Source organism: Acidovorax sp. Root219, from assembly GCF_001428665.1.
Classification (GTDB): Bacteria; Pseudomonadota; Gammaproteobacteria; order Burkholderiales; family Burkholderiaceae_C; genus Acidovorax.
Genome location: NZ_LMIJ01000047.1, coordinates 1,450 through 114,395, shown reverse-complemented (window position 1 = coordinate 114,395; position 112,946 = coordinate 1,450). Strand labels below are relative to the sequence as shown.

Below are 112,946 nucleotides of genomic sequence, written 5' to 3'. Positions count from 1 at the left end.
CGCGAGCTGTCGCCCGGTGGCGGCATGAAGGGCTACTTCTGGATCGAGCCCAATGGCTACGCCACGCGCACGCAGTGGAGCTTCTGGATCGACACGGCCCTGGCATACAACCCCCAGGCCAAGGCCACGCCGCCGCGCAAGTCGGCCGCTGCCAAGGCCAGCCCGGCCACAAAAAAGCCAGGCACCGCCACCAAAAAGAAGCCAGCGACCAAGCGCCACAGCATCTTCGAGGCCGACGACTGACGCGCCACCCAGGAAGCCACCACCATGCCACTTCGCATCGTCCGCCTCGGCACCCCGCGTGCCCCCGGTGAAGGCACCCGCATCGGCACCGTGCGCCGGCCGCCACGCGGCGTGCCCAAAGCCGAGTTCGGCAGCCAGAACTGGTACGACGTGTGGTACCCCCTGCTCTCGCCCAGCGCCGAACTCATGGCCCAGGGCCAGCAGGCGCAGAGCGACAAATAGTGGCAGGCCTTCGCCAAACACTTCCGCAAGGAACTGGCCCAGCCCGAGACCAGCCGCACGCTGGACCTGCTGGCCACCCTTTCGCACCATGGTGCCATGTCGGTCGGCTGCTACTGCGAGAGCGAGGCGCGCTGCCACCGCTCCGTGCTGCGTGAGGAACTCGCTGGCCGGGGCGCAGACATCGTCACGGATTGACCCCCTTTCCACATCACAACGACACCAAGGAGATACGAACATGAAAATCGCATTCATCGGTCTGGGCAACATGGGCGGCCCCATGGCCGCGAACCTGCACAAGGCGGGCCACGAAGTCCGGGCCTTCGACCTCTCGCAGCCCGCGCGCGACAAGCTGGCGGCCGATGGCGTGGCCATTGCAGCCGATGCATCGGCCGCCGTGCAGGGCGCAGAAGTGGTCATCAGCATGCTGCCCGCCAGCCAGCATGTGGACAGCCTGTTCCTGGGCACCGGCGAGCTGCTGGCCCAGCTGCCGGCCGGCACGCTGGTGATCGACTGCTCCACCATCGCCGCCGCGACCTCGCGCAAGGTGGCCGAGGCCGCCAAGGCCAAGGGCGTGGCCTTCATCGACGCGCCGGTATCGGGCGGCACTGGGGGCGCCATTGCCGGCACGCTGACCTTCATGGTCGGCGGCGACGAGGCCGACCTGGAGCGTGCGCGCCCCGTGCTCGAAAAGATGGGCGCCAATATCTTCCACGCCGGTGGCGTGGGTGCGGGCCAGACGGCCAAGATCTGCAACAACATGCTGCTGGGCATTTTGATGGCCGGCACCAGCGAAGCGATTGCCCTGGGTGTGGCCAATGGCCTGGACCCCAAGGTGCTGTCGGAGATCATGCGCCGCAGCTCGGGCGGCAACTGGGCGCTCGAAAAATACAACCCCATGCCCGGCGTGATGGAGACCGCGCCCGCCAGCAAGGGCTACGCCGGCGGCTTCGGCACCGACCTGATGCTCAAGGACCTGGGCCTGGCGCAGGAGAATGCCGCCGCCGTGAAGGCCGCCACGCCCCTGGGCGGCCTGGCGCGCAACCTGTATGCGGCGCACAGCCTGGCGGGCCATGGCGCGCTGGATTTCTCCAGCATCATCAAGTCCGTGCAGAAGAAGGGCTGAGGCCCGGCACCGGCGTGCCGGTGCCTTTTTTCAACTGCCGCGCGGGTTGAGCACCATGGAGTCGCGCTTGATCTCCACGTCGAACTGGCGCAGAAAGTTCTGGCCCAGCAGGGCGTCGTCTTCGCTCTCGCCGGTGTAGCCCGTGCCCACGCGCAGGCCCGAGACCGCAAGGTTGCGCGCGGTGATGGAGTCGGAAACCGAGACCTTGCCCTCGCGGTTGCCATTGGCCGTGCGGAAGGTGGTGGGCACGCCGCCCGTGAGGCCGGCCTTTTTCGCCACCGCATCGGTCACCGCGATCAGGCTCGCGCCTGTGTCCACCATGAAGTTCACCGGCACCCCGTTGACGGTACCCGCCACGCGGAAATGGCCGTCGTTGTGGCGCGGTATCACCAGCGAGCCGGTGGAGGTGACGGTGGCACCGCGCGGCGCCATGAATTGCTTCATGCCGAAGTAAAGAAGCCCCATGACCACCAGCCAGAAGGCCAGGATGGCCAGGGTGTTGGTGCGCAGTGCGCGGCGCGTCTGGTCGTCCGCTGGGGATGGTCGCTGGTAGTCGTGTTCTTCGCCCATGGGCCTGGCATTCAAATGCAGAGCCCCAAATCATAGGGCAGCTGCGAACCGCCGCCGGGCAGCAATGTCCTCATCAACTGGCGGGCTGCGCGCCGCGCAGGAACTGCTGCTCGAACACATCGGCCGGCACGGGCCGGCTGTAGAGAAAGCCCTGGATCTCGTCGCAGCCCAGCAGCGCCAGCAGGCGAGACTGCTCCTCGGTCTCCACCCCTTCGGCCACGACCTTGAGCCCCAGCGAATGCCCCAGGTTGATGATGGTGGACACCAGCGCGCTGCCCTTGGGGCCGGCGGCGATGTGCAGGATGAACGAGCGGTCGATCTTGAGCGTGTCGAGCGGCAGCCGGGCCAGGTAGCTCAGCGAGGAAAAGCCGGTGCCGAAATCGTCCATGGCCACGGTGATGCCCATCTCGCGGATGGCGTGCAGGCTCTGGGTGCTGTGCTGCACGTCGTCCATCACCATGCTCTCGGTGATCTCCAGCTCCAGCCCGGCAGCAGCCTCTGGGCCGTGCGCCACAGCCGCGCGCACCTGTTCGATGAAACCCCGGTGGCGCAGCTGCAGGAAGGAGACATTCACCGCCACCCGTATTGGCGCCAGGCCTGCGGCGCGCCAGCGCAGGTTGTCGGCCAGCGCCTGGCCCAGGGCCCAGCGGCCCACGTCGTAGATCAGGCCGGTCTCTTCGAGGATGGGGATGAACTGCCCCGGCGGCACCAGGCCGCGCCGCGGGTCGTTCCAGCGGATCAGGGCCTCGGCGCCGGTCACCTCGCCGCTGGCCAGGTGCAGCTTGGGCTGGTAGTGCAGCACGAACTCGCCGCGCTCCAGCGCTTCGCGCAGGTGGTTCTCCAGGCTCAGCGCTTCGGCCACGCGCAGATTCATCTCCGAGGTGTAGAACATCAGCGCGTCGGCCGAGGCCTTGGCCTTCTTGAGCGCGGCCTCGGCATTGCGCAGCAGCGCCTCGGCATCGCCGCCATCCATGGGGAACAGGGCCACGCCCGCCTTCGCAGTGATGCGCAGCTCCTGCGTGCCCAGCTGGAAGGGCTCGTCGAAGCAGGCGCGCACCAGGTGGTCCACGGCCATGGCCACCGCACTCGCATCGCGCGCCTCGCACACGGCCACGCCAAAGCTGTTGACGCCAATGCGCGCCAGCATGTCCATCGCACTGGCATGCAACTGCAGGCGCTGCGCCACCAGCTTGAGCAGCTCGTCGCCCAGCGAGCGCCCCAGCGTGTCGTTGACGATGCGAAAGCGGTTCACGTCGATCAGCGCCACCCCCAGGAAGGGCGCACCCTGCGGCCGGTGGCCCTCGCGCGCACGCATGTGCTGGTTCACGCGGTCCAGAAACAGCGTGCGGTTGGGCAAGGTGGTGATGTCATCGTAGTAGGCCAGGTAGTTCAGGCGGTCGGATTTTTCGAGGTGGTCAAGCGCAAAGCTGATGTCGCCGGCCAGCTCGCCCAGGAGCTTCATCTCGGTGGCATCGAAGAAGCTGGCCTCGTCGGAAAACAGCGCCATTACGCCCACCACCTCGTGTGCCACCAACAGGGGCAGCACGGCCAGGGAGGCCACCGAACGGGCCTGCAGCCTGGCCGGCAGCAGCACCCGGGGATCGCCTTCGACCTGGTCGCAGACCACGGCGCGCTTTTCTCGCACCACCGTGGCCGTGAGGCTGTAGACGCCCGAGGGCTCGTCCGCATACGACAGGCGGCCGGCAAGGTCGTCGAAGAAGTCCGGGTCGGTGCCGGCGATGGCCATGGGAATCACCTGCTGCGCCGCGCGGTCGACCCGGCCGATCCAGGCCATGCGGAACTTCCCGTGCCGCACCGCGATGTCGCAGGACTGGGCAAACAGCTCCTGGCGGCTGCGCATGCGCACCAGCAGCGTGCTGATGCCGCTGAGCACGGCATAGACGCGGTTGAGGCGCTTGATCTTGAGCTCGGCCTCGCGCCGCTCGGTGATGTCCTCGCCCAGGCAGGCGATGCCCATGGCCTCGCCATCGACGGAGCGCAGCACCGTGTTGTTCCAGTACACCAGCCGGCGCCCGCCGGACCGCGTAAGGATCTCCTGCTCGAAATGCCAGGCGGCCGGCCGGTCGGCCAGCATGTCCTCGAACCCCCGCTGCATGCCGTCCATGCCCGGCGGCAGGAACAGCTCGAACCAGTTGCGTCCGAAGATCTCGCCGCGCTCCCAGCCCGTCAGGCGCAGCAGGCAGTCGTTGCAGTAGGTGATGCAGCCGTTGCGGTCCAGCATCAGCGAGGCCATCTCGACCTTGTCGAGCAGTTCGTTGAAGCGCCGGTCGCTCTCGCGCAGCGCTTCTTCGGCCCGCTTTTGCGCCGTGACATCCTGGATGGTGTTGAACCAGCGCAAGCCTTCGGGGGCAGCGCCTTCGCCGGGCAGCGGCTCCATCACCTGGCGCAGGTGCAAGAGCGCCCCATCGGCACGCCACAGGCGGTAGGTGAAGTCCATGCGCACGCCTTCGCGCACCGCCTGCAAGGCCATGCTGCGCACCAGTGCACGGTCGTCGGCGTACACCATGCCGATCCATTCCCGGGCAGACGCCGGCATGGTGTTCGGGTCGCGCCGCAGCATCTGCGCCAGCGTGGCGGGCCAGCTCTCGAACTGCCCGCCCGGTCCGCTGATGATGTGGGTGATCTTGGCCAGCACCTGCGCCCGGTGCAATCTGGCCTCGCTGGCACGCAGCTCCTCCAGGGCCCGCCGGCGCTCGATCACCTCGATGTGCAGTTGCTCGGCATGGCGCTGCACCTCCAGGTAGAGGCTGCCGTTTTCATAGATGCGCCCCACCTGGGCCGCCAGGATGGACAGGATGCGTTCGTCCTCGGCGCTGAAGTGGTCGGCCCCCTCCTTGTTGGCCAGGCAGATCCAGCCATAGGACGAAGCCAGCGAGGTGACCGGCGCCTCCAGCGCGCAGTACAGCGGCGGGTAGCCCTGCGGCAGACCCGCCATGGTGGGGTCGCCGCCGGGGTTGAGCAGCCGCTGCGAGCGGCGCTCCGTCTGCAGCCGCCCCAGCAGGCCTGACGAGGCATCGGGCGCAGGCAGCGAGCGCGCCAGCACCGGGTCGATGCCACTGGTGCACACCAGCGACGCATCGCCCGGCTTGCGCACGGCGCACAGCACGGCGTACTGGGCGCCTATGAGTTCGCGTGCTCCCGTGCAGACCTTGTTGAGCAGCATGGCCGGGTCGCGCTCGGAGGCCAGCTGCAGATTGAGCTCGGTGAGCGCCGCCAGCCGGCGGTTGGTGGCCTCCAGCTCCACCACGTTGCCCCGCAGCTTGTCGGTCACCAGGCGCAGGTGCTGGGAGCGGAAGGCTGGCTCCACGACCGGGGGTGCGCCCTCGAAGCCGCGAGCCGCCTGCGCCAGCGTGCGTTCGATGGCGCGCAGGATGTCCTGCGGCTCGCAGGGCTTGACCAGCACCTCCGAGACGCCTCCGGCCAGCGCCAGGCTGCGCGCCTGCTCCCCCTGGTAGTGGGCACTGTAGAAGATGACCCGGGTGGCCGCCAGCGCGGGATCGGAGCGCAGCTGGCGCACGAACTCGTAGCCGTCCATGGTGGGCATGAGGATGTCCGAGATCACCAGCGCCGGCCGCTCGGCGCGCACCAGAGCCAGCGCCTGCGCACCGTCCACGGCCTCCAGGGCCTCATGGCCGCCATGCCGCACCAGCGTGACGACCAGGGCCCGGTTGGGGGCCTGGTCGTCCACGACGAGGATCTTTGCCATGGCTGCCGCCCTCCTTGCTTGTGGATCACCGCGGCGGGCGTACCGCCCGCGATGACGGCGAGAGATAGGCCTCGACCTGGCGCACGAAGCGCTCCGGGTCGATGGGCTTGGAGATGTGGTCCTGGAAGCCCACCTCCAGCGCCTTCTCCCTGTCTCCGGGCATGGAAAAAGCCGTCACGGCGACCAGCGGAGCCCGGCGCCAGCCGGGGTCGGCATGCAGCAGCCTGGCCACCTCGTAACCGTCCATGACCGGCATCTGCAGGTCCGACAGGATGAGATCGGGCCCATGCTCCAGCGCGGCGCGCACGCCATCGCGCCCGTTGGACGCGCTGTAGACCTGGTAGCCATCGGCCTCCAGCAGGTAAGTCACCAGCATGCGGCTGGCTTCGTCGTCTTCGATGACCAGGATGCGGGCGGTCATCCCTGGGCTCCCGGCAAATCAAGAATGAAGGTACTGCCCTCGCCTGGCCGGCTGTGCAGCGTGATGTCGCCGCCCAGCGCCTGGGCGAGCTTGCGGCTCAGGTGCAGGCCCAGGCCCGAACCCTCCTGGTGCCGCTCGGCACCCTCCACCCGGGAGAACGGCTCGAACAGCCGCGACTGGTCCGCCAGGGGGATGCCGGGCCCGGTGTCCTGCACGCGCAGGCTCAGCCGCGGGCTGGCCGGGTCCGGCGCATCGAGCTGCACCAGCACCTGACCCTGGCCCGTGAACTTGATGGCATTGCCCACCAGGTTGATGGCCACCTGGGCGAGGGCGCGCCGGTCGGTGCGGACAAGGACTGCATGCTCGGGCATGCTCACCACGAAGGCCAGGCCTTTGCGCTGCGCATCAGGGCCCAAGGTCGCAGCCACCTCCTCCACCACTGCGCAGCAATCCACCATCTCCCACTGAAGCACGTGCTTGCCATCGCGCAGCTTGGCCACGTCCAGCAGGTCATTGATCAGCGACAGCAGGTGGCGCGCGCCCGTCTGCACGATGCGCAGCTGCTTTTCCTGCTCGGCGTTGAGGGGCCCCGGCAAGCGCATGAGCAGGGTGCCGGTGAAGCCGATGACGGCATTGAGCGGCGTGCGCAGCTCGTGCGACATGCTGGCCAGGAAGCGGTCCTTGACCAGCGCGGCGTTCTCCAGCTCCAGGTTCTTGTCGCGCAGCGCCTGCTCGAAGCGCTTGCGCTCGGTCACGTCGCGGATGGCACTGGAGACGAACAGCCCCTCTTCGGTCTCCAGCGGGCTCAGGCTGATCTCGACCGGAAACTCGGAGCCATCCTTGCGCAGGCCGTACAGGTCCAGACCTGCCCCCATGGAGCGGGTGCGCGGCTCGGTGAAGAACCCCCCTCGGTGCCGCGGGTGCTGGCCGCGGTGGCGCGTGGGCACCAGCAGCTCGATCGGCTGGCCCAGCAGCTCCTCGCGCGCCCAGCCGAACAATTTGACGGCCTGGGAGTTGACCAGCACGATGTTCCCATCCCGGTCCACGATCACCATGGCATCGGGCGCCGATTCGAGCAGGTCGCGGAACTTCTGGTCGGCCTTCTTGCGCGCCGTGATGTCGCGGATGGCGCTCATCACCATGGTGCCCTCTTCCGTTTCCAGCGGACTCAGGCTGATTTCCACCGGAAACTCGCTGCCGTCGCTGCGCACACCATACAGCTCCAGACCCGCCCCCATGGTGCGCGTGCGCGGCTGGACGAAAAAGCCGCTGCGGTGCCCCAGGTGGGCGTTGCGGTAGCGCTGGGGCAGCAGCACCTCGACCGCCTGCCCCAGCAACTGGGCCCGGGGGTAGCCGAATACCCGCTCGGCCTGCGAGTTCACGAGCACGATGCGCCCGGTGGCGTTGACCATCACGATGGCATCGGGCGTGGATTCGAGCAGGTCGCGAAAGCGCGCCTCGACCAGCTTGGCATCGCGCAGCACCTTGAGCTGGGTGACGTCCTTCTTGCTCGACAGAAAGTAGGCCAGTTGACCGCCCTCGCCAAAGACAGCCCGGGTGGACACGTTCACATGGACCAGCGAGCCATCCTTGCGCCGGCGCACCGACTCGTGCACGGACACGCCGGACTGCAGGGCTTCGGCGCAGATCGACTCCTCGTCGTGTACCTGGTCCGGCGGCACAATCAGCTGTGCCAGGCTGCGGCCCCGGGCCTCGGCCTCGGTGTAGCCGAAGGTGGCTTCCGCTGCCGGGTTCCAGTGCAGGACAGCACCGTCCGGCGCGATGACCAGCAGCGCGTCAGGATTGTGCTCCCAGTAGGCCCCGGAGAAATCAGATGCCATACAGCCCTTTTCGTGAAGGGGCCTGGCCGTCGCTCACCCCCCTGCCCCCCGTTGGAAACATCTTAGGCATGCCTTGCGCAAAACGCCAAGCCAAATATTCCCCAGGCGGGTTGCAGGCAGGCCCCGCCCTGTGCAGGACGACCGCAGGCACGGGGTTCGCCGCAGGCACCGCAGGTATCTGCAGGCGGTACCGCAGCAGGGAGGATCGCCGAGTGCGCGGATCCTGCAGGATACTTGGGCACCCCCACACCCGCCGCAAAGGACCCCATGGGCATGTTCACCCGCAACCTGCAGGCAGCACCCTTCGGTGCCCTGTCCGCCGAAGGCCAGTCCAAGGTCTGGGAAGGAACGGTCGGCATTGCCCACCTGGGCGACGGATTTGCCCTGCGCGTGCATGGCGCCAAACAGGGGCCGACGGCAGCGCAGGCCCAGGCTTTCTCGCGCTTGCTCGCCAATGCCCGGCAGATCCGCGACGACGCCACCCCGGCGCTCGTTGCCTTTCTGCTCGAATGCGAGGTGGTGCCACCGGGGGTTGCATTGAATGAAGGCACGCTCTGGGGCTTTCTGACGCCCTGCTTCATCGAAGTGCATCCCGACCACGGCCCGGGGGCCACGCAAAGTGCCTGCTCGGTGGGCTACGAGATTCCCTGGGAGCCAAGCCAGCTCGTCCACATCAACACCGCCAACGGTGCCTTCACCGACGTGCATTCGGAGTGACCATGGTGGCGCCATTCGACCGCCTGCGCCCGCTGCTCGCCCCCTGGGGCCACCTGCAACCCCAGCCCGCCAGCGACTGGCAAGGGCCCTTCCCTCTGCCCGCCATCGTGGAGGCCTTCTACCGCGAGGTGGGGCCCTGGGGCGAGACTTGGCATGCGTCGGTAGGCCCGGTGGGCCTCGCCATCAACGCGGGGGGCAACCCGGTGGACGTGCCGCCGCTGCACAAGCTCTGGGCACGGCAGGACGGCTATGCCTGGTCACGCAACCCCGACAACCCGATCAAGGGCTGGCCTGCACACTGGCTGGTGATCGCGCAGGAAGGCGCCAACCCATTCATCCTGGACCGCAACGACGGTAGCGTCTGGTTCGACATGGCGGGACGAGGAAACTTCAACGACCCGAACCGTTTTGCCGATGACCTGCCCACCGCGCTGGGCGCCATCGCCACGGTGGCCAACGCCCTGGCGGCCCTGGGCGACGATGCGCTCGACGACACCTATGAGCTCAAGGCCAGCAGCCGCGCGCAGGTGGCGCACGTGCTCGCGGCATTCACCGGCAGCGAAGCCACCGCGCAAGGCATGCTGCAGGCGTGGCGGTGGTACCTGTGAGCCTGGCGCAGCCGCTTGGTGCGCCGACCGCAGGCATGCAGGGAAAGGCCTTGGCTCAGCTCAGTCGGCGCGCGTTCTCGGCGTAGATGGCCAGGTAGATCGAGTCGGAGCCCACGTAGGGTGCCTTGCTGCCAAAGCCGACATTGAAGTCGCCGAACGAGAGCGAGCGGATACCCGCCAGGCCATTGCGCAGCTTGTCGCGGGTCAGGTCCTTGCCCGCGTTCTTCAGGCCTTCGATCATGATCTGGGCATTGACCCAGCCTTCCAGGGAGCTGCCGCTGTTGATGAAGGCGGCATTGGCACCCGTGGCCTTCATGGTGCTCTGGAACTTGCGCACCACCACCGACTTTTGCGAATTCGCGTCCGGGAACACCTGCACCAGGGCCATGCCGCGCGTGGCGGCGGCCAGCTTGGGCAGCTCCGACGAGATCACCGTGACCGACAGGCCGGCCAGCGGCACGCCGGCCGCCTTGGCACGGAATGGCAGCACGAAAGCCGTGTTGGCCGTGCCGGTGGTGGCCAGCAGCACGGCGCCCGGGCGCTCTGCGGCCACCTTCTCGGCCAGCTCGGCACCATTCTTGCCGTCCACCGCCAGGGCGAATTCGCCGGCGCGCTCGACCTTGATCTCATCGAGCGCGCGCGACATGTCCTTGAGCACTTCCTTGCCAAAGGGGTTGTCCAGGTAGACCACGGAAATGCGCTTGAGGCCCATCTCCACCACCTGCTTGACCAGGCGCTGGGTTTCGTCGCGGTAGCTCGGGCGCACGAAGAACACGTTGCGCTGCTCGGCCGAGCGCAGCGAGGGCGCACCCGTGATGGGGCCCACGGTGGGGATGCCCTTGCCTTCGATCAGCGGCAGGATGGCGGCCGTGTTGGCCGTTCCCAGGGGCGAGATCAGCGCGAAGATGGACTGCGCCTCCAGCATCTGCGTCACGTTCTGCAGGGTGCGGCTGGCGACGTAGGCATCGTCCTTGGCGTCCATGCGGATCTCGCGGCCGTGCACGCCGCCGGCCTGGTTCAGCTCGGCAAACGCGGCCTTCATGCCCGCCACCTGCTCGATGCCGGCCTGGCCCAGCGGCCCGGTCAGGGCAATGGAGCAGCCCAGGTTGATGTGCCTGGCCGACATCGGTTCTTCGGCAGCGCTCGCCGTGGAAGCCCACACAGGCAGGCTGGTGGCCGCAGCCATCTGGGTGGCGCGCAGGAGAAAGTGACGACGGCTCATGGTGTGAAGGTGCCCGGAGAATTGTGCAAAGGTGGCGCAGGCTACAGGCACGGCCCGTGACAACTTGTCCGGTCTGCGACAGTCTGTCGCACAAAGCGCACAATTTTGGGGCATGCCCCCTGAACCAGGCGTAGCCCGATCAGGCTTGCAGCAACTGCGGCAGCAGGGTTGCCGACGTACCGCGCAGCACGGCATCTGCGGCATCGTCGAGTTCGCTGGGGGCGGGGTTGACCACGACCACACGGGCACCGACCGCACGCGCCTGGCGCGCCAGGCCTGCAGCCGGGTACACGGCGCCTGCCGTGCCGGCGACCAGCATGAGGTCGCAATCCTGCGCCGCCCGCTCAGCGGCCTCGAACACGGCCAGCGGCAGCATTTCACCAAACCACACCACGCCGGGGCGCAGCCGGTTGCCACAGCGGTCGCAATGCGGCGGGCTGCCGGCCACTGCATCGTCGATGTGGCAGCAGTTGCGCGGCGTGTCGAGCCAGCGGTTGGCGAACAGATCGCCATGCAGGCACAGCACGCCCGTGCTGCCCGCGCGCTGGTGCAGGCCATCCACGTTCTGGGTGATCAGCGTGAGCCGCCCCGGGTGGGCCGCTTGGAAGGCCGCCAGCGCCAGGTGCCCGGCGTTGGGCGCCACGCCCTCCATCAACTGGCGCCGGTGCTGGTACCAGTTCCAGACCCGCTCGGGATGGGCGCGAAAGCCCTCCTCGGTGGCCATGTCCTCGGCGCGGAACTGGGCCCAGTAGCCCGTCTGCGCATCGCGAAAGGTGGGCACGCCCGATTCGGCGCTCACGCCCGCGCCGGTGAGCACGGCGATGTGCCGGGCCTCCTGCACCCAGGCGCGCACGGTGTCCAGGCGATCCTCCTGCATACGGTCAAGTCCTCTGGCGCAGCGCCTCGTAGAGGCAGACGCCGCTGGCGACAGACACATTGAGGCTTTCCACCGCGCCCTTCATGGGGATGCTGACCAGCTCGTCGCAGGTCTTGCGCGTGAGCTGGCGCATGCCGTCGCCCTCGGCGCCCAGCACCAGGGCCACGGGGCCCTTCAAGTCCACCTGGTAGACGGTCTTGGGCGCATCGTCGCTGGTGCCTATGCACCAGATGTTGCGCTCCTTGAGCTCGCCCAGGGTGCGCGCCAGGTTGGTGACCATGAAGTAGGGCATGGTTTCGGCCGCTCCGCTGGCGACCTTGGCCACCGTGGCATTGATGCCCACGGCGTGGTCCTTGGGGGCGATGACGGCATGGGCACCGGCACCATCGGCCACGCGCAGGCAGGCGCCCAGGTTGTGCGGGTCGGTCACGCCGTCGAGCACCAGCAGCAGCGGGTTCTCGACGCCAGCGGCTTCGAGGTTCTCCAGCAGCTCGTCGAGCGAGGTGATCTGGGCCACGGGCTCCACCCGCGCCGCCACGCCCTGGTGGCCATGGCTGCCGGCCAGCTTGGCGATGCGCTCGCTGTCAGCTTCGATCAGGCGGGCACCGGCCTCGCGGGCCCGGTCGAGGAACTGGCGCATGCGCGCATCGCGCCGCGTGACCTCGTAGTAGATCTCGATGACGGATTTGGGCGCGGTCTTCAGACGCACGCCCACGGCGTGGAAGCCGAAAAGAACTTTGGGGGAAGACATGCCCTGATTATCGACTGGACGAAGCTGATTCCCTATCAGCTGTCGATGGCGCTGTAGGCCCATGCAACTGGCGCGTCAAGGCCAGTGCCACCGTGGAACTGGCTTTGCCAGGCCACCGGTGGCGTCCCCCTTCCAGGGGGAAGGCGCGAAGCGCCTCAGGGGGTAGCCTAGTTCTCAGCAACCTGCCCGGCATCAATGGTGATGCGCCGCTCACAGCGCGCGGCGATGCCGCGGTCGTGCGTGACCAGTACCAGCGTGGTGCCCTGCTCGCGGTTGAGCTCGAACATGAGCTGCATGATGGTCTCGCCCGTCGCAAAGTCCAGGCTGCCCGTGGGCTCGTCGGCCAGCAGCACGGCCGGGTGCACCACGAAGGCTCGCGCCAGCGCCACGCGCTGCTGCTCGCCGCCCGAGAGCACCTTGGGATAGTGCGAAAGGCGCTGGCCCAGGCCCACGCGGGCCAGCATGTCGGCAGCGGCCTTGCGCGCGTCGCGCCGGTTGGCCAGCTCCAGCGGCAGCATCACGTTCTCCAGCGCGGTGAGGTTGCCCATGAGCTGGAAGCTCTGGAACACGAAGCCCACCTTCTGCGCGCGCAGCGCGGCGCGCTCGTCCTCGTCGATGGCGAAGAGGTCATGGCCGTCCAGGCGCACCGTGCCGCGCGTGGGCGTATCGAGCCCGGCGATGATGGACAGGAGCGTGCTCTTGCCAGAGCCCGAAGCCCCCACGATGGCCGCAGTTTCCCTTGGCGCCAGGCGGAAATCGATATCCCGCAGAATGTCCAGCGTACCGGTCGAATCCGTGACCGACTTGAAGACATGCTCGACGGCAATAATGGGGGTCACGGGCGATGGGGAAGATTCGGACATGAAAGGTTCTTTGCTTTGATTCGACATCTGCAGTATCGGCGCCACTTTATCCTCTCGGCAGGCATCCTGGGTTTGGCAGGGGTTTGCGCCCCCGCAGCCTGGGCACAGGCGCCTGCATCTTCCGCGCCAGGCGCGCCGGCCATTCTGGTGCTGGGCGATTCGCTGAGCGCCGAGTACGGCCTGGCGCGCGGCGCCGGCTGGGTGGCCCTCCTGGAAAAGCGGCTGCAGGAGGAAAAGATCGAGCGCCGCGTGGTCAATGCCAGCGTGAGCGGCGAGACCACCTCGGGCGGGCGCTCACGCCTGGCCGCCCTGCTGACCCAGCACAAGCCTGCCGTGGTGGTGATCGAGCTCGGCGGCAATGACGCGCTGCGCGGCCTGCCGCTCAAGAACACCGAAGAGAATCTGAGCGCCATGACCGATGCGGCGCAAAAGGCCGGGGCCAAGGTCTTGCTGGTGGGGATGCAGGTGCCGCCGAACTATGGCACCGACTACGCGAACCGGTTTGCCGGCCTGTTCACCACCGTGGCCCAGGCCAAAAAAGTGGCCGTGGTGCCGTTTTTTCTCAAGGGCGTGGCCGATGGCCCGGACCCTACCCGCCTGTTCCAGGCAGACCGCATTCACCCGCGTGCAGAGGCGCACCCGCAGATGCTGGCCAACGTGTGGCCAGAGCTGAAAAAGCTGCTGCGCTGAGCGCCGTGCTGCCGGACCCGCCTGCGGCCGTTGCGGCGCGGCAGGGTGCCGGACACGGCGGTCAAAGGCTCAGCCGCCTGGTGCGCCCGTGGGCTGGTTGCCGCCCGGTGCGCCATCGCCATTGCCACCGGCTGGCTGGTCACCCTGTGGGTCATCCGGCCTGCGCTGGGTTTTGGAGCGCAGCTTCTCTTCTTTTTTTTGCTTTTTTGCGAGCTCGCGCTGGCGCTTTTCGTATCCGTAGTTGGGTGTTGCCAAGGTGTTTGCTTCCTGAAGTAGAGGCCCACTGTAACAGCTAGGCCTGTGTTTGCCGACATACCCCCGCGCCCGTCAAGCGGGGGCAAAGGCCCGCTGCAGGGACTGCTGCAGGTCCTGGCGCAGGTCCTCCACCGCCTCCAGGCCGATGGAAAACCGCACCAGCGTCCCGGGCTTCAGGTGCGCCGTGGGCCGGCCGCGCATGCGCGCCAGCTCATAAGGAACCACAAGGCTCATGGGCCCACCCCAGCTGTAGCCCAGCTTGAACAGGCGCAGGCCGTCGCAGAAGGCGTCGACCTGGTCCTGGCCGAAGCGCGCATCGATCACCACGCTGAACAGGCCGGCCGCCGCGCCCGCACCGCCATAGGCTGCGCCGCACAGCGCCTTCCAGTGGTCATGGCCCGGCGCACCGGCCAATGCCGGGTGCAGCACCTGGGCGATGGCGGGCTGGCCCTGCATCCAGGACGCCAGGGAGCGCGCCGCCTCGTCGTGAGCGCGGTAGCGCAGGCCGATGCTGGGCAGCGAGCGCAACACCGCCTCGGCATCGTTGCCACCGACGCCCAGGCCCAGGCGCATGTGGGTGAGCTTGAGCTGCATGTGCAGCGCCTCGTCGCGCGTGACGATGCTGCCCATGAGCACGTCACCGCCGCCGCTGGGGTACTTGGTGAGGGCGTGGGCCGAGATGTCCACGCCCAGGCTGCCGTCGCCCAGCAGGTCGAACGGCGCGAACGCCAGGCCCGCACCCCAGGTGTTGTCCAGCGCCGTCGTGACGCCGCGCGCGCGGCAAATGCGCACCTGCTCGCACAGGTCGGGGAATTCCATGGTGACCGAGCCGGCCGCTTCAAGCCAGACCAGGCGGGTGGCAGGCGTGATGCGCGCGGCCAGATCGGCCGGATCGAGCGGGTCGTAGACCGCATGCGTGATGCCGAAGCGGCGCAGCTCGCCGTGGATCAGGTCCTTGCTCGGGCCATAGACATTGTCGGGAATCAGCAGTTCATCGCCGGGCTTGAGCAGCGCCAGTGCCACATTGGCAATCGCTGCGAGGCCGCTCGGGACCAACAGGCACTGCAGGCCGCCCTCCAGGGCGCACAGGCGCTCTTCGAGGATGAAGGTGGTGGGGGTGCCATGCAGGCCGTAGGTGTAGCCGCTCTTGTCCTTCCACTCGCGGCTGCGCATGGCGGCCACGTTGGGGAAGATCACGGTCGAGGCCTTGTAGACGGCAGTCTGGGGGGCCTGAAAGCCCGCAGGCGGAAGGTAATCGTGGTGGACGAGGCGGGAGGCGATGTCGGTGGCATGGTCTTGCATGCAGCCAATGGTAGCGCGCCGCACAAGGATCACCTTGTGCGGCGCGGCTCTTTTGCCATGGCCCCTGTTCGGGGGCAGGCAAAGGCCAGGGCATGGCCGATGGCTTGAATTGCACGCATTACTTGCATGGGCGGTCTTCGAATGCCAGTCCTCGCAATGAAGATGAAGGAGGCAGCCTGCTCGCTGCCCGACTGGCGGGTCGCAAGTCCATCCCTGCCCGGTGCGCGTGGGGTCCGGTATCTTTACAGTCCCGGGGCCCGGTGCAAGCCGTCAGGTACGGCTGTGCCTTAGCTCGGTGTGACGGTCAACTGGTTGTTGACCGAGGTAACGCCCTTCACGGCGGTGGCAATCGTCTCGGCACGCTCCTTGGCGGCAGGCGTGGTGGCGGGGCCGTTGAGCGTCACGGAGCCATTGACAGTATCCACATTGATCTTGATGGCGCTCAGGTCAGGATCCTTGGCCAGGCCTGCAGAGACCTGGGCTGTGATGGTGGCGTCGTCGATCTTTTCCATCGCGGTCTGCGAGCCTTGCTCCATCTTGTTGCCGGCACTTTGCATGGCGCTCTCGGCCTTGATGCGGGCTTCGGTGGCAGCCTGCTCGGTGCGGTCAACGGCCGAGTCCAGGCGCTGGCCCACGGTGGCGTCTTCGGTCTTGCTGCAAGCAGCCAGACCCAGCGCCAGAGCGCTGACGGCCAGCACGCTGGCGATGCGGTGAAGGGGGCGCTGAGCGGTAGTTGCGGTGTTCATGGGAAAGCTCCTTGCGGGTTGAAACATGCTTCGTACTTTAGGCAAACCGACGCGCGCACAGGGTCGGATAGCTCCGAAGTGGCTGTAGGACGCCAGGCAGCCCGCACAAGCGCGCGACAATCGGGGCCATGCCTTCCTTGCCCTCCCTGTCCCGCTGGTTTCCGTTTCTCGCCTGGCCCCGCCCCGACCGCCGCCTGCTCAAAGGAGAGTTTTCTGCCGGCATGACCGTGGGGCTGATGCTGGTGCCACAGGGCGTGGCCTATGCGGCCCTGGCCGGCATGCCGCTGGTGACCGGCATCTACGCCTCGCTGATCCCGGCCCTGGTGGCCGTGCTGTTCAGCTCCTCCACCCGGCTGGGCGTGGGGCCCACGGCCCTCACCAGCCTGCTGATCGGCGCCTCCCTGACCGGGCTGGCCGAGCCCGGCAGCGCGCAGTGGGTGGCCCTGGCGGCGTGGATGGCCCTGCTCTCGGGCCTGCTGCAGCTGGTGATGGGCATGGCACGCTTTGGCTGGCTGCTGAACCTGGTGACCTCGCCCGTGCTCAGCGGCTTCACGCAGGCGGCCGCGCTGCTGATCCTGGCCTCCCAGTTGCGCGCCTTCACCGGCCTGCGCTCGGACCTCGGCGCCCTGTGGTCCACCCCGTCGCTGGGCCATTTCGACCTGGTGGCTGCCGCCTTCGGCCTGGGCAGCCTGGCGCTGCTGGTGCTGGCCCGGCGCTGGCGCCCGAACTTTCCGGCCGCCATCGTGGTCGTGGGTGCTGCCGGGGCGCTGAGCTGGGCGCTGGGCTATGCCGACAGTGGCGGCTCGGTGGTCGGCACGCTGCCCGAGGGGCTGCCGTCCCTGTACTGGCCGGGCCTGCTGTCCTGGTCGCAGTTTTCCGCACTGGTGATGCCGGTGCTGGTGGTCACGCTGGTGAGCTTTCTCGAAACCGCCTCCAGCGCCAAGGTGGAGAGCCAGCGCTCGGGCGAGCGCTGGAACGAGAACCAGGACCTGATCGGCCAGGGCCTGGCCAAGATCAGCAGCGGCCTGTGCGGCAGCTTTGCCACCAGCGCCTCGTTCTCGCGCTCGGCCATCAACCTGTATGCCGGTGCCTGCACCGGCTGGGCCACGGTGTTCGCCATCGCCCTGGTGCTGGTGGTGCTGCTGTGGCTCACGCCGGCGCTCTACCACGTGCCGCAGTCGGTGCTGGCGGCCGTGGTGGTCACGGCGGTAACCAGCCTCATCAAGCCCGCCACCCTGCTGCGCCTGTGGCGCATCTCGCGTGTCGAGGCTGTGATGGCCGGCGTGACCTTTGCGCTGACGCTGGCCACCGCACCGCGCATGTACTGGGGCGTGCTGGTGGGGCTGGTGATGAACCTGAGCCACTTTCTGTACCAGCGCCTGCACCCGCGCATTATCGAGGTCGGCCTGCACCCCGATGGCAGCCTGCGCGACCGCCACCTGTGGCACCTGCCGCCCCTGGCCCCCCAGTTGCTGGCATTGCGCATGGATGCGGAGCTCGATTTCGGCTCGGCCAGCGCGCTGGAGCGGCATGTGATCGACCACCTGGCCGCCGACCCCGCCATCGTCCACCTGTGCCTCATGGCCCAGCCCATCAACCGCATCGACATCACCGGCGTGGAGACCTTTGCCGCGCTGCGCGCCCTGATGCAGGCGCGTGGCGGCATACTGCACGTGAGCGGCATGAAACTGCCGGTGGACCAGGTGCTGCGCCGCGCCGGCTTGCTAGAACCCGGCCCGGGGCTGCAGATGTACCGCACCGACGCCGAGGCCCTGCAGGCGCTGCAGCAGATACCACCGCCCGACCCTGAGGGTGCAGCCACCTGAGTCGTATCACCCCACGGCCCGCCCAGAAGCTGCATTTTTGCGCCGTCCCGCTGCTACACTGAACGAACTCTGCCTTATCCATTTGTGTCTGACTCTGCGGCCTCTCATCTCGTAGACCTGCGCGATCTGCGTCTGGACATTGCACACGCCCTCGTGGCGCAGGCGGCCGGCAGCGAAGCCTCCCTGCAACGCGAGGCACCGTCGCGCTACCTCCAGGGCCTGATCGACGGTCTGTGCGAACTCTCCCTCAAGGACCCCCTCACCGGGCTGGCCAACCGTCGGCATTTTCGCGCCGTGCTCGAGCGCGAGATCGACCGCGTGACGCGCTCGGGCGAGGCGGCCCTGCTGCTGATGCTGGACATCGACCACTTCAAGGCGGTCAACGACACCCATGGCCACCTGGCTGGTGACGTGGTGCTGCAGTCGGTGGCGCGCACCCTGAGCGCCTGCGTGCGCCCCATGGACACCCTGGCACGCTACGGCGGCGAGGAGTTCGCGGTGGTGCTGCCCGCCTGCCAGGCCGCGTTTGGCAAGGTGGTTGCAGAACGCATCCGCCGTGCCGTGGCCAACACACCTGTCAGAATCTCGCCCTCCGTGGAACTGAATGTCACGGTGAGCGTTGGCGGGGCCTTCGCCCTGCAATGGATCCGTTCGACCACCCTGCTGTGGACCGACCGGGCCGACCACCAGCTCTACCAGGCCAAATCGTCGGGCCGCAACCGGGTGAGCATCGAAGAGCAGCCCGACAGCACCGTCAGTGCCGAAGAGAAGAGCCTGTTGTTCGGCCCCTTGTACACCCCCTCGGGCTGGGGCGATCTGCCCCCGCTGGACCCAACAGGCAGCGCCAACTGAAAGTTAGAAGATGAGCGACGCGCTGTCCCCCCCACCCACATCCTCCGACGCCCCCCCCTCGCCCGGACGCCCTCCCGGCGCGGCGGCCACTGGTGCGCGCATCATTGCCATCACCAGCGGCAAGGGCGGCGTGGGCAAGACCTTCGTGTCGGCCAACCTCGCGGCGGCGCTCACGCGGCGCGGCCAGCGTGTGCTGGTGCTCGACGCCGACCTGGGCCTGGCCAACCTGGACGTGGTGCTCAATCTGCACCCCAAGATCACCCTGCACGACGTGTTCACCGGCAAGGCCTTGCTGGAAGACGCCGTGATCCAGGCGCCCGGCGGCTTCTCGGTGCTGCTGGCCGGCTCGGGCATGGTGGAGTATTCGCGCCTCACGCCCGAGGTGCGCAACCAGTTCCTGAATGTGATCCAGGCACTGGCGCCCAATTACGACGTGATCCTGCTGGACACCGGCGCCGGCATCTCGGACGTGGTGCTGTTCTCGATTTCGCTGGCCTCCGAGGTGCTGATCGTGGCCACGCCCGAGCCCACCTCGCTGACCGACGCCTACGCCGCCATCAAGGTGCTGGCCATGCAGCAAAAGCGCCAGCATGTGCGCATGGTGATCAACCAGGCCGCCCGCCCGGGCGATGGCCGGGCCATCACCAGCCAGCTGCAGCAGGTGCTGGACCGCTTCGTCAGCACCGAGACCGGCCGCGGCGTGCGGCTGATCCACATGGGCGACATCCCGGCCGACCCGTCGGTGCGCGACGCCGTGATGCGCCGCCAGCTGCTGCTGCTCAACACGCCGGGCTGCCCGGCGTCGCTGGCCATCGCCCAGCTGGCCAACAAGATCGAGACCACGCTGCTGGTACCCGCCCCCTGAGGGAACCTGGCGGGCAACCCGCCAGGCTACAGGCCAGGGGCCGGCAGCAGCGCGACAATCAGGCCGTAACCGCGCCCGTCCGGAGAGTCGCCCCCGGCAGAACACTCCTTTCCCAGAACCCGTGTAAACAGGCCATCGCCGTGAACGACGTCCTCAACATCTCCTGCTACCAATTCGTGCCGCTGCCCGATGCGCATGCGTTGCGCGACCTGCTGCACGAGCGCGCCACTGCGGCGCAGCTCAAGGGCACCATCTTGCTGGCCGAGGAAGGCATCAACTTCTTCCTGGCGGGCCCGGCCCAAGCGGTGCGCGGTTTCGTGGATGCGCTGCGCACCGACGCCCGTTTTGCCGACCTGGCGCCCAAGGAGAGCTGGTCGGACACGGTGCCCTTTCGCAAAATGCTGGTCAAGGTCAAGCGCGAGATCATCCGCATGGACCACCCCACCATCCAGCCCTCCACAGGCCGCGCCCCGGCGGTGACGCCGGCCACGCTGCACCGCTGGCTGGCGCAGGGCCACGACGACGAAGGCCGCGAGGTGGTGACGCTAGACACCCGCAACGCCTTCGAGGTCGACCACGGCACATTTGACAACGCCATCGACTGGCGCATCGACAAGTTCACCGAGTTCCCCCCGGCCCTGCGTGCCCACAAGGAGGAACTCGCCGACAAGACGGTGGTGAGCTTTTGCACGGGCGGCATCCGCTGCGAGAAGGCCGCCATCCTCATGCGCGAGGAAGGCCTGCCGCATGTCTACCAACTCGAAGGCGGCATCCTCAAGTATTTCGAGGAAACCGATGGCGCCCACTACCACGGCGGCTGCTTCGTCTTCGACGAGCGCCGGGTGCTGGCGGCCGACCTGTCCACCGACAAGCCTGAAGGGGCCTGACTGGTCCACTGAAACCGAGAAATCGGCGCCGATTTCTCGGTTTCAGTGGACCCTTGCTCAATCCGCGCGGAAACGGTGCTCCGGCAGCGGGATGAATTCCGTTTCGCCTGGCACCACCTTCATGCGGCCTGCTTCCCAGTCCCCGGCGGCCTGCACGATGCGCTCCTTGCGGCTGGAGACGAAGTTCCACCACATGTGGCGCGGCCCGTCGAGCGCGTCGCCACCGATGACCATCAGGCGCACGGCGCTGTCGCCGGCCTGCAGCCGCACGGGCGCCGCCGCAGCACCTGCGGGCAGTACCGCCAGGGTGTGGTCGGGCAAGGGCTCGCCGTCGAGCAGCAGCTCGGCATCCACGGGGTAGAGGGCCATTTCCTGCGCCAGGGCCGCCGGCAATTCCAGCACGCCGCCCGCAGGCAGTTGCACGTCCAGGTACAGCGTGGGCGCATAGGTCGCCACGGGCGAGGTCTGGCCAAAGGCGGTTCCGATCAGCACACGCACCACCGCATCACCGACCTGCACCTCGGGAATGGCAGCGGCCGGCGTGTGCACGAAGGAGGCATCGACCTCCTCGGCAGCCACCGGCAGCGCGGCCCACAGCTGGATGCCGTGGTTCACATAGGTCATGTCGGCCAAGCTCTCGGGCCGGCGCTCGGAGTGCACGATGCCGTTGCCGGCCGTCATCCAGTTGATGGCGCCGGGCTCGATCTGCTGCACGTAGCCCAGGTTGTCGCGGTGCATGATGGCGCCGGAGAACAGGTAGGTCACCGTGGCCAGGCCGATGTGCGGATGGGGCCGCACATCGTGCGCCGCGCCGGGCACCACCGACACCGGGCCGAAATGGTCGAAGAAGATGAACGGCCCTACCGAGCGGCACTGCACGGCAGGCAGCAGGCGCCGCACGGTGAAGCCGCCGCCCAGGTCCTTGGCATGGCCGGACAGGCGCAATGCGCCGCTCATGAGCGTGCTCCAGCGCACGGGGCGCGAAGACGATGGCATGGTTGCATGGGAGGCTCCTGTAGTCGTGGGGTTGGAATCAGTTCTTCATTGCGCTATGCGCCAGCTGCGACGCATGAAATTGGCACGGCCAAGGCCAGTGCCCCCGCGCAAGGGCCGCCCCGCCGCGCTGGGGGCGTCCCCCTCCCGGCTCGCGCAGCGAGACGAGAGAGGGGGAAGGCGCGAAGCGACACAGGGGGTGCTTCACTTAAAGCGTGCAGCCAGCTCGGCCACACGCTGTCCCAGGAAACGGGCTGTGTCCAAGTCGCCCGGCGCCATCTCGCCGGCCGAAGCGTCGGAAGGTGATTGCGCCATGGCACCACTGTAAGCGCCCAGCCAGTTCACGTCGTTGCGCGTGGCGGCCTTGGAGTTCGATGGCAGCACGCCCGCCCCCACCCACAGGCCGCCATGCTGCATGGCCAGGTGGAACAGGTAGTCGAGCGTGATCTGCTTGTCGCCATTGGTGGCGGCGCTGTTGGTGAAGCCGGCGAACAGCTTGTTCTTCCAGGCCTGGCTGAACCAGGGCTTGGACGATGCGTCGGCAAAGCGCTTGAATTGCCAGCTGGGCCCAGCCATGTAGGTCGGTGAGCCGAAGATGATGGCGCTGGCGGCGGCCAGGGTTTCCCAGCCGCCTTCGGGCAGGCTGCCGTCCGCATCGATGGCGATCAGCTGCGCACCCGCGCCATCGGCCACGGCCTGGGCCATGCGCTGGGTATGGCCGTAGCCCGAGTGGTAGACGACAGCGATCTGCAGCATGCGGCGGTTCCTTGCAACGTTAAAACGCCATCATGCCGCAGGATGGCGACGTCAGTTGGAAGAACGGCGTGCGTCCACGCTCCAGCCACCGGCGCCGAAGGCCGCCAGGGCCAGCAGGCCGCCGGTCACGCCCACGTTCTTGAAGAACATCAGCTGCTGCATCATCTGCTTGTCGGCCGGCAGTGCCCAGTAGGCATGGAAGAAGAAGCTGGCGACCAGCGTGAAGAACGCCAGGGCCAGTGCGGCAAACCGGGTACCGAAGCCGAAGACCAGCGCCAGGCCGCCCAGCACTTCCACGGCGGCGGCCAGGCCTGCCGCTACGGTGGGCATGGGCAGGCCCACGGAGGCGATGTAGCCCACGGTGCCGGCAAAGCCGGTGAGCTTGCCGATGCCGGCAGGCAGGAACAGGGCAGCCAGCAGCAGGCGCGAAGCCAGGGCCAGGGGGTTTTGCAGGGAATTGAACATGGTGGACTCCTTCAGGTAACAGGTAAAGAACAGGGGGCGGACAAAAAATTAGGTCAAGGGGCCAGATCGAACACCAGCACTTCGGCATCGCGGCCTTCGGTCAGTGCCAGGGCCGTTTCCTTCTCGATCAGCGCGGCATCACCGGCCGACAGCGCCTGCCCGTTGACCTGCAGCGCGCCACGCACCAGGTGCACATAGGTCTTGCGGGCCGGGTCGAGCGCCAGGGTGGCCGACTCACCGCCGTCGAACAGGCCGGCGTAGATCGTGGCGTCGGCGTGCACGGTCACGGAGCCGTCGGCCCCGTCGGGCGAGGCCACCCGGCGGAGCGTGCCGCGCTTTTCGGCATCGGTAAAGGCCTTTTGCTCATAGCCGGGTGCAATGCCCTGCACGTCGGGCAGCAGCCAGATCTGCAGAAAATGCGTGGTCTGACCCTCTGCATGGTTGAACTCGCTGTGCTGCACACCCGTGCCCGCGCTCATGCGCTGCACGTCGCCGGGCGGGATGCCCTTGATGTTGCCCATGCTGTCCTTGTGGGCCAACTCCCCCGACAGCACGTAGCTGATGATCTCCATGTCGCGGTGGCCATGGGTGCCAAAGCCCATGCCTGCGGCGATGCGGTCTTCGTTGATCACGCGCAGGTTGCCAAAACCCATGTGCTCGGGATCGTGGTAGCCAGCAAACGAGAAGCTGTGGTGCGACTGCAGCCAGCCATGGTCGGCGTAGCCGCGGTCTTGGGATTTGCGAACAGTCAGCATGGTGTGTAGCCCTTTCAAGACGCAACTTTAGGCCTGTGCTCCCTGTTCCGGGCGCTGGCACATTGATGGCATGATTCAAAAAAATTGAATTACCATGGCACCACCATGCAAAACCCACGCGATGTGCTGACCCCCGACAGCCTGGCCATGCTGCAGGTGATCGCCGAGGCCGGCAGCTTTGCGGCCGCAGCGCGCCAGTTGGGCCTGGTGCCAAGCGCGCTGACCTACCGCGTGCGCCAGATCGAGGATGCGCTGGACGTGCTGCTCTTTGACCGCAGCGCGCGCCAGGCCCGCCCCACAGAGGCCGGCGTGGAGCTGCTGCGCGAGGGCGCGCGGCTGCTGCAGGACATCGACGCCGTGGCCCACCGCGTGCGACGCGTGGCCACGGGCTGGGAGCCGCAGCTCACGATCTCGGTCGATGGCGCCATTTCCCCGCACACCATGATGGAGCTGGTGGATGCCTTCTACGCCATGGCGCCCCCCACCCGCCTGAAGCTGCGCGACGGCATCATGACCGGCACGCTGGAGGCCCTGACCTCGGGCCGGGCGGACCTGGCCATCGGCGTCACCATTGCCGGATCCAGCGTGGCGGGCCTGCAGCAGGCCACGCTGGGCGACCTGCTGTTCATCTACGTCGTGGCGCCGCACCATGCACTGGCATCGGTGCCCGAGCCCATCACCGACGCCACCCTGCTGCAGCACCGTGCCGTGGCGGTGGCCGACTCGGCGCTGCGCGGCGGCGCCACCATGGGCCTGCTGGGCGGGCAGGACGTGCTCACGGTGGACACCATGCAGGCCAAGGTGCGCGCCCAGTTGCGCGGGCTGGGCGGCGGCTTTTTGCCCGAGCCCATGGTGCGCCCCTACCTCGAAGCCGGGCGGCTGGTGACACGCAAGGTGGCGCGGCCCGAACGCCGCGTGCCCATCCACTACGCCTGGGGCGGCCCGGGCTTCACCGCGCCCGGCCGCGCGCTGCAGTGGTGGCTCAACCAGCTGCAAAGCCCCGCCACACGCCGCGCACTGCTGGAAAACCACCATCATTTCTGATGCGCAGCCCTGCGTGGGGCGTGTAGAGTGGTCGGTGTCGGAGTTTTCCTGCCAACCGTTCCCGAAAGGCCTCCCATGAGCAAACCTGTTTCTCGCCCTGCCAAACGGCCCCGACGCCCTGCACCCAGCCCTGCTGCTGCGGCGGCGACCACGACGACAACCCCCTCCACCCGCAAAACCGCCGGCAGTGCCAAGCCACCCCGGCATTTCGCCATCATCGGCGCCGGCATGGCCGGCATTGCCTGCGCCCGCACCCTGGTGCAGGCGGGCCACCAGGTCACCGTCTTCGAAAAATCCTCCGCCGCCGGCGGACGCACGACCACCGTCGACTCACCCTTTGGCGGCTTCGACGCCGGCGTGCAGTACTTCACCGTGCGCGATGCGCGTTTTGCGCGCGCCATCGACACCGTGCCCGGCGTGTGCAAGCGCTGGAGCGCCAATTCCGTGCGCGTGCTGGATGCTGCCGGCCGCGTGACCGCCGCCGGCCTGCCCACGCGCGAAGCGCACTGGGTCGCCAGCCCCGGCATGCAGTCGCTGGTGGCCACCTGGGCCGAACCGCTGGCCCAGGCCGGCCGGCTGATCACCGACACCTGCGTCACGCGCATCGAGCATGACGCCTTGAACGCCCCTGGCTGGCAACTGCGCACCGAAGGGCCCGACGGCGGCCACCACGTGTACGCCGGCTTCGACGCCGTGCTGCTGGCCCAGCCGGCCACGCCCGCGCAGGCCCTGCTGTCCACCTCGGCCATCGACAGCAGCCTGTCAGCGGCCCTGTCCAGCGTCGCCATCGCCCCCTGCTGGACATTGATGTTGGCCTACCCGCAGGCCGTGCGCCCGGGCCTGACCACCCTGGGCCCGCAGTGGAATGCCGCACGCAGCACGCACCACCGCATTGCCTGGCTGGCGCGCGAATCCTCCAAGCCCGGCCGCCCCAGCGTGGAGCGCTGGACCGTGCAGGCCAGCCCTGCCTGGTCGGCCGAACACCTCGAAGACGACGCCGAGCGCGTGCAGGCCAAGCTGATCAAGGCCTTTGCCGAGGTGACCGGCATCCGTGCACAACCCGCGCACGCCCAGACCCAGCGCTGGCGCTATGCCCAGACCACCCACCCCCTGGGCCGCAGCCACCTGTGGGACGCCCAGCTGGGCCTGGGTGCCTGCGGCGACTGGTGCCTGGGCCACCGCCTGGAAGATGCCTTCGTGTCCGGACTGGAGCTGGCACTCGCCGTGGCATGAAAGAAGGCGAGGACCCTGTGCAGGGCCCCGGGTCCGGCTACATCGGCCGTTTTGCGCCGTCGCCGACAGGGCCCCTGCATGCAGGCTCTCTGGTGGCCGCCCTGGCCAGTTGGCTCGACGCCCGCGCCTTCAACGGAGGGCGTGGCGGTCGCTGGCTGGTGCGCATCGAGGACGTGGACACCCCGCGCTGCATCCCGGGTGCAGGCGAAATCATCCTGCAGCAGTTGGCCGCCTGCGGCCTGGTGCCCGACGAGCCGCCGCTGTGGCAGTCCGCGCGCGGTGCCTTCTACCAGCAGGCACTGGATCGCCTGGTGGCCGAAGGCGCGGCCTACCCCTGCGCCTGCTCGCGCAAGGACATCGAGGAGGCGCAGCTCGCCCTCGGCCATGCGCGCGAGCGGCATGCAGCCCTGCCCTATCCTGGCACCTGCCGCCATGGCCTGAATGGGCGGGGCGGCCGGTCCTGGCGGTTTCGGGTGCCCGACGGCCTCTTGCCCACGCGCTGGAGCGACAGGCGCCTGGGTGAACAGCAGCAAGAGGTGGCGGCCGAGATCGGCGACTTCGTGCTGCGCCGCGCCGACGGCCTGTGGGCCTATCAATTGGCCGTGGTGGTGGATGACGCGGCCCAGGGCATTACCCACATCGTTCGAGGGGAGGATCTGGCCGACAACACCCCGCGCCAGATCCTGCTGCAGCGCGCCCTCGGCGCGCCCACGCCACAGTACCTGCATACCCCCCTGGTCCGTGGCGACAACGGGGAGAAACTCTCCAAGCAGAACGGTGCCCAGGCCCTGGACCTGCACGATCCCCTGCAGGCGCTGGCCCAGGCGGCACAGGCCCTGGGGCTGCCCGCGCTGGCACATCCACACAACACTTGCACGGGGGATGCGCTGGCGCAATGGGCCAATGCGTGGTTCAGAAACTACAATGGCCCATCGTGACCGAACTGCCAATCCTTTCCCCCGCCCCCGACAGTGCGGCACCCGCCGCCAGGGCCCCCCAAGCCGGCAACACCGCGCCCGCTGGCGTTGCCCACCCCAAGACCATCAAGAGCTTTGTGCGCCGCGCCGGGCGCACCACCACGGGCCAGGCCAAGGCCTTCGAAGACCTGGGCCCACGCTTCGTGCTGCCCTACACCGCCGCCCCGCTCGACGCCCCCGCCGCCTTCGGCCGCACGGCCCCGCTGATCCTGGAGATCGGCTTCGGCATGGGTGAAGCCACAGCCCATATTGCGCGCGTGCGCCCCGATGACAACTTTCTGTGCTGCGAGGTGCACGAGCCCGGCGTGGGTGCCCTGCTCAAGCGCATCGGCGAGCAGGAGATCGGCAACATCCGCATCCTGCAGCACGATGCCGTCGAGGTCATCGACCACATGCTGGCCCCGGCCAGCCTCGATGGCGTGCACATCTTCTTTCCCGATCCCTGGCACAAGACCAAGCACAACAAGCGCCGGCTGATCCAGTCGCCGCTGGTCGCCAAGCTGGCCGCCCGGCTCAAGCCTGGCGGCTATCTGCACTGCGCCACCGACTGGCAACCCTACGCCGAACAGATGCTGCAGGTGCTGGGTGCCGAGCCCCTGCTGGCCAACACCGCCGACGGCTTTGCGCCGCAGCCGGACTACCGCCCACTGACCAAGTTCGAGAACCGCGGCCTGCGCCTCGGGCATGGCGTGTGGGATATTGTGTTTGTGCGGCGCAATTAGCGCCCCCTCCACCGGACGACCGCCATCACCGCGCCTATGAAGCCCATCCTGCAACACCTGGTTGAAATGACCGGCCACCGCGACCACCTGCGGCTGGAGGTGTCGGTGCTCTCCACCCTGCAAAAACTCAGCGGCATCAAGGCGGTCCGGGCGCTGGAGCTGTTCACAGACAAGGGCGTGGCCCATGTGCGCCCACGCACCTGGGTGGAGGACGGGCAACTGGTCTCCACCGACTCCGAGGCTGCCGCCGACCCCCGGCGCGAACTGCTGGAGCAGTACCCCGAGCTGTGCGAATGCGTGAAGAGCCAGGGCAACAGCGCGCTTTCGCACCGCCCCGGGCGCCATACGCTGTGGCTGCCGGTATGGATGCACGAGAAGGTCAGCACCTGCCTGGAGATCACGCAGTCGCGCCCGTTCTCGGCCCACAAGCTCGAAGTCATCAAGGGCGTGTTCCTGGTCTACCAGAACTACCAGAACCTGCTGGACTACAGCGAACGCGACGCGCTGACCGGCCTGTTCAACCGCAAGACCTTCGACGAGCAGTTCTCCCGCACCGCCAGCGGCCTGAGCAGCAACCGCCCGCAAAGCGCCGAAGCGCTGGTCACCGAAGAAGTGGCCTCCGAAAGCGAGCCCGCGCAGAACTGGCTGGCCGTGGTGGACATCGACCACTTCAAACTGGTCAACGACCGCTTCGGCCACCTCTACGGCGATGAGGTGCTGATCCTGATCGCCAACATCCTGCGCACCTCGTTCCGCTCTCACGACCGCATTTTCCGCTTTGGTGGCGAGGAGTTCGTGGTGCTGCTGCGCAACATCACGCTGGCACGGGCGCACAAGGTGTTCAACCGCTTCCGCGAGACCGTGCAGGAGTACGACTTTCCGCAGGTGGGCCGCGTGACGGTGAGCCTGGGTTTCGTCGGCACCTCGCGTGGCTCCCCGGTCGAAATCCTGGGCCAGGCCGATCAGGCGCTCTACTACGCCAAGGAGCACGGCCGCAACCAGGTCTGCTTCTACGAAGACCTGATTGCCGGCGGGCACCTCACGGCCAAGGTCTCCAACGACGATGTAGAGCTGTTCTGACCCGCCGAGGGCCTACCGCAGGCCTTCTGCAGGTCAGCGGTTGAACGCCTTGCCCAGGGCGGCCAGCAACTCCTTGCGCGACTGCTCGCGCGCCACCGGGTGGCCACCCACATGCACGCCCTGCCCCGGGTACACGCCGTTGGGCACGTCGGTGCGCAGGCGCAAGGGCACGGTGCCATCGAAGCCATGGTAGGCGCCCTCGTAGGCCACCACCCGCACCTCGCGGCTGCCCGGGATGTCGTCGCGTGGTGTGCCGCGCGGCGCCGCCAGGGCCTGGCAGGGTGCGGCAGGGGTCCAGTCGTCCGCCTTGCCGACGAGCATCAGCGTGTCGGCGGACGGCCTATAGCCGCCGCGCAGGTCGGAGCCACAGCCGGGGTAGAACGCCACGGCAAGGCGGGGCAGCACCTTCGCCGCCGCCACGTCAGCATGGCGCAGGTTGCTGGCGGCCAGCACGGCACTGCCGCCGTGCGACCAGCCCAGCAGCGCCAGCCGCTGGCCGTCCACGCCCGGCTGGGCGGCCAGCCACTGCAGGGCGGCCAGCGCATCGCGGCGGCGGTCGTTCTGGTTGATCTTGCGCGTGCCCACGCGCTGGGTGCACAGCTCCTTTTCGCCGCGCGGTGTCAGCGAATCCACGGCCAGGGCATGCCAGCCCTGCTGGTTGAGCAGGTCCGAATACTCGCGCATGCGCTCTGCCGGCTGGCCGCGCCGGTTGAGCATGCCGCCACAGCCGTGCAGCATGACCACGGCAGGCAGGGGCCTGGTGTCCTTGCCGGTGGCCGGGGCCAATGCGGCGGGCGGACGGTACCACCAGGCCTGCAGGGTCACCGTGCCACCCGACTCACCGGCAGGCGCCTGGAACTGCACGCGCTCCACAGCATCCGACGGGGCGCCTGCGGCACAGGCCATCCATAGCCCCAAAGCCATGGCGAGCAGGCAGCGGCCCGGTTTGGGGATCAGTCCAGGCAGGTCCATCGGGTGTACCTGCCGTGGCAAATCAGGCGCGCTCGCGCACCCAGGCCTCGACGCTGGCCAGCGCAGCAGGCAGGCCCGCCGCATTGGTGCCACCGGCCATGGCCATGTCGGGCTTGCCGCCGCCCTTGCCGCCGACCTGCTGGGCAACGAAGTTGACCAGCTCGCCGGCCTTGACCTTGCCGATGCTGTCGGCCGTCACGCCTGCAGCGATCTGCACCTTGTCGCCATCGATGGCGGCCAGCACGATGGCGGCGGTCTTGAGCTTGTCCTTGAGCTTGTCCATGGTGTCGCGCAGGGTCTTGGCGTCGGCGCCGGGCAGGGCCGCAGCCAGCACCTTGATGCCGTTCACGTCCACCGCCTGGCCCACCAGCTCGTCGCCCTGGCTCGATGCCAGCTTGCCCTTGAGTGCTGCGATTTCCTTTTCCAGGGCCTTGACGCTGTCCAGGGTCTGGCCGATGCGGTGGTTGAGCTCGGCCACCGGGGTCTTGAAGGTGCCGGCCGCCTGGTTCACCGTGTCTTCGAGCTGCTGCAGGTAGGCCAGCGCGTTGGTGCCGGTCACCGCCTCGATGCGGCGCACGCCTGCGGCCACGCCGCCTTCGGCCACCACCTTGAACAGGCCGATGTCGCCCGTGCGCTGCACATGCGTGCCGCCGCACAGCTCGCGGCTGGTGCCGATGTCGAGCACGCGCACGGTCTCTCCGTATTTCTCGCCAAAGAGCATCATGGCGCCGGTCTTCTGGGCCGATTCGATGTCCATCACGCGCGCCTGCGTGGGCACGTTGGCCAGCACCTCCTCGTTCACCAGGCGCTCGATCTCGCGCACCTGGGCATCGGTCACGGGGGCGTTGTGGGCAAAGTCGAAGCGCGTGCGCTCGGCGTTCACCAGGCTGCCCTTTTGCTGCACATGCGTGCCCAGCACTTCGCGCAGGGCCTTGTGCATCAGGTGGGTGGCCGAGTGGTTGCGCACCGTGGCGGCGCGCACGGCTGTGTTGACCTCGGCCTGCACGGTGTCGCCCACGTTCAGCGTGCCCTCTTCGAGCGTGCCGTGGTGGCCGTACACGTCGGCCTTGACCTTGAGCGTGTCACCCACCGCAAAGCGGGCAGAGCCGCTGGTGATGGTGCCTTCGTCACCCACCTGGCCGCCGCTTTCGGCGTAGAAGGGGGTGGTGTCGAGCACCACCACGCCGTTCTGGCCGGCCTTGAGGGCTGCACTGCTGGTGCCGTCCACGTAAATGGCGGTGATCTTGGCCGTCTCGGCCAGTTGCTCGTAGCCCGTGAAGCGGTTCACATCGCCGGTGTACTCCAGCGCCTTGTCCATCTTGAACTTGCCGGCGGCGCGGGCCTTGCGCTTTTGCTCTTCCATGGCGACCTTGAAGCCGGCCTCGTCCACCTCGACATCGCGCTCGCGGCAGACGTCGTTGGTCAGGTCCAGCGGAAAGCCATAGGTGTCGTGCAGCTTGAAGGCCACGTCGCCAGGCAGCACCTTGGCATCGCCTGCCAGGGCCGTGTCCAGGATTTCCATGCCGTTGGCCAGGGTCTCGAAGAAGCGCTCTTCCTCGGCCTTGAGCACTTCGGTGATGCGCTGCTCCTGCTCGCGCAGCTTGGGGTAGGCGTCGCCCATCACGCGCACCAGTTCGGCCACCAGCTTGTGGAAGAACGGAGTCTTCTTGCCCAGCTTGTAGCCGTGGCGGATGGCGCGGCGCACGATGCGGCGCTGCACGTAGCCGCGGCCTTCGTTGCTGGGGATCACACCGTCGCTCACCAGGAAGGCGGTGGCGCGGATGTGGTCGGCGATCACGCGCAGGCTCTTGTTGTTCAGGTCGGCCACGCCGGTCTCACGGCCGGCGGCCTTGATCAGCGCGTCGAAGAGGTCGATCTCGTAGTTGCTGTGTACATGCTGCAGGATGGCGGCCAGGCGCTCCAGGCCCATGCCGGTGTCCACGCAGGGCGCGGGCAGCGGGCTGACCGAGCCGTCTTCGGCCATGTCGAACTGCATGAACACGTTGTTCCAGATCTCGATGAAGCGGTCGCCGTCTTCATCGGGGCTGCCGGGGGGGCCGCCGGGGATGTGGTCGCCGTGGTCGTAGAAGATCTCGCTGCAGGGGCCGCAGGGGCCGGTGTCGGCCATCATCCAGAAGTTGTCGGACTTGTAGCGGCCGCCCTTGTTGTCGCCGATGCGGATCACGCGCTCGGGCGGCAGGCCGATCTCCTTGGTCCAGATGTCGTAGGCCTCGTCGTCCTCCTGGTACACGGTGGCCAGCAGGCGCTCGGGGGGCAGCTTGTACACGGTGGTCAGCAGCTCCCAGGCCCAATGCAGCGACTCGCGCTTGAAGTAGTCGCCAAAGCTCCAGTTGCCCAGCATCTCGAAGAAGGTGTGGTGGCGCGCGGTGTAGCCCACATTCTCCAGGTCGTTGTGCTTGCCGCCGGCGCGCAGGCAGGCCTGCACCGATACCGCGCGGTTGTAGGGGCGCTTGTCCGTGCCCAGGAACACGTCCTTGAACTGCACCATGCCGGAGTTGGTGAACATCAGCGTCGGGTCGTTGCCCGGCACCAGCGAGCTCGAGGGCACGATAGTGTGGCCCTTGGAGGCGAAAAAGTCCAGGAAGGACTTGCGGATGTCTGCAACCGAGATCGAAGGCGTGGTGTTGTTGGTCATGGGCGAAAAGGGGCAACGGGCCTGGAACGAATGGTGGGCCGCTCGCGCAGGGCGCGGCAACCCCATTTTTGGAGATAACCACAGATTCTATCGAGGCAGCAAGCTGAAACGGCTTGCGGCCTCTAGAGACACTGCACTTGACTGTCCCGAACGCGGCTGGCAAGGGCCTCGAAGCAGCATCGCAAGGGCGTTGCGGGTCTGGGATCCCTTCGCATCCGCCCCGCACCAAAGTCATGCCCCGTTGCGGTGCCCAGCGCCCAACAACGATGCACGAAGGCCCCCTGGCAGGCTTCTTCAGCCCCCGAACGCCCGGATGCAGCCCATCCAAGCGCAAATTCGGCTGGCACGCAAGCTGCTAAATACCCTCACAAGATATTTCAAATATTTTCTTAATATATTTACCAACGACACCGATTCATCCCAGCCACTGCTTTCCTTCACCCCCTTCGTTCCTTCTTTCTTCCCCAGGAGTTCACCCCATGAGCAATCCCCGCTGGCAAGGCATCTTCCCCGCCATCACCACCAAGTTCCACGCCGACGAGAGCATCGATGCCGAAGGCACGGCGCGCCACATCGACTTCCAGATCCGCAACGGCATCCACGGCCTGGTGACCTGCGGCTCGCTGGGCGAGGCCAGCACCCTCACGCTGGAAGAAAAGCTGCAGGTCGCCAAGATCGCGCTCGACGCCGCCGATGGCCGCGTGCCCGTGCTGGCCAACGTCTCGGAGACCAGCACCCGCGAGGCGCTGCGCTACATCGATGGCGGCAACAAGCTGGGCGTGGCCGGCTACATGGTGATGCCCTCGGTGATCTACGTGGCCGATGCGCGCGAAGCCATGGCCAATGTGCGCGCCATGGCCAAGGTGGCACAGAAGCCGCTCATGGTCTACAACAACCCCGTGGCCTACCGCGTGGACCTGAAGCCCGAGCACATGCTGGAACTGGCCGACTGCGAGTGGATCGCCGCCATCAAGGAGAGCACGGACAACATCCGCCGCATCACCGACCTGCGCAACACCGTGGGCGATCGCTACCAGCTCTTCCTGGGGGTGGACGACCTGGCCTACGAAGGTCTGGCCCTGGGCTGCGACGGCCTGCTGGCCGGCGTGGGATGCGCCTTCCCGCGCGAGACCGTGGCGCTGTACGACCTGATGAAGGCCGGCCGCTTTGCCGAAGCGCTCAAGCTGTACCAGTGGATGACGCCGATGCTGCACCTCGATGTATCGACCAAGCTGGTGCAGAACCTCAAGCTCATCGACGTGCTGGTGGGCGTGGGCACCGAGCACATGCGCCGCCCGCGCCTGCCGCTGATCGGCGAGGAGCGCGCCTTCATCGAGCGCGTCGTGAAGAAGGCGCTGGACACGCGCCCCACCGAGTACCAGTCGGTCGCCTGAGCGCCCGCGCCCTCCCCCACTCCCTTCTTCCACCCAAAGGTCTCCCATGGCATCCAGATTCATGACCCCCACGGCGCTGGCAGCCCTGCTGCTGCTGGCGGCACCGGCATTCGCGCAGGAGCAGGTCGTCAAGATCGGCCACAGCGGCCCGCTGTCGGGCCCGAATGCGTTCGCGGGCAAGGACAACGAGAACGGCGTGCGCCTGGCCGTCGAGGAGCTCAATGCGAAGAAGATCGTGGTGGGGGGCAAGACCCTGAAGTTCGAACTGGTGTCCGAGGACGACCAGTGCGACGCCCGCACCGGCGTGAGCGTGGCGCAAAAGCTCGTGGACAGCGGCGTGAAGTTCGTCATGGGGCCTTACTGCTCGGGCGTGGCCATCCCGGCCTCGCGCGTCTACAGCGAGAGCGGTGCCATGGTCTCCACCGTGGGCACCAACCCCAAAGTCACCGAGAACGGCTACAAGAACCTGTTTCGCATCATCGCCAGCGACACCCAGATCGGGTCGAACATGGCCGTCTATGCCGCCCAGGTGCTCAAGGTCAAGCAGGTCGCCGTGATCGACGACCGCACCGCCTTCGGCCAGGGCGTGGCCGACCAGTTCACCAAGGAGGCGAAGAAACAGGGCCTCACCGTGGTGGGCCAGGAGTTCACGACCGACAAGTCCACCGATTTCCTGTCCATCCTCACCAGCCTCAAGGGCAAGCAACCGCAGGCCATCTTCTTTGGCGGCTATGCCCCGCAGGCGGCGCCCATGGCGCGCCAGATGAAGCAACTGGGCCTCACGGCCAAGCTCTTGGGCGGCGACACGCTGTGCAGCCCCGAGGTCGGCAAGCTCGGCGGCGAGGCCGTGAACGACACGGTGTTTTGCGCCCAGGGCGGCACCATGCTCGACAAGGCCGCGAGCGGCCCGGCCTTCAAGGCCAAGTACAAGGCGCGCTTCAAGCTCGATGCCGATGCCTACGCAGCGTCCTACTACGACCAGGTGATGTTCATGGCCGATGCCATGCAGAAAGCCCAGTCCGTGGAGCCTGCCAAGGTCGGAGCGCAGATGTACCTGGCAAGCCACCAGGGCGTGGCGGGCACCTATGCCTACGACGACAAGGGCAACCTCAAGCAGGCGCCGATCACGGTGCTGACCTTCAGGAACGCCGCCCCCGTCCCCCTCGCCAGCTACTGAAACTGCCGGGGTCGCGGCGGGGCTCCCGCTACGATCCTCACACCCCAACCCACGCGACCCACCATGACCCACGACAGTGCCATGCAACGCATACAGATCCTCGACTCCCACACCGGCGGCGAGCCCACGCGCCTGGTGGTGGGCGGCTTTCCCGAGCTGGGCACGGGCAGCATGGCCGAGCGCCGCGCCCTGCTGGCCAGCCAGCACGATGCCTGGCGCGCGGCCACGGTGCTCGAGCCGCGCGGCAACGACGTGATCGTGGGCGCGCTGCTGTGCGCGCCGCAGGACCCGGCCAACGCGGCGGGCGTGATCTTCTTCAACAACACCGGCTACCTGGGCATGTGCGGCCACGGCACCATCGGCCTGGTGGCCTCGCTGGCCTACCTGGGTCGCATACAGCCGGGCGAGCACGGCATCGAGACGCCCGTGGGCACGGTGATGACCACGCTGCACGGGGATGGCTCGGTCAGCGTGCGCAACGTGCCCGCCTACCGGCTGCACCAGGGCCTGTCCCTTGAAGTGCCGGGCATCGGCACCGTCACGGGCGACGTGGCCTGGGGCGGCAACTGGTTCTTTCTGATGAGCGAGCACGGCCAGCGCGTGGCCAGCGACAACCTGCCAGCGCTGACCGCCTACACCAGCGCCGTGCAGCAGGCGCTCAAGCACCAGGGCATCTGCGGGGACAACGGCGGCGATATCGACCACATCGAACTCTTTGCCGACGATGATGTGGCCGACAGCCGCAACTTCGTGCTCTGCCCCGGCGGCGCCTACGACCGCTCGCCCTGCGGCACCGGCACCAGCGCCAAGCTGGCCTGTCTGGCGACCGATGGCAAGCTGCAGCCCGGCCAGGTGTGGCGCCAGGCCAGCATCATCGGCAGCAGCTTCGAGGCCCGCTACGAGCAGGACGCCACCCCAGGCAGGATCATCCCCACGCTGCGCGGCACGGCCCACATGAGCGCCGAAGCCACCTTGCTCATCGAGCCGAACGACCCCTTCGGCTGGGGCATCCGCCTCTAAGCCAGCCACCCCATGCAAGCTGCGGACGTGATCGTCATCGGTGCCGGCATGGTGGGTGCCGCCTGTGCCCACCTGCTGGCCAACGCCGGGCTGTCGGTCCTGGTGCTTGATGCCCGCCGGGGCGGTGCCACGCAGGCCGGCATGGGCCACCTGGTGGTAATGGACGACAACGCGGCCGAACTGGCGCTGAGCCAGGCCTCGCTGGACCAATGGCACGCCTGGGGCCCGCGCATGAATGCCGACCTGCCCGGCTGCGCGTATGCCAACTGCGGCACGCTCTGGATCGCGGCCAATGCCGAAGAAATGGCCGGCGCCGAAGCCAAGGCCGACGGCCTGCGCGCGCACGGAATCGCCTGCGAGCTGCTGGACGCCCCCACGCTGGCCCGGCTGGAGCCCGCGCTGCGCCCCGGCCTGCACGGCGCCTTGAAGGTCGGTGGCGATAGCGTGGTCTACGCCCCCAACGCCGCGCAGTGGCTGCTGGCGCATGCGGCGCGGCCCTTTCCGGTCGAGCATGCCCAGGTGGCGCGCATCGATGGCCGGCGCGTGCACCTGGCCGATGGCAGCGTGCGCGAGGGCGGTGCGGTGCTGCTGGCCGCCGGCATCCATGCCACGGCACTGTGCCCCGGCCTGCCGATACGCCCCAAGAAGGGGCACCTGGCCATCACCGACCGCTACCCCGGCACGGTGCGCCACCAACTGGTGGAGCTGGGCTACATCACCAACGCCCACCAGAGCGACGGCACCTCGGTGGCCTTCAACCTGCAGCCGCGGCCCACGGGGCAGTTGCTGATCGGCTCGTCGCGCCAGTTCGACACCACCGACCCGGACATCGACAACGCCGTGCTGGCACGCATGCTGCGCCGTGCGCTCGACTACGTGCCGGGCTTGGCCGATCTCAACGCCATCCGCACCTGGACGGGTTTTCGCGCGGCCACGCCCGATGGCCTGCCGATCATCGGCCGCCACCCGCACCAACCGGATCTGTGGCTGGCCGTGGGCCATGAAGGGCTGGGCGTGACCACGGCGCCGGCCACGGCCCAGCTGCTGGCTGCGCAGATCACGGGCGCCACGCTGCCGCTTGATCCCACCCCCTACTCGCCCGAGCGCTTTGCCGGGAGCCTGATCGCATGACTGCCCCCACGGTACGGATCCACGCCGATGGCACGCCCCTGCAGGTCGCCCCCGGCACGAGCGTGGCTGCAGCTCTGGCCCAGGTGCCGCCGGGCCGCACGCGCACCTCCACCACCGGCCAGCCGCGCGCGCCGCTGTGCGGCATGGGCGTGTGCCACGAGTGCCGGGTACGCATCGACGGCCGCACGCGCCTGGCCTGCCAGACCGTGTGCACCGAAGGCATGCAGGTCCACACCGATACCGGCAGGCCATGCCCATGACCTCTTCCAGCCCCTCGCCGACGCATGAGCGCTGCGACATCCTCATCATCGGTGCCGGCCCCGCAGGCATGGCCGCAGCGCTGGCCGCAGCGCCCAGCGGCGCTGCCATCACCATCGTGGACGACAACCCCGCAGCCGGCGGCCAGATCTGGCGCGACGGCCCCGGTGCCACGCTGCCGCCCCTGGCCCGCCAGCACCGCGAGGCCCTGGCGCGGCACGCCAACATCCGGCTGCTGTGCGGCACGCGCGTGGTGGGCCTGGGCGAGCGGCAACGGGCCGACCATGCCCCTGCCCTGCTTCTCGAAGACGCCGACCGGGGCTGGACCCAGCACAGCCACCGCATCGTGCTGTGCAATGGTGCGCGCGAGCTGCTGCTGCCCTTTCCGGGCTGGACGCTGCCTTGTGTGACCGGTGCGGGCGCCTTGCAGGCCCTCATTAAGGCCGGGCTGCCCGTGCGGGGCCAGCGCATCGTGATCGCGGGCACAGGCCCGCTGCTGCTGGCCGCCGCTGCCACCGCCACCCAGGCCGGCGCCCAGGTGGTGCGGGTGGCCGAGCAGGCCGGCTGGCGCGCGCTCGCAGGTTTTGCCGCGCAGCTGCCGCGCTGGCCCGCCAAGGCCGTGCAGGCATTCACGCTGCTGCACCCGCAACTTCGTGCAGGCAGCCATGTGCTCAAAGCCGTCGGTGAAGGCCAGGTGCAGTCCGTGCGCCTGCGCACGGGGCGTGGTGAAGAAACCATTGCCTGCGAGCGCCTGGCGTGCGGCTTCGGCCTGGTGCCCAACACGCACCTGGGACAGCTGCTGGGCTGCGCGCTGGGCGGACCCTTGAGTGGCGGCCTGGGCCTGCAGGTCGATGCACAGATGCGCACCAGCGTGGCCGGGGTCTATGCCGCTGGCGAGTGCACCGGCTTTGGCGGCAGCGAGCGTGCACTGGCCCAGGGCGCCATCGCCGGCCATGCCGCTGCAGGCAACACCACCCCGGTGCACGCGCTGCAGGCCACACTGCGCCGCTGGGAAGGCTTTGCCCAGGCACTGCAGCAGTCCTTCGCACTGAACGAATCACTCAAGACCCTGGCCCGGCCAGACACCCTGGTGTGCCGCTGCGAGGACGTGCCGCACGCCGAACTGGCAGGCCGCACCGGCTGGATCGACGCCAAGCTGCACACGCGCTGCGGCATGGGTGCCTGCCAGGGGCGCATCTGCAGCGCCGCCACGCAGCACCTGTTCGGCTGGACGCCGGCGCCGCCGCGCCACCTGCTGGCACCGGCACGCATCGCCACCCTGGCGGCGGCTGGCGACGACGCCCCCTCCGGCTGAGCCCCCGCTGCAGGAAGCACCCGATCAGGGCATTCGCACCCTCCGCTACGGGCACTCATCTTGCTTCTACATATATTAAGAAGATATTTATTTTGTTGCCACTGATCCCTCCTCCATAACCACTCCAACAGAGCCACCCCCATGCCCTCCGCTTCCACCTCTGCCACCCCTCCCGTGGCGCCACCACGCGCCCCCATCCGCTGGTTGCTGGATTGCTCCAGTTGGCTGCTGCGCATGGAGCGCCACCTGCTCACCGCCCTCATGACCCTGCTGGTGGCGCTGATCCTGCTCAACGTGGTGACGCGCTACAGCGGCGTGCCCATCTACTGGATCGACGAGGCGGCGGTGTACACGGTGGTGTGGCTGACCTTCGTGGGCGCCTCGGTCATGACGCGGCTGCGCATGGACTTTGCCGTGACCATGCTCACGGACCAGTTGGGTGCACGCGCCGCGAAGGCCATCAAGGGCGTGGCCACAGCATGTGTGCTGCTGTTCGGCGCGGCCATGCTGTGGATGTGCTGGCAGTGGATGGACCCGATCGGCATCGCGCGCTATGGCTTCGACGCCAGGGAGTACGCGGCCGAGAGCTTCAACTTTCTCTATACCGAGCGCACGCAGACGCTCAACTGGCCCACCTGGGTGCTGCAGTTGATCCTGCCGATCTTCTCGGCCACCTTCAGCGTGCATGCGCTGGCCAACCTGCTCGAAGACCTGGGCGCGGCCGAGCGGCGCATGCACCCGGGCTTCGACGTGGTCAACGCCGACGCCGTGAACTGAAGACTCCCGAAGGCCCCTCCATGATCACCTCCCTCTTCTTCCTTGTTGCGCTGCTGGTGGGTGTGCCCATCGGCGTGTGCCTGTGCCTGTCGGGCATCGTCTACATCTTCGCCACCGGCGGCACGGTGCTGTTCCAGTCGTTTCCCATGCAGATGTTCGCGGGGGTGGACAGCTACGGGCTCATCGCCATCCCGCTGTTCATCCTGATCGGCGAGATCATGAACAGCGGCGGCATCACGCGCCGGCTGGTGGACCTGTCGATGGCCTTCATCGGCTCGGTCAAGGGGGGCCTGGCCTACGTCAACATCCTGGCCAACATGCTGGTCTCGTCCATCATCGGTTCGGCCACGGCGCAGGTGGCCATCATGTCGCAGGTGATGGTGCCCGAGATGGAAAAGCAGGGCTATGACAAGACCTTTGCCGCCGGCCTCACGGTATACGGCGGCATGCTCGGGCCCATCATCCCGCCCTCGGTGATGTTCGTGGTGTTCAGCGTGCTGGCCCAGGTGGCCGTGGGCGACATGCTGATCGCCGGCATCATCCCCGGCGTGCTGCTCACGCTGCTGTTCTTCGTCGTGATCGCGCTGATGGGTTTTTTCGTCTACGACTACCCGCGCAGTGAAAGGCGCACGCTGGCCCAGCGCGCGCGCACCATCGTGCATGCCAGCCCCACGCTGCTGATCCCCCTGGTGATCGTCGGCTCCATCCTGAGTGGCCTGGCCAACCCCACCGAGGCCGCAGCCGTGGGCGCGCTGGCATCGGCCCTGGTGGGCCGCTACGTGACCAAGGAATTTCGCTTCAACGCCATGCCGGCCATCCTGCTGCGCTCGGCCATCTACTCGGCCGTGGTGCTGTTCCTGGTGGCCGCCGCCGCCGTGTTCTCGTGGCTGCTGATCTACGGCAAGGTGCCGCAGATGGTGGCCGCCTGGATACAGACCGTGGCACACGACCCGGTCACCTTCCTGCTGCTGGCCAACGTGATCCTGCTGGTCATCGGCACGGTGATCGACGGCATCCCGGGGCTCATCATGACCGTGCCCATCCTGCTGCCGATCGCCACCGAGGTCTACCACATCGACCCGCGCCACTTCGGCGTGGTGGTGGTCATCAACCTGGTGCTGGGCCTGATGACGCCGCCCGTGGGCCTGAGCTTCTTTGTCGCATCGGCGGTGACCGGGGCCAAGCCCGGAAAGATGTTCATCGTCACCCTGCCGTTCTTCATCATCAGCTGCGTGGCGCTGGTGCTGCTGTCCCTGTTCCCCAGCCTGTCGCTGGCCTTGCTCAAGTAGCCGGCAGCGTCCTTTTCAGCCCTCTCACGTCCCATCCCTTCCAACACGGAGTTCACCATGACCACCACGTCCGTCTCCCGCCGCCATTTCATCCAGCGCCATGCCATGGCTGCCGCCGCTGCCACCGTGGGCGTACCGCTCGCAATGCCGGCATTCGCGCAGGGTGCGGGCGCCAAGGAATTCCGCCTGGGCCTGATCACCCCTGCCGGCCACTCGTGGAACCGCGCCGCGCTGCAGTTCGGCGAGGCGCTCAAGAAGGAGACTGATGGCCGTTTGAGCCTGACCGTGTTCCACTCGGGCCAGCTCGGCAACGAGGCGGCGATGATGCAGCAGCTGCAGTCCGGCGCTCTCGACATGGGCTGGATCCAGGCGGCCGAACTGGGCTCGCGCGTGGCCAGCATCGCCGCCATCAATGCACCCTACCTGGTGCGCTCCACGCCCAGCGTGGCCAAGCTGGTCAAGCACCCTGCGGCCACCAAACTGCTGGATGTGCTGCCGCGCGAGACCGGCACCATCGGCCTGGGCTGGGGCATCACCGGCATGCGCGCGGTGTTCTCCACCAAGGACATCTCCGTGCCCACCGACCTCAAGGGCATGAAGCTGCGCATCAACCCCACGCCGGTGTACCGCGACTTCTACCAGATGCTGGGCGCCGCGCCCACGCCCATTCCGACACCCCAGGTGTTCGACGCCATGAGCAACGGCCAGGTGGATGGACTGGAGGCGGACATCGAGTTCTCGTGGAACCAGCGCTTCGACAAGGTCGCAAAGACCCTGCTGCAGATGAACGCGCTGTTCATGCCGTTCGCACCGCTCGTCTCGGGCCGCATCTGGCAGGGGCTGGATGCCAAGGACAAGGACCTCATCCGCAAGCTGACCGCCCAGTCGCTGGACGCGCAGATCAACGACATCGTGACCACCGAGGCCGGCCTGATCGAGAAGTTCAAGGGCACCTCCATCGCCTTCAAGACTGCGTCGTCCTTCAACCCCGAGGCCACCATCCAGGAGTTCGACAAGCTGTGGCTGCCCAAGGCTCCGCAGATCGCGGAACTGCGCAAGGCCGGTGCCAGCCTGTGATTTAAGATGGTGCAGACCCCATGGTCCCCAGCCCGGGGGCCATGCCCTACCAGGCCCCTTCCACTCGATGACACCCAGCAGCAGCACACCCCTCCGCAAAGACACCGGCCCCAAGCGGCGCGCGGCGGACGTGGCCTATGACGCCATCGAGGCCATGATCTCCACCCTGCAGCTGCAGCCCGGCAGCCCCGTGGTGGAGGCCGAGATCGCCGAGAGCACCGGCCTGGGCCGCACGCCCGTGCGCGAGGCCCTGCTGCGCATGGTCTCCATCGGGCTCATCGTGCAGCAGCCGCGCCGCGGGCTGCAGGTCTCCAACATCGACCTGGCAGACCACCTGGACGTGATCCAGACGCGCCGCGTGCTGGAGCGGCTGATCGCGTCGTGCGCGGCCCGCCGCGCCACCGCGCCGCAGCGCCAGGCCATCGTGCGCTGCGCCGAAGAGATGGTGCGCGCTGCGGAGCGCGGCGAGCTCGATGGCTACATGCTGGCCGACCATGGGCTCGACCAGATCGTGCACCTGGCTTGCCAGAACCAGTCGGCCGTGAAGTCCGTGGCGCCGCTGATCGTGCAGTGCCGCCGCTTCTGGTACGCCTACCAGCACGAGGGCGACGTGACCGAGGGCGCGCGCGCCCACATGCACCTGGCGCAGGGCATCGCCAGCGGCGACGAGGCGCATGCCGTGGCCGGCGCTAACCAGCTCATGGACTACCTGGAGCAGTTCGCGCGCCGCATCATCGACCGGTGAGAGCACCGGCGCCCAGCGGGCTACTGGGCCGCCTGCTGCCCCAGCTGGATGCGTTGCTCCAGAAAACGCCACAGGCGCTCGTCCTGGCTGAAGGCCACGTTGAAGCGCAGCCACCCCGTGGGCCGCGGGTCCACCAGGAACAGCTGGCCCGGCCCGAGCATGATGCCCTCGCCGGTGGCTTCCTTGGACAGCTCGGCACTGTCGGGCAGGTCAGGATGGCGTGCCCACAGGTACATTCCGGCCTCCGGCTCGTGGAACAGCTCGAAACCCAGCGACAGGAGCTTGCGACCCACGCTGCGGTGCGCCTCGGCCAGGCGTTCGCGCAGGGACTTGAGGTGCTTGCGCCAGCGCCCGTCCGTCACCACGCCGAAGGTGATGCGCTCGGTGATGTCAGACGAGGTGAGGCCCGAGACCATCTTCAGCTGCAGCAGGTCGTCCAGCACGTCACGCCGGGCCGCGACATAGCCCGTGCGCAGGTTGGGCGAGATGGTCTTGGAGAAACTGCCCACGTAGATCACACGGCTCAACTGGTCCAGGCTGGCCAGCGAGGGGCGCACGCTGCTGTCCATGTCGACATAGATGTCGTTTTCCACCAGGGCGAAACCGTGCTGCTCGGCGAGCTGTAGCAGCCGGTGCAGGTGCGCCACCGAGGCCATGGAGCAGGTGGGGCTCTGCAACCGTGGCTGCGTGAAGAAGGCCTTGGGCTTGTGCTGCACCAGCAGCGCCTCCAGCGCAGGCAGGTCATAGCCCGTGGCCGTGCGCGGCACGCCGACCAGGTGGGCCCCTGCAAAGCGCAGCATGAACAGCAGGTTGGGGTAGCCGGGGTCGTCCACCAGCACCACGTCCCCGGGCTTGAGCAGGAGCCGCGCCACCAGGTCTAGCGCCTGGCTGGAGCCCTGGGTCAGCAGCACCTGGTCGGGGTCCACCGCCAGGTGCTGCTCGCCCAGCGATTCGGCCACCACCATGCGCAGCGCCATGTGGCCATGCGGCAGGCCATAGCCGTCGAGTTCGGGGCCGTCCGATGACAGCTGGCGCATGCTGCGGCGCACCGCATCGCCAAACAACCAGTCGTGGGGTAGCCAGCCACAACCCGGTTTCATCGGCAGATTGCGGTTTTCGAAAATTTGCTTGAGGTACCAGCGTGCATCGAAACGGGGCACGGGCCGCTCCCGCGCACCACCTGCGGGCACACCGGTCTCGTCGCCGCGCCGCTTGACGAAGAAGCCCGCGTGCGCACGCGAGACCAGCCAGCCCTGGGCTACCAGCCGGTCATAGGCCTCGACCACGGTGAACACGCTGACACCGTGGGAGGCCGCGAACGCGCGGATCGAGGGGAGCTTGCTGCCAGGCTTGAGCACCTGGCTGACGATGAGGCCTCGCAGACCATCGACGATCTGGCTGACCAGAGGTGTCTGGAGGTCCGGGCTGAGAGTGAGCATCGGGAAAGCAGAAAAGGGAGCGAATTGTGCACCGTGTTGGCACACACCGGATCAGGGAATGCCTGTACAGGATTCTAGACCTGCACAGTGCGCGGCCAACGGCGTGCGGCTGTACATGGACGGGCCGTGGCGCGGCTTCCAGAATCCGTCCCATTCCTTCATCTCCGGTTGTTCACACAACCCCCCGACGCCATGCAGAACGACCGCCACTTCACCAACGCCGCCCTCATCACCCGCCGCCACGCGGCCGTGGCCCGAGGTGTGGGCCAGGCCCACGAGTTCTTCGTGCAGAAGGCATTGAACGCCGAACTGTGGGACGTGGAAGGCCGCCGCTACATCGACTTTGCCGGCGGCATCGCCGTACTGAACACCGGCCACCTGCATGCCGGCGTGATCGCGGCCGTCAAGGCCCAGCTCGACCTGTACACCCACACCTGCTTCCAGGTGGTGGCCTATGAGCCCTACGTGGAGGTGGCCGAACGCCTGAACACCCTGGCCCCCGGCGCCTTTGCCAAGAAGAGCCTGCTGCTGACCACCGGCGCCGAAGCGGTAGAGAACGCCGTCAAGATCGCCCGTGCCCACACTGGCCGCCCCGGCGTGATCGCCTTCACCGGCGGCTACCACGGCCGCACGAACATGACACTGGGCCTCACCGGCAAGGTGGCACCCTACAAGATAGGCTTCGGCCCTTTCCCCGGCGAGGTGTACCACGCCCTCTTCCCCAACGCGCTGCACGGCGTGGGCGTGGAGCAGGCCCTGCACTCGGTGGAGCTGATCTTCAAGAACGACATCGAGCCCGAGCGCGTGGCGGCCTTCATCATCGAGCCCGTGCAGGGTGAAGGCGGCTTCTACATTGCGCCCGGCGAATTCATCAGCGGCCTCAAGGCGCTGGCCGACCGCTACGGCATTTTGCTGATCGCCGACGAGGTGCAGACCGGCGCCGGCCGCACCGGCACGTGGTTCGCCAGCGAGCAGTGGCCCGTGGCCCCCGACCTCGTCACCACCGCCAAGTCGCTGGCCGGGGGCTTCCCGCTGGCGGCGGTGGTGGGCCGTGCCGAGGTGATGGATGCCCCCGCGCCGGGCGGCCTGGGCGGCACCTACGCCGGCAGCCCCGTGGCGTGCGCCGCAGCACTGGCCGTGATCGAGGCCTTCGAGAAGGAACACCTGCTGGCACGCAGCCAGGACATGGGCGCCCTGCTGGTGCGCGCGCTCAAGGACATGGCAGCCAAGGTGCCCGCCATCGGCGACGTGCGTGGCCTGGGGGCGATGGTGGCCATCGAGCTGTTCGAGGGCGGCGACCTCGCCCGGCCCGATGCGGCCCTCACGAAGAAGGTGGTGGCCGAAGCCGCGCGCCGCGGGCTGATCCTGCTGTCCTGCGGCACCCATGGCAACGTGATCCGCATCCTGGTGCCGCTCACGGCCTCCAACGAGCTGCTCGACGAAGGCCTGGCCATCCTGGCCGACAGCTTCGCGGCCGTGGCCTGAGCCGGCCCGCAATCCCTTTCTCACCCTGAAGACACCATGACCCCCGAAGAACCCCTGGTCCGCTTCAGCGGCGTGCAGAAGAGCTATGACGGCGAACAGCTGGTCGTGCGCTCGCTGGACCTGGACATACAGCGCGGAGAGTTCCTGAGCCTGCTGGGCCCCTCGGGCTCGGGCAAGACCACCACCCTGATGATGCTGGCCGGATTCGAGTCGCCCACGGCGGGCGACATCCTGCTCGAAGGCCGGCAGATCACCGGCACGCCGCCGCACAAGCGCAACTTCGGCATGGTGTTTCAGAACTATGCGCTGTTCCCGCACCTCACGGTGGAGCAGAACGTGGCCTACCCGCTCACCGTGCGCAAGGTGCCCCGCGCCGAGCAGCAGGAGCGGGTGCGCAAGGCGCTGGACATGGTGCGCCTGTCTGGCATGGGCGAGCGCCTGCCGGCCCGCCTGTCGGGCGGGCAGCAGCAGCGCGTGGCGCTGGCGCGGGCCCTGGTCTTCAACCCGCAGCTGGTGCTGATGGACGAGCCCCTGGGCGCGCTGGACAAGCAACTGCGCGAGCACATGCAGATCGAGCTCAAGGAGCTGCACCGCCAGCTCGGGGTGACCTTCGTGTACGTGACCCACGACCAGGGCGAGGCCCTGACCATGAGCGACCGGGTGGCCGTATTCAACGAAGGCATCATCCAGCAGCTGGCCGGCGTGCAAGACCTGTACGAAAGCCCCGCCAACCGCTTTGTGGCCGGCTTCGTGGGCGACAACACCGTGCTCAGCGGCACCTTGCAGGGCGCTGGCGACGGCACGGCCATCCAGCTGCCCGGCGGCTACCTGCTGCCCGGCGTGAACGTCAATGGGGCCGCCCTGGGTGCCCGCGTGCAGGCCTGCGTGCGGCCCGAGCGCATCGTGCTGCACCCTTACTCCGCTTACCCCCGGGGCTCGGCCGTGCCGGCCACGGTGGCACGCACCATCTACCACGGCGACCACCTTCGCCTCATGTGCGACCTGGGCCACGGCCAGGAGCAGGCCACCCTCAAGCTGGCCCTCACCCATCCCGACGCACCGGCCTCGCCCCAACCGGGCCAGCAGGTGCTGCTGGAGTTCCCACCGGTGTCCACCCGCATCTATGCGGTCTGACGCGCAGCCCCCGTTTTCGACCTTCACTGTCCCACCGTCCTTTCCAAGGAAACTGCACCATGAAAAAGAGTTTGATCGCCTGCGCAACCCTTGCCGCGTGCATGGCCCTGCCCAGCCTGGCACAACAGCAGATCACCGTCGTGAACTTCGGCGGCGCCAATGCCAATGCCCAGAAGAAGGCGTTCTACGAGCCCTATGAGAAGGCCGGCAACAAGATCGTGGCCGTGGAGTACAACGGCGAGCAGGCCAAGATCAAGGCCATGGTCGAAACCAAGAAAGTGACCTGGGACGTGGTGGAGCTCGAATCGCCCGATGCCGCGCGCGGCTGCGACGAAGGCCTGTTCGAGAAGCTCGAATACAGCAAGATCGTGGACAAGGCCGACCTTCTGCCCGCAGCGGTGACCGACTGCGCGGTGGGCATCTTCGTGTGGTCCACCGTCATGGCCTACAACGGTGACAAGCTCAAGACCCCGCCCACCAGCTGGGCCGATTTCTTCGACACCAAGAAAATCGCCGGCAAGCGCGGCATGCGCAAGGGCGCCCGCTACAACCTGGAGTTTGCGCTGCTGGCCGATGGCGTCAAGCCCGCCGACGTGTACAAGGTGCTGGCCACCAAGGAAGGCGCTGACCGTGCCTTCAAGAAGCTGACCGAGCTCAAGCCCAGCATCCAGTGGTGGGAGGCCGGTGCCCAGGCACCTCAGTTCCTGGTGGCCGGCGATGTGGTGCTGACCACGGTGTTCAACGGCCGCATCGACGCGGCCAACCGTGAAGGCCGCAACCTCAAGATCTACTGGCCCGGCGGCATCTACGACCTGGACTACTGGGCCGTGCCCAAGGGCACGCCGAACAAGGACGCTGCCGTGAAGTTCATCGCCTTCACGATGCAGACCGCCAACCAGGCGGCCTACGCACAGAACATTGCCTACGGCCCGGCCAACACCAAGGCCCTGGCCAAGCTGGACAAGAAGGTGCTGGACGACCTGCCCACCTCCGCCGCCAACGCCAGGGAGGCACTGCAGTTCAGCGTGGGCTTCTGGGCCGACCAGGGCGAGGCGCTGGAGAAGCGCTTCGCCGCCTGGGCCACGCAGTAAGCCGCAGTCGGAGCACAGGACACCATGCAAGCCATCGCTGCCACCGCCCCCCACGCGCACGCACTGGACGCCAGCGCCCCCGGCGCACTGCGCAAGGCGCTGTCACGCGCCGAGGCGCGGCGCAAGTGGCGGGCGTTCGCGCTCACGCTGCCTTTGCTGGTGTTCCTGCTGTTCACCCTGCTGGTGCCCATTGCGGCGCTGCTGCAGCGTGCCATCGAGAACCCCGAAGTCGCCAATGCGCTGCCGGCCACCATCGCCGCGCTGGACGGCTGGGACCGCAAGGAGGCGCCCGGCCCGGCCGCATACGCCGCGCTGATGAAGGACCTGGCGCACCTGCCGGACAGCGCGGACGCCGGGGCGCTGGCACGCCGGCTCAACTCCGATGTGCCAGGCGCGCGCTCGCTCATCATGGGCGCGTACCGCTCCGTCCCCATGGAGGGCAGCCCCGAATCGATCCGCGAGCGGCTGATCGGCAAGGACGCCCGCTGGAGCGAGGCACCGCTGTGGCACGCCATTGCCCGCAACGGCGCGCGCTGGACGCCGGACTACCTGCTCGCCTCGGTGGACCTGCAGCGCGATGCGCTGGGACAGGTGGAGCGCATGCCGCAAGAGCAGCGCGCGTTCGGCAGCATCCTGCTGCGCACCTTCCACATCAGCCTGGTGGTCACGCTCATCTGCCTGGCCATCGGCTACCCGCTGGCCTGGTGGCTGGCCTCGCTGCCGGCGCGCTCGGCCAACGTGCTGATGATCCTGGTGCTGGTGCCGTTCTGGACCTCCATCCTGGTGCGCGTGGCCGCCTGGATCGTGCTGTTGCAGTCCGAAGGCCTGGTCAACCGTGGCCTGATGGGGCTGGGCCTCGTGAGTGAGCCACTGGCACTGCTGTTCAACCGCACGGGCGTGGTGATTGCCATGGTGCACATCCTGCTGCCCTTCATGATCCTGCCGCTGTACAGCGTGATGAAGAGCGTGCCGGCGACCTACATGCGGGCTGCCGTCTCGCTCGGCAGCCCGCCCCTGGCGGCCTTCCTGCGCGTGTACGTGCCGCAGACCTACCCGGGCATCGGCGCGGGTGCGCTGCTGGTGTTCATCCTCTCGATCGGCTACTACGTCACTCCCGCGCTGCTCGGCGGTGCCGACGACCAGATGCTCAGCTACTACATCGCCCGCTACACCAACGTCGAGGTGAACTGGGGCATGGCTTGCGCCCTGGGTGCCGTGCTGCTCACGGCCACGCTGGTGCTGTATGGCGTGTACCGCCGCATCGGCAAGGCCGAGCTGAGCCTGGGCTGAACTGATCCCCGCACCGCCCCATGCCCCTGCACCGCTGATTCAAGGCCCCACCATGTTCCGACTGCCCGAATTTCCCCGCTATGCCACCCCGACCGACAAGGCGCTCTGGTGGCTTCTGCGCGCCCTGTGCGTGGCGGTCCTGGCCTTTCTTCTGGCGCCCATCCTGGTGATGGTGCCGCTGTCGTTCTCGGAAAGCTCCTTCCTGGCCTACCCGATCACCGGCTGGTCCCTCAAGTGGTACCGCAACCTCTTCGAGTCCGCCGAATGGGCCCGTGCCACGCGCAACAGTTTCATCGTGGCCCCGGCAGCCACGCTGATCGCCACCGCACTGGGCACGCTGGCAGCACTGGGCCTGTCGCGGGCGGACTTTCGCTTCAAGGGGCTGCTCATGGGCGTGCTCATCGCGCCCATGGTGGTGCCCATCGTCGTCGTCGGTGTGGCCACCTACCTGTATTTTGCGCCGCTGGGTCTGGCCGACAGCTATGCAGGGCTCATCGTGGTGCACGCGGCCCTCGGCGCCCCCTTCGTGCTCACCACCGTGCTGGCCACCCTGGCCGGCTTCAACCACAACCTGGTGCGCGCCTCGCTGAGCCTGGGCGAGACGCCTTTCAGGACCTTCTTTCGCATCACGCTGCCGGTGATCGCGCCCGGAGTGATCTCGGGCGCCCTGTTCGCCTTCGCCACCTCGTTCGACGAGGTGGTGGTCACGCTCTTTTTGGCCGGCGCCGACCAGGCCACCCTGCCACGCCAGATGTTCAATGGCATCCGCGAAAACATCTCGCCGACCATTGCTGCCGTGGCCACGCTGCTCATCCTGTTCACCACCAGCCTGCTGCTGGTGCTGGAATGGCTGCGCGGACGCAAGGCCTGAGCGCGAACAGACGCCCAAACCACTGGTACACCCGAGACACCCCCCGCTGTCAACCTACCGCTATGCTTGCCATGCGGCAGTGCGCTTACCACCCCTGACCATCCCAAAGAGACATCACCATGGACATGAAGAACTCCCCCCTTTCGCTGCTCAAGGACCCGAGCCTGCTCAAGACCGATGGCCTCGTCAACGGCCAATGGGTGGCGGGCGCGAGCCGCTTCGACGTGAACGACCCGGCCACGGGCCTGAAACTCGCGAGCGTCGCCAACCTGGGCCCTGCGGACGCCGAGGCGGCCATTGCCGCCGCCAACGCCGCCTGGCCCGCGTGGAAGGCCAAGACCGCCAAAGAGCGCAGCATCATCCTGCGCAAGTGGTATGACCTGCTGATGGCCAACCAGGACGACCTGGGCCGCATCATGACGGCCGAGCAAGGCAAGCCCCTGCCCGAAGCCAAGGGCGAAGTGGCCTATGGCGCGAGCTTCGTGGAATGGTTCGCTGAAGAGGCCAAGCGCATCAATGGCGAGACGCTGCCCCAATTCGACAACAGCCGCCGCCTGATGGTCCTCAAGCAGCCCATCGGTGTGTGCGCGGCCATCACGCCCTGGAACTTCCCGCTGGCCATGATCACGCGCAAGGTGGCGCCGGCCCTGGCCGCCGGCTGCCCGGTGGTGATCAAGCCGGCCGAGCTGACGCCGCTGACCGCACTGGCCGCCGCCGAGCTGGCCATCCGCGCGGGCATCCCTGCGGGCGTGTTCAACATCCTGCCGGCCGACAGCGACAACTCGATTGCCATTGGCAAGGTGCTGTGCGCCAGCGACGTGGTGCGCCATATCAGTTTCACGGGCAGCACCGAGGTGGGCCGCATCCTGATGGCGCAGTCGGCGCCCACCGTGAAGAAGATGTCGCTGGAGCTGGGTGGCAACGCGCCCTTCCTGGTGTTCAACGATGCAGACATCGACAGCGCCGTGGAAGGCGCCTTTGCCAGCAAGTACCGCAATGCCGGCCAGACCTGCGTGTGCACCAACCGTTTTTACGTGCAGGAAGGCGTGTACGACGCGTTCGTGGCCAAGTTCGCTGCCAAGGTCAAGACAGCCAAGGTGGGCAATGGCTTCGAGGAGGGTGTGAACCAGGGCCCGCTGATCGAGGAAGCCGCGCTGGTCAAGGTGCAGCGCCATGTGGACGACGCCGTGGCCAAAGGTGGCACCGTGGTGGCCGGCGGCAAGCGCCTGGCGGGCCAGTTCTTCGAGCCTACGGTGATTGCCAATGCCACACAAGACATGCTGTGCGCGCGCGAGGAAACCTTCGGCCCCTTCGCCCCGGTGTTCAAGTTCAAGACCGAGCAGGAGGCCGTGGACGCCGCCAATGCCACCGAATTCGGCCTGGCGAGCTATTTCTACACCCGCGACGTGGGCCGCATCTTCCGCGTCGCCGAGGCGCTGGAATACGGCATGGTCGGCATCAACGTGGGCATTCTGGCCACCGAGCATGTGCCCTTTGGCGGCGTCAAGCAATCGGGCCTGGGGCGCGAGGGATCGCACCACGGCATCGATGACTATGTGGAGATCAAGTACCTCTGCCTGGGCGACATCCAGAAGTAAGAGCGGCTAACAAAACTCTTCTGGCGTCGTTGCTGCGCCTTGTCGTACCAACGTACTGCCTGCGGCGCAGCGCCTAGCCAGAACCGCTTCGCTGAGTTTTGTTATCCGCTCTAAGCCCAGCCGGCGCCGATGCCCCAGGAGGCGCTCGGGCTGGGGCACAATCGCCGGCGTGCATTCGGCAACACAGGCAGCCCCATCCGGGGCTGCACTGCATTCCACCACCAAGAGGCGTCCACTTCAGGATCGCCCACCGGCTGCACGTACCCAGAGGGAAGCCACCACCATGAAAGCCTTGATCCTTGCGCTGCTGAGTGCAGCGACTGCCGTAGCGCATGCGCAAACGCTCGACGTCTTCGAGTCGCATGGCAACATGCACTACGCCATGGTGCCCACCGACAAGGCCCAGGACACGCAGTACCTGGAGCGGGCAGCCTACAAGTTCTGCCAGGACCAGAACAAGGGCAGCTGCCGCGTGAAGATCTGGTCCGACAGCCTGGACAAGCCCACGGGCCAGCCCCACCACACCCGGTACGACGAAAACCAGCTCGCTGAATACATGCGCGGCTACGGAGGCGCTACCGAGGGCATTCTCTTCAACTGCAAGATGGTGAAGAACGCCAGCCGCTGCTACCAGCGTTGAGCCTGCAAGGCAGACTCACCCCTGCCCCGGCGCATCGCGCCGGTTGGTGAAGCTGGCATTGCCCAGCCCCGTGCCCACGGTGAGGATGGCCCAGCGCTCCACATCGTTGGTGAAGGGCATCTCCGACAGGCCCTGCACCACCGCATCGTTGTGCAGGCACACCTGGGTGCGGCCATCGCCGATGTGCGGCAGCCGCTCGCACAGGTCGCGCGGCAGGTGAAAGCGCGTGCTCTCCCAGTTGCCGGGCAGGTTCTGCGTGCCGCCGGCCAGCGATCCGTCTTCCACGATCAGCCCGGGGCAGGCCACGCCGATGTAGGGGGCCAGGCGGATCTCTTTCTTCTCGGCATAGGCGATGAGGTCTTCGAGGATGGTTGCAATGCCCTCGACCAGCTCGTCGCGCTTGGGCTCGTCGTCGGCATGGGCCCACTTCTCGCGGCGCACCACCTCGGCCTGCGACATGTCGGGGGCGCGGTGCAGGTGGGTCTGCACGATGCCGCAGCGCACGTTGGTGCCGCCGATGTCCACCGCCAGGATGGCGTCGTAGCTCTGCAGCAGGGCCGGTGGCGCCAGGTGCACCCAACCGATCAGCCCGCCCTCGTCTGCATGGTGGTGCAGGGTGCGCAGCTCCACGGGCACCTTCTCGGCCTTGAGGATCTTGCCCGCGCGCGCGATGGAGCGGCTACCGACCTCGCTCTGGTGGAAGCCGCCACCGATGATGATGCGCTCCACACCCTTCCAGGTCTTGTGCTTGAGAAACCGCTGGACTACATGGGCCAGCTGCATTGCATAGTCTTCCGATGCGGCCACGATGGCCTGGGCGGCAACGCCATCCTTCTCCAGCATCGCATCGAGCTGGTGCTTGCTCAGTTCGCGCGTGGTCTTGCGGCCCATCGGGTCCTTGCCGTCCATGGAGGTGAAGAGCTTGCGCCAGGCGTCAAGCATGTGGCGAAACGCCGTGCGGCTGGCCACGTCGCCCACAAAGCCATCGCCATCGCGCAGCTCCAGGCTGTAGCCCTCGATGACCACCGAGGCCAGGCGCATGTCGCCATGCGGGCCGACGATGCCCAGCTCGCGCTGGGCCTTGGCGTCCTTTTCCTCCTGCGCCGCACTGGGCTTGTCAGGCGTGGCTTTCTTGGCCTTCGTGTCCTTGTCTTTGTCCTTGGAAGCCATTCATTCCCTCATGCAATGGGGCCCGCACACGGGGCTGAAGGGGCATCGTGCCCCATGCTGCGGCGCGGCGGCGTCAGCCAATGCCTTGAGATGGCCCCAGGCCGATCAGGTCTTTGAGGTCTTGCCAAGCAAGGCCTTGGCACGCAGCCCGGCCCACACGGCGAAGAACAGCGATGCGGCGAACACCCAAGCGGACAGCCCCCCGGCCATGCCGCCCGAGAGCAGAGTACCGATGGTGCAGCCCAGCCCCGTCATCGCGCCCCAGCCCAGCAGCACGCCGCCCGAGAGGCCCCGCGCAGCATCGCGCCAGGTGGGCCAGCGTGGTGCGAACTGGCGGCTGGCCAGCGCGGCGATGAAGGCGCCGGCCACCAGCCCCGCGAGCAGCAGCGCATTGGGCGTGAGCCAGGTGGACTGGGGCAGCGTGGCGCAACCGGCAAAGCCATCGAGCCCGTCGAGCCGGTCCGGTATCAGGCCCTGCCCTTGCGCCCACTGGCGCGCCGCGCTGCCCAGCGTGGCCGTCACGCCCAGCGGGCGCATGCGCACGATGGCCAGCGCGCCGATGAGCCCCACGGCCAGGCCGCCCACCCAGTAGCTCCAGCGCCCACTCCACAACCGCTGCCACACGGCACGCAGGCCCGGGACACCCGCCGCGCGCAAGTCCTCTGGCACCTGCTCGCGCGCAAACCCGCGCCACAGCCATGCCGCCACCGCGGCCAGCACCGCCAGTTGCACAAGCAGCGCCCCGCCATAGCCCAGGTGCGCAGGCAGCCACACGACGGGCGCATCGGCCACGCTCAGGCTGTACAGGCCGTTCCAGGTCTTGAACCCGAGGATGAAACCCAGCGCCGAACCGAGCAGCGCAAACGGCGAGACCGCCGAGCCCTCCGCCAGCCGGTACCAGTGCGCGCTGATGCACGAGCCCGAGACCACCATGCCGGCACCGAACGACAGGCCGGCGGCCACCAGCACCCAGCTCACGGGGCCGATGTGCATGTCCGGCGGCAGCTTGCCCGGCTGTGGCACCGGCAGCCAGCCGCCCAGCACCACCGTATGGCCGACCAGGCCCACGGCCAGCGCCAGCACGATGGCCAGCAGCCCGCGCGGGTTGCCGCCCTCGAACCAGTCGCGTGCATGGCAGTAAAAGCAAAAGCGCGAGCGCTGCAGCACCAGGCCCAGCACGGCGCCAGTCACCAGGGCAAAGACCAGCGTGCGCCCACCGGCAAGGCCCTCGACCCAGCGGGTGGACAGCGCCAGCGCAACCAGCAGGACCACGGCGGCGATGGGAGACAGGAACTTGATTGGGTGATTGCTTGTGGTTGTCGTCGTCATGTGTGGCACCGGAACGAAAAAAAGCCCGCCGAAGCGGGCTGTAAAGAGACCCCTACCAAAAAACTCGGTACGCCTTATTTGGCTGCCCAGACCGTGCCGGCCGGGTTGTTGATGGGCACGCCCACGGCGTTGCCGTATTCGGTCCATGAGCCGTCGTAGTTCTTCACGCTGTAGCCCAGGATCTTGGACAGCGCGAACCAGGTGTGGCTGGAGCGCTCGCCGATACGGCAGTAGGTGATGACCGGCTTGCTGCCGTCGATGCCCACGTTGGCATAGAGCTTCTTCAGGTCGTTGGCCGACTTGAAGGTGCCGTCTTCCTTGACCGCCTGGCCCCAGGGCACGTTGGCGGCGCCGGGGATGTGGCCGGCGCGGATGCTCAGCTCGGGCACGCCCGCCGGCGCAAAGATCTTGCCGGTGTATTCATCGGCCGAGCGGATGTCCACCAGCTTGGCGTTGCTCTTGCCCTCGGCCGCGGCCAGGGTGTCGGTAAGGCGCGCGCGCAGCTGCGTGTTGACCTGCGTGACCTTGTAGCTGGTGGCCGCGAACTCGGGCACGCGGTTGTTCAGCGGCTGGTTCTCGGCCTCCCACTTCTTGCGGCCGCCGTCGAGCAGCTTGACGTTCTTCACGCCGTAGATGTCGAACACCCAGGCGCCCCAGGCGGCAAACCAGTTGTTGGTGTCGCCGTAGAGCACCACCGTGGTGTCGGGCGCCACGCCGGCCTTGGACAGCAGCGCTTCAAAGGCTTCCTTGCTGACGATGTCGCGGCGCACCTTGTCGTTCAGGTCCTGGTGCCAGGAGAAGTTGACGGCGCCGGGCACGTGGCTGCGCTCGTAGAGGCCCGGGTTCACGCTGACCTCGACAACGCGCACCTGGGTGTTGTCGAGGTTCTGCGCCAGCCACTCGGTACTGACCAGCGGGCCCGCCGGGATGGGCGTGGCAGCAAAGGCCACCGATGCGCCCAGTGCCATGCCGGCGCCCAGCACCCATGCGCACAGGCGCCGGCCCAGGGGCTGGGTGGGGTGGATCGTCGTCGTGTGCTGCGGCTGGCTCATGCGGGTCATCCTTGTCGTCGGGTGGCCGGTGCTGCAACCATTGCGGCAACCGATGGACAGAATTTAGAGGAGCCGTGCCATCCAGGGAACAAAGCAAAACGTGCTTCGTTATGCGAAAAACGGCACGGCTGCCCCACACCAGGGCATCAACAGGCACAAAAGACGGGGGGAGAAGCTGGAACAGCGTTGCGCGATGGCGCAGGGGGATGGAGCGGGTGAAGGGAATCGAACCCTCGTCAGTTGCTTGGGAAGCAACAGCTCTGCCATTGAGCTACACCCGCAGTGCGCCGGATTATAGGGGGTTGCCGGGCCCGTCAGGCAGCCCTGGCCAGCACGCGGCTGCGCCCTTCGGTGGCAAGCACCTGACGGGCATTCAGGCTGCGGATGGAAATGGAGGCGTCCTGCGGTATGCCGCCCGACAGCTGCAAGGCCAGGTAGCGGCCACAGCTGACGCGCAGGAACGAGGCAAAATTGTCCACCTCGCCGCGCTCCGCGACCAGTTCGTCGTACAGCCGGGCGCACAATTGGGGCACGCCCATGCCGTCGCGCTGGGCGATCTCCTCGAGCACCTGCCAGAACAGGTTTTCCAGCTTGATGCTGGTGGCCACCCCGTGCAGGCGCACAGAGCGGGCGCGGCTTTCGTACAGGGCGGGGTCGGCGCTGATGAATACCTGGCACATGGGATTTCGCCTTTCAGAACGGCCTCCATCATGGAAGACCGCCCCTGCGGCGTCAAATGGTGCCTACAGGCTGATGCGCGTGCCCATCAGCGCCAGGAACTGCGCAATCCAGGCCGGATGCGCCGGCCATGCCGGGGCGGACACCAGGTTACCCTCGGTCACGGCGGCGTCGATGGCGATCTCGGCATAGGTGCCGCCTGCGATCTCGACCTCGGCCCTGCAGGCCGGGTAGGCGGAGCAGGTGCGGCCCTTGAGCACCCCAGCGCCGGCCAGCAACTGGGCGCCGTGGCACACCGCTGCCACGGGCTTGTTGGTGTCGAAGAAGTGCTTCACGGCAGCGACCACCGCCGGGTAGGTGCGCAGGTACTCAGGGCCGCGCCCGCCGGGGATCACCAGGGCGTCGTAGCTGGCCACGTCCAGGCCTTCAAACGTGGCGTTCAGTGTGAAGTTGTGGCCCGGCTTCTCGCTGTAGGTCTGCGCGCCTTCGAAGTCGTGGATCGCCGTCTTGATGTGATCGCCGGCCTTCTTGTCGGGGCACACGGCGTGCACGGTGTGGCCCACGGCCAGCAGGGCCTGGAACGGCACCATGGTCTCGTAGTCCTCGCAGTAGTCGCCGCACAGCATGAGTATCTTCTTCGCAGCCATGTCTTTTGTCTCCTCAGGGGTATGGGGAGTTCATTGTTGGACTGCGGCGCCGGCGGTGGGTGTTAGCCGGCTACTACATACCTGGCATGCGACATGGCTGCTGCCACCGCAGCCGGTGGCCGCCCGCTAACGCGTTGCACCCAGGCGCGCCTGGGGCTTGGCACGCAATGCCGGTGCTGGCGTGCCCGCATGCGTGCCGCTGCTGCCCAGGTTGAACTGCGCCACGGCCCCGACCATCTGCTCGGCCTGGCTGCGCAGGCTGCTCGCGGCGGCCGCCATCTCCTCGACCAGGGCCGCGTTCTGCTGGGTGGCCTGGTCGAGCTGGGTAACGGCTTCTCCCACCTGGCCGACGCCGGCGGTCTGCTCGCCGCTGGCGGCGCTGATCTCGGCCACCATGCTGGCCACGCGCCCGATGGACTGCACCACCTCCTGCATGGTGGCGCCCGCCTGGTCGGCCAGTACCGAGCCCTGCTGCACCATGGTGCTGCTGGCGACGATCAGCTCCTTGATGGCCTTGGCTTCGGCCGCCGTGCGCTGTGCCAGGTTGCGCACTTCGGCGGCCACCACGGCAAAGCCGCGGCCCTGCTCGCCAGCACGCGCCGCTTCCACGGCGGCATTGAGCGCCAGGATGTTGGTCTGGAAGGCAATACCGTCGATCACGCCGATGATGTCGGCGATCTTCTGGCTGCTGGTGTTGATGCCGTGCATGGTGCTGACCACCTGGGCCACCACCTTGCCACCGTCGGTAGCGACCTGGCTGGCCCGCACGGCCAACTGGTTGGCCTGGGCGGCACCGTCCGCGTTGTGGCGGATGGTCGCGCCCAGTTCCTCCATGCTGGCCGAGGTCTGCTCCAGCGAGCTGGCCTGGCTCTCGGTGCGGGCCGACAGGTCCTGGTTGCCATGGGCGATCTGGGAGCTCGCGGCCGATACGCTCTCGGCGCTGGCGCGCACCGTGCCCAGGCTCTCCAGCAAGCGCACGCGAAAACCTTCCATGGCCTGCGCCAAGGTGCCGATCTCGTCACGCGACTGGATGCTGACGCCATGCGTCAGGTCGCCCTGCGCGAGGTAGCCCAGCGCGGTGCTCAGTTGCTGCACCGGTGCGCCCACCAGGCGCCGCGTGGCCAGCACCAGCACCACGGCCAGCAGCACCAGCGCCACCAGTACGCCCAGCCACAGCCAGGTCAATGCGCTGCGTGCCTCGCCCATGAGCTCAGCAACCGGCGCTTCAGCCACGATGGCCCAGTTCCAGGGCTTGTAACGCTCCACGGCGACAAAGCGGCGCGCAGTGGCTTCGCCGGAGGGGCGCGGCGACCAGGTGGCCTCGAAATCGCTGGCCTGCTCCGAGCTGGTGAGCGCTGCCAGCCAGGCTTTGCCCTCGTCGACCTTCTCGTCAACGACCAGTGCGGGGCCAGAGCCCCCCAGGCCGGCGATGCGACCCCGCGCCGGCCCCGAAGAAACATCAACCGCGTAAACGGCCCCCGTGTCGAACAGCTTGCGGCTGGCCATCAACTCGCTCAGGCTGCTGAGGATGGGCGCGATGTCGGAGCCGATGAACAGGATGCCGATGGTGCGGTTGCCCTCGCGAATCGGCTCGTACACGGTCATGTAGTCGCGGCCGAACAGGTTGGCGCGGCCGATGTAAGGTTTGCCTTCGGCCATGAGGGCATAGGCCGGGTGCTTGCGGTCCAGCAGGGTCTTGAAGGCGCGCTCGCCGTCCTGCTTCTTGAGCGAGGTCGTGACACGGATGAAATCGTCACCGGTGCGCGCAAAGATGGTGGCAACTGCGCCCTTGGCATCTGCGGAAAACCGGTCCACCACCTCAAAATCGCCATTGACCGGGACGCCCTGAAAGCTCAGCACGGCTTCGGGCTTGCCGTCCGCGCCCGGCTGCTCGGCCAGGCTGAAGGCCCCCGGGAAATTGGCCTTGAGCAAGCCGAAGTCGCGCAGTGCCAGTTGCTGCGCCGATTCGTCCATGGTCTTCACCAGGGTGCTGACCTGGGATGCATATTGCCGCGCATCACCGCGCGATGCGGCGCCAAAACTGCTCCACACCATGCTGCTGACCAGTGCCATGGTGGTCAGCAAGACGACCAGCAGGCTGGCCAGGGCCACGAAGGACAGCTTGAATGCGATGGAACGGGCGGCAAAGGATTTCATAGGAGCGCCTCGCGTGGTTGATTGAATCTGTCAATCGAATCTTGATCCAAGTCAATGTAAATCTTTGAAGCCCATACCGCCAGTGCCTGGCCCAAAATGGGCAGCCGCAAGACCGTGGAACAACACCTATGACCCCCGAGACGCTTCTCGCCCACTACGACAGTGGTCCACTCTGGCCCGCCAGCGGCGCGGCATCCGCCAACGGCGACGTGCCGGGCGCCTACCAGACGGCGCTCGCCGTGCGCGCCCTGCGCCAGGCCCGCGGCGAAGTTCCTCGCGGCTACAAGATCGGTTTCACCAACCGCAACATCTGGGCGCACTACAACGTGTTCGGCCCGATCTGGGGCACGGTGTGGTCGACTACTCTGGCTTTTTGCGGTGGGGACGGCAGCGTGTCGCTGGACCACTGCGCCCAGCCGCGCATTGAGCCCGAGGCAGTGTTCGGGCTCAGGGCCACACCCGCGCCGGACGCGTCCCTGGACGATCTGTTCGGTGCCATCGACTGGGTGGCACCGGGCTTCGAGATCGTGCAGTCGCACCAGCCGGACTGGAAGTTCAATGCCGCGCAGACCGTGGCCGACAGCGCCTTGCATGCGCGGCTGCTGGTGGGCCCGCAGCGCCCGGTGCGCGAGTTCGCCAGCTCGGCGGCCGAACTGGACCAGCACCTGGCCGCCGCACGGGTAACGCTGCTGCGCGACGAGGAGTTGATGGAACAGGGCAAGGGCGCCAACGTGTTGGAAGGCCCGTTGAGTGCCCTGCACTACTTCCTGAAGGAACTGCGCGCCTGCCCCGGCGCGCCCGATCTGATGCCAGGCGACGTGGTCACCACCGGCACCTGGACCAATGCCTGGCCGGTGCAGGCAGGCCAACGCTGGAGCGCGGATTTCGACGCACCGCTGTCGCGGCTGTCGGTGACTTTTACCTGAGCACGACCGGTCAGCGCTTCGCGTACTGCTGCGCCCCGAACAGCACGTCGCGCGCTTGCGCATCGTGCGCGGGCTTGCGCAGGTCCGCCAGCACCGCGATGCCGCGCTGCACCGCCGGGCGGCTGCCCACGGCAGCAAACCAGCGTTCGAGGTGCGGGTGATCCGACAGGGTGATGCCCTGCCTTTCCCAGTTGCGCAGCCAGGGCCATACCGCCATGTCGGCAATCGAATAATCCTCGCCTCCGAGCCAGGGGCTGGCGGCCAGCCGCCGCTCGATCACGCCGTAGAGCCGCTTCGCTTCGTTGGCGTAGCGGTCGATGGCATAGGGGATTTTCTCGGGGGCATAGAGCCTGAAATGGTGGTTCTGCCCGAGCATGGGGCCCACACCGCCCATCTGGAACATGAGCCACTGCAGCACCTCGTAGCGGCCCCGGTCGTCGGGTGGCAGGAAGCGACCGGTCTTGCCTGCCAGGTACAGCAGGATGGCGCCCGATTCGAACAGGGTGATGGGCTGCCCGTCCGGGCCCTCCGGATCACGGATCGCCGGGATCTTGTTGTTCGGGCTGATGGCCAGGAACTCAGGCCGGAACTGCTCGCCCGCGCCGATGTTCACGGGGTGTGCACGGTATGGCAGGCCACACTCCTCCAGCAGGATGTGGACCTTGTGGCCATTGGGCGTGGCCCAGGAATAGACGTCGATCATTGTTATTCCACCTTCACATTGGCGTTCTTCACGCGCTCGAGTTGCGCCTTGCCGGCATCCGCCGCCCAGGCATTGAATGCGGCCGGCGTGGCAAACGGCGCGGCCTCGTTGCCGGTGGCCAGCAGCTTCTCCTGCACCTGCGGGTCGGCCAGCACCTTGCTGGATGCGGCGACCAGCCGGGCCTGCACATCAGGGGGCAGCTTCGCCGGGCCGAACAGCCCGAACCAGAACGAGAACTCGAAACCGGGCAGCCCCTGCGAATCGAGGGTGGGCACTCCGGGCGCCACCGCCGATGGCTGCTGTGTGGTCACGCCCAGCATCTTCACCACGCCCTGACGGCCCAGTGGCAGCACCGAGGCTGCCGTGCCGAACGACAGGTCCACCTCGCCCGTGGCCACGGCCTGCAGCGCGGGCGCTCCGCCCTTGAAGGGGATGTGCACCATGGTGGCCTCGATGGCCCTCTCGAAGGTCAGCGCCGCCAGGTGCGGCGAACCGCCGATGCCCGATGAGGAATAGTTGAGTTGGCCCGGCCGCGCCTTGGCCGTTGCGATCAGGTCCTTGAGTTGGGTGATGCCGCTCTTGGGGCTGACCGCCAGCACCAGGGGCGAGACGGTCAGGCGGTTGATGGGCGTGAAGTCTGCCGGGGTGTAGCGCACGTTGTACAGATGCTGGTCGATGCCGTAGAGCGTGCCCGTGGCCAGGCCGATGGTGTAGCCGTCCGCAGGGGCCCGCGAGAGCAGCGTGGAGGCCAGGGTGCTGCCCGCCCCGGGCTTGTTGTCCACGACGATGCCCTGCCCGAGTTCCTTGCCCATGGCCTCGGCGACGATGCGCGCGATGCCGTCGCCCGCGCCCGAGGGCGAATAACCCACGATGAGGCGGATGGGCTTGGCAGGGTAGTCGCTGGCCATGGCCGGAGCCGCCAGGCCGAGCAGCAGGGCAGATGCGATGCAGTGCAGTTTCATGGCGGTGGTCTCCTGTGCCGGCGGTTCATCACTGGCCGGTGAATTGGGGTGGGCGCTTTTGCGCCCAGGCCGCCTGGCCCTCGCGCAGGTCCGCCGACTGGTAGGCGCGCAGGGTATCGGCGTTGAACTCGTCCACGTCCAGCGTGCCCCGGGCCATGCGGTTCAGGTGGCGCTTCATGCCCACCAGGGCCAGCGGCGCCATGCTGGCGCAGTCGCTCGCCAGGCCGGCCACCTCGTCCTCCAGCTGCGCCGCCTCCACCAGTTGCGTGAGGTAGCCGATGCGCAGCATCTGCGCCGCGCCGATCTTGCGCGCGGTGAGGAACAGCAGCTTGGCATGGTCCAGCCCCAGCCGGCTCACATAGCGCTCCATGCCCGAGCGGTAGTAATGCAGGCCCAGGCGCGCGGCCGGCATGAACATGTCGATGCCCTCGGCCCCTACGCGGAAATCGCAGGCCAGTGCCAGGTCGGTGGCCCCGCCGTAGACGCCTCCGTGCAGCACGGCGATGGTCACGGGCCGTGCCATCTCCAGCGCATCGACCATGCCCGCGAAATCGATCTTGCGCGGGGCACCGATGCTGCCGATGTCGTAGCCGCTGCAGAAGTACTTGCCGGTGCTGCGCAGCTGCAGCACCAGGATGTCGGGGCGCTGGTTGACCTGCGCTATCAGTGCAGCCAGGTGCTCCAGGTCATCGGCCGTGAGGCGGTTGGCCTGCTCGGGCCGGCGCAGGGTGATGGTGGCGACCGCGCCGTCGGTGGTGAGTTCGGGAAGTGCGTTCATCGGAATGTCATCGGCCTTGGAATTGAGGGGTGCGCTTGGCCAGGAAGGCGCGGCGGCCCTCCCGGTAGTCATCACTGTCAAAGCAGCGCAGCACCAGGGCGGCCACCGCATCGGCGCCTTCGGCTGCGTCGGAGTAGCGCTCGAACGCCTGCAGCGCCTGCTTGGCCGCATGCACGGTCAGGGGCGCATTGGCGGCGATCTGTGCGGCATAGGCGGCCACGCGGTCGTAGAGTTGCGCCCCGTCGACCACGAAGTTGACCAGGCCCACGCGCAGTGCCTCGTCGGCCTCCAGGAAGCGTGCGCTGAAGAGAATGTCCTTGGCGGTGGACGGCCCCACCAGCCGCGCCAGCGCGGCCACGCCCCGGTAGTCATAGCCCAGGCCCAGCCGGGCGGCGGGGATGGCAAAGCGCGAGGATGAAGCAGCAAAGCGCACGTCCGCCGCGAGCGCGATCGCCAGCCCGCCACCCACGCAGTAGCCTTCGATCATCGCAATCAGAGGCTTGCTCAGCGCAGCCAGCCCGGCATGGCCGCGTGCGGCGATGGCGTCGTAGGTCTGCTTCTGCTGCGCGTCGGCCCGGTGCTGCTCGAATTCCGAGATGTCGGCACCCGAGACGAAGGCCTTGCCGCCTGCGCCCTTCATGACCACGGCACGCACGGCCGGGTCGCGCTCGAAGGCCTCGGCCGCGATGCCCAGGCCCTGCCACATGTCCAGCGACATGGCATTGCGCCGCTCCGGGTGGTTGAAGGTGATCCAGCCCACGCCGCCCTGCACCTCGGCCAGGATGCGCGGGGTTCCCAGGTCCAGTGCGCTCATGCCACCGCCCCCTCGCCGCGCATGGCGACAATCGATGCATCGGTGTAGCCCAGCTCGCGCAGCACGTCGTCGGTGTGCTCGCCGGCATCGGGCGCGGCGCGGTGGAAGGCCTCGGCATGCGCGCAGGCCGAGAGGTTGATGGGCGAGCGCAGCAGCTGCAGCGGGCCCATCTCGGCGTGCAGCGCGGGCCGCGTCATGCGCAGGTGCTTTGCCTGCGCGTCCTCGAAGGCCTGGCCGATGTCGTACACCGGCCCGCAGGGCACGCCGGCCTGGTTCAGGCGCTCCACCAGGTCGGCCACGCCGAACTGGCGGGTGATCGCGCTGATGGCCTCCTCCAGCTCGCGCCGGTGGGCCAGGCGCGAGGGCTGGTCCTTGTAGCGCTCGTCCTGCGCCAGGTGCGGCGCCTGCAGAAAGTCGCACAGCTTGGCCCACATGGCGGCGCCAGGCCCGCAGATGTTGACCTGCCCGTCGCGCGCCTCGAAGGTGCCCATGGGCACCAGCGTGGGGTGCGAATTGCCCTCCTGGCGCGCCACGTGGCCGTCCACGGTGTAGCGCGCGCCCTGGAAGTCGAGCTTGTTGAGCATGGCTTCGAGCAGCGAGGTGTGTACCCACTGGCCCTGGCCCGTGCGCTCGCGGTGCAGCAGCGCCAGCAGGATGCCCTGGCCCAGGAACATGCCGGCCGTGGTGTCCGAGATGGCGATGCCCGTGCGGTACGGGCCGCGCCCGGGCTCGCCGGTGACGGAGCTCAGCCCGCTCATGCCCTGCACGATCTGGTCGAGCCCCGGGCGCTCGGCATAGGGGCCGGTCTGCCCGAAGCCCGAGATGCTGGCCAGGATGATGCGCGGGTTCACGGCGCAAAGGGCCTCGTAGGTCAGGCCCAGGCGCTGCTTGACGGAGGAGCGGAAGTTCTCCACCACCACGTCGCTGCGCTCCACGAGCTTGCGCAGCACGCGCATGCCATCGGGGGTCTTGAGGTTCAGGCTCAGGCTGCGCTTGTTGCGGTGCAGGTTCTGCTCGTCGGAGCCGCGGCGCGGCCCCAGCGTAGGCTTGCGGTCGGGCGGATCGATGCGCACCACGTCGGCGCCCCAGTCGGCCAGCAGGCGCACGGCCACGGGGCCGGCGCGCGCGATGGTGAGGTCGAGCACGCGGTAGCCCGACAGTGGCAAGGTGGTATTGGCAGGGCTGGCTTGCATGGGCAATTCGTTTCTCGAAGACATCACTGCACCGCCGCCACGGCGTAAGGATCCACGTACATCATCGACTGCTGCCCGACCTCCAGCACCAGGGACGGCGCCGCGTGGACCTTCAGCGGCGCGCCGCCCGCGCTGGGCTGCACCAGGTAGTGCCAGTATTCCCCCAGGTAGGTGCGGCCCACGACCGACACGGCACCCAGCGGCACGGCACCATCGGGCCCGGAGCCCAGGTACAGCGACTGCGGGCGGATGGAGGCCTGCAGACTGGCCCGGTCACCCACTGCCGCATCGGCCTGCAGCGGAATGCCTTCGGGCAGACCGTCGAGCCGCATGCGCCCGCCCTGCACCGCCCCTTGCACCAGGTTGGTCTTGCCGATGAAGCCCGCGACGAAGGGCGTCTGCGGCCGGTTGTAGAGGTTCCAGGGCGTGTCGATCTGCTCCAGGCGGCCCTGGTGCAGCACGGCGATGCGGTCGGAGATGGCCATGGCCTCGGTCTGGTCGTGCGTGACGTAGACCGTGGTGAAGCGGAACTCATCGTGCAGGCGGCGGATCTCGGCGGCCATCTCTTCGCGCAGGTTGGCATCGAGGTTGGACAGCGGCTCGTCGAGCAGCAGCACCTCGGGCCGCACGATCATGGCCCGGGCCAGGGCTACGCGCTGCTGCTGGCCGCCCGACAGTTCGGCCGGATAGCGCTGCGCGTAAGGGCCGAGCTTCACCACATCGAGCATCTCCTTCACGCGCTGCGCGGTCTCGGCGGCGGGCGTCTTGCGCACCTGCAGGCCGAAGCCCACGTTCTCGGCCACGGTCATGTTGGGCCAGATGGCATAGCTCTGGAAGATCATGGACATGCCGCGGTGCTCGGGCGGCACCGAACGCGTGGGCGACGATATCTCGCGCCCGTCCACCAGGATGGCACCGGCGCTGGGTTCGATGAAGCCGGCGATCATGCGCAAGGTGGTGGTCTTGCCGCAGCCCGAGGGGCCCAGCAGGGTGACGAGTTCACCGCGCCGCAGCTGCAGCGAGACGCCGTCCACCACGGAGGCGCTGCCGTAGTTCTTGCGCAGGTCTTTGAGTTCGAGTTTGGACATATTTTTTGATTCCTCAGTTCTTCAGCCCCGGCGCAGCATGAAGTCGCGCCCGGCGAGCTTCATGCCGATGGCCACGACCACGGTGACGATCACCACCAGCACCACCCCCATGGCGGCCAGCGTCTCGTAGTTGCCCTGCTCGCTCAGGTCCAGCGTGAGCACCGAGACCACGCGCGAGCCCGGCCCGGTGAGGAACACCGCCGTGGACAGCTCCTTGGTGCAGATGACGAACACGAGCACGAATGCACCCAGCAGCGTCTTCTTGAGCAGCGGCGCCACCACCCGCGTGAGCACGGTGATGCGGCTGCCGCCCAGGATGCGCACGGCCTCTTCCAGCTCGGGGTTGAGGGCGCGCACCCCCGCCGAGCTGGCCGCCACCGCGATGGGCAAAAAGCGTGTGGTGAAGGCGATCACGATCAGCACCCCCATGCCATACAGCGAGAACGGCGGCCCGGCATACGCGGCATAGAGACCGATGGCAAGGATGAGCCCCGGCACGGCCACGGGCGCCAGTGCCAGGAACTGAACGAACACCGGGAACGGCGTGATGCGCCGCTGCGTGGCATAGGCGATGCAGATGCCCATGCCCACGCACACCAGAGCCGTGGCGCCCGAGTACAGCACCGTGTTGAGGATGGCCGAGCGCACCGTGAGCTGCTCGAAGAAGATGCCGTAGAAGTTGTCCCAAGTGAGGTTGTCGAGCGCGAGACCCTTGCCCCAGGCCTTGGACACCGATGCCAGCAGGAGGATGGCCAGCGGCATCACCACCGAGAGCAGGGCCACCAGCCCCGAGTACGCCAGCAGCAGCCACTTCCACCAGCCGATGTCGAAAGGCCGCCGCTCGCCGCCCTTGCCGGACACCGAGACATAGCCGCGCCGCGCCAGCAGCCTGCGCTGCAGCATGAGCATCACGATGGTGAGCAGCAGGATGGGCATGGAGAACGCCGCCGCCTGCTCCACCTGCAGCGGGTACTGGAAGAACGAGACGATCTGCGTGGTGGCCAGGTTGATGCGCGCGGGGATCGCGATCAGCGCGGGCGTGCCGTACAGGGCAATCGCCTCCAGGAAGATCAGGATGGCAGCGCCGATGATCGAGGGCAGCACCAGCGGCAAGGTCACCCGCGCCATGGTCTGGAACTTGCCGGCCCCGTGGATGCTCGCGGCATCCTCCAGCTCGGTGGACACCAGGTCGAGCGCCGACTTGGTGAACACGTAGATCAGCGGGTAGGTGTACAGCGCGATGACGAAGGCCAGCCCCCAGAAGCTGAAGATGTTGAACGGCCCCTTCTGCAGCCCGGTGAGCTCGACGACCAGGCGGTTGAGCCAGCCGGCATTGGGGCCGGCCAGCAGGATCCAGGCAATCGCGCCGAGGAAGTTGGGCATGACGAACGCTGCCAGCACGCTCAGGTGCGTGAAGCCGCGCCCCGGCATGTTGGTGCGCGAGACGGCCAGCGCCAGCGGCACGCCCAAGGCCAGCGCGATGGCCGTGACGGCAACACCCAGGTACAGGGAGTTGAGCAGCGCCTGCAGGTTGCGGCCACGGCCCAGTGCCTGCACATAGCTCTGCAGCGACCATTGGCCATCTGCCGTGTGGAAGCTGTCCCACACCAGGCGCAGGATGGGGTTGGCCACCAGCAGGACCAGTACCACGACGAGGGCACCGAACAGCCAGACCGAAGGATCACCCAGGCGGCCGGAGACCCGGCGCACAGCCGGAGGATGGAGGGCCATGGCGTCAGACACCGAAGGCCTCCCGCCAGGCATCGATCACCTTGGGGATCTGCGCGACCATCTGCGGCGGCGTGGGCGCCAGCAGCGGATTGGCGTCGCCCAGGCCGATCACGCCAGGGGCGGGCTTGGCGTGGGCGCGCAGCGGCACGCTGAACTCCTCGACCGAGATGCGTTCGGTGTCTTCGCTGCCCAGCATCCACTCCATGAACAGCTTGGAGGCATTGGGCCGGCGCGTGTTGGCCAGGATGCCCGTGGGCGAGAGGATCAGCACCGGCCCCTCCTTGGGCACCAGCGTGGCCACCGGGTTGCCCTTGGCGGCCGACCGTGCGGCCAGGCTCATCGGCCCGGCGGAGACCGATGACTCGCCGGAAATCACCGCCGTCACCGCGTCGATGGTCGAGCGGCTCACGTGCGCCTTGTTCGCGGCCAGCTTCTTGAAGAAGTCGTCGCCGTAGAGCTTGCGCATCTCGATGCACCAGGCACCGGCCGCGCCGCTGTAGGCAGGGTGCGCCACCAGGGCAGCGCCGCTCCACTTGGGGTCGAGCAGGTCGGCCCAGCTCTTGGGCGCTGCGGCGGCCGAGACCTTCTGGGTGTTGTAGACCAGGCCCATCATGAAGCAGCTTGATGCGTGGAAGTAGCCGTCCGGGTCCATGTTCTGCACGCGCTTGTCCTGCCGGGCCACGGCGGCCGGCAGAAACTTGAGCAGCAGGTTGCGGCCCTTGAGGTCCACGTAGTGCGCCAGGTCCGTGGAGGTGAACACGTCGCAGTTGGGCGTGCCGGCCTTGAGGTCCTGGTTCAGGCGCTGGTAGGCCACCTGCGCCGTGGTGCGTACCACGTTGACCTTGATGCCCGGGTAGCGCGCCGTGAAGGTGCGGCCCATCTTCTCAGCCACCTCGGAGGTCTGGGGCACCGTGTACCAGGTGAGCTCGCCCTCCTTGCGGGCAGCATCGTGCAGGGCTGCCAGGGCGGGGGCCTGTGCCCGGACTATCGCGGGAAAGGCCAGTGCGCTGGCCGCCATCACACCGAACTCTCGTCTGCGCAAGAACATGGGTTGTCTCCTGATCGTTGGTGACCGATCGGTGTCGGCCTTTTTTCAGTATGCACATGATGTTTATAAAAATACACTAATGGTTTGTATGTATTTTTTTAGAGCATGCCGAAGGCTCTAATGGCGCTGCCATGACAAAAAGCCTTTCCATCCACATCCATCGCCACGGGGAAGCCGACGTACTCGAACCTGTGCAGGTCGACGTTCCTCCCCCCGCCGCAGGCGAAGTCCAGATCCGCCAGACGGCCATCGGCCTGAACTTCGCGGACATCTACCAGCGCCGCGGCGGCCACGGCCCGCACTCGGCCACGCCCTTCCCCATCACCCCTGGTGCCCAGGGCGCGGGCGTGGTGCAGGCGGTGGGCCCGGGCGTCACGGCCTTCACGGCGGGCCAGGCAGTGGCCTATTTGCACCCGGGCGCCTACCAAGTCACGCGCAACGTGCCGGCACACCGCGTGGTGGCGCTGCCGGACTGGATACCCGAGGACATTGCGGGCGCCAACCTGCTGCGCGGCCTGACGGCCGAGTACCTGCTGCGCCGCCTGTACGTGGTGCGCCCCGGCGAGGCGGTGCTGGTGCATGCGGCCGCAGGCGGCATGGGGCTCATCCTGTCGCAGTGGGCGCGCGCGCTGGGCGCCACGGTGATCGGCACCGTGGGTTCGGCCGCCAAGGCCGAGGTGGCGCTGGCGCATGGCTGCCACCACGTGATCGACTACCGCCGCGAAGACTTCGTGGCGCGCACCCTGGAGCTGACCGGCGGCGTGGGGGTGGGCGTGGTGTACGACGCGGTGGGCAAGGACGTCTTTCTGCCCTCGCTGCAGTGCCTGCGCCCGCGCGGCCTGGCGGTCAACTACGGCACGGCCTCGGGCGACGTGGAAGCCTTCGACCTGCAGATCCTGCATGCGAAGTCACTCAGCGTGTGCCGCCCCACCCTGCGCAGCTTCGTGGCCGACCCGGCCGAACTGCGCTCGTCGGCCCAGGCCTTCTTCGACGCCGTGCGCGACGGCCATGTGCGGCTGGGCACAGGCCAGCGCTACCCGCTGGCCGAGGTGCAGCGCGCACACCGCGACCTCGAAAGCCGCGCCACCACCGGCGCCCCCGTCCTCATCCCCTGACGCACTGGACCCTTCCCATGAGACTCTTCCATGCCTGGCTGTCCAGCGCCTCGCGCCGCGTGCGCCTGTGCCTCGCCGAAAAGAACATCCCCTACGACAGCGTGGCCGTGGACCTGAGCCGGCAGGAACAGCACGCGCCCGAATTCCTGGCCATGAACCCCAACGGCGTGGTGCCGGCGCTGGAGATCGCGCCTGGCCGCTTCCTGCACGAGAGCTCGACGATCTGCGAGTACCTGGACGATATCGCGCCCGAGCCCCCGCTGCGCCCCACAGACCCGTACGAACTGGCGCAGATGCGCAATTTCGTGCGCTGGACCGACGAGAAGTCGCTGCCCCACCTGCTGATCCTGAACTGGAGCCTGATGCTGCAGTCCACCGCACAGCAGTGGAGCGACCAGGAGTTGCAGGACAAGCTGGCACGCATCCCGACCGCCGAGCGGCGCGAGGCCTGGGTGCGCATTGCCCGCAAGCCCTACACCGAGGAGGAAAAGGCAGAAGCCCTGCGCAAGCTGCTGCTGCTGGTGGACCGGATGGAAGGGATGCTGGCACCCTCTTCGCCATGGCTGATGGGCGCAAATTACTCGCTGGCGGACATTGCCGCCGCGCCCTTCATCGCGCGCATCGCGGAGATCGAGCCCGCTGCCCTGGCCGAATCTGCCCACCCGCGCGTGCACCGCTGGTGGCAGGCCATGCAGCAGCGCCCGGCGTTTGCCGCAGCGCGCCTGCAATTGTTCGGCGAGGTGCTGCAGGAGCGGCAACGCGCGGCCACCACAAGCACCTGAGCCCGGCCAAGATGCGACCGCCCGCGCATTATCATTCGGCCACTACGAACATGGCCACCACTACCACGACACCGCCCCGCGTCAACCTCAGCGACAAGATCCGCGAGGCCCTGGAGGAAGAGATCATCTCCGGCAAGCTCTATGCCGGCTGCAGCATCGACGAGCAGGAGCTGATGGAGCGCTTCGACGTTTCGCGCACCCCGGCGCGCGAAGCCATCCAGCAACTGGCCACCGCTGGCCTGGTGGAGATGGTGCCGCGCCACGGCGCGGTGGTCGCGACCCTTTCGCTCACCGAGTACGTGGCCATGCTGGAGATGCTCACCGAGCTCGAAGGCCTGGCCGCGCGCCTGTCCGCGCGGCGCATGCCGGCGGCGCTGCGCCGGGACCTGCAGGCCTCCTTCCAGGCCTGCGAGACTGCAGCCGCCAAAGACGACTCCGTGGCCTACGAAGAGGCCAACCGCTGGTTCCACCAGACCATCTACGACGGCAGCCTCAACGAGGTGCTGTCGCGCCAACTGCGCCAGATGCGCCTGCGCATGCGACACCCGCAGCGCTCGCTGTTCGACCGGCCCAACCGGGTGCGCAACTCGCTGGCCGAGCACCAGGACATCATGAAGGCCATCCTCGATGGTGACGAAGATGCGGCCGACCGCCATATGTGCCGGCACATCTCGAGCGGCGGCAACGTCTACGTGGATGCCGTGGCCCGGGGCAGCGTGCCGCGCGGCTGATCAATCCAGTGTATTGAGCTGCAGCCGGCTGGCGAATTGCCGGCCATCGCCCGTGAGCGGATCGGTGAATGCCAGCGAGCGTGCCAGCAGCTGAAGCGGGCGCGAGTAGTCGCCCTCCGGCGGATCATTGACCACCGGGTAGAACGGGTCGTTGCGCAGGGGCAGACCCAGCGCGGCCATGTGCACGCGCAGCTGGTGGCGCTTGCCGGTGATGGGCGACAGGCGGTACAGCGCCCAGTCGCCGCTGTGCTGCAGCACCTGCATGTGGGTGTGGCTGTTTGGCGTGCCGGGCACTTCGTGCATGCGAAAGAACTGGGGGCTTTCTTCCATGCGGCTTCGGTGCTCGCGCGGAAAGACCAGGTCGTCGCGCCAGGGCGCCACGGCCTCGTAGTGCTTGGTGATGGTGCGGTCGCGGAACAGCGCCTGGTAGGCGCCGCGCGTGCGCTGCTGCACCGAGAACAGCACCAGCCCGGCCGTGTCGCGGTCGATGCGGTGCAATGGCGACAGTTCAGGCAGGCCCAGACGGCGCTTGAGGCGCACCAGCAGCGTGTGCTGCAGGTAGCGGCCCGATGGCGTGACGGGCATGAAGTGCGGCTTGTCGGCCACGAGCAGGTGCTCGTCCTGGTAGAGCACGGTTTCGGTGAACGGGATCTCGGGCTCGTCGTCGAGGTGGCGGTAGTAATACACGCGCAGCCCGCCTTCGAAGGGGCGGGCGGGTTCAACCGTGGCACCGCGCTCGTCCACCACGTCGCCGGCCTGCATGCGGGCCTGCCATGCGGCGCGGTCCACCGCGGGCAGGCGCTCGGCCAGGAAGTCGAGCATGCTGCCTTGCCCGTGGGTGGGCAGCACCACGCAACTGGCGCCTACGCCGTCGCGCATGGGCGGGGCGAAATGATGGCGGGGGCTGTGCATGGTGGCGCATTCTAGAAGGCCTTCCCCACCGCCGGCCCGTTACAGCCGCCAGTCTTTTCACGCCGTCCAGGCGGAGGCCCGCAGCAGCAAGGCGTCCACGGCCCGCGCAGCCAGCGCCGCGCCAGGGCTGTAGGACAAGGGCTGCAGTTGGTTACACGGGCGACCTGGCAGGGCCGTTGCGGGCTAGCATCGGCCCAACCGCACCCAACAGGCCGATGGCCTGCAGCAAGTGCTCCGATCTTCGCGCTTTTGGATGACACCTGCCCCCCATGCCCGCTACGCCATCGACCGACATGCCCACCCCGCCCCCGGCGGCCGGCCGCCCTGCCCGCAAGCCTTTGCACCGGGCGGTGAAGTGGGTGCTTGTGCTGGCAGGTCTGCTCGTGGGCCTGGCCATCCTGATCGGCGTGGTGCTGTCGCTGATGGACTGGAACCGCTACAAGCCTTTAGTCAATGAAAAGGTCAGCGAGGCCACTGGCCGGCGCTTCGAGATCGAAGGCGATCTGTCGGCTGCCTGGCGCTGGCCGCAGCCGCTGGAAGAAGGCTGGCGCCGCTGGGTACCCGGCGTGACGGTGAAGGCCGAGCGCCTGGCGATGGACAACCCGGCAGGGTTCGAGCCCCCGTTCAGTGGCGATGACAAGAATAAAGGCAAGGACAAGGGGGCAAGCACCACTGCGGCACGAGCCCCTGCCAGTGCTGCATCGGAGGGATCGGCATCCACAGCGCCGCCCCCGGCCACCCAGCCCGGCACCGCGACCATGGCCCGCATCGGCAGCGTCAGCGCCTCCATCAGCCTGCTGCCGCTGCTCTCGCGCCACCTGGCCATCGACACCGTGGCTCTGACCGACCCGGAGATCGCCCTGGCCCGCACCAAGGACGGCAGCAACAACTGGACCTTCAAGCACAAGGACGAGGACGCCCCCAAGAGCCCCTGGACTTTCGACGTGGGCCGGCTGGTGGTCAACCAGGGGCTGCTGGCCTATGCCGATGCCCAGAAGGACGTGGACCTGCAGGCGCAGGTGAACACCACGGAGCCGGTGGATCCGGCCCAGGCAGGCAGCGCGAAGGCGGCCAAGGCATCCATTCTTCCGGCGTCGGCGGCTGCTTCCTCAGCCGAGGCTGCGGCTTCGCGCGATATGGTGGCCCGCAAAAGCAGCACGAACGGCACGGCTGTGCCCTATGGCCTGCAATTCGAGCTGCAGGGCCGCATTGCCAAGGCACAGGTTGAGGGCAGCGGCCGGGCCGGCCAGGTGATCAGCCTGCGCGACAAGGTGGTCAACTACCCGCTGCAGATCGAAGCCACTGCGGGCAGCGCAGCACTGTCGGCCGAGGGCATCCTGGCCAATCCCGGGGCGCTGTCAGGCATGGACTTCGATGTGATGCTCAAGGCCGACAGCATGGCCGACCTGTACGAGGTAACGGGCCTGGTGCTGCCCAGCACGCCGCCGTTCGAAACGCGCGGGCACCTGACCGGCAGCCTGGAGCCCGAGCGCGCCGTGTGGAGCTACAGCGACTTTCGGGGCAAGGTGGGCCAGAGCGACCTGCAGGGCGACCTCAAGTACACCTCGGGCAAGCCGCGCCCCAAGCTCACGGGCAAGGTCACATCCAGCCAGTTGCGCCTGGCCGACCTGGGGCCGGCGCTGGGAACCGCCAAAGCCAGCAACACCCACCGTGGCAAAACCGATGGCAAGGTGCTGCCGGACGCCAACTTTGCGGCCGAGCGCTGGAGTGCCATGGACATGGACATCGCGTTCAAGGGAGAGCACATCATCCGATCCGAAAGCCTGCCGCTGGAAGACCTGAGCTTGCGGGCGGTGATGGACAACGCGCAACTCAGGCTCGCGCCGCTGACCTTTGGCGTGGCCAAGGGCAAGATCGAATCGGAGGTCATCATCGATGGCCGCACGCCCCCCCTCAAGGCACAGATACGCGGCAAGGTGGAAGGACTTCAGCTGTCCGCACTGTTCCCCAAGGTGGAACTGATGAAAAAAAGCTTTGGTCGCATGGATGGCGCCGTGGCACTGCGCAGCAGCGGCAACAACGTGGCCGACCTCCTGGGCAAGGGCACGGGAGAGGCGCGCCTGTACGTGCGCGAGGGCACGCTGAGCAAGCAGATGCTGGACCTGGCATCCCTGAACGTGGGCAGCATCATCGTGGGCAAGCTGTTCGGCGATGACAAGGAGGTACGCCTGCGCTGCGCGGTGGCCGACTTCACCGTGGTCGATGGCCTGGCGCAGACGCGCGTGGTGAAGATGAGCACCGACGATGCGGTGATCGAGGCCACCGGCACCATTGACCTGGGTACGGAAGCCATGAACCTGCGCATCAAGCCCGAGTCGCTGGAGTGGAAGTTCTTCTCGCTGCGCACCCCGCTGTATGTCAAGGGCACCTTTGGCAACCCGGATGTAGGGGTGGAACCCGGACCGCTGCTGCTGCGCGCGGGCGCTGCGGTGGTGGCGGCGGTAGCGGCACCGGTGGCCCTGGCGCTGATACCGGTCACCGTGCCGGCCGCCGATGACGACACCTACTGCAAGCCGCTGCTGGACCTGGCCAAGGAGCCTGTGAAGCCGGGTGCCCAGGGCGCTGCAGGCACGGCATCGCAGCCCGCGCGGGATGCCGCCAGCCGGCAGCGACCAGCGCGCTGAGCCAGCCTGCGGTCACTGGACAGGCGCAATGCGGGAATAATCCTCCCTTTTGCCCGCCGGCGCGCTGCATGGTCGATGCGGTGCGCCCCCCTGCATGAAGACTCTCCAATCCGTGGGCCTGGCCCTGCTCGGGCTGTTGCTCATGGGCCTGATCATCCCTGAACGCATCCGCATCCCCGTGGCCGGAGCCTCCACGAAGGACTGGAATGCCCAGTCGTTCTGGTTCGAGCCCTGGGGCACGTCGGGCGTGCACAAGGGCATCGACATCTTCGGCAAGACGGGGACGCCGGTGCTCAGCACCACGGACGGCATCGTGCTCTTCACCGGTGAGATCGCCAAAGGCGGCAAGGTGGTGCTGGTGCTCGGCCCCCGCTGGCGGCTTCATTACTTCGCCCACCTGGACCGCATCAGCACCCATGCGCTGGCGCCCGTGGCCTCGGGCAGCGCCATCGGCACCGTGGGGGCCAGCGGCAATGCCCAGGGCAAGCCGCCGCACCTGCACTACTCCATCGTGCGGCTGCTGCCCGCGCCGTGGAAGATCGATGGGGCGACCCAGGGGACCAAGAAGGCCTTTTTCATGGACCCGGGCGCTTATCTGAAAGGGCAGTAGCTGCAGCGCTCATAGGGATTTGCATTTGATCGTATGGCAAGGCGAACCAACGACGCTAGACGGTCAAAGGCAAATCCGTCTCAATGGAAGTCCCGGCTGCCATCGAGTGCCCCGGCCATGCGGCCCAGCAGCGGCGTCAGGTCCTTGAAGCGCTGGGCCACCAGGTGGCGCACCACGAAGGCTTCGCCTGCAGCATCCTTTCCTTTTTCTTCATCCTCACCATGCCGGCTGCATTGCCACACCCCCTGCACCGCCAGCAGGCGTGAGCGCAGGATGGCATCGCGCCACTGCTCCACCATCGCTGGCCAGACGATGACGTTGACGGGGCCGGTCTCGTCCTCCAGCGTGACGAACATGGTGCCCTTGGCCGAGCCCGGCCGCTGGCGCACGGTGACGATGCCGCAGGCGCGCACCTGCCGGCCATCGGGCACATTGCGCAGTTGCAGCGCCGTGAGCAGGCGCCAGCGCGCGAGCCGGTTGCGCAGCAGCGCCAGCGGGTGGCGGCGCAAGGTGAGGCCGGTGGCCGCATAGTCGAACAGGATCTCCTCGCCCTCGGGCGCCTCGGGCAGCTGCAGCGGGGCCTCGTGCACCGGCACATCGCGCAGCAGGGCGGGTGCGGTGTGCTGGGCAGAGGCGTCCCACATCTGCTGGCGCCGGTGGCCCGACAGGCGGGCCAGCGCGTCGGCTGCGGCCAGCACCTGCATGTCCTGGTGGTTCAGGCGCGCGCGCAGGGCCAGGTCTTCGGTGCTGGCAAAGGGGCCGCCCTGCACGCGGGCCTCGACCAAACGTTCTGCCGCGGCTGTCTCCAGGCTGCTCACCAGGCGCAGGCCCAGGCGCACTGCGGGCTGGGGCAGCGGTGGTGCGGGCAGGCCTTTGGCGGGTTGCAGCATTTCGGGCGTGCCCTCCAGCGTGCATTCCCAGTCGCTGCAGGTCACGTCGATGGGCAGCACGCGCACGCCATGGCGCCGTGCATCCTGCACCAGTTGCGAGGCGGTGTAGAAGCCCATGGGCAGCGAGTTGAGCAGCGCCGCCAGAAAGCAGGCGGGCTCGTGGCATTTGAGCCAGCTGCTGCTGTAGGCCAGCAGGGCAAAGCTGAAGGCATGGCTTTCGGGGAAGCCATATTCGCCGAAGCCCAGCATCTGCTTGAAAACGCGCTGGGCGAAATCCAGCTTGTACCCGTTGTCCACCATGCCGTCGATCAGCCGCTTCTCGAAATGGTGTACCCCGCCCGTGCGTTTCCATGCAGCCATGGACCGGCGCAGCGCATCGGCCTCGGATGCGGAAAATTTGGCGGCGATCATCGCGATCTGCATCACCTGCTCCTGGAAGATCGGAATGCCCAGCGTGCGCTCCAATGCCTCGCCGAGCTCTTCACTCTCCAGCCTCAAGGGCTCGCCCTTGCGCTGCTTTTCGCGTGCCTGCAAGTAGGGATGCACCATGCCGCCCTGGATGGGCCCTGGCCGCACGATGGCAACCTCCACCACCAGGTCATAGAACACCTTCGGCCGCAGGCGCGGCAGCATGCTCATCTGGGCGCGGCTCTCGATCTGGAACACGCCCACCGTGTCGGCGGCGCAGATCATGTCGTAGGTGGCGGGGTCTTCGGGGGGAATCTGGTGCAGCTCCCAGCGCTCGCCGCGCAGATCGGCACGCAGGTCCAGGCAGCGGCGCAGCGCGCTGAGCATGCCCAGGGCCAGCACATCCACCTTCATGAGGCCCATGTCGTCCAGGTCGTCCTTGTCCCACTGGATGATGGAGCGGTCGACCATGGCGGCGTTCTCTACCGGCACGATGCGCGTGAGCAACCCCTGCGTGAGCACGAAGCCCCCCACATGCTGGCTCAGGTGGCGCGGAAAGCCCTTGAGCTGCACCGACAACTGCAGCCACAGCTCGGCCGTGTGCAGGCTGAGGTGCTCGCCCATGTCCTGCGCCATCTCCTGCAGGCGGTGCGCCGCGAATTCCTCATCGAACCAGTGGTGGTCCTTGGCAAAGGCATCGACCAGTTGCGCAGGCACGCCCAGCGCCTTGCCCACGTCGCGCAGCACGCTGCGGGTGCGGTAGCTGGTGACCACGGCGGCAATGGCGGCACGGTCGCGGCCGTACTTGGTGTAGACGTACTGGATGACCTCTTCGCGTCGGTTGTGCTCGAAGTCCACGTCGATATCGGGTGGCTCCTTGCGCTCCTTGCTGATGAAGCGCTCGAACAGCAGCTTGGTGCGCTCGGGGTCCACCTCGGTAATGCCCAGGCAGTAGCACACGGCGGAGTTGGCGGCAGAGCCGCGGCCTTGGCACAGGATGCCCTCGCCGCGCGCAAAGCGCACGATGTCGTGCACGGTGAGAAAGTACATCTCGTACTTGCAGTCGGCGATCAGCGCGAGCTCGCGCAATATCTGCGCCACCACCTTGTCCGGCACGCCTTGCGGGTAGCGGCTGCGCGCGCCCTCCCAGGTCAGCCAGGCCAAGCCTTCAGCCGGCGTCATCCCCTCAGGCACGGCCTCCAAGGGGTACTGGTATTTGATCTCGTCGAGGCTGAAGGTGCAGCGCGCCGCAATCTCCAGCGTGGCCGCGAGCAGCTCGGGCGGGTAGATGCCGGCCAGGCGCACGCGCTGGCGCAGGTGGCGTTCGGCATTGGGCTGCAGCGCAAAGCCGCATTCGGCCACGGTGCAGCCCTGGCGCACGGCGGTGATCACGTCCTGCAGCGGCTTGTGCGAGCGCAGGTGCATGTGCACGTCGCCCGCTGCCACCAGGGGCACACCGGTCTGGCGCGACACCTGCTGCAAGGTGGCCAGCCACAGGTCGTCGTCGGGCCCGAGCAGCAGCTCCACCCCCAGCCAGAAGCGCTGGCCGAAGTTCGCCTGCGCCTGTTCCACACAGGCCAGCAGTGCAGCGGTGTCCATCGCATGCTGCACGCTGCGGTCGGGCATGAGCAGCAGCTCGCAGTGCTGCAGCTGGGCCACGTCGGACACCGGCCCCAGCTCGTAGATGCCCTTGGGCGCGGTGCGCCGCGCGGCGCTGATGAACTCGCACAGATTGCCCCAGCCCTCGATGTTGCGCGGCAGCGCCACCAGCCGAAAGCCGGGGTACGCGAACTCGCTGCCCGGTATGAACTGCAGGCCCAGCGCCTTGGCCGGGCCATGGGCCCGCACCACGCCGGCCACCGAGCATTCGTCGGTCAGCGCCAGGGCCCGGTAACCCAGCTCGGCCGCGCGCGCCACCAAGTCCTGGGGCTGCGAGGCGCCGCGCTGGAAGCTGAAGTTGGAGATGCAGTGCAGCTCGGCATAGTCCGGCAAGGCCAGCGGTGCGGCGGAAACGGCGGCAGATGGGCGATCAGGAATGGTGTGGCTCATGGCTCAGCCCCTCAGGCATACAGGCCCTGCAGGAACCAGCGGTCGCGGGATTCCCCTGCAGGCCTGTGCGCCAGCCGTTCGCGAAAGATCCAGACGCGGCCAGCCTCAGGGCTCAGCGCAACGAAGTAGTCACGTTGCACCAGTCCGCTTTGGCCTTGCCGAGACGGGCCGCCATTGCTCTCACAGGCTGATGGGGCGCAAGCCCCCTCTTCCCACCAGGCGGCATCGAACCGGTGCGGCCCGGCCAGCATGCGCAGCGGGCCCTGGTAGCACGGCCGATGGCCCTGCATGACCAGGCGCTGTGGGGTGCGCAGCAGCCAGGTGGGCCACAGCACGGCCTCGGGCGCGTGCTCGCCCTGTGGGGGCTTTGCTGCTCGCACTGGATCGGCTTCTGCCATGGGCTGCCAGCGCTGCATGCATTCGGGCCGGTGGTCTGCGAGCAGGGTGACGGACTGCACCTGCCCGGCCCCCAGGCGGGCGGAGAGGCGCTCGACCAACTGGTGCCAGGCCTCGCCCTCCTGGTCACCGGCGGCCGACGATCCGTCGGGCGGCAGCAGGTGGGCGCTGGCATGGGGCAGCGGTGCGGTCTCCAGCGCGCGCAGCGTGATCTGGTTGGCCGGCGCAGCCAGGGGCGTACGCGCCAGGTTCTCGGCCAGCAGGCGGCGCAGGTGGGCCAACTCGTGCGTGGGCTGGGCCGTGCGCACGGGCAGAGCGTGCCATGGGGCGATGGGCACGCCATCGACCCGGCGCAGGTCGTGCCGCCAGGCCAGCTCCAGCGCCAGCACGCCCTGCTGGCGCGCCTGCAGCCAGGCCTGCAGGGCCGAGAGCAGGCGGCTGGCAGACCACAGCAAGGCATCGGCCGAGGTGGCCAGCGCGGGCAGCTCGGCCGTCAACTCGAAACGCTCGGGCAACTCCACCCAGGCGTGGTTGTGGGCGATATGGCCGTAAGCCCGGTCCAGCGCCAGCAGCACGGCCGCGCCCAGACGCCGGGCCACGCCGTCGCGCGGCAGCGCGCGCAAGGCGCCCCAGGTGCGGCAGCCCATGCGTGCCAGGCTCGGCAGGTGCGGGTGCAGCGCCGTCAGGGTATGCAGCGGCAGGCCATCGGGCAGGTGCCTGGGCAGGGGCTGGCCTGCCAGCTGCAGGCGCAGCAGGGCCAGGGCCTGCAGCGAGGTGGGCGCCTCGGCAAAAGGGGTTGGGCATCTGGCAGCAGGGCATTCCTGCGGTACAGGTCCTTGCGATGGATTGCCCGCTGCCGCGGGCGGTTCGGCGGGCCATGGCGGGCTGCGCAGCTGCAGTTGTGCCAACAATGCCTCGCGCCCGCCCCAGAGGCGTTCGGTGGCCGAGACCTCCAGCAACAAAGCCTCGCCCTCCACGCTCGCCACGCGCGGCGTGAACTGCAGCGCCCACCAGTGCTCGTGCGGGGCCTGCGGCAAGGGCTGGCGCGGCCCGGCTGTGGCCGACAGCAATGCCACGCCAGGGTCGGTATGGCTGTCAGTGGGGGTTGGCGGCAACGGCCATGCGATCCAGTGCATGCTGCACACCTCCTCCTGGCAGGCGATCCCGCCACGCCGCCAATGGCAGCACCACGGCATTCCGTGCTGGCTGCTGTGGGGCGCGCCGCCCCTCCCCGCGCGCTGCCGACGCGGCCAGCACACGGGCCAGCGCCGCATGGCTGGCAGGCAGCGCCAGGGGCTGCTCCATGGGCGGCCCACGGCGCTTGAGCACCTGCACCTGCATCTGCGCGCCACCCGAGCCATCGACGGCCTCGACCCATAGCCTCAGCGGCGCGGGCGATGCCTGCTGGCGCGCCCTGGCCGGGCGGAACACCCACAGCAGCTGCCCCATCTGCGCAGCCGCCAGCTGCAGCCGCCTCAGCGATTCGGGTGCCGCCTGGGGCAGCCAGGCCAGCACCGCCTGCACGTCGCGGCAGCGCAGCGCCTGCTCTGCCGCCCACAGCGCCTGCGCGGCCGAAGTGGTCTGCACGCGGCACAGCCGCGCCGCATCCAACCCACCCGCACGCAGGGCCGGTGCAAACGGTTCATAGGGCGGCGCCACCAGCACCACGGCCCCCGGCCGCGCGGCCGTGGCCTGGGCCAGGGCTGGCAGCACCAGTCGCCACACATGCAGGCCCGCCGCCGGCTGCAGCACCTCGGTCATGGCGCCCACAGGCCAGCCCCCGCCCGGCAACTGCGCATCGAGCCCTGCATGCCCCGTGGACTGCACCCGCGCCGCACTGGACGTGCCCAGTTGGTCGGCCAGCCACACGCCTGCCAGGCGCGGCGGTGCGCTGGCAGCCAGGGAACGGAGGGGGACGGCGGACATGAGAGGGGCAAATGAGGGACATGCGCAGAGGTCAGGCGACGGCGGAAAACCGCTGCGGACGCACCAGGGCCCTGGTCAGGGCATGCCTGTGCATGAAGCCCGGGATGAAAGCCGAATACTGTGTTTTCATCCAGTTATCGTACCCGATTCCGGGCCACGTGGTGGCTTTTCAGAGCATTCCTGCAGGTCATTGGCACCCGCCAGAGCTCTGGCCCAGGCTGCGCGGGCTTCATGGCCCACCACGGCAGAAAACTCGGGGGAAAGGATGATGCGGGGGAGATAAGCAATGGCAAGCCGTTGCACCCTCGCTTGCAGCGTCAGCGCGAACACGCTTGCGTGCAATGGCGGCCCGGAAATGACAAAAGGCCTGCAGAATTGCTTCTGCAGGCCTTGCCAATAATGGTCGGAGCGGCGGGATTCGAACTCGCGACCCTCTGCTCCCAAAGCAGATGCGCTACCAGGCTGCGCTACGCTCCGACAGCTCGTATTCTAACCCGGGAAATTTCGGGTTCTGACCAAATGCGCGCTTTTTTTGAATTTTTTGCAGCGACTGCACCGGACCAGGGTTCCATCGGCAGTGCTGTCATGCATCCAGGGCGATGCAAACTGCGGCGATGGGGGGGAAACTCAATCAACTAACAACCAACGGGAAACTCAAAGGCGAACCAGCAGCCACCAGCGCACGGCCACCTGCGTGGCCGCATGGCGGCAGGCAATCAACGGCTCGACGGGCCTGGGCCGCGGCCGGCCAGGTGGCGGAAGGTGATGCGGCCCTTGGAGAGGTCGTAAGGCGACATTTCCAGGGAGACCTTGTCGCCCGCCAGGATGCGGATGTGGTGCTTGCGCATCTTGCCGCCGGTGTAGGCAATCAGCTGGTGACCGTTGTCCAGCGTCACGCGAAAGCGCGAGTCGGGCAGCACTTCGGTCACGGAGCCTTGCATTTCAATCAGTTCTTCTTTGGCCATGTTCTCTTGTCTTTTCAAAAATCAAAAATCTGGTGATCGGCGCCTGAACGCTGGGGCATCCACCACGGCCTATGCAGCGTGGTCGGGCTCGACACACGGTGCATTGCGGGCGGTGGGAGTCGCTGCACCCGGGGCGCAGATCAGGCAGAGGGCCGGGGAGACGGCTTCATACGGATTTGCATTTGATCGTGTAGATAGCAACGTCGCTACACGGTTAAAGGCAAATCCGTATCAATGGACAGGCAGAGCGCTGTGCATAGCCTGTCGATTGTACCGCGATGTACCAGGGCTTGCCTATGGCGAGAATGCCGCAGTGTCGCTGAGCGCTGCCGATACCCTCACGGGGACGCACCGGCAGGGGCGCGTCAGCCCCCGGGATCCTGGCTCTGCACGGCCACCGCCAAGGTACGCACCAGGTCGGTCTGGGTGATGATGCCCACCAGGTGCCCGCCCTCGTCGACGATGGGGATATGGTGGTGCCCGCCCTGCGAGAACAGGGGCACCAGGTCCATGGCGTGCTGGCCCACCCGGGCCACCTGCACCGGGTGCGACATGATCTCGCCCACGCTGGCGGGCTGGCCGCCGCGGCCCTTGACCAGGGCGCGCAGGCGCTGGCCCAGGCCCTCGTGCAGGTCGAGGTTGGCCAGGCGCATGAAATCGGCCACCGTGACGATGCCGAGCACCTGCCGGTCCGCATCCACCACGGGCAGGGCCTTGATCTTTTCGGTGCGCATCAGGGTCCACGCATCCTTGAGGGAGATGCCCTGCTCCACCGCCATGGCCGGCCGGGACATGATGTCCGCGCAGCGCACCTCCCCCAGCGTGCGCTGAAAGGCCGCGCGGCCCGCCAGCTGCAGCAGGCCTTCTAGGTCGGCGCGGCTCACGTCCAGCACCTGGTTGTAGTGCGCCAGCGCCGCATCCACGTCTGATGCGGCAAAGGCCCCCTTGGCCACGGCGGTGCGCGCCGGCGATTGCTGCGGATGCGGGTAGCTGCGCCCGGTGAGGCTGTTGTAGACCACACCTGCCAACAACAGCACCAACACATTGAAGAGGACAGGAAACGCCGCCAGGTGCAGGCCGTCGCCCGCTGTGAGCACCACGTACAGCGCCATGGAGCCACCGGGTGGATGCAGGCAGCGCAGCGGCACCATGAGCGCAATGGCAAGGCCCACCGCCAGCGCTCCCGCCAGCGCCGGGTCGGGCACCAGTGCGGCACACAACGCCCCCACCATCGCCGACAGGGTGCTGCCGCCCAGCACCGGCCAGGGCTGGGCCAGGGGGCTCGACGGCATGCCGAACACCAGCACGGCACTGGCCCCCAGCGCGCCCAGCATCCAGGGCCCATGGGCATGTCCGCCTCCCGCCCACCAGCGGCTGAGCACCGCCGTCAGGAAGATGCCCAGCACGGCACCCACGATGAAGCGCAGGCGTTCGCGGCCATCGATCCCCAGCGGGGCCGGCCAGAAATGGCGAAGCCAGCGCACGATGCGCGCGCGCGGGGGCAACCGTGCCGCCGCACGCGGGGAGGACGAAGAAACGGGATCGGGCTCTTGCGCCGGAGATGGGGGGATGGGGGACGAGGGCGGTGCGGACATGCAGCCGGCCATTGTGCCGGGTGGCGATTTGCAGCGCACCAACCGGGTGCAAACCCGCTGCTGCCAAGGTGGGCAAAGGTGTGGACTATGCTCGAAACTACCTATCGTTCGCCCTCAAACCGCTGCACACGGCCCCGAAAACATGCTCTATACTGCATGTACACCGCATTGAATGCAGTTTACTTCACACTCTTTGTCGCCATGGAGGGCCCGAAAACAAGGCCCTCACGGATACGCCGCGAGCCCATGAAGGATGCCTACAGTCAGCGCCGGTACGGGTAAGCCATAGGTTTTCACACAGGGGCTTGGGGTTAAATTACTTTAAGCCTAAACAAAGGAGACACTCCCCATGACCACTCGCCGCCTTGTCATCAGCCGCAGCGCAGCCCTCGTTGGCGCCGCATCCACCGGCCTGCTGCTGCCCTCCATCGTGCGCGCCCAGAGCGGCAAGGTGCGCGTGGGTTTCATGCTCCCCTATACCGGCACCTTCGCCCAACTGGGCGTGGCCATCGAGAACGGCGTGCGCATGGCCATCGACCAGCAGGGTGGCAAGCTCGGCGGGCGCGAGATCGAGTGGTTCAAGGTGGACGATGAGTCCGAGCCCAGCAAGGGCGTGGAAAACGCCAGCAAGCTGGTGCAGCGCGACAAGGTGGACGTGCTGATCGGCACCGTGCACTCGGGCGTGCAGATGGGCATCCAGAAGGTGGCGCGCGACACCGGTGTGCTCAACCTGATCCCCAACGCCGGCGTGCATGCCGCCACCCGCGGGCTGTGCGCGCCCAACGTGTTCCGCACCTCGTTCAGCAACTCCCAGCCCACGCTGGCCCTGGGCAAGGCGATGATGGACAAGGGCCACAAGAAGGCCGTGTGGATCACCTGGAAGTACGCCGCAGGCGAGGAAGCCTTCGAAGGCTTCAAGCAGAGCTACACCGCAGCCGGCGGCACCATCGTCAAGGAGCTGGGCCTGCCCTTCCCGAACGTGGAGTTCCAGGCGCTGCTGACCGAGATCGCGGCCCTCAAGCCCGATGCCGTGGCCTGCTTCTTCGCCGGTGGCGGTGCGGCCAAGTTCATCAAGGACTACGCGGCCGCCGGCCTCAAGGACAAGATTCCGCTGTACGGCTCGGGCTTCCTGACCGAAGGCGTGCTCGATGCGGCCGGCCCCGCAGCCGACGGCATCATCACCACCATGCACTACAGCGACTCGCTGGACACGCCGCGCAACAAGCAGTTCCGCCTGGAATACGCCAAGGCCTTCCGCAGCCAGCCCGATGTGTATGCCGTGCAGGGCTACGACACCGGCCTGCTGCTGGTGCAGGGTGCCAACGCCGTCAAGGGCGACCTGGCCGCCAAGCCCGCGCTGTACAAGGCGCTCGAGAGCGCCGTGATCGACAGCCCGCGCGGCAAGTGGACCATGAGCAAGGCCCACAACCCGGTGCAGGACATCTACCTGCGCGTGGTCGAGAACAAGGAAAACAAGGTCGTCGGCATTGCGGCAAAAGCCCTGTCCGACAGCGGCGCCGGCTGCCGCATGGCCTAAGCACCACCGCACACCTGGCGCAGCGGCGGGCCTCGGCCTGCCGTGCGGAGCGCTGGCCCTGCGGGTTTTGACACAATGGCAGCGCCTGCCAACTCGGCAGGCCAGTCCTCCGTGCGCCCGGACTTTGCGGCCACCCCCTTGGATCACCCTCTTCCATGACCCTCAGTACCTACCTGCTCTACCTGGCCGCCGTGGCCCTGCTGGTGCTCTCGCCCGGCCCGACCATGCTCATGTGCATGACCGCCTCGCTGCAGCACGGCCCGCGCAAGGCCGTCGTGGCGGCCGCCGGCAGTGTGACGGCCGTGCTCGGCACCATGCTGCTGTCCGCCCTGGGCCTGGGCGCGCTGCTGGCCGCGTCCGAGACCGCGTTCTGGGTGCTCAAGGCAGCGGGCGCTGCCTACCTGATCTGGCTCGGTATCAAGACCTTCCGCAGCCAGGGCAGCGTGTTCGACCAGATGCCCGAGGGCGCCACTGCGGCACCCGCCGTGCCCGCGCACCGGCTGTACCTGCAGGGCCTGATCGTGGGCGGCAGCAACCCCAAGGCCATCCTGTTCTTCACGGCCTTCTTTCCGCAGTTCCTGAACCCCACGCTGTCCTTTGCGCCGCAGTTCGCCATCCTGGCCGCCACCTTCGTCGCGTTCGAGTTCACGGTGCTCACGCTGTGCGCCTTGGGCGTGGCCCGGCTGGCCCCAGCCCTGCGCTCGGGCAACCGCATGCGCTGGTTCAACCGCGTCTCGGGTGGCCTGTTCACCCTGATGGGCTCGCTGCTGCTGGCCACGCGCCGCGCGGCCTGACCCCGCTACATCCACCTGCCGCACGCCATGGACTTCGCTACCTTCCTGATCCAGTTGCTCAACGGCGTGCAGTACGGCCTCTTGCTGTTCATGCTGGCGGCCGGCCTCACCCTGATCTTCGGGATCATGGGCGTGGTGAACCTGGCGCACGGCAGCTTCTACATGCTGGGAGCCTACCTGGCGTATTCGCTGTCGGGGTATTTCGGCAGCCTCACGCTGGCCATACTGGGCGGTGCGGTGCTGGCCGTGGCCTTCGGGCTGGCGCTTGAGTGGCTGCTGTTTCGCCACTTCTACCACCGCGACCATCTGGACCAGGTGCTGCTCACCTTCGGGCTGATCTACATCTTCGAGGAGCTGCGCTCCATCCTCTGGGGCGACGATGTGCACGGAGTGGCCATCCCGAAGCTGCTGGACTGGTCGATCCCGCTCACCGACACCCTTTCCTACCCGGTGTACCGCCTGTTCATCTCGGGCGTGTGCATCGTGCTGGCCATCGGCCTGTACCTGCTGATCTCCAAGACCCGCTTGGGCATGAAGATCCGCGCCGGTGCCTTCAACCGCGACATGGCCGAGTCGCTGGGCGTGAACATCAAGCTCATCCACGCCATCGTGTTCGCGCTGGGCGTGGGCCTGGCGGCCATGGCCGGCATGGTGGCAGCCCCCGTCTCCAGCGTCTACCCCAACATGGGCTCCTCGGTGCTGATCATGTGCTTCGTGGTGGTGGTCATCGGCGGAATCGGCTCGGTGCGCGGGGCCCTGATCTCGGCGCTGCTGGTGGGCCTGGTGGACACCTTCGGCAAGGTGCTGCTGCCCTCCGTGGCCGGCATGCTGGTCTACATGCTGATGGCGGCCGTGCTGCTGTGGAAACCCGAAGGTCTTTTCAAACAATGACAGTCGTTCCTGTGATCCTTGCCCTGCCAGCCCCGCGGAGGCCCGCATGAGCACACCCCGCACCAACCTGGAGGTGCTGCCGCGCAGCGTGCAGTTCGTGCTCGTGCTCGGCCTCGTCGCGCTGCTGGCGTTTCCGTTCGTGGGCAGCGATTTCTATGTGCAGATGGTCACGCGCATGATGATCATGGCCATCTTCGCGATGAGCCTTGATCTGCTGCAGGGCGTGACCGGCCTGGTCTCGCTGGGCCACGCGGCCTACTTCGGCGTGGCAGGCTATGCGCTGGCCTTTCTCACCCCGGCCGATGCCCCGGTGAGCCTGTGGTGGTCGCTGCCCGCCGCCGTGGCGGGCTCGGCCCTGGTGGCGCTGTTCATCGGCTTCTTCGTGGTGCGCACGCACGGCATCTACTTCATCATGGTGACCATGGCGTTCGCGCAGATGGTGTTCTACCTGTTCTTCGACAACAAGATCCTGGGCGGCTCGGACGGCATCTACATCAACCTGCGCCCTGATGCCTCGGTGTTCGGCTGGATGCTGTTCGACCTCGAAGGGCGCCGCACCTTCTACTACTTCACGCTGGCGCTGGTGGGGCTGGTCTACGCGGGGCTGCGCCGGCTGCTTTGGAGCCCCTTGGGCCGGGCGCTGGCGGGCATCCGCGTCAACGAGCACCGCATGCGCGCCATGGGCTTTTCCACCCAGGGCTACAAGCTCACGGCCTTCACCGTGGCCGGCGCCCTGGCCGGCCTGGCGGGCTACCTGTGGGGCGCGCAGACGGGCTATGTGAACCCCGAGCTCATGGGTTTTCACATGAGCGCGCACGCCATCATGATGGTCATCCTGGGCGGCATGGGCAATTTCGCGGGGGCCATCGTCGGCGCCTTCGCGTTCGAGTACCTGCTGCATGTGTTCAAGGACATCACCAAGCACTGGCAACTGCTCATGGGCAGCTTCATCGTGCTGGTGGTGCTGGTGGCGCCGCGCGGGCTGCTGGGCATGCTGGTGCGCCTGCGCGCCGCCAAGGGAGGCACGGACCATGGCTGAGCACGAAGTCCTGCTGTCGGCCCACAAGATCACCAAGCGCTTCGGCGGCCTGGCCGCCGTCAACGGCGTCTCGGTGGACCTGTGGCGCGGGCGCATCCATGCGGTGATCGGGCCCAACGGCGCGGGCAAGTCCACGCTGACCAATCTGCTCTCGGGCGACCTGCCCCCCACGGCCGGTGAGATACGGCTGGGCGCCACCGAGGTGACGGGCTGGGCGCCCGAGCGCATCTCGCGCCAGGGCCTGGGCCGCAGCTACCAGAAGACCAACATCTTTCTGCCCTTCACCGTGCACGAGAACGTGCGCCTGGCCGCCCAGTCGCGCGACCCGCAGCAGCCCTGGAACCCGCTGCGCTGGTGGCGTGACACGCGCGACCAGGGCCCGCACAACCGCGCCAGCAGCGAGCGTGTGGACCGGGCCATCGAACTGGCGGGCCTGCAGGCGCGGCGCGATGCCGTGGCCGGCACCATGAGCCACGGCGAGCAGCGCCAGCTCGAGATCGCCATGACCCTGGCCACCGAACCCCAGGTGCTGCTGCTCGACGAGCCCCTGGCCGGCATGGGCGTGGCCGAGGCCGAGCGCATGGTGCAACTGCTGCTGCGCATCAAGCCGGGCCACGCGATGATGCTGGTGGAGCACGACATGGATGCCGTGTTCGCACTGGCCGACCATCTGACGGTGATGGTCAACGGCGAGGCCATCGCCAGCGGCACGCCGCCCGAAGTGCGCGCCGACGCCAACGTGCAGGCCGCCTACCTGGGTGAGGAACACTGACATGGCACCGCAGCAAAACACGCCCCTCATCGAGGCCCGGGGCCTCAACACCTTCTACGGCGCCAGCCACATCCTGCACGGGGTGGACTTCACCGTGGGCCAGGCCGAGACCATCGGCCTCATGGGCCGCAACGGCATGGGCAAGAGCACGCTGCTCAAGTCGCTCATGGGCCTCGTGAAGCCGCGCTCGGGCAGCGTGGCCGTGGCCGGGCACGACACCACGGGCCGACCACCCTACGAGGTGGCACGCTTGGGGATCGCCTATGTGCCCGAGGGGCGCGGCATCTTCGGCAACCTGAGCGTGGTCGAAAATCTGCAGATGGCCGCCCGCGCCGGCACGCGCGGCCAGCGCGACTGGACCTACGAGCGCGTGCTGGAGACCTTTCCGCGCCTCAAGGAGCGCCTGGGCCACGGCGGACAGCAGCTCAGCGGCGGCGAGCAGCAGATGCTGACCATCGGCCGCGCGCTGATGACGAATCCCGACGTGCTCATCCTCGACGAGGCCACCGAGGGCCTGGCCCCGCTGATCGCGCGCGAGATCTGGCGCATCTGCAGCCTCATCAAGGCCAGCGGCATCAGCAGCGTGATCGTCGACAAGAACTGGAAGCACGTCACCCAGATCACCGACCGCAACGTCATCCTGGTCAAGGGCCAGGTGGTGTTCGAGGGCAGCTCAGAGACCCTGTGCTCCCAGCCGCAGTTGCTGGAGCAGCACCTGGGCGTTTGACACAACCGCCCTCTCCCGGTGCGCGGGACCCGTCTCGTCTTGCCTTAGCATCCGGCGGTCCACCCGCCCCGCCAAGCTGTCCATGTCCCCTGCCCTCGCCGTCTTCCTGTTGCTCCTTGCCGCCCTGGTGCTGACCAACGTCTGGGCCACGCGGCGCGTGCTGCGCAGCCACGAGTTCGGCAACCGCAAGGCGCTGATGGTGATGGGCATCTGGATCCTGCCCTTCCTCGGCGCGTTCATGGCGCGCTACCAGTTTGCGCCGCCAGAGGATTCACGGCCTGCAGCATTGGCCTTGCCGGTCCAGGGCGGCGAACAGCCCCCGGCGCCGCAGGTGCTGCGCATGGCCGGCCTCGAACCCTTCACCGTGCGGGACCACCTGAGCGCCCCCGCCGGCCTGCCCCTGATGGACTGGCAGGCACTCGACCACTGGGCCGGACAAGCCCCCACCCCCGAAGCCACCACAGAGGCCATCGCCCTGGGCCGCCGCGCCTGGCTGCTGCACCTGCGCGATGCGATTGGCCCGCACATGCACCTGCACGAGAGCGCGGACGTGCACATCCTGTCCCCTCTGGAGCCGCCAGTGGCACAGGCCATGGCGGGCTACGTCACCAAAACGCGCCAGCGCATCGCGCGCGTGCTCGATGGCGTGGCCCGCTTCAACCCAGGCGAGAAAAGCGTGCTGCTGGTGCTCGAGAGCGAAGAGCTCTACTACCACTACGTGGGCCAGTTCTACCCCGATGGCGGGGAGTTCGCCTTCAGCGGCGGCATGTTCATCCACAACGGCTGCCCGCACTTCGTGGTGGTGCAGGCCGACCTGTCCACCATCGAGCCCGTGATCGCGCACGAGCTCACGCACAGCGCCCTGTCGTACCTGCGCCTGCCCACCTGGCTCGATGAAGGCTTGGCCGTGAACACCGAGCACCGCCTGACAGGCGCGCGCCGCCCTGCCCAGACGCCGCAGGCCATGCACCAGCGCCACCTGGCATTCTGGAATGCCGAGCGCGTGCAGGAGTTCTGGTCGGGCGACTCGTTCCACCGCACGGACGATGGCAACGCGCTGTCGTATGACCTCGCCCGCATCGCGGTAGAGCAGTTGGCGCGCGACTGGCCCGCATTCAGCCGGTTCGCAACCAGCGCCCGCCGCGGCGATGCAGGCGCCGAGGCTGCGGCCAGCGCACTGGGCATCGACCTGGGCAGTTTCGTCGGCGCCCTGGTGCAGGCATCCGAGGACTGGGCACCGCGCCCCGCTACTTGGCCAACACAGCCCGCACAACAGGCTGCATACCTACATTTTTGAGCGCCCGCCATCAGTAGAATGGCCCGCACCCCTTTCCAAGGATGTTCCCACAGTGTCTGACAGCCTCGCCGTTCTCCCCCAGTACCTGATGCCCAAGCAGGCCATGACCGCCCTGGCGGGAAAATTCGCCTCGGCCCGCCTGGGGGGACTGACCACCGCAGTCATCCGCGGCTTCGTGTCCCACTACCAGGTGAACATGGCGGAGGCGGCCAATCCGGACATCGCGGCCTATGCCTCGTTCAACGACTTCTTCACCAGGGCCCTGCAGCCCGGCGCGCGACCCCTGGCCGATGCCGACCTGGTCTGCCCCGTGGACGGTGCCATCAGCCAGTTCGGCCCCATCCAGAAGGACCAGATCTTCCAGGCCAAGGGCCATTCATACTCCACCACGGCACTGGTGGGCGGCGATTCGTCGCTGGCTGCGCGCTTTGACGATGGCTACTTCGCCACCCTGTACCTGAGCCCGCGCGATTACCACCGCATCCACATGCCCTGCGCAGGCCAGCTCACGCGCATGGTGCATGTGCCCGGCGACCTGTTTTCGGTGAACCCGACCACGGCGCGCGGCGTGCCCGGCCTGTTCGCGCGCAACGAGCGCGTGGTGTGCTTCTTCGATTCGGCCCACGGGCCCTTCGTGCTGGTGCTGGTGGGCGCGACCATCGTGGGCAGCATGGCCACCGTCTGGCATGGCCAGGTGAACCCGCCGCGCACCGGCGTGCTGCGCCACTGGGACTACCCGGCCGGCCAGGTGTCGCTGCAAAAGGGCGAGGAAATGGGCCGTTTCCTGCTCGGCTCCACCGTGGTGATGCTGTTCCCCAAGGGGCCGTTCCAGTTCAACGCCGAATGGGCTCCGGCGCGTCCCGTGCGCCTGGGCGAGGCCATGGCGCAGTACCCAATGGAATAATGCCTCCGCGCAGGCGTGCCTGGCTTGCCCCCAGAGCTGCCGCCTCCTGCGGCTGCACCGGGACGCAAAGCAATCCGGGCAGTGCTTTTCAGATCCTGTCTGGAACGCGCGCGAGATGGAAGGCCGTGGGCGCCAGCCGAAGTGCATCGGGATGCACAGGCGATTCGTGCCCCACAAGGTAGACCATCATGGCGTCGCGGCGCACCACGATGTGGCTCACCGTCTCGCGGCTCAACCCCAGGTGCACGAAGGCGCCGGGCTTGAACAAGGGCATGTAGTAATAGGCCGCTGGGTCCACGAGGGTGCGGCTCCTTCCGCAATGGTGGCCAAGGGGCGCACCTGCGGCCCTGCGAGGACCGCTCGGCCCATGGTAGCACCTATACCCGTTCAACAACGGCCCTGTCGGCGGTAAAGCTGCGCAGCTCAGCCCTTGGCGCGCGCCTGCGCAAAGGCCAGCGCCGCCTCCAGCATGCGTTTCAGGTGCGGCTGCACGCCGGCCGCCACCTCGGGCAGGTAGTCGAAAGGCAGGGCTTCCTGCATGTAGCTGCACTGCGTCATCTCCAGCTGCACCGCATGCACGTTCTGCGCGGGCTGGCCGTAGTGGCGCGTGATGTGCCCGCCCTTGAAGCGGCCGTTGAGCAAGGCGGTATGGCCCGGCGCGGCCTGCGCAATGGCCAGCAGCTCCTGCGCCAGCGCCGGGTCGCAGCTCTCGCCGTTGGCTGTGCCCAGGTTCAGGTCGGGCAGCTTGCCTTCGAAGAAGCGCGGCAGCACCGAGCGGATCGAATGCGCATCCCACAGCACCGCCACGCCATGGGCAGCACGGATGCGGTCGAGTTCGGCGCGCAGCTGCGCGTGGTACGGCGCCCAGATGGCATCGCGGCGCTCGGCCACTTCGGTGTCGTCGGGCACGTCGCCCCGGGTGTAGATGGGCGTGTCGTCGAAGGTGTCCACCGGGCACAGGCCGGTAACGCTCTGGCCCGGGTAGAGGCTGGCCCCATCGGGCGGGCGGTTCAGGTCCACCACGTAGCGCGAATGCGTGGCCGCGAGGATGGATGCGCCCATGCCTTTCGCAAAATCGTACAGGCGCTCCAGGTGCCAGTCGGTGTCGGGCACCTGGCGGCATTCGTCGGTGAAGCGCGCGGCGATGGCCGGTGGCACATAGGTGCCCACATGCGGCATGGAAATCAGCAGCGGCGCGGTGCCCTGGTGGAGGGTGAAGGCGGGTTGGGTGGTGACGGTCATGGCGGGGGTCTCAAGGGACGCTTTTCAAAATTCGTTCATTGTGGCGCGATGGTCGCTGCACGGGCTTGCGCAAAGGCGATGGCCGCACTCTCATGCAAGGCATGGCGGCCGGCGACGACCCGTTGCGCGCCGCCCACCCACAGGCCCTGCAGCGCGCTGGTGCGGTGGCTGCCGAACACATGGGCCGAGAGCATGGCCTCGACCGGCAACCCGGCCAGCGCAATGTGCGACGGGTCCAGCACCGCAAAATCGGCCTGCTGGCCCACGGCCAGGCCCGCCACAGGGCGGCCCGATGCCTGCGCCCCGCCCTGCACGGACGCGAGCCACATGGCCGTGGCCACCTGGGGCTGCACCGCGCTTGCCAGCACATTGCGCTGGCGCAGCGACAGGCGCTGGCTGTACTCCAGCATCAGCAATTCCTCGGCCGCGTTCACGCAGGCATGGCTGTCCGAGCCCACGCCCCAGGCACCGCCATGGCCCAGCCACTGCGGCATGTCGAAGATGCCGTCGCCCAGGTTGGCCTCGGTGGTGGGGCAGATGCCGGCCACGGCACCGCTGCGCGCGGCATCGGCATACTCCTGCGGTGTCATGTGCGTGGCGTGCACCAAGCACCAGCGCGCGTCCACGGCCATGTGCTCCAGCAGCCACTGCACGGGGCGCTGGCCGCTCCAGGCCACGCAGTCGTCCACCTCCTGGGTCTGCTCGGCGATGTGGATGTGGATGGGGGCGTGGGCATCGATGGCGGTGAGGCCCTGCACGGCGGCAGCCAGGCTGTCGGGCGGCACGGCGCGCAGCGAGTGCGGTGCCAGGCCCAGGCCAGCACCCTGCGCCTTCGCCAGGGGCGCAAGGCGCTCCAGCAGAGCCAGCATGTTGTCGGTGCTGCGGATGAAGCGTGCCTGGTCCGCACGCGGTGGCCTGGCGCCAAAGCCGCTGGTCTGGTAGAGCACCGGCAGCAGCGTGATGCCGATGCCCGCATTGCGCGCCGCGCGCAGCAGCGCGAGCGACAGCGTGGCATCGTCGGCATAGGGCCGGCCGTCCTGGTCGTGGTGCACGTAGTGGAATTCGCAGACCGAGGTGTAACCGGCCTCCAGCATCTCCACGTAAAGCCAGGTGGCAATGGCCTCCAGCGACTCGGGCGTGATCTGCGCCGCAAAGCGGTACATCAGGTTGCGCCAGCTCCAGAAGCTGTCCTGGCTTTCTCCGCGGTACTCGGTGAGGCCCGCGAAGGCGCGCTGGAAGGCGTGCGAATGCAGGTTGGGCATGCCTGGCACCACGGGCCCGGTGGCGCGTGGCGCGACGCCGGCCGCACAGCCCGGGGCCACGGACTGCAGCCGGCCCGTGGCGTCCCACTGCAGCAGCACGTCGCGCGCCCAGCCACCGGGGAGCAAGGCGTGCTCGGCAAACAGCATGGTGGTTGCGCTCATGCAGCCACCTCCAGGATCGCGGCCAGCGCGTCGGCGAAACGCGTGTTCTCCGCCTCCGTACCGATGGAGACGCGGATGAAGGTCTCGAAACCCGGCTCCTTCCAGGGCTTGGTGATAAGGCCGCAGGCCAGCAGGGCCTCGTTCACCGGGCCATTGGGCCGACCGATGTCCAGGAACAGGAAGTTGGTGGCCGAAGGCGCAATGCGAACGCCCGCCAAGGCCTGCAGGCGCCCCAGCAACACGCCGCGCAGGCGCACGGTCTCGGCCACGCTCTGGCGCATGAAGGCCTCGTCGCCCCAGGCCGCCAGCGCCGCAGCCTGGGCCGCGTGGTTCACGTTGAAGGGCGTACGCACGCGGTCGAGCAATTGCACCAGGGCCGCGTCGCTGGCCAGGCCGTAGCCCACGCGCAGGCCCGCCAGGCCCCAGGCCTTGGAGAAGGTGCGCAGCACGATCCATGGCGCGGCACGGCCACGCAGCAGGGCCAGCACGTCGGGGTAGCTCTGCGCATGGCAGGCGTACTCGTAGTAGGCCTCGTCCACCACCAGCAGCGTGTGCGCGGGCGTGGCCGCAAGCAGGCGCTCGAATTCCTGCGCCGTGAACATGCAGCCCACGGGGTTGGAGGGGTTGGCCAGCATGGCGATCTTGGGGCCGCGCGCCAGGGCGGCGCACCAGGCATCCACGTCGAAGCCGAGTTCGGGCGTGAGCGCCAGCAGTTCGACCTGCGCGCCCATCATGCGCGGGTAGATCTCGTGCAGGCCGAAGGCCGGGCGTTGGGCCAGCACCCGGTCGCCCTGCGACAGAAAGGACTGGCACAGCATCTGCAGGATGTCTTCGGAGCCATTGCCGACGACGATGCCCTCGGGCGCCACGCCCGTGCGCGCCGCGATGGCGGCGCGCAGCGCGGTGCAGTTCGCGTCGGGGTAGGTGCCCACCCGCGCCGCCAGGTTCACCAGCGCACGCGCCACGGCGGGGCTGGCGCCATAGGGGTTCTCGTTGCTGGCCAGGCGCGCGATCTCGGTCACGCCGTAGCGCTGGCGCACGGCATCGGACGACAGGCCGGCATTGTAGGCGGGCAGCGGGGCCACCTCGGGGCGGGCCAGGGCCTGGATGGCGGATGCAACAGCGTTCATAGGTCGAATACCTTGCCGGGGTTCATGAGATGGAGGGGGTCGAGCGCCTGCTTGATGGCGCGCATGGCAGCCAGTTCGGCCGGGGTGCGGCTGGCGTGGAGGTAGGGCTTCTTGTGCAGGCCGATGCCATGCTCGGCCGAGACGCTGCCGCCAAAGGCCGCCACCTGGGCGTACACCAGTGCCTCGACCGCAGCCTCGTCACCGCCCACGGTGGAGGCGTCGGTGGACAGGTGCAGGTTGCCATCGCCGATATGGCCGAAGAACACCGTGAGATGCCCGGGCCAGCGTGCAGACAGCGCGGTGCGGCATTCCTGCGCAAACCGGCCGATGTCGGCCTGCGGCAGGCTCACGTCGAAGTTGATCGGGGGGTGCATGTGCGCGGGCAGCTCTGCCGTGGCCTCGCGGATCTTCCACAAGGCTTGCGCCTGGGACTGCGACTGGGCGATGGCGGCATCGATGGCCTCACCGGCCTCCATGGCCTCGCCCAACACTTCTTCCAGCGCGTCGCGCAGGCCGGCTTCGTCCTGGCCGCCGACGTCGATGAGCGCAGCAAACGGGTGCGGCGCCTCGAACGGCTCGCGCAGCGTCTGCCAGCGCAGCGAGGCCTCGACGAAATCGCGCCACATGAGCTCGAAGGCCGACAGCGCACCCGGAAAGCGCCCCTGCAGCCGGGCCAGCAGCGCCAGCGCCGCATCGAAATCAGACAAGGCCACCAGCGCGGTCGCCTTGGCGCGCGGCAGCGGCCGCAGGCGCAGCAGCGCGCGCGTGACCACGCCCAGCGTGCCCTCGGCGCCGATGAACCACTGCTTGAGGTCGTAGCCCGTGTTGTTCTTGAGCATGGGCCGCAGCATGGGCAGCAGCGTGCCGTCGGCCAGCACCACCTCCAGGCCCAGCACCTGCTCGCGCACCATGCCGTGCTGCAGCACGCCGTTGCCGCCCGCATTGGTGGACACGGCCCCGCCCACCTGGGCCGAACCGCGCGCACCGAAGTCCACGCCGAACTGCAGGCCCACGGCGAGCGCGGCCTCCTGCACCGCCTGCACGGTGGCACCGGCCTGCACGGTCAGCGTGGCAGAGCGTGCATCCACCGCCTCGATGGCGTTCATGCGCTCCAGCGACAGCGCCACCCCGCCCGCGCAGGGCACGGCCGCCCCGGCCAGCCCCGTGAGGCCGCCCTGGGGCACCACGGGCACGCGGTGGGCATGGCACAGGCGCAGCAGGGCCGACACTTCTTCGGTGCTGCGCGGGCGCACCAGCGCCAGCGGTGGCACGGGGGCCGTGCCGCTCCAGTCGGTGTTGTGGCGCGGGGGCACGGCATCGCCCACCTGCACGCGGTCGGCGCCCAGCGCCTCGACCAGCGCCGCCAGGAATTCGCTGTGCGTGGCCATGGGCTCAGGCCCCTTTCGCGATGCGCCCCTGGCGCACGATGGTGCGCGCGGGCTTGTGGCCGAACCAGTAGGCCAGCTCCGCCGCGTCGGCAAACGGCCAGAGCACGAAATTGGCCGGCCGGCCCGATGCGATGAGGCCATGCGTGTCCTGCAGGCCCAGCGCGCGCGCGGCGTGCGTGGTGATGCCGGCCAGCGCCTCGGGTACCGTCAGGCGGAACAGCGTGCAGGCCATGTTGGCCATGAGCAGCAGGCTCAAAGCGGGCGAGGTGCCGGGGTTGTGGTCGGTAGATACGGCCATGGGCACGCCGGCCTCGCGCAGCGCGGCGATGGGCGGCAGGTGCGTGTCGCGCAGCGTGTAGTAGGCGCCGGGCAACAGCACGGCCACGGTGCCGGCCTGTTTCATGGCATCGATCCCTGCTTGCGAGAGGTGCTCGATATGGTCGCACGAGAGCGCACCGTAGCGCGCGGCCAGCGCGGCCCCGCCCATGTCCGAGAGCTGCTCGGCGTGCAGCTTGACCGGAATGCCCAGCGCGCGCGCGGCCTGAAAGACCTGCTCCGTCTCGGCCAGCGTGAAGGCGATGCGTTCGCAGAACACGTCCACCGCGTCCACCAGGCCCTCGGCGGCCAGCGCGGGCAGCATCTCGTTGCAGACCAGGTCGGTGTAGTCCTGGCTGCGGCCCGCGTACTCGGGCGGCAGCGCATGTGCACCCAGGAAGGTGGTGCACACGGTCACGCCCAGCGCATCGCCCAGGCGGCGCGCCACGCGCAGCTGCTTGCGCTCGTGTTCCAGCGCCAGGCCATAGCCCGACTTGATCTCGATGGCGCAGACACCCTCGTCCAGCAACGCCTGCAGGCGCGGCAGGGCCAGGGCCAAGAGTTCATCCTCGCTGGCTTCGCGCGTGGCGCGCACCGACGAGACGATACCGCCGCCGGCCCTGGCCACCTCTTCGTAGGTGGCGCCCGCCAGGCGCATCGCGAATTCGTTGGCACGCTGGCCGCCATAGACCAGGTGGGTATGGCAATCCACCAGGCCTGGTGTGGCCAGGGCGCCCCGCGCGTCAAAGCGCGGCAGGGCATTCCAGGCGGCGGGCCATGCGTCCTGCGGCCCCACCCATTGCACGGTTCCGCCCTGCACCACCACGCAGGTGGTGGCACCCTGGGGAACAGGCACATCGGCTATGCACAGGTCGGGGGCCGGGCGCATGCCGATCCAGATGCCATCGGCCGAAGGATGGCTTTGAAGGGTGGGGATGGTGGTGGGTGTCATGGGCAAAAGTCAGTCGGAGGGTTCCATATCCAGGTCGATCCAGGCCAATGCTGGATCGGCATCCAAAGGCTCGAGCGCATTTTCTGCGGTGCCATCGCTCCACCACAGCCCCTGGCCGGGCTCCAGCACCTCTTCACCGCAACGCCAGCGCCCGCGCAGCACCATGCACAGGCCGGCGCGTGCGCGCCCTGCCACCCGCGCATGGCCGGTCACCTGCAGGCCGCCGTGCCAGCGGCCCCGGCGCACCATGAGGTTGAAGTCGGTCGACGGCCCGCCCAGCATGGCGCAATCCACGGCAACATCGCCCTTGAAGGCCAGCGGCTGCCAGGGCTGATCGAGGTCGTGGTCCAGCTGGCCGTCGTTGGAGCGCAGGTGCACTCCGTCGCCGTCGAGCAGCATGATCTGCCGGTCCACCCCCGGAAAGGCCGAGAACGGGCCCGCTGCGGCAATCGTGGCCACGCTCACGCGCCACTCGAAGCCATCCATGCCCGCGCCCTGCGGCCAGCAGGCCAGCTCGCGGGTGCTGCCGCCACCGTTCTTCCAGGGCACGCTGGGGGTGAAAGCCAGATCGAAGAACTGGACCATGGTCAGGCCTCTTGCCCAGGGACGGGGAACAGCAAGGCTACGGGGAGTGAGGCGGTCATCGGAAAAATCACTTGTCGTCGTTGTCAGTCAATGCAGAACCAGTTGGCGCGAGATGCGCGCGGCGGCCACCACGGCCATACGGATCAGGGCTTCTTCCTGGCCGCTGGCACGCACGATGGGTGCCATCAGCGTGATGGCACCCACAGACTGGCGCGAGGCGCCGAACAGGGGCACGCTGCAGCCCCAGACGCCGGGGTCCACCTCGCCGGCGGTCATGGCAAAGCCCGCCTTGCGGATGGCATCGCTCTCGCGCTGCGCGGCATCGCGCTCGGGCGTGCCTGCGCCCCATTGGCTGTCGAGCACGGCAGCGCGCACCGCCTCGGGCAGGTGGGCCAATACGCACTTGGCCGAGGCCCCTGCGCGCAAGGGCACGCTGCGCCCCTTCTCGAAAGAGCAGCGCAGCGAATGCTGGCTCTCCACCATGTCCAGGCAGATGGCTTGGTCGTTCACGGCGACGATCAGGCCCACGCTTTCCTGCGACTGCTGGGCCAGGTCCACCATGTCGGGCCGGGCCTGGCGCACCAGGTGCGAGGCCAGATCGAAGCCCAGCGCCAGCTGCAGGCTCAGCGGGCCGGGGGCATAGCAGCCATCGCTTTCGAGCACGAAGCCCCAGCGCTTGAGCCGCGCGAGCTGGCGGTACAGCGTGCTGCGCGCCAGGCCCGTGCGCTCCATGAGCTCGGCTACAGGCATGGACTTGCCCTGCTGGGCCAGCACGGCCAGCACCTGCAGCACCCGGTCGGCCGTGGGCACGGCGGGAAGCATTAGCGCGTCCTTGGGCATGTCTCAGGGCCTTGGTGCGGATGCTGTATGGCCTGCGCTCAGCGCACCATGGGCAATTTGAGGCCCTGCTTCTTGGCAGTGGCCACGGCCAGGTCGTAGCCGGCATCGGCGTGGCGCATCACGCCGCTGCCGCTGTCGTTGACCAGCACGCGCGCCAGGCGCTCGGCCGCAGCATCGGTGCCGTCGGCGACGATCACCATGCCCGAATGCTGCGAGTAGCCCATGCCCACGCCACCGCCGTGGTGCAGGCTGACCCAGGTGGCACCGCCCGCAGTGTTGAGCAGCGCGTTGAGCAGCGGCCAGTCGCTCACGGCGTCGGTGCCGTCCTTCATGCTTTCGGTCTCGCGGTTGGGGCTGGCGACCGAGCCGGTATCCAGGTGGTCGCGGCCGATCACGATGGGGGCCTTGAGCTCGCCGTTCTTCACCATCTCGTTGAACGCCAGGCCGGCGATGTGGCGCTCGCCCAGGCCCAGCCAGCAGATGCGCGCTGGCAGGCCCTGGAAGCTGATGCGCTCGCGCGCCATGTCCAGCCAGCGGTGGGTGTGGGTGTTGTTCGGGAACAGCTCCTTGATCTTGGCGTCGGTCTTGTAGATGTCTTCCGGGTCGCCCGAAAGCGCGACCCAGCGGAACGGACCCTTGCCTTCGCAGAACAGGGGTCGGATGTAGGCCGGCACAAAGCCCGGGAAGTCGAAGGCGTTCTTCACGCCCTGATCGAACGCCACCTGGCGGATGTTGTTGCCGTAGTCCACCGTGGGCACGCCCATGGACTGGAAGTCGAGCATGGCCTGCACGTGCACGGCGCAGCTCTGGGCGGCAGCGGCAGTGAGGGCCGCGTGGCGCGCAGGGTCCTTCATGGCGGCCTGCCACTCGGGCACGGTCCAGCCGCTGGGCAGGTAGCCGTTGACCAGGTCGTGGGCCGAGGTCTGATCGGTCACCAGGTCGGGCTTGATGCCGCCGGCCTGGGCGCGGCGCACCAGTTCGGGCAGCACGTCGGCGGCATTGCCCAGCAGCGCGATGGAGACGGCTTCCTTGCGCTCCGTGTGGTGCTCGATGAGGGCGATGGCGTCGTCGATGTCCTTGGCCTGCTTGTCCACGTAGCGGGTGCGCAGGCGAAAGTCGATGCTGCTTTGCTGGCACTCGATGTTGAGCGACACGGCACCGGCCAGCGTGGCGGCCAGCGGCTGCGCGCCACCCATGCCGCCCAGGCCGGCCGTGAGGATCCACTTGCCTGCCAGGCTGTTGCCGTAGTGCTGGCGGCCGGCCTCGACGAAGGTCTCGAACGTGCCCTGCACGATGCCCTGGCTGCCGATGTAGATCCAGCTGCCGGCGGTCATCTGGCCGTACATGAACAGGCCCTTCTGGTCGAGTTCGCTGAAATGCTCCCAGGTGGCCCACTTGGGCACCAGGTTGGAGTTGGCCAGCAGCACGCGCGGCGCGTTGGCATGGGTCTTGAACACGCCCACTGGCTTGCCCGACTGCACGAGCAGGGTCTCGTCATCGTTCAGGTCCTTGAGCGAGGCCAGGATCTGGTCGAAGCACTCCCAGTTGCGCGCCGCACGGCCGATGCCGCCATAGACCACCAGGTCCTGCGGGCGTTCGGCCACCTCGGGATCGAGGTTGTTCTGGATCATGCGGTAGGCCGCTTCGATGAGCCAGTTCTTGCAGGTGAGTTCGGTGCCGCGCGGCGCGCGGATCACGCGCGTGGGATCGTGGCGAGGATCGGCGGAGGTGGCGGACAGGATGGCGTCGTTGGCGTTCATGGTGATCTCCTGGTCAACGTGGGTGCGAAGAAAACGGGTGAATGGACAAGCTCAGGCGTGGCTGGGCAGGCACTGGGTCAGGGGCGCAGGCCAGGCGGATTCGAGCGCCCACAGGCGCATGGCTTCGATGTCGGGCGCCAGGTAGCGGTCCTGCTCCAGGAAGGCCACGCGCTGGCGGATGGCGGCGAGTTGCGCTTCGATGAGCGCGGAACTCTTGAGCCAGGGGGCTGCTGTGGCGCCCGGTGCCGGCACGCGCTCGAAGTCGATGCCCTGCGCGGCGGCCATGGCCTCGATGCCGACGATGACGGCGGTGTTGCGCACCATGTCACCGAGGCGGCGTGCGCCGTAGGTGGCCATGGACACATGGTCCTCCTGGTTGGCCGAGGTGGGCAGGCTGGTCACGCTGCTCGGGTGGGCCAGGCACTGGTTCTCGGCCGCAAGCGCGGCGGCGGTGACCTGGGCGATCATGAAGCCCGAGTTCACGCCGCTGTCGCGGATCAAAAAGGCCGGCAGGCCGGACAGGCCGGTGTCCAGCAGCAGCGCCATGCGGCGCTCGGAGATAGCACCGATCTCCGACACGGCCAGCGCGATGATGTCTGCTGCGAAGGCCACGGGTTCGGCGTGGAAGTTGCCGCCCGAGATCACTTCTCCCGTGTCGGTGAAGACCAGCGGGTTGTCGGACGCGGCATTCGCCTCGATGCGCAGCACGCGCGCGGCGTGGGTGAGGTTATCGAGGCACGCGCCCATCACCTGGGGCACGCAGCGGATGGAGTAAGGGTCTTGCACCCGGCCGCAGTTCGGGTGCGAGGGATCGATCTCGCTGCCTTCGAGCAGCCCGCGCACGGCGGCCGCCACGGCGATCTGCCCGGCCTGGCCGCGCGCCTCGTGGATGCGAGCATCGAACGGCTTGACCGAACCCTTGATGGCTTCGAGCGACAGCGCACCCGACACCAGGCCGCCGGCCAGCACGCTCTCGGCCCCGAACAGGCCGGCCAGCGCCAGCGCGGTGGACACCTGCGTGCCGTTGAGCAGCGCCAGGCCTTCCTTGGGGCCGAGCACGAAGGGATCGAGGCCCACGGCGGCCATGGCTTCGCGGCCGGAGACCACCTGGCCATTGACCTTGGCCTGGCCTTCGCCGATGAGCACGCAGGCCATGTGGGCCAGCGGCGCCAGGTCGCCCGAGGCGCCGACCGAGCCCTTGGCCGGGATCACGGGCAGCACGTCGGCATTGGCCAGCGCCAGCAAGGCATCGACCAGTGCCGGGCGCACGCCCGAGTGGCCGCGCGCCAGGCTCACGGCCTTGGTGGCCAGCACCATGCGCACCACCGGATCGGGCAGCGACTCGCCCGTACCCACGCTGTGCGAGAGCACCAGGTTGCGCTGCAGCTCGGCCAGGCGGTCATGGGCGATCTTGGTGCTGGCAAGCTTGCCGAAGCCGGTGTTGATGCCGTAGACCACTTGGTCTTCGTCCACGATGCGCTGCACGGTGGCTTCGGAGGCCTGCATGCCGGCCAGGGCCGCAGGGTCGAGCGCCAGGCGCAGGCCACCGGCGCTCAGGCGGCGCAGCTCGGCCAGGCTCACCTGTCCGGGGCGCAGCAGCAGGGTGCTTGGGGATACAGAGGTTGCAGTGGTCATTGGTTAATCCTGTATATACAAGTTGGCATGAGCGAAAAAAACGGGATGCCGCCGTCTGGCTGCGCCCTGGCTATCTATTCAAAAACCGGGTTGCCGTCCGCCCGGAAGCGGCTCCCCAGCCGGTAGCGCGACGACGGGTGCAGGCAGCGCACCATGGTCACGGGCACACCCCGGCTCCAGGTGCGCCGCGTGAGCAGCAGGCAGGGCTGGGCCGGGTCCATTTCGAGCAGCAGGGCCTGGTCGGCCGTGGGCAGCACGGCGTCCACCACATGCTCGACCTGGTCGAAAGGCACGTTGCGCACCAGGAATTCAGAAGGCTGCAGCAGCGTGAAATCCTGCTGCGCGAACTGCGGCACGACGCGCGGGTTCACGTAGCGGTCTTCGAGCTGCACGGGCAACCCGTCCTCCAGGTGTACGCACACGGCGTGGAACACCGACTCGCCGGTGCGCATGTCCAGCGCCGCCGCCACTTCCATCGTGGCCGAGACGCGCTCCACGGTCAGCACCTTGCAGCGGTAGTCATGCCCGCGCTGGCGGATCTCGCTGGCCAGGTTGGCGATCTGCAGCAAGGTGGATTGGGGCTTGTCCTCGGCCACGAAGCTGCCCACGCCGGCCACGCGCACGATGCGGCCCTGCTCGGCCAGCTCGCGCAGGGCGCGGTTCACGGTCATGCGCGACATGCCGAACTGGGTCACCAGGTCGTTCTCGGACGGCAGGCGGTCGCCGGCCTTCCAGGAGCCGTCCTGGATCTTGCGCGCGATGTGGTCCTTGATCTGCTGGTACAGGGCCAGCGCAGACACCTCGGGCTGCGCAGCGGGCTGCGGCGTGGCCTTGGGGCGCAGTGCGCGGGCGGTGGAAGCGGTTGGCATGGTGGTGGTCAGCCCTGGCGGCTCAGTGCGCGTCCGCCGCCATGGATTCGGCGCGGATCTCTTCGGTCAGGCGCGCCTTGAGGTCCATGAACTCGGGCGAGGTCTTGATCGTGTAATGGCGCGGGTGCGGCAGGTCCACGGCCAGCTCGGTCTTGATGCGGCCGGGCCGGGCACTGAACACCGCCACGCGGTTGGCCATGAAGATGGCTTCGTCGATGTCGTGGGTCACGAACATCACGGTCTTGCGCTCGGCCTCCCAGATGCCCAGCAGCAGCTCCTGCATGAGCACGCGGGTCTGGTTGTCCAGGGCGCCGAAGGGCTCGTCCATCAGCAGGATCTTGGGGTCGTTGGCCAGCGCGCGGGCAATCGCCGTGCGCTGCTGCATGCCGCCCGAAAGCTGCTTGGGGAAATGCTGCTCAAAACCGCGCAGGCCCACCTTGGCGATGAAGTAGTCGGCGCGCTCCTTTTGCTGCGCCTCGGGCATGCCGCGTTCGCGCAGGCCGAAGCGGATGTTCTGCTCGATGGTGAGCCAGGGGAACAGCGTGTAGCTCTGGAACACCATGCCGCGGTCGGCACCCGGCCCTTCGACGGGGCGCCCGCCCAGCAGCACACGGCCCGAGGTGGGGTGGTCCAGGCCGGCCACGATGCGCAGCATGGTCGATTTGCCGCAGCCCGAGGGGCCGAGGATGGTCACGAAGTCGTTTTCCTGCACGTCGAAATCGACGGGCAGCAAGGCCTGGGTCACCTGCCCCTTGGGGCTGACGAAGGTGCGCGAAACACCTTGGATGGACAGCAGCGGGCTCATCGCAGGGCACTCCACGCAAACAGACGGCGGTTGACGAATTTGAAGAAGGAATCCGACACCAGCCCGATGAGCCCGATGACGATGATGCCGAAGATGATCTGGCCCGTGTTCAGCAGCGCTTGGCTGTCGGTGATCATGTGGCCGATGCCCGAGGACGAGCCGATCAGCTCGGCCACGATCACATAGGTCCAGGCCCAGCCCAGCACCAGGCGCAGGGTCTCGGCGATGTCGGGTGCGGCACCCGGGATGAGAACACGGCGCACGATGCCGGTGGGCGTGGAGCCCAGCGTGTAGGCAGCCTCCACCAGGTCCTTGCGGGCGTTGCCGACGATGACGGCCACCATCAGGATGATCTGGAACACCGAGCCGATGAAGATCACCAGCAGCTTCTGCATCTCGCCCAGGCCCGCCCACAGGATCAGCAGCGGAATGAAGGCCGAAGCCGGCAGGTAGCGGCAGAACGACACAAAGGGCTCGAGGAAGGCTTCCACCCCCTTGTGCGCGCCCATCGCGATGCCCAGGGGCACCGCCACGATGGCAGCCAGAATGAAGCCGCCGAGAACGCGCCACACGGTCATGCCGATGTCGTGCAGGAAGCCGAACTCGGTGAACAGCAGCCAGCCTTCCTTGGCCATGGTGACCGGGCTGGCCAGGAACGTGGGCGACACGAAGCCCCCCAGCGTGAACACCGACCAGACGGCGAAGAACAGAATGAAAAACGCCACTCCCAGGACCAGCCGCGTGCGGGTGCTCACAGGTTCTAGCGGGGCCAGGGCCCGGCGGCGAGGCCGCTCGGGCTCCAGCACAGGTGCAACACCCATCACGCGACTCATGGTTCGATCCTTTGGTGGTTGCTTACTTGATGAAGCTGTCGTCGAACATCGCAGGGAAGTTCTCGGGCGCCTTGCGGATCACGCCGGCTTCGAGCAGGATGGCGCCGGCATCCTTCATGAAGGACGTGAGCTCACCTGCGAAGAACTTCTGGTTCGCGGCCTTGTCCTGCCAGCGCAGGAAGGCCGACGACTTGGCGAAGGCCTCGCCCGTCTGTTTGACGGCGGCGCCCATGATCTCGTTGGACTTGGTCGGGTCGGCCTTGATCATTTCCAGCGCATCGAAGTACGAATTGGTCAGTGCCTGCGCGGCCTTGGGGTTGGCCTTGAGCCACACGGGGTCGCAACCCACGGTGTCCATCACCATCGGGTATTCGATGGTGGTGGCCAGGATCTTGCCGGCCGCAGGGTTGGCGCGCACGGTGGACAGGTAGGGCTCGTAGGTCATGGCCGCGTCGTTCTGGCCCGAGACGAAGGCCTGCGCGGCCGGCTGGGGCTCCAGCGAGACGATCTTCACGTCCTTGAGGCTCATGCCGTTCTTGGACAGCATCCAGGCCAGGCCGAAGTACGGGGCGGTGCCCGGTGCGCTCACGCCGATGGTCTTGCCCTTGAGGTCGGCAAAGCCCTTGACGTCGTTGCGCACGGCCAGGCCGTCGGCGCCGTAGGACTTGTCGAGCTGGAAGATCTGCACGATGGGCACGCCGTTGGTGTTCCAGGCGACATGGGTCTCCACCGTGGTGGCCGCGCACTGGATGGCCTTGGAGGCCAGCGCCAGGTGGCGGTCCTTCTGGGGGATCATCTTCAGCTCCACGTCCAGGCCGTTCTTCTTGAAGATGCCTGCCTTGTCCGCCAGCGTCAGCGGGGCGAAGCCCGTCCAGCCGGACATGCCCAGGACTATCTTGGTCTCCTGGGCCTGGGCCGGTGCGGCCAGCCCCACCACACACGCAACCGCCGCTGCCAGCGACGCCATCTTCACAACCGTTCGGCTCATCATCAGCTCCTGTAGGGGAAAAAAGTACTTTTATGCATCCGGAGGAAAGCAGGCCTTGCTTCCTGGGTCCGATGATGGAGCTTCTATCGTACCTGTCTATACAGGGTAAACGCTAGGAAACCCGGCCCTCGGCCCCAAGAAACCGCCCCGCCTCCCGTCTCTTGGGACCGCCTTTCGGGCCATCCCATGGTCGGGCCCGCTCGGGGCGTTGGCCGGTGCTTTACCGGCACAGCGATTTAGCAAATTGCGGGCCAGTGCCAGGCGCCCTGATTGCACCAGAAAGGTGCAACCACCCGCACTCAGCCCAGCAGCGTGCGCGCAATGATGTTGCGCTGCACTTCGGAGGAGCCCTCGTAGATGCGCAGGATGCGGGCATCGCGCACATAGCGCTCCAGCGGCATTTCGCGCGTGTAGCCATAGCCGCCGTGGATCTGCAGCGCCGCATCGGCCACGACCCCGACCATCTCCGAGGCATGCAGCTTGGCCATGGCCGATTGCAGCGTGAAGGGCTGGCCGGCCTGGCGCAGTGCAAGCGCTTGCAGGGTCAGGCCCCAGGAGGCCTCCAGGCGCAGTTTCATGTCGGCCAGCATCCACTGCAGGCCCTGCTTGCCGGCAAGGGGGTCGCCGCCCACCAGGCGCTCCTTCATCCAGTGCGTGGTGCTTTCCAGCGCCGCCTCGGCAATGCCCAGGGCCGTGGCCGCCACGTCCAGGCGGCTGTTGTCCAGCACCTTCATCGCCGTCTTGAAGCCCGAACCCTCGGCCCCGAGGCGGTGGCTGGCCGGCACGCGCACGCCATCGAACGCGACCTCGAAGGCATGCGCGCCCTGGATGCCCATGAGTTTCTCGGGCGAGGAGATGCGGATGCCCGGGCTGTCCATCTCCACGATGAAGGCGCTGACACCGCGCGCACCGGCATCCGGGTCGGTCTTGGCGAAGACCACGAGGAACTGCGCCTCGCGCGCGTTGGAGATGAAGTGCTTGACGCCGTCGATGCGGTAGTGGTCGCCCCCGCGCACGGCCCGGGTGCGCAAATCCGCCGGGTGGGAGCCGCCACGCGGCTCGGTGAGCGCAAAGCCGGCAAGCCACTCACCGCTGGCTGCGCGCGGCAAGAAGCGCTGGTGCTGCTCGGCGCTGCCGCCGATGAGCACCGCATCGGTGCCCAGGTAGTGCGCGCCGATCATCGACGAGGTGGCCGCGCAGGCGCGCGAGATCTCCACCAACGACAGCAGCATGGCCGTGGGCGTAACGCCCGCGCCGCCCAGGTGCTCGGGCAGGTTCATGCCCATCACGCCCAGGGCGGCGAGCTGCGGCACATGGCAGGTGACGGACAAGGCCTGCTCGTCGATTTCGCGCGCGCGCGGCGCCAGCACCTCGGCGGCGAAACGGGCAACGGCGTCGGCAATGCCCTGGTCATCGGGGGTCACACCCAGTCGGTTCATCGTGGTCATAAAAAGCTCCTTGCGGTGTCAATGGGAGGTGGCGGCAGCCTGCGCCGGGCCGAAGAGCCCGGCCTCGCGCAGCGCCGCGAGCCGCTCGCCGCTGCAGTGCAGCAGCGCGGCCATGAGTTCGTCGGTGTGCTCACCCAGCGCCGGTGCAGGCTCGGCGCGGTTGGGCGCGGCGCCACCGAACTTGACCGGCTGTGTGGGCACGCGCAGGCCGGGCAAACGCGGGTCGTGTACCTCGCGCAACAGGCCGCGCGCCCTGCCCTGTTCGGATTCGAGCGCCTGGGCCGTGGTCCACAGCGGACCGCCGGGCACGCCGGCCGCCTCCAGCGCGGCCACCACCTGGGCCACGGGCAACCGGCCGGCCCAGACCTCGATGGCCTGCGCCAGCACGGGTTCGTTGGCATGGCGCAGCTCGTCGCTGGCGAAGCGCGCGTCATCGGCGAAAGCAGGCTCACCGATGAGTTGCGCGAGCGATGCGAACAGCTTGTGGTTGAGCACGGCGAGCGCGAAATGCCCGTCCTGCGCGCGGTACACGCCGAAGGGCGCCGAGAACGCATGCCGGTTGCCGCTGCGCCGCGGGCTCTGCCCGGTGAACAGGTAGCGCCCCACGCCCGTGACGAGAAATGCCAGCGTGGCATCGAACATGGCCACATCCACATGCTGGCCTTCGCCCGTGCGGCGCTGCTGGAGCAAGGCGGCCAGCGTGGCCCAGGAGGCGAACAGGCCGGCGATCACATCGGACACGGCCTCGCCGACCATGGTGGGGGTGCCTTCTGGATCGCCCGTGGACTCCATCAGGCCGCTCATGGCCTGCACGATGATGTCGTAGGCCGGCAGGTGCGCCAGCGGCCCGGTCTGGCCGAAGCCGGAGATGCTCACGTACACGAGCTTCGGGTTCACGCGGCGCAGGGCCACCGGGCCCACGCCCAGGCGCTCGGCCACGCCGGGGCGGAAATTCTCGACCACCACGTCCACCGTGGCGGCCAGGGCCGCGATGGTCTGCGCGGCTTCGGGGTGCTTGAGGTCGAGTACCAGGCTCTTCTTGTTGCGATTGAGGGCCGTGAACAGGCTGCTCATGCCTTCGCGCATGGGGCCGATGTGGCGGTAGTCGTCTCCGGTGGGCGGCTCGACCTTGATGACCTCGGCCCTCAGGTCGGCCAGCAGGGCCGTGGACAGCGGGCCCGCGAGCACGCGGCTGAAGTCGAGGATGCGCATGCCATCCAGCGGGCGGGAGGGTCCGGTCACGGCAGGGATCTCCGTAAAAAAACAAGGAGTCCCATGGTTGCCCATGTCTGCATCAAAATAAAATATTCAATCTTGATGCAATGGATCAACTATCTTGATCAATATCAGCCTGCGCCAGTTGGAGTATTTCGTGGCCGCGGCCCAGCACGGCGGTGCGGCGCGGGCCGCGCATGCGCTCTGCGTATCGCAGCCCTCCATCTCCAAGGCGATTGCCGACCTGGAGGCGCTGTGGAACGAAGCCCTGTTCGTGCGCCGCCACGCGCGCGGCCTGGACCTGACGGCGGCAGGCCGTCTGCGCCAGCGCGAGGCACAGGTGCTGCTGGAGAAGGCCCGCGCCCTCGAAGGGCCGCGGCGTGAGGAAGAGGCAGGGCTGCTGCGCGTGGGCTGCCTGTCCACGCTGGCACCCCGCTATCTGCCGGAAATCCTGGTGCGCATGCGCGCGAAGCACCCGCAGGTGGAGATCGAGATGCATGAGGCCGACACCGAAACCCTGGTGCAGATGCTCGAGCGCGGCGCGCTCGACACCGCCCTGCTCTACGACCTGGGCTTGGCGCGCGCCGTGCGGCTGGAAGCAGTGACCTCCTTCGCGCCCTATGCGCTGCTGCCGGCCGGCCATGCGCTCGCCACCCGCAGCAGCCTTCAGTTGTCCACGCTGGCGCAGGAGCCCTTCATCCTGATCAACCTGCCGCACAGCCGCGAGTATTTTCTCTCGCTGTTCCGGCAGGCGGGCGTCACGCCGCGCATCGCGCATCAGACGCCCTCGATCGAGATGGTGCGCTCGCTGGTGGCCAACGGCCTGGGGGTGTCCGTACTCACCACGCGGCCGGTACGCGATTGGAGCTATGACGGCAAGCGCTTGGCCTGCCGCCGGCTGCGCGGGCCGCTGGCGGCGCAGTCCGTGGTGCTGGCCACCCCGGAACAGCAGGTCCACGGGAACCCGCGCTCGGCGCTGTTCGCGCGCATGGCCAAGGCGGCCTTCGCGCAGCAACGCGACGCGATGACCACTCCCGCGCCAGGCCAGCGGTAACGGCGGCCTCAGCCCTTGGTGGGCGTCACCTGCGCGGGCTCGCCTGGCAGCGTGATACGCACCGACAGGCCCGGTGAGGCATTGCGCAGCTCGAACTGCCCGCCATGGGCCTGCGCCACCAGGCGGCACAGGTACAGCCCCAGCCCCACACCACCGGTGGCGCGCTGGCGTGCGACGTCGGGGCGGTAGAAAGCGTGTGCCATGCGCGCCAGGTGCTCGGGCGGCACGCCGGGGCCGTGGTCGCGCACCTCCAGCTCCACACCCGTGGGGGTGCTGCGCAGGTGCAGCTCGGGCGGTGATGCCGTGGGCTCGCAGTGGCGCAGGCTGTTGTCCAGCAGGTTGCGCAGCACCAGGCGCAGGCGCCCGCGGTCCAGCGCCAGCACGGGCAAGGCGGGGTCGGCGATGACCACGATGTCGTGGGCGCAATCGTGCCGCACCTCCAGCTCGGCAATCACCTCGCGCGCCAGCTCGGGCAGGTTGGTGGGCTCGCGGTGCAGGGCCGCATGCCGGCCCGCCAGGCGCTCGCTCTCCAGCAGGTCGGATATCAGGTGGGCCATCTCGCCCAGGTCGCGCATCAGCGCCTCGCGCTGGGGCCCCACGTCGGGGCCCTCGGGCAGCAGCTCGGTGTTCAGGCGCGCACGGGTCAGCGGGCTGCGCAGCTCGTGGCTCATGGCCAGCAGCAGGGCGCGCTTGGCCTCCAGCATCTGGTGGATGTCCTCGCCCATGGTGTTGATGGTGACGGCCAGTTGGCCCAGCTCATCGGGGCGGTGGGCATGGCGCACCGGGATGGGTTCGCCAAAGTCGCCCTCGCCAAAGCGCCGGGCGCCGCGGCGGATGTCGTCGAGCGGGCGCAGCAGGTGGCGCACGTAGACGTACGACAGGCCCGTGAGCAGCAGCAGCACCGACAGCGTGACCCAGGCCACGCGCGGCTTTTGCTCCCAGGTCATCGCATTGAGGCCAAACTCGATGGAATGGCCATCGGCCGTGGTGCGCTGCAGCAGGCGATGGCCATCGTCGCTGTCGCCCAGCCAGTGCCGCTCGGCCCGGTCCTTGTCCTTGTCACGGCCCAGGCGGTCGCGCATCCAGTCGGGGCGCGGAATATCGGGGTGCGATACCCAGTTGACCACCGGCCCCTGGATGCGCAGGTGGATGGGCAGGCGCTGCACGATGGACTGCGCACGCTCCACGCTGGGCGGGGTGCCGATCTCGCCGGCAAGGCGGTCCACATAGTCCATGAGCAGCGGCCGCGCCGCCTCGCGCCAGCCGACCGACAAGGCCTTCTGCACGCCCCCCACGAAGGTGATGGTGGTCATGCAGGCCAGCACCAGGAACAGCAGCACCAGGCGGATGCGCAGCGAGTGCCCGACGGCATCGCGGGCGCGCCGGTGCCACGGGCAGGGCTGGCCATCCTCGCCATGGCGATGGTGGTGGCGCCACCAGCCGCGCCGCTCAGTTTGCGGTGGCTCCCCGGGGAGCTGTGCCGCTGCGCTGCGGCCCCAGCGCCTCATGGTGCTGCCTTTCGCAGCGCCAGCGAGTAGCCGGCATTGCGCAGCGTCTTGATGCAGTCCAGCGGCTCGAGCTTCTTGCGCAGGCGGCTGACCACGATGTCCACCGCACGGGTGTAGAGCTCGGCCTCGTGGCCACGCAACTGGTTCAGGATGTCGTCGCGGCTGAACACCCGGCCCGGCTCGCGTGCCAGCAGGTGCAGGAGGTCGAACTCGGTACCGGTCAGCTCCACCGCCTCGCCCTGGCGCAGCACGCTGCGGCGGGCGGCATCGATGTGCAGGCCTTCGAATTCCAGCGGCCCATGGGCCTGCCCGTTGCCCGGCCCATCGCTGCGCCGCCGGCGCAGCACCGTCTGCAAGCGCGCGACCAATTCGCGCGGTTCAAACGGCTTGGGCAGGTAATCGTCGGCCCCCAGCTCCAGCCCCACCACCCGGTCCATCACATCGCCGCGCGCGGTGAGCATGACGATCGGCAGATCACCCTGCTTGCGGATGGTGCGGCACAGCTCGAAGCCATCCATCTCGGGGAGCATCACGTCGAGGATGGCGGCATCAAAGCCGCCCGCCGCGAGCTGCGCCAGCCCCTCGCTGGGCCTGAGCGCATGCGTGAGCTCCAGCTCGAAGCGCTGGAAATAGATCGCCAGCGGGGGGCCAAGCTGTGCGTCGTCATCAATGAGCAGGATCCGGTGCATGGGGCCGATTCTTACATTGACAGCGATTCGCCCAGGGCACGGTGCCGAACGATCAATTGGCGCAGGCGGTGCTTGGCGCCCGTGTGCAGGGCGTCGAAGCGGTCGGCCGCGTCCAGCAGCGCAGGCAGCGTCAGGGCGGCATGCTCGGGTTGCCGGGCCACCAGGCCCATGGCGTGCTCGCGGTCGAAGCGCGGGCCCCAGACCAGCGACATCAGCTCGTCATGGGGGTCCGGCACGCCCGCCAGGAGGCGGGGGCCATGCATGCGCATACGCTGGGTGAGCGTGTGGATGGGTTCCAGCGTGGGTGACATGCGTGGCTCCCTGCGCTCAGCCGTGGGACATCCAGCCGCCGCCGTGGCGGCCGCGCCTGTCCATCATGTCGCGCACCTTCTGCTGCTGCGCGGGGTTCAGGCTGTCGTAGAAGTCGGCCATGGCGGCGATCACCTCGGGGCTGGCGGTCTGCACGGCACGGGTCTTCTCTTCCATCAGGGCCTGGGCGCGGGCACGGTCGAAGGTGGCGCCTGCGACGATGGCCTGCACCTCGGCGCGCGGGTCGGGGGTCTTGCCCTTGAACGCAGCACGCTGGGCCTGCAGGGTGTCGGCCAGGGCGTTGAGCTTGAGCTTCTGCGCGTCATTGAGGTCCAGCTTGCTGCTCACGCGGTTGACGACCTTGCCACGGATTTCGGCGATCTTCTCGGGGCCCATCTCGCCATGGCGGTGGCCGCCTGCACAAGCGGTCAAACCGCCCAGGACGATGGTGGCGCCGAACACGCCGGCCAGGGTTTTCTTGATCCAGGGTTTCATGGTGCAGTCCTTTCATGGACGGTGTTGAACATGGGTCCTATGGTGCGCCTGGGCGGTTTTTGGGGGGTCTCGGGGCAGTTTCGATTTATTTCGGAATGTATCTACCGAAGGAAACATGGTGCACGGCTGGATGTCCATGCTGGCTGCGTGCCTTGGTTCAGGGCGGAGGCCGGGTCTCGGCCCGGCGGCCGAGGCACTTGTTCTTTGCG

Annotated in this window: 104 protein-coding genes, 2 tRNA genes and 1 pseudogene (1 of these 107 running past the window's edge); 47 read left to right on the top strand and 60 right to left on the bottom strand. The window is 68.0% G+C overall.

The window, feature by feature from the left end; all coding sequences use genetic code 11:
* The 3 genes and pseudogenes from ASE28_RS30530 to mmsB form a co-directional block, all read left to right on the top strand.
* Positions 1–243, top strand: partial view of a TfoX/Sxy family protein gene (locus ASE28_RS30530; RefSeq protein ID WP_057203743.1) — the 3' portion only. It extends 213 nt beyond the left edge of the window; the window shows 243 of its 456 coding nt (coding positions 214–456); the start codon falls outside the window, past its left edge; its stop codon occupies positions 241–243.
* A gap of 24 nt (positions 244–267) precedes the next feature.
* Positions 268–660 (top strand): annotated as a pseudogene (locus ASE28_RS30525) (DUF488 domain-containing protein).
* Between the two features lie 40 nt (positions 661–700).
* Positions 701–1,588 carry a 3-hydroxyisobutyrate dehydrogenase gene (mmsB, locus tag ASE28_RS30520; protein ID WP_057269741.1) on the top strand — a complete coding sequence of 296 codons (888 nt, stop codon included), beginning with the start codon at positions 701–703 and terminating at the stop codon, positions 1,586–1,588.
* 30 nt (positions 1,589–1,618) lie between these two features.
* Here the strand turns inward: mmsB and ASE28_RS30515 are convergent, their stop codons facing one another.
* The 4 genes from ASE28_RS30515 to ASE28_RS30500 all read right to left on the bottom strand — a co-directional run bounded on the left by ASE28_RS30515 (position 1,619) and on the right by ASE28_RS30500 (position 8,147).
* On the bottom strand, positions 1,619–2,158 hold the full coding sequence (locus ASE28_RS30515) for a TIGR02281 family clan AA aspartic protease (RefSeq protein ID WP_057269740.1): 540 nt from the start codon (positions 2,156–2,158) through the stop codon (positions 1,619–1,621).
* 73 nt (positions 2,159–2,231) lie between these two features.
* Positions 2,232–5,885 carry an EAL domain-containing protein gene (locus tag ASE28_RS30510; protein WP_057269739.1) on the bottom strand — a complete coding sequence of 1,218 codons (3,654 nt, stop codon included), beginning with the start codon at positions 5,883–5,885 and terminating at the stop codon, positions 2,232–2,234.
* Between the two features lie 25 nt (positions 5,886–5,910).
* Positions 5,911–6,306 (bottom strand): response regulator, encoded by a 396-nt coding sequence (locus ASE28_RS30505; protein WP_057203747.1) that lies wholly within the window; start codon positions 6,304–6,306, stop codon positions 5,911–5,913.
* On the bottom strand, positions 6,303–8,147 hold the full coding sequence (locus tag ASE28_RS30500; protein WP_057269738.1) for a PAS domain-containing sensor histidine kinase: 1,845 nt from the start codon (positions 8,145–8,147) through the stop codon (positions 6,303–6,305). Before ASE28_RS30500 ends, ASE28_RS30505 begins: the two co-directional genes overlap by 4 nt.
* A gap of 273 nt (positions 8,148–8,420) precedes the next feature.
* Here ASE28_RS30500 and ASE28_RS30495 point away from each other — a divergent pair, with 273 nt between their 5' ends.
* Complete coding sequence (locus ASE28_RS30495) at positions 8,421–8,864, top strand: hypothetical protein (protein ID WP_157412603.1); 444 nt, start codon at positions 8,421–8,423, stop codon at positions 8,862–8,864.
* 2 nt (positions 8,865–8,866) lie between these two features.
* On the top strand, positions 8,867–9,472 hold the full coding sequence (locus tag ASE28_RS30490; RefSeq protein ID WP_057203750.1) for a hypothetical protein: 606 nt from the start codon (positions 8,867–8,869) through the stop codon (positions 9,470–9,472).
* Positions 9,473–9,527: 55 nt separating this feature from the next.
* Here the strand turns inward: ASE28_RS30490 and ASE28_RS30485 are convergent, their stop codons facing one another.
* From ASE28_RS30485 to ASE28_RS30470, 4 genes are all read right to left on the bottom strand, one after another.
* Complete coding sequence (locus ASE28_RS30485) at positions 9,528–10,694, bottom strand: ABC transporter substrate-binding protein (protein WP_057203751.1); 1,167 nt, start codon at positions 10,692–10,694, stop codon at positions 9,528–9,530.
* A 139-nt stretch (positions 10,695–10,833) separates the two neighbouring features.
* Complete coding sequence (locus ASE28_RS30480) at positions 10,834–11,571, bottom strand: NAD-dependent deacylase (RefSeq protein ID WP_057203752.1); 738 nt, start codon at positions 11,569–11,571, stop codon at positions 10,834–10,836.
* 4 nt (positions 11,572–11,575) lie between these two features.
* The gene (gene rlmB / locus ASE28_RS30475) at positions 11,576–12,322 is read right to left on the bottom strand and encodes a 23S rRNA (guanosine(2251)-2'-O)-methyltransferase RlmB (protein ID WP_007859295.1); all 747 of its coding nucleotides are present in this window, start codon (positions 12,320–12,322) and stop codon (positions 11,576–11,578) included.
* A 167-nt stretch (positions 12,323–12,489) separates the two neighbouring features.
* Positions 12,490–13,185, bottom strand: a complete 696-nt coding sequence (locus ASE28_RS30470) for an ABC transporter ATP-binding protein (protein ID WP_007859298.1) — start codon at positions 13,183–13,185, stop codon at positions 12,490–12,492.
* Positions 13,186–13,200: 15 nt separating this feature from the next.
* Between ASE28_RS30470 and ASE28_RS30465 the strand changes: the two genes are divergently transcribed.
* Positions 13,201–13,875 (top strand): arylesterase, encoded by a 675-nt coding sequence (locus tag ASE28_RS30465; RefSeq protein ID WP_057203753.1) that lies wholly within the window; start codon positions 13,201–13,203, stop codon positions 13,873–13,875.
* A gap of 69 nt (positions 13,876–13,944) precedes the next feature.
* Here the strand turns inward: ASE28_RS30465 and ASE28_RS30460 are convergent, their stop codons facing one another.
* The 3 genes from ASE28_RS30460 to ASE28_RS30450 all read right to left on the bottom strand — a co-directional run bounded on the left by ASE28_RS30460 (position 13,945) and on the right by ASE28_RS30450 (position 16,178).
* The gene (locus ASE28_RS30460) at positions 13,945–14,130 is read right to left on the bottom strand and encodes a hypothetical protein (protein ID WP_057203754.1); all 186 of its coding nucleotides are present in this window, start codon (positions 14,128–14,130) and stop codon (positions 13,945–13,947) included.
* A gap of 72 nt (positions 14,131–14,202) precedes the next feature.
* Complete coding sequence (locus tag ASE28_RS30455) at positions 14,203–15,432, bottom strand: PLP-dependent transferase (protein ID WP_057269758.1); 1,230 nt, start codon at positions 15,430–15,432, stop codon at positions 14,203–14,205.
* Between the two features lie 287 nt (positions 15,433–15,719).
* Positions 15,720–16,178, bottom strand: coding sequence for a BON domain-containing protein (locus tag ASE28_RS30450; RefSeq protein WP_057203755.1), 459 nt, complete (start codon positions 16,176–16,178; stop codon positions 15,720–15,722).
* Between the two features lie 128 nt (positions 16,179–16,306).
* Here ASE28_RS30450 and ASE28_RS30445 point away from each other — a divergent pair, with 128 nt between their 5' ends.
* The 4 genes from ASE28_RS30445 to ASE28_RS30430 all read left to right on the top strand — a co-directional run bounded on the left by ASE28_RS30445 (position 16,307) and on the right by ASE28_RS30430 (position 20,608).
* The gene (locus ASE28_RS30445) at positions 16,307–18,004 is read left to right on the top strand and encodes a SulP family inorganic anion transporter (RefSeq protein WP_057269737.1); all 1,698 of its coding nucleotides are present in this window, start codon (positions 16,307–16,309) and stop codon (positions 18,002–18,004) included.
* Between the two features lie 84 nt (positions 18,005–18,088).
* Positions 18,089–18,856, top strand: a complete 768-nt coding sequence (locus ASE28_RS30440) for a GGDEF domain-containing protein (protein ID WP_057203757.1) — start codon at positions 18,089–18,091, stop codon at positions 18,854–18,856.
* A gap of 10 nt (positions 18,857–18,866) precedes the next feature.
* Complete coding sequence (locus tag ASE28_RS30435) at positions 18,867–19,721, top strand: MinD/ParA family protein (protein WP_057203758.1); 855 nt, start codon at positions 18,867–18,869, stop codon at positions 19,719–19,721.
* Positions 19,722–19,861: 140 nt separating this feature from the next.
* On the top strand, positions 19,862–20,608 hold the full coding sequence (locus ASE28_RS30430) for a sulfurtransferase (protein ID WP_057269736.1): 747 nt from the start codon (positions 19,862–19,864) through the stop codon (positions 20,606–20,608).
* Between the two features lie 57 nt (positions 20,609–20,665).
* On the opposite strand, the gene ASE28_RS30425 is transcribed toward ASE28_RS30430, so the two are convergent.
* From ASE28_RS30425 to ASE28_RS30410, 4 genes are all read right to left on the bottom strand, one after another.
* Positions 20,666–21,565, bottom strand: a complete 900-nt coding sequence (locus ASE28_RS30425) for a pirin family protein (RefSeq protein WP_057269735.1) — start codon at positions 21,563–21,565, stop codon at positions 20,666–20,668.
* A 240-nt stretch (positions 21,566–21,805) separates the two neighbouring features.
* Positions 21,806–22,357: a flavodoxin family protein gene (locus ASE28_RS30420; RefSeq protein WP_057269734.1), complete on the bottom strand. Its 552-nt coding sequence runs from the start codon at positions 22,355–22,357 to the stop codon at positions 21,806–21,808.
* 51 nt (positions 22,358–22,408) lie between these two features.
* Positions 22,409–22,822 (bottom strand): DoxX family protein, encoded by a 414-nt coding sequence (locus ASE28_RS30415; RefSeq protein ID WP_057269733.1) that lies wholly within the window; start codon positions 22,820–22,822, stop codon positions 22,409–22,411.
* A gap of 53 nt (positions 22,823–22,875) precedes the next feature.
* Positions 22,876–23,577 (bottom strand): pirin family protein, encoded by a 702-nt coding sequence (locus tag ASE28_RS30410; RefSeq protein ID WP_057269732.1) that lies wholly within the window; start codon positions 23,575–23,577, stop codon positions 22,876–22,878.
* Between the two features lie 105 nt (positions 23,578–23,682).
* Here ASE28_RS30410 and ASE28_RS30405 point away from each other — a divergent pair, with 105 nt between their 5' ends.
* The 5 genes from ASE28_RS30405 (at position 23,683) to ASE28_RS30385 (ending at position 28,633) form a co-directional block, all read left to right on the top strand.
* Positions 23,683–24,621 (top strand): LysR family transcriptional regulator, encoded by a 939-nt coding sequence (locus tag ASE28_RS30405; RefSeq protein WP_057269757.1) that lies wholly within the window; start codon positions 23,683–23,685, stop codon positions 24,619–24,621.
* A gap of 75 nt (positions 24,622–24,696) precedes the next feature.
* The gene (locus ASE28_RS30400) at positions 24,697–25,854 is read left to right on the top strand and encodes an NAD(P)/FAD-dependent oxidoreductase (RefSeq protein ID WP_157422185.1); all 1,158 of its coding nucleotides are present in this window, start codon (positions 24,697–24,699) and stop codon (positions 25,852–25,854) included.
* Positions 25,851–26,792, top strand: a complete 942-nt coding sequence (gene gluQRS / locus ASE28_RS30395; RefSeq protein ID WP_057269730.1) for a tRNA glutamyl-Q(34) synthetase GluQRS — start codon at positions 25,851–25,853, stop codon at positions 26,790–26,792. Before ASE28_RS30400 ends, gluQRS begins: the two co-directional genes overlap by 4 nt.
* Entirely contained in the window at positions 26,750–27,553 is an 804-nt protein-coding gene (gene trmB / locus ASE28_RS30390; RefSeq protein ID WP_057269729.1) for a tRNA (guanosine(46)-N7)-methyltransferase TrmB, read from the top strand. Before gluQRS ends, trmB begins: the two co-directional genes overlap by 43 nt.
* Before the next feature lie 36 nt (positions 27,554–27,589).
* Positions 27,590–28,633 carry a GGDEF domain-containing protein gene (locus ASE28_RS30385; RefSeq protein WP_057269728.1) on the top strand — a complete coding sequence of 348 codons (1,044 nt, stop codon included), beginning with the start codon at positions 27,590–27,592 and terminating at the stop codon, positions 28,631–28,633.
* Positions 28,634–28,666: 33 nt separating this feature from the next.
* On the opposite strand, the gene ASE28_RS30380 is transcribed toward ASE28_RS30385, so the two are convergent.
* A complete protein-coding gene (locus ASE28_RS30380; RefSeq protein WP_057269727.1) occupies positions 28,667–29,605 on the bottom strand; it encodes a dienelactone hydrolase family protein in 939 nt (312 codons plus the stop codon).
* A gap of 22 nt (positions 29,606–29,627) precedes the next feature.
* Positions 29,628–32,261 (bottom strand): alanine--tRNA ligase, encoded by a 2,634-nt coding sequence (gene alaS, locus ASE28_RS30375; protein WP_057269726.1) that lies wholly within the window; start codon positions 32,259–32,261, stop codon positions 29,628–29,630.
* Between the two features lie 479 nt (positions 32,262–32,740).
* Between alaS and ASE28_RS30370 the strand changes: the two genes are divergently transcribed.
* The 10 genes from ASE28_RS30370 (at position 32,741) to ASE28_RS30325 (ending at position 42,444) form a co-directional block, all read left to right on the top strand.
* Positions 32,741–33,655: a dihydrodipicolinate synthase family protein gene (locus ASE28_RS30370; protein WP_057203768.1), complete on the top strand. Its 915-nt coding sequence runs from the start codon at positions 32,741–32,743 to the stop codon at positions 33,653–33,655.
* Between the two features lie 46 nt (positions 33,656–33,701).
* Positions 33,702–34,832, top strand: coding sequence for a branched-chain amino acid ABC transporter substrate-binding protein (locus ASE28_RS30365; RefSeq protein WP_057269725.1), 1,131 nt, complete (start codon positions 33,702–33,704; stop codon positions 34,830–34,832).
* An 81-nt stretch (positions 34,833–34,913) separates the two neighbouring features.
* Positions 34,914–35,852 (top strand): 4-hydroxyproline epimerase, encoded by a 939-nt coding sequence (locus tag ASE28_RS30360; RefSeq protein WP_057269756.1) that lies wholly within the window; start codon positions 34,914–34,916, stop codon positions 35,850–35,852.
* A 12-nt stretch (positions 35,853–35,864) separates the two neighbouring features.
* On the top strand, positions 35,865–36,983 hold the full coding sequence (locus tag ASE28_RS30355) for an FAD-binding oxidoreductase (RefSeq protein ID WP_057269724.1): 1,119 nt from the start codon (positions 35,865–35,867) through the stop codon (positions 36,981–36,983).
* Positions 36,980–37,243 carry a (2Fe-2S)-binding protein gene (locus ASE28_RS30350; RefSeq protein WP_057203772.1) on the top strand — a complete coding sequence of 88 codons (264 nt, stop codon included), beginning with the start codon at positions 36,980–36,982 and terminating at the stop codon, positions 37,241–37,243. The genes ASE28_RS30355 and ASE28_RS30350 overlap by 4 nt, the downstream gene beginning before the upstream one ends.
* Positions 37,240–38,556 (top strand): FAD-dependent oxidoreductase, encoded by a 1,317-nt coding sequence (locus ASE28_RS30345; protein WP_057203773.1) that lies wholly within the window; start codon positions 37,240–37,242, stop codon positions 38,554–38,556. The genes ASE28_RS30350 and ASE28_RS30345 overlap by 4 nt, the downstream gene beginning before the upstream one ends.
* 141 nt (positions 38,557–38,697) lie before the next feature.
* Positions 38,698–39,333 (top strand): TRAP transporter small permease, encoded by a 636-nt coding sequence (locus ASE28_RS30340; protein ID WP_057269723.1) that lies wholly within the window; start codon positions 38,698–38,700, stop codon positions 39,331–39,333.
* 20 nt (positions 39,334–39,353) lie between these two features.
* Positions 39,354–40,622, top strand: a complete 1,269-nt coding sequence (locus tag ASE28_RS30335) for a TRAP transporter large permease (protein ID WP_057269722.1) — start codon at positions 39,354–39,356, stop codon at positions 40,620–40,622.
* Positions 40,623–40,679: 57 nt separating this feature from the next.
* Positions 40,680–41,699 (top strand): TRAP transporter substrate-binding protein, encoded by a 1,020-nt coding sequence (locus ASE28_RS30330; RefSeq protein WP_057203776.1) that lies wholly within the window; start codon positions 40,680–40,682, stop codon positions 41,697–41,699.
* Positions 41,700–41,766: 67 nt separating this feature from the next.
* A complete protein-coding gene (locus ASE28_RS30325; RefSeq protein WP_057269721.1) occupies positions 41,767–42,444 on the top strand; it encodes a GntR family transcriptional regulator in 678 nt (225 codons plus the stop codon).
* 20 nt (positions 42,445–42,464) lie between these two features.
* On the opposite strand, the gene ASE28_RS30320 is transcribed toward ASE28_RS30325, so the two are convergent.
* Positions 42,465–43,883: a PLP-dependent aminotransferase family protein gene (locus tag ASE28_RS30320; RefSeq protein ID WP_057269720.1), complete on the bottom strand. Its 1,419-nt coding sequence runs from the start codon at positions 43,881–43,883 to the stop codon at positions 42,465–42,467.
* Positions 43,884–44,075: 192 nt separating this feature from the next.
* Here ASE28_RS30320 and gabT point away from each other — a divergent pair, with 192 nt between their 5' ends.
* The 7 genes from gabT (at position 44,076) to ASE28_RS30285 (ending at position 51,992) form a co-directional block, all read left to right on the top strand.
* Entirely contained in the window at positions 44,076–45,368 is a 1,293-nt protein-coding gene (gabT, locus tag ASE28_RS30315) for a 4-aminobutyrate--2-oxoglutarate transaminase (RefSeq protein WP_057269719.1), read from the top strand.
* 36 nt (positions 45,369–45,404) lie between these two features.
* On the top strand, positions 45,405–46,502 hold the full coding sequence (locus ASE28_RS30310) for an ABC transporter ATP-binding protein (protein ID WP_057269718.1): 1,098 nt from the start codon (positions 45,405–45,407) through the stop codon (positions 46,500–46,502).
* Between the two features lie 59 nt (positions 46,503–46,561).
* Entirely contained in the window at positions 46,562–47,593 is a 1,032-nt protein-coding gene (locus tag ASE28_RS30305) for an ABC transporter substrate-binding protein (protein WP_057269717.1), read from the top strand.
* Between the two features lie 24 nt (positions 47,594–47,617).
* Positions 47,618–48,883 (top strand): ABC transporter permease, encoded by a 1,266-nt coding sequence (locus ASE28_RS30300; RefSeq protein ID WP_057269716.1) that lies wholly within the window; start codon positions 47,618–47,620, stop codon positions 48,881–48,883.
* Between the two features lie 52 nt (positions 48,884–48,935).
* A complete protein-coding gene (locus tag ASE28_RS30295) occupies positions 48,936–49,754 on the top strand; it encodes an ABC transporter permease (protein ID WP_057269715.1) in 819 nt (272 codons plus the stop codon).
* 119 nt (positions 49,755–49,873) lie between these two features.
* Positions 49,874–51,352 (top strand): NAD-dependent succinate-semialdehyde dehydrogenase, encoded by a 1,479-nt coding sequence (locus ASE28_RS30290; protein WP_057269714.1) that lies wholly within the window; start codon positions 49,874–49,876, stop codon positions 51,350–51,352.
* Between the two features lie 283 nt (positions 51,353–51,635).
* On the top strand, positions 51,636–51,992 hold the full coding sequence (locus tag ASE28_RS30285; protein ID WP_082604297.1) for a hypothetical protein: 357 nt from the start codon (positions 51,636–51,638) through the stop codon (positions 51,990–51,992).
* 15 nt (positions 51,993–52,007) lie between these two features.
* On the opposite strand, the gene ASE28_RS30280 is transcribed toward ASE28_RS30285, so the two are convergent.
* The 7 genes from ASE28_RS30280 to ASE28_RS30250 form a co-directional block, all read right to left on the bottom strand.
* Positions 52,008–53,162, bottom strand: a complete 1,155-nt coding sequence (locus ASE28_RS30280) for an ROK family protein (RefSeq protein WP_057269713.1) — start codon at positions 53,160–53,162, stop codon at positions 52,008–52,010.
* A gap of 105 nt (positions 53,163–53,267) precedes the next feature.
* Positions 53,268–54,491: a YeeE/YedE family protein gene (locus tag ASE28_RS30275; RefSeq protein ID WP_057269712.1), complete on the bottom strand. Its 1,224-nt coding sequence runs from the start codon at positions 54,489–54,491 to the stop codon at positions 53,268–53,270.
* A gap of 74 nt (positions 54,492–54,565) precedes the next feature.
* Entirely contained in the window at positions 54,566–55,459 is an 894-nt protein-coding gene (locus ASE28_RS30270; protein ID WP_200961150.1) for a sulfurtransferase, read from the bottom strand.
* A 291-nt stretch (positions 55,460–55,750) separates the two neighbouring features.
* Positions 55,751–55,824, bottom strand: a tRNA-Gly gene (locus ASE28_RS30265).
* A 33-nt stretch (positions 55,825–55,857) separates the two neighbouring features.
* Positions 55,858–56,223, bottom strand: a complete 366-nt coding sequence (locus ASE28_RS30260) for a ribbon-helix-helix domain-containing protein (protein WP_057203784.1) — start codon at positions 56,221–56,223, stop codon at positions 55,858–55,860.
* Positions 56,224–56,286: 63 nt separating this feature from the next.
* The gene (locus ASE28_RS30255; protein WP_057269711.1) at positions 56,287–56,868 is read right to left on the bottom strand and encodes a DJ-1/PfpI family protein; all 582 of its coding nucleotides are present in this window, start codon (positions 56,866–56,868) and stop codon (positions 56,287–56,289) included.
* A gap of 126 nt (positions 56,869–56,994) precedes the next feature.
* Entirely contained in the window at positions 56,995–59,025 is a 2,031-nt protein-coding gene (locus ASE28_RS30250) for a methyl-accepting chemotaxis protein (RefSeq protein WP_057269710.1), read from the bottom strand.
* Between the two features lie 128 nt (positions 59,026–59,153).
* Between ASE28_RS30250 and ASE28_RS30245 the strand changes: the two genes are divergently transcribed.
* Positions 59,154–59,951 (top strand): 2-keto-4-pentenoate hydratase, encoded by a 798-nt coding sequence (locus ASE28_RS30245; RefSeq protein WP_057269709.1) that lies wholly within the window; start codon positions 59,154–59,156, stop codon positions 59,949–59,951.
* Between the two features lie 10 nt (positions 59,952–59,961).
* On the opposite strand, the gene ASE28_RS30240 is transcribed toward ASE28_RS30245, so the two are convergent.
* From ASE28_RS30240 to ASE28_RS30205, 8 genes are read right to left on the bottom strand one after another with little or no spacing between them, the layout of a single operon-like run.
* Entirely contained in the window at positions 59,962–60,654 is a 693-nt protein-coding gene (locus ASE28_RS30240) for a glutathione S-transferase N-terminal domain-containing protein (RefSeq protein ID WP_057269708.1), read from the bottom strand.
* A gap of 2 nt (positions 60,655–60,656) precedes the next feature.
* Positions 60,657–61,616: a tripartite tricarboxylate transporter substrate binding protein gene (locus ASE28_RS30235; protein ID WP_057269707.1), complete on the bottom strand. Its 960-nt coding sequence runs from the start codon at positions 61,614–61,616 to the stop codon at positions 60,657–60,659.
* A 28-nt stretch (positions 61,617–61,644) separates the two neighbouring features.
* Complete coding sequence (locus tag ASE28_RS30230) at positions 61,645–62,394, bottom strand: enoyl-CoA hydratase/isomerase family protein (protein WP_057269706.1); 750 nt, start codon at positions 62,392–62,394, stop codon at positions 61,645–61,647.
* 7 nt (positions 62,395–62,401) lie between these two features.
* Positions 62,402–63,208: an enoyl-CoA hydratase gene (locus tag ASE28_RS30225; protein ID WP_057269705.1), complete on the bottom strand. Its 807-nt coding sequence runs from the start codon at positions 63,206–63,208 to the stop codon at positions 62,402–62,404.
* Positions 63,205–64,401, bottom strand: a complete 1,197-nt coding sequence (locus tag ASE28_RS30220; RefSeq protein ID WP_164470733.1) for a CaiB/BaiF CoA-transferase family protein — start codon at positions 64,399–64,401, stop codon at positions 63,205–63,207. Before ASE28_RS30220 ends, ASE28_RS30225 begins: the two co-directional genes overlap by 4 nt.
* A 23-nt stretch (positions 64,402–64,424) precedes the next feature.
* Positions 64,425–65,489, bottom strand: coding sequence for an ABC transporter ATP-binding protein (locus tag ASE28_RS30215; protein ID WP_057269703.1), 1,065 nt, complete (start codon positions 65,487–65,489; stop codon positions 64,425–64,427).
* Positions 65,490–65,510: 21 nt separating this feature from the next.
* Positions 65,511–67,220, bottom strand: coding sequence for an iron ABC transporter permease (locus ASE28_RS30210; RefSeq protein WP_057203792.1), 1,710 nt, complete (start codon positions 67,218–67,220; stop codon positions 65,511–65,513).
* A gap of 4 nt (positions 67,221–67,224) precedes the next feature.
* The gene (locus ASE28_RS30205; RefSeq protein ID WP_057203793.1) at positions 67,225–68,268 is read right to left on the bottom strand and encodes an ABC transporter substrate-binding protein; all 1,044 of its coding nucleotides are present in this window, start codon (positions 68,266–68,268) and stop codon (positions 67,225–67,227) included.
* Between the two features lie 131 nt (positions 68,269–68,399).
* Between ASE28_RS30205 and ASE28_RS30200 the strand changes: the two genes are divergently transcribed.
* From ASE28_RS30200 to ASE28_RS30190, 3 genes are read left to right on the top strand one after another with little or no spacing between them, the layout of a single operon-like run.
* Complete coding sequence (locus tag ASE28_RS30200) at positions 68,400–69,383, top strand: quinone oxidoreductase (protein ID WP_057203794.1); 984 nt, start codon at positions 68,400–68,402, stop codon at positions 69,381–69,383.
* 17 nt (positions 69,384–69,400) lie between these two features.
* A complete protein-coding gene (locus ASE28_RS30195) occupies positions 69,401–70,165 on the top strand; it encodes a glutathione S-transferase family protein (RefSeq protein ID WP_057203795.1) in 765 nt (254 codons plus the stop codon).
* A gap of 50 nt (positions 70,166–70,215) precedes the next feature.
* The gene (locus ASE28_RS30190; protein WP_057203796.1) at positions 70,216–70,896 is read left to right on the top strand and encodes a GntR family transcriptional regulator; all 681 of its coding nucleotides are present in this window, start codon (positions 70,216–70,218) and stop codon (positions 70,894–70,896) included.
* On the opposite strand, the gene ASE28_RS30185 is transcribed toward ASE28_RS30190, so the two are convergent.
* Positions 70,897–71,808, bottom strand: a complete 912-nt coding sequence (locus ASE28_RS30185; RefSeq protein ID WP_057203797.1) for an RluA family pseudouridine synthase — start codon at positions 71,806–71,808, stop codon at positions 70,897–70,899. It lies immediately after the preceding gene.
* 269 nt (positions 71,809–72,077) lie between these two features.
* Here ASE28_RS30185 and ASE28_RS30180 point away from each other — a divergent pair, with 269 nt between their 5' ends.
* Positions 72,078–74,453: an AsmA family protein gene (locus tag ASE28_RS30180; protein ID WP_057203798.1), complete on the top strand. Its 2,376-nt coding sequence runs from the start codon at positions 72,078–72,080 to the stop codon at positions 74,451–74,453.
* A 94-nt stretch (positions 74,454–74,547) separates the two neighbouring features.
* The gene (locus ASE28_RS30175) at positions 74,548–75,063 is read left to right on the top strand and encodes a M23 family metallopeptidase (protein WP_057203799.1); all 516 of its coding nucleotides are present in this window, start codon (positions 74,548–74,550) and stop codon (positions 75,061–75,063) included.
* A gap of 80 nt (positions 75,064–75,143) precedes the next feature.
* Here the strand turns inward: ASE28_RS30175 and ASE28_RS30170 are convergent, their stop codons facing one another.
* The 6 genes from ASE28_RS30170 to ASE28_RS30145 all read right to left on the bottom strand — a co-directional run bounded on the left by ASE28_RS30170 (position 75,144) and on the right by ASE28_RS30145 (position 83,292).
* Positions 75,144–78,410: an error-prone DNA polymerase gene (locus ASE28_RS30170; RefSeq protein ID WP_057269702.1), complete on the bottom strand. Its 3,267-nt coding sequence runs from the start codon at positions 78,408–78,410 to the stop codon at positions 75,144–75,146.
* Between the two features lie 11 nt (positions 78,411–78,421).
* Positions 78,422–79,942 (bottom strand): DNA polymerase Y family protein, encoded by a 1,521-nt coding sequence (locus ASE28_RS30165; protein ID WP_057269701.1) that lies wholly within the window; start codon positions 79,940–79,942, stop codon positions 78,422–78,424.
* Positions 79,902–80,732 (bottom strand): translesion DNA synthesis-associated protein ImuA, encoded by an 831-nt coding sequence (gene imuA, locus ASE28_RS30160; protein ID WP_057203802.1) that lies wholly within the window; start codon positions 80,730–80,732, stop codon positions 79,902–79,904. The genes ASE28_RS30165 and imuA overlap by 41 nt, the downstream gene beginning before the upstream one ends.
* A gap of 400 nt (positions 80,733–81,132) precedes the next feature.
* Positions 81,133–81,209: transfer RNA gene (locus ASE28_RS30155), tRNA-Pro, on the bottom strand.
* A 239-nt stretch (positions 81,210–81,448) separates the two neighbouring features.
* A complete protein-coding gene (gene infA / locus ASE28_RS30150; protein WP_007856902.1) occupies positions 81,449–81,697 on the bottom strand; it encodes a translation initiation factor IF-1 in 249 nt (82 codons plus the stop codon).
* A gap of 365 nt (positions 81,698–82,062) precedes the next feature.
* Positions 82,063–83,292: an HPP family protein gene (locus tag ASE28_RS30145; RefSeq protein ID WP_082608321.1), complete on the bottom strand. Its 1,230-nt coding sequence runs from the start codon at positions 83,290–83,292 to the stop codon at positions 82,063–82,065.
* Between the two features lie 349 nt (positions 83,293–83,641).
* On the opposite strand from ASE28_RS30145, the gene ASE28_RS30140 reads away from it, so the two are divergent.
* From ASE28_RS30140 to asd, 8 genes are all read left to right on the top strand, one after another.
* Positions 83,642–84,829 carry an ABC transporter substrate-binding protein gene (locus tag ASE28_RS30140; RefSeq protein ID WP_057269700.1) on the top strand — a complete coding sequence of 396 codons (1,188 nt, stop codon included), beginning with the start codon at positions 83,642–83,644 and terminating at the stop codon, positions 84,827–84,829.
* 155 nt (positions 84,830–84,984) lie between these two features.
* Complete coding sequence (locus ASE28_RS30135) at positions 84,985–85,623, top strand: LysE family translocator (protein WP_057203805.1); 639 nt, start codon at positions 84,985–84,987, stop codon at positions 85,621–85,623.
* Positions 85,624–85,650: 27 nt separating this feature from the next.
* Positions 85,651–86,514: a branched-chain amino acid ABC transporter permease gene (locus ASE28_RS30130; protein ID WP_057269699.1), complete on the top strand. Its 864-nt coding sequence runs from the start codon at positions 85,651–85,653 to the stop codon at positions 86,512–86,514.
* Positions 86,515–86,560: 46 nt separating this feature from the next.
* A complete protein-coding gene (locus tag ASE28_RS30125; RefSeq protein WP_057269698.1) occupies positions 86,561–87,553 on the top strand; it encodes a branched-chain amino acid ABC transporter permease in 993 nt (330 codons plus the stop codon).
* A complete protein-coding gene (locus ASE28_RS30120; RefSeq protein WP_057203808.1) occupies positions 87,546–88,325 on the top strand; it encodes an ABC transporter ATP-binding protein in 780 nt (259 codons plus the stop codon). Before ASE28_RS30125 ends, ASE28_RS30120 begins: the two co-directional genes overlap by 8 nt.
* 1 nt (position 88,326) lies before the next feature.
* Entirely contained in the window at positions 88,327–89,052 is a 726-nt protein-coding gene (locus ASE28_RS30115; protein ID WP_057269697.1) for an ABC transporter ATP-binding protein, read from the top strand.
* Between the two features lie 82 nt (positions 89,053–89,134).
* The gene (locus ASE28_RS30110) at positions 89,135–90,349 is read left to right on the top strand and encodes a hypothetical protein (protein WP_057203810.1); all 1,215 of its coding nucleotides are present in this window, start codon (positions 89,135–89,137) and stop codon (positions 90,347–90,349) included.
* A 52-nt stretch (positions 90,350–90,401) separates the two neighbouring features.
* A complete protein-coding gene (gene asd / locus ASE28_RS30105) occupies positions 90,402–91,253 on the top strand; it encodes an archaetidylserine decarboxylase (RefSeq protein WP_057203811.1) in 852 nt (283 codons plus the stop codon).
* 88 nt (positions 91,254–91,341) lie between these two features.
* On the opposite strand, the gene ASE28_RS30100 is transcribed toward asd, so the two are convergent.
* The 16 genes from ASE28_RS30100 to ASE28_RS30025 all read right to left on the bottom strand — a co-directional run bounded on the left by ASE28_RS30100 (position 91,342) and on the right by ASE28_RS30025 (position 108,754).
* Positions 91,342–91,551: a hypothetical protein gene (locus ASE28_RS30100; protein ID WP_057203812.1), complete on the bottom strand. Its 210-nt coding sequence runs from the start codon at positions 91,549–91,551 to the stop codon at positions 91,342–91,344.
* A gap of 125 nt (positions 91,552–91,676) precedes the next feature.
* Complete coding sequence (hutG, locus tag ASE28_RS30095; protein WP_057269696.1) at positions 91,677–92,495, bottom strand: N-formylglutamate deformylase; 819 nt, start codon at positions 92,493–92,495, stop codon at positions 91,677–91,679.
* Positions 92,496–92,530: 35 nt separating this feature from the next.
* The gene (locus ASE28_RS30090) at positions 92,531–93,919 is read right to left on the bottom strand and encodes a formimidoylglutamate deiminase (RefSeq protein WP_057269695.1); all 1,389 of its coding nucleotides are present in this window, start codon (positions 93,917–93,919) and stop codon (positions 92,531–92,533) included.
* Positions 93,916–95,049: a histidinol-phosphate transaminase gene (locus ASE28_RS30085; protein ID WP_057269694.1), complete on the bottom strand. Its 1,134-nt coding sequence runs from the start codon at positions 95,047–95,049 to the stop codon at positions 93,916–93,918. Before ASE28_RS30085 ends, ASE28_RS30090 begins: the two co-directional genes overlap by 4 nt.
* Positions 95,046–96,437: an FAD-binding oxidoreductase gene (locus tag ASE28_RS30080; RefSeq protein WP_057269693.1), complete on the bottom strand. Its 1,392-nt coding sequence runs from the start codon at positions 96,435–96,437 to the stop codon at positions 95,046–95,048. The genes ASE28_RS30085 and ASE28_RS30080 overlap by 4 nt, the downstream gene beginning before the upstream one ends.
* Positions 96,438–96,441: 4 nt before the next feature.
* A complete protein-coding gene (gene hutI, locus ASE28_RS30075) occupies positions 96,442–97,704 on the bottom strand; it encodes an imidazolonepropionase (protein ID WP_057269692.1) in 1,263 nt (420 codons plus the stop codon).
* A gap of 9 nt (positions 97,705–97,713) precedes the next feature.
* Entirely contained in the window at positions 97,714–98,289 is a 576-nt protein-coding gene (locus tag ASE28_RS30070) for a HutD family protein (protein WP_057269691.1), read from the bottom strand.
* A gap of 87 nt (positions 98,290–98,376) precedes the next feature.
* Positions 98,377–99,129: an IclR family transcriptional regulator gene (locus tag ASE28_RS30065; RefSeq protein ID WP_057269690.1), complete on the bottom strand. Its 753-nt coding sequence runs from the start codon at positions 99,127–99,129 to the stop codon at positions 98,377–98,379.
* Between the two features lie 38 nt (positions 99,130–99,167).
* Positions 99,168–100,889, bottom strand: coding sequence for a urocanate hydratase (gene hutU / locus ASE28_RS30060; RefSeq protein WP_057269689.1), 1,722 nt, complete (start codon positions 100,887–100,889; stop codon positions 99,168–99,170).
* A gap of 51 nt (positions 100,890–100,940) precedes the next feature.
* Positions 100,941–102,524 (bottom strand): histidine ammonia-lyase, encoded by a 1,584-nt coding sequence (gene hutH, locus ASE28_RS30055; RefSeq protein WP_057269688.1) that lies wholly within the window; start codon positions 102,522–102,524, stop codon positions 100,941–100,943.
* A 74-nt stretch (positions 102,525–102,598) separates the two neighbouring features.
* A complete protein-coding gene (hutC, locus tag ASE28_RS30050) occupies positions 102,599–103,393 on the bottom strand; it encodes a histidine utilization repressor (protein WP_057269687.1) in 795 nt (264 codons plus the stop codon).
* A gap of 22 nt (positions 103,394–103,415) precedes the next feature.
* Positions 103,416–104,198 (bottom strand): ABC transporter ATP-binding protein, encoded by a 783-nt coding sequence (locus tag ASE28_RS30045; RefSeq protein ID WP_057203823.1) that lies wholly within the window; start codon positions 104,196–104,198, stop codon positions 103,416–103,418.
* The gene (locus tag ASE28_RS30040; protein ID WP_057203824.1) at positions 104,195–105,031 is read right to left on the bottom strand and encodes an ABC transporter permease; all 837 of its coding nucleotides are present in this window, start codon (positions 105,029–105,031) and stop codon (positions 104,195–104,197) included. Before ASE28_RS30040 ends, ASE28_RS30045 begins: the two co-directional genes overlap by 4 nt.
* 22 nt (positions 105,032–105,053) lie before the next feature.
* Entirely contained in the window at positions 105,054–106,019 is a 966-nt protein-coding gene (locus tag ASE28_RS30035) for an ABC transporter substrate-binding protein (RefSeq protein ID WP_057269754.1), read from the bottom strand.
* Positions 106,020–106,318: 299 nt separating this feature from the next.
* Entirely contained in the window at positions 106,319–107,467 is a 1,149-nt protein-coding gene (locus tag ASE28_RS30030) for an acyl-CoA dehydrogenase family protein (protein WP_057269686.1), read from the bottom strand.
* A gap of 18 nt (positions 107,468–107,485) precedes the next feature.
* Entirely contained in the window at positions 107,486–108,754 is a 1,269-nt protein-coding gene (locus ASE28_RS30025; RefSeq protein ID WP_057269685.1) for a CaiB/BaiF CoA-transferase family protein, read from the bottom strand.
* A 49-nt stretch (positions 108,755–108,803) separates the two neighbouring features.
* On the opposite strand from ASE28_RS30025, the gene ASE28_RS30020 reads away from it, so the two are divergent.
* On the top strand, positions 108,804–109,736 hold the full coding sequence (locus ASE28_RS30020; RefSeq protein ID WP_057203827.1) for a LysR substrate-binding domain-containing protein: 933 nt from the start codon (positions 108,804–108,806) through the stop codon (positions 109,734–109,736).
* Between the two features lie 8 nt (positions 109,737–109,744).
* Here the strand turns inward: ASE28_RS30020 and ASE28_RS30015 are convergent, their stop codons facing one another.
* From ASE28_RS30015 to ASE28_RS30000, 4 genes are read right to left on the bottom strand one after another with little or no spacing between them, the layout of a single operon-like run.
* Positions 109,745–111,244: a HAMP domain-containing sensor histidine kinase gene (locus tag ASE28_RS30015; protein ID WP_057269684.1), complete on the bottom strand. Its 1,500-nt coding sequence runs from the start codon at positions 111,242–111,244 to the stop codon at positions 109,745–109,747.
* The gene (locus ASE28_RS30010; RefSeq protein ID WP_057269683.1) at positions 111,241–111,933 is read right to left on the bottom strand and encodes a response regulator transcription factor; all 693 of its coding nucleotides are present in this window, start codon (positions 111,931–111,933) and stop codon (positions 111,241–111,243) included. Before ASE28_RS30010 ends, ASE28_RS30015 begins: the two co-directional genes overlap by 4 nt.
* Before the next feature lie 11 nt (positions 111,934–111,944).
* On the bottom strand, positions 111,945–112,244 hold the full coding sequence (locus tag ASE28_RS30005; protein WP_057203830.1) for a hypothetical protein: 300 nt from the start codon (positions 112,242–112,244) through the stop codon (positions 111,945–111,947).
* A 16-nt stretch (positions 112,245–112,260) separates the two neighbouring features.
* On the bottom strand, positions 112,261–112,737 hold the full coding sequence (locus ASE28_RS30000; protein WP_057269682.1) for a Spy/CpxP family protein refolding chaperone: 477 nt from the start codon (positions 112,735–112,737) through the stop codon (positions 112,261–112,263).
* Between the last annotated feature and the right edge of the window lie 209 nt (positions 112,738–112,946).

Coding starts and splice junctions, on each gene's coding strand:
- mmsB (WP_057269741.1), top strand. CDS start 701: ATGAAAATCGCATTCATCGGTCTGGGCAACATGGGCGGCCCCATGGCC.
- ASE28_RS30515 (WP_057269740.1), bottom strand. CDS start 2,158: ATGGGCGAAGAACACGACTACCAGCGACCATCCCCAGCGGACGACCAG.
- ASE28_RS30510 (WP_057269739.1), bottom strand. CDS start 5,885: ATGGCAAAGATCCTCGTCGTGGACGACCAGGCCCCCAACCGGGCCCTG.
- ASE28_RS30505 (WP_057203747.1), bottom strand. CDS start 6,306: ATGACCGCCCGCATCCTGGTCATCGAAGACGACGAAGCCAGCCGCATG.
- ASE28_RS30500 (WP_057269738.1), bottom strand. CDS start 8,147: ATGGCATCTGATTTCTCCGGGGCCTACTGGGAGCACAATCCTGACGCG.
- ASE28_RS30495 (WP_157412603.1), top strand. CDS start 8,421: ATGTTCACCCGCAACCTGCAGGCAGCACCCTTCGGTGCCCTGTCCGCC.
- ASE28_RS30490 (WP_057203750.1), top strand. CDS start 8,867: ATGGTGGCGCCATTCGACCGCCTGCGCCCGCTGCTCGCCCCCTGGGGC.
- ASE28_RS30485 (WP_057203751.1), bottom strand. CDS start 10,694: ATGAGCCGTCGTCACTTTCTCCTGCGCGCCACCCAGATGGCTGCGGCC.
- ASE28_RS30480 (WP_057203752.1), bottom strand. CDS start 11,571: ATGCAGGAGGATCGCCTGGACACCGTGCGCGCCTGGGTGCAGGAGGCC.
- rlmB (WP_007859295.1), bottom strand. CDS start 12,322: ATGTCTTCCCCCAAAGTTCTTTTCGGCTTCCACGCCGTGGGCGTGCGT.
- ASE28_RS30470 (WP_007859298.1), bottom strand. CDS start 13,185: ATGTCCGAATCTTCCCCATCGCCCGTGACCCCCATTATTGCCGTCGAG.
- ASE28_RS30455 (WP_057269758.1), bottom strand. CDS start 15,432: ATGCAAGACCATGCCACCGACATCGCCTCCCGCCTCGTCCACCACGAT.
- ASE28_RS30450 (WP_057203755.1), bottom strand. CDS start 16,178: ATGAACACCGCAACTACCGCTCAGCGCCCCCTTCACCGCATCGCCAGC.
- ASE28_RS30445 (WP_057269737.1), top strand. CDS start 16,307: ATGCCTTCCTTGCCCTCCCTGTCCCGCTGGTTTCCGTTTCTCGCCTGG.
- ASE28_RS30435 (WP_057203758.1), top strand. CDS start 18,867: ATGAGCGACGCGCTGTCCCCCCCACCCACATCCTCCGACGCCCCCCCC.
- ASE28_RS30425 (WP_057269735.1), bottom strand. CDS start 21,565: ATGAGCGGCGCATTGCGCCTGTCCGGCCATGCCAAGGACCTGGGCGGC.
- ASE28_RS30420 (WP_057269734.1), bottom strand. CDS start 22,357: ATGCTGCAGATCGCTGTCGTCTACCACTCGGGCTACGGCCATACCCAG.
- ASE28_RS30415 (WP_057269733.1), bottom strand. CDS start 22,822: ATGTTCAATTCCCTGCAAAACCCCCTGGCCCTGGCTTCGCGCCTGCTG.
- ASE28_RS30410 (WP_057269732.1), bottom strand. CDS start 23,577: ATGCTGACTGTTCGCAAATCCCAAGACCGCGGCTACGCCGACCATGGC.
- ASE28_RS30405 (WP_057269757.1), top strand. CDS start 23,683: ATGCAAAACCCACGCGATGTGCTGACCCCCGACAGCCTGGCCATGCTG.
- ASE28_RS30400 (WP_157422185.1), top strand. CDS start 24,697: ATGAGCAAACCTGTTTCTCGCCCTGCCAAACGGCCCCGACGCCCTGCA.
- gluQRS (WP_057269730.1), top strand. CDS start 25,851: ATGAAAGAAGGCGAGGACCCTGTGCAGGGCCCCGGGTCCGGCTACATC.
- trmB (WP_057269729.1), top strand. CDS start 26,750: ATGGGCCAATGCGTGGTTCAGAAACTACAATGGCCCATCGTGACCGAA.
- ASE28_RS30385 (WP_057269728.1), top strand. CDS start 27,590: ATGAAGCCCATCCTGCAACACCTGGTTGAAATGACCGGCCACCGCGAC.
- ASE28_RS30380 (WP_057269727.1), bottom strand. CDS start 29,605: ATGGACCTGCCTGGACTGATCCCCAAACCGGGCCGCTGCCTGCTCGCC.
- alaS (WP_057269726.1), bottom strand. CDS start 32,261: ATGACCAACAACACCACGCCTTCGATCTCGGTTGCAGACATCCGCAAG.
- ASE28_RS30370 (WP_057203768.1), top strand. CDS start 32,741: ATGAGCAATCCCCGCTGGCAAGGCATCTTCCCCGCCATCACCACCAAG.
- ASE28_RS30365 (WP_057269725.1), top strand. CDS start 33,702: ATGGCATCCAGATTCATGACCCCCACGGCGCTGGCAGCCCTGCTGCTG.
- ASE28_RS30360 (WP_057269756.1), top strand. CDS start 34,914: ATGCAACGCATACAGATCCTCGACTCCCACACCGGCGGCGAGCCCACG.
- ASE28_RS30355 (WP_057269724.1), top strand. CDS start 35,865: ATGCAAGCTGCGGACGTGATCGTCATCGGTGCCGGCATGGTGGGTGCC.
- ASE28_RS30350 (WP_057203772.1), top strand. CDS start 36,980: ATGACTGCCCCCACGGTACGGATCCACGCCGATGGCACGCCCCTGCAG.
- ASE28_RS30345 (WP_057203773.1), top strand. CDS start 37,240: ATGACCTCTTCCAGCCCCTCGCCGACGCATGAGCGCTGCGACATCCTC.
- ASE28_RS30340 (WP_057269723.1), top strand. CDS start 38,698: ATGCCCTCCGCTTCCACCTCTGCCACCCCTCCCGTGGCGCCACCACGC.
- ASE28_RS30335 (WP_057269722.1), top strand. CDS start 39,354: ATGATCACCTCCCTCTTCTTCCTTGTTGCGCTGCTGGTGGGTGTGCCC.
- ASE28_RS30330 (WP_057203776.1), top strand. CDS start 40,680: ATGACCACCACGTCCGTCTCCCGCCGCCATTTCATCCAGCGCCATGCC.
- ASE28_RS30325 (WP_057269721.1), top strand. CDS start 41,767: ATGACACCCAGCAGCAGCACACCCCTCCGCAAAGACACCGGCCCCAAG.
- ASE28_RS30320 (WP_057269720.1), bottom strand. CDS start 43,883: ATGCTCACTCTCAGCCCGGACCTCCAGACACCTCTGGTCAGCCAGATC.
- gabT (WP_057269719.1), top strand. CDS start 44,076: ATGCAGAACGACCGCCACTTCACCAACGCCGCCCTCATCACCCGCCGC.
- ASE28_RS30310 (WP_057269718.1), top strand. CDS start 45,405: ATGACCCCCGAAGAACCCCTGGTCCGCTTCAGCGGCGTGCAGAAGAGC.
- ASE28_RS30305 (WP_057269717.1), top strand. CDS start 46,562: ATGAAAAAGAGTTTGATCGCCTGCGCAACCCTTGCCGCGTGCATGGCC.
- ASE28_RS30300 (WP_057269716.1), top strand. CDS start 47,618: ATGCAAGCCATCGCTGCCACCGCCCCCCACGCGCACGCACTGGACGCC.
- ASE28_RS30295 (WP_057269715.1), top strand. CDS start 48,936: ATGTTCCGACTGCCCGAATTTCCCCGCTATGCCACCCCGACCGACAAG.
- ASE28_RS30290 (WP_057269714.1), top strand. CDS start 49,874: ATGGACATGAAGAACTCCCCCCTTTCGCTGCTCAAGGACCCGAGCCTG.
- ASE28_RS30285 (WP_082604297.1), top strand. CDS start 51,636: ATGAAAGCCTTGATCCTTGCGCTGCTGAGTGCAGCGACTGCCGTAGCG.
- ASE28_RS30280 (WP_057269713.1), bottom strand. CDS start 53,162: ATGGCTTCCAAGGACAAAGACAAGGACACGAAGGCCAAGAAAGCCACG.
- ASE28_RS30275 (WP_057269712.1), bottom strand. CDS start 54,491: ATGACGACGACAACCACAAGCAATCACCCAATCAAGTTCCTGTCTCCC.
- ASE28_RS30270 (WP_200961150.1), bottom strand. CDS start 55,459: ATGGCACTGGGCGCATCGGTGGCCTTTGCTGCCACGCCCATCCCGGCG.
- ASE28_RS30260 (WP_057203784.1), bottom strand. CDS start 56,223: ATGTGCCAGGTATTCATCAGCGCCGACCCCGCCCTGTACGAAAGCCGC.
- ASE28_RS30255 (WP_057269711.1), bottom strand. CDS start 56,868: ATGGCTGCGAAGAAGATACTCATGCTGTGCGGCGACTACTGCGAGGAC.
- ASE28_RS30250 (WP_057269710.1), bottom strand. CDS start 59,025: ATGAAATCCTTTGCCGCCCGTTCCATCGCATTCAAGCTGTCCTTCGTG.
- ASE28_RS30245 (WP_057269709.1), top strand. CDS start 59,154: ATGACCCCCGAGACGCTTCTCGCCCACTACGACAGTGGTCCACTCTGG.
- ASE28_RS30240 (WP_057269708.1), bottom strand. CDS start 60,654: ATGATCGACGTCTATTCCTGGGCCACGCCCAATGGCCACAAGGTCCAC.
- ASE28_RS30235 (WP_057269707.1), bottom strand. CDS start 61,616: ATGAAACTGCACTGCATCGCATCTGCCCTGCTGCTCGGCCTGGCGGCT.
- ASE28_RS30230 (WP_057269706.1), bottom strand. CDS start 62,394: ATGAACGCACTTCCCGAACTCACCACCGACGGCGCGGTCGCCACCATC.
- ASE28_RS30225 (WP_057269705.1), bottom strand. CDS start 63,208: ATGAGCGCACTGGACCTGGGAACCCCGCGCATCCTGGCCGAGGTGCAG.
- ASE28_RS30220 (WP_164470733.1), bottom strand. CDS start 64,401: ATGCAAGCCAGCCCTGCCAATACCACCTTGCCACTGTCGGGCTACCGC.
- ASE28_RS30215 (WP_057269703.1), bottom strand. CDS start 65,489: ATGTCCAAACTCGAACTCAAAGACCTGCGCAAGAACTACGGCAGCGCC.
- ASE28_RS30210 (WP_057203792.1), bottom strand. CDS start 67,220: ATGGCCCTCCATCCTCCGGCTGTGCGCCGGGTCTCCGGCCGCCTGGGT.
- ASE28_RS30205 (WP_057203793.1), bottom strand. CDS start 68,268: ATGTTCTTGCGCAGACGAGAGTTCGGTGTGATGGCGGCCAGCGCACTG.
- ASE28_RS30200 (WP_057203794.1), top strand. CDS start 68,400: ATGACAAAAAGCCTTTCCATCCACATCCATCGCCACGGGGAAGCCGAC.
- ASE28_RS30195 (WP_057203795.1), top strand. CDS start 69,401: ATGAGACTCTTCCATGCCTGGCTGTCCAGCGCCTCGCGCCGCGTGCGC.
- ASE28_RS30190 (WP_057203796.1), top strand. CDS start 70,216: ATGGCCACCACTACCACGACACCGCCCCGCGTCAACCTCAGCGACAAG.
- ASE28_RS30185 (WP_057203797.1), bottom strand. CDS start 71,808: ATGCACAGCCCCCGCCATCATTTCGCCCCGCCCATGCGCGACGGCGTA.
- ASE28_RS30180 (WP_057203798.1), top strand. CDS start 72,078: ATGCCCGCTACGCCATCGACCGACATGCCCACCCCGCCCCCGGCGGCC.
- ASE28_RS30175 (WP_057203799.1), top strand. CDS start 74,548: ATGAAGACTCTCCAATCCGTGGGCCTGGCCCTGCTCGGGCTGTTGCTC.
- ASE28_RS30170 (WP_057269702.1), bottom strand. CDS start 78,410: ATGAGCCACACCATTCCTGATCGCCCATCTGCCGCCGTTTCCGCCGCA.
- ASE28_RS30165 (WP_057269701.1), bottom strand. CDS start 79,942: ATGCACTGGATCGCATGGCCGTTGCCGCCAACCCCCACTGACAGCCAT.
- imuA (WP_057203802.1), bottom strand. CDS start 80,732: ATGTCCGCCGTCCCCCTCCGTTCCCTGGCTGCCAGCGCACCGCCGCGC.
- infA (WP_007856902.1), bottom strand. CDS start 81,697: ATGGCCAAAGAAGAACTGATTGAAATGCAAGGCTCCGTGACCGAAGTG.
- ASE28_RS30145 (WP_082608321.1), bottom strand. CDS start 83,292: ATGTCCGCACCGCCCTCGTCCCCCATCCCCCCATCTCCGGCGCAAGAG.
- ASE28_RS30140 (WP_057269700.1), top strand. CDS start 83,642: ATGACCACTCGCCGCCTTGTCATCAGCCGCAGCGCAGCCCTCGTTGGC.
- ASE28_RS30135 (WP_057203805.1), top strand. CDS start 84,985: ATGACCCTCAGTACCTACCTGCTCTACCTGGCCGCCGTGGCCCTGCTG.
- ASE28_RS30130 (WP_057269699.1), top strand. CDS start 85,651: ATGGACTTCGCTACCTTCCTGATCCAGTTGCTCAACGGCGTGCAGTAC.
- ASE28_RS30125 (WP_057269698.1), top strand. CDS start 86,561: ATGAGCACACCCCGCACCAACCTGGAGGTGCTGCCGCGCAGCGTGCAG.
- ASE28_RS30120 (WP_057203808.1), top strand. CDS start 87,546: ATGGCTGAGCACGAAGTCCTGCTGTCGGCCCACAAGATCACCAAGCGC.
- ASE28_RS30115 (WP_057269697.1), top strand. CDS start 88,327: ATGGCACCGCAGCAAAACACGCCCCTCATCGAGGCCCGGGGCCTCAAC.
- ASE28_RS30110 (WP_057203810.1), top strand. CDS start 89,135: ATGTCCCCTGCCCTCGCCGTCTTCCTGTTGCTCCTTGCCGCCCTGGTG.
- hutG (WP_057269696.1), bottom strand. CDS start 92,495: ATGACCGTCACCACCCAACCCGCCTTCACCCTCCACCAGGGCACCGCG.
- ASE28_RS30090 (WP_057269695.1), bottom strand. CDS start 93,919: ATGAGCGCAACCACCATGCTGTTTGCCGAGCACGCCTTGCTCCCCGGT.
- ASE28_RS30085 (WP_057269694.1), bottom strand. CDS start 95,049: ATGAACGCTGTTGCATCCGCCATCCAGGCCCTGGCCCGCCCCGAGGTG.
- ASE28_RS30080 (WP_057269693.1), bottom strand. CDS start 96,437: ATGGCCACGCACAGCGAATTCCTGGCGGCGCTGGTCGAGGCGCTGGGC.
- hutI (WP_057269692.1), bottom strand. CDS start 97,704: ATGACACCCACCACCATCCCCACCCTTCAAAGCCATCCTTCGGCCGAT.
- ASE28_RS30070 (WP_057269691.1), bottom strand. CDS start 98,289: ATGGTCCAGTTCTTCGATCTGGCTTTCACCCCCAGCGTGCCCTGGAAG.
- ASE28_RS30065 (WP_057269690.1), bottom strand. CDS start 99,129: ATGCCCAAGGACGCGCTAATGCTTCCCGCCGTGCCCACGGCCGACCGG.
- hutU (WP_057269689.1), bottom strand. CDS start 100,889: ATGAACGCCAACGACGCCATCCTGTCCGCCACCTCCGCCGATCCTCGC.
- hutH (WP_057269688.1), bottom strand. CDS start 102,524: ATGACCACTGCAACCTCTGTATCCCCAAGCACCCTGCTGCTGCGCCCC.
- hutC (WP_057269687.1), bottom strand. CDS start 103,393: ATGCCAACCGCTTCCACCGCCCGCGCACTGCGCCCCAAGGCCACGCCG.
- ASE28_RS30045 (WP_057203823.1), bottom strand. CDS start 104,198: ATGAGCCCGCTGCTGTCCATCCAAGGTGTTTCGCGCACCTTCGTCAGC.
- ASE28_RS30040 (WP_057203824.1), bottom strand. CDS start 105,031: ATGAGTCGCGTGATGGGTGTTGCACCTGTGCTGGAGCCCGAGCGGCCT.
- ASE28_RS30035 (WP_057269754.1), bottom strand. CDS start 106,019: ATGAGCCGAACGGTTGTGAAGATGGCGTCGCTGGCAGCGGCGGTTGCG.
- ASE28_RS30030 (WP_057269686.1), bottom strand. CDS start 107,467: ATGACCACGATGAACCGACTGGGTGTGACCCCCGATGACCAGGGCATT.
- ASE28_RS30025 (WP_057269685.1), bottom strand. CDS start 108,754: ATGGGCAACCATGGGACTCCTTGTTTTTTTACGGAGATCCCTGCCGTG.
- ASE28_RS30015 (WP_057269684.1), bottom strand. CDS start 111,244: ATGAGGCGCTGGGGCCGCAGCGCAGCGGCACAGCTCCCCGGGGAGCCA.
- ASE28_RS30010 (WP_057269683.1), bottom strand. CDS start 111,933: ATGCACCGGATCCTGCTCATTGATGACGACGCACAGCTTGGCCCCCCG.
- ASE28_RS30005 (WP_057203830.1), bottom strand. CDS start 112,244: ATGTCACCCACGCTGGAACCCATCCACACGCTCACCCAGCGTATGCGC.
- ASE28_RS30000 (WP_057269682.1), bottom strand. CDS start 112,737: ATGAAACCCTGGATCAAGAAAACCCTGGCCGGCGTGTTCGGCGCCACC.